111 protein-coding genes, 1 pseudogene and 4 riboswitches (2 of these 116 cut by a window edge) are annotated in these 115,343 nt (G+C 41.6%); of the genes and pseudogenes, 47 read left to right on the top strand and 65 right to left on the bottom strand.

Going from position 1 to position 115,343, the window contains the following annotated elements; translation table 11 throughout:
* The 6 genes from ACFRAK_RS08345 to ACFRAK_RS08320 all read left to right on the top strand — a co-directional run.
* Window positions 1-414: the final stretch of a YheC/YheD family endospore coat-associated protein gene (locus tag ACFRAK_RS08345; RefSeq protein ID WP_387596472.1), read on the top strand. Its footprint begins 948 nt before the window's first position; 414 of the gene's 1,362 nt are visible here — the last part of the coding sequence; the start codon falls outside the window, past its left edge; its stop codon occupies window positions 412-414.
* A 17-nt stretch (window positions 415-431) separates the two neighbouring features.
* Window positions 432-1,502: a YheC/YheD family endospore coat-associated protein gene (locus ACFRAK_RS08340; RefSeq protein ID WP_394571579.1), complete on the top strand. Its 1,071-nt coding sequence runs from the start codon at window positions 432-434 to the stop codon at window positions 1,500-1,502.
* Between the two features lie 2 nt (window positions 1,503-1,504).
* Entirely contained in the window at window positions 1,505-2,872 is a 1,368-nt protein-coding gene (locus ACFRAK_RS08335) for a YheC/YheD family endospore coat-associated protein (protein WP_387596477.1), read from the top strand.
* Window positions 2,869-4,065 carry a YheC/YheD family endospore coat-associated protein gene (locus ACFRAK_RS08330; protein ID WP_387596480.1) on the top strand — a complete coding sequence of 399 codons (1,197 nt, stop codon included), beginning with the start codon at window positions 2,869-2,871 and terminating at the stop codon, window positions 4,063-4,065. The genes ACFRAK_RS08335 and ACFRAK_RS08330 overlap by 4 nt, the downstream gene beginning before the upstream one ends.
* A gap of 63 nt (window positions 4,066-4,128) precedes the next feature.
* The gene (locus ACFRAK_RS08325; protein ID WP_387596483.1) at window positions 4,129-4,332 is read left to right on the top strand and encodes a YheE family protein; all 204 of its coding nucleotides are present in this window, start codon (window positions 4,129-4,131) and stop codon (window positions 4,330-4,332) included.
* 85 nt (window positions 4,333-4,417) lie between these two features.
* The gene (locus ACFRAK_RS08320; protein WP_076367325.1) at window positions 4,418-4,606 is read left to right on the top strand and encodes a hypothetical protein; all 189 of its coding nucleotides are present in this window, start codon (window positions 4,418-4,420) and stop codon (window positions 4,604-4,606) included.
* A 173-nt stretch (window positions 4,607-4,779) separates the two neighbouring features.
* Here the strand turns inward: ACFRAK_RS08320 and ACFRAK_RS08315 are convergent, their stop codons facing one another.
* Window positions 4,780-5,604 carry an MBL fold metallo-hydrolase gene (locus ACFRAK_RS08315; protein WP_387596487.1) on the bottom strand — a complete coding sequence of 275 codons (825 nt, stop codon included), beginning with the start codon at window positions 5,602-5,604 and terminating at the stop codon, window positions 4,780-4,782.
* Between the two features lie 283 nt (window positions 5,605-5,887).
* Window positions 5,888-5,992, top strand: a riboswitch (SAM riboswitch).
* A 68-nt stretch (window positions 5,993-6,060) separates the two neighbouring features.
* Here ACFRAK_RS08315 and ACFRAK_RS08310 point away from each other — a divergent pair.
* The 3 genes from ACFRAK_RS08310 to ACFRAK_RS08300 are packed head-to-tail and all read left to right on the top strand — an operon-like array spanning window position 6,061 to window position 8,610.
* Window positions 6,061-7,077 (top strand): methionine ABC transporter ATP-binding protein, encoded by a 1,017-nt coding sequence (locus ACFRAK_RS08310; RefSeq protein WP_387596491.1) that lies wholly within the window; start codon window positions 6,061-6,063, stop codon window positions 7,075-7,077.
* Window positions 7,064-7,732: a methionine ABC transporter permease gene (locus ACFRAK_RS08305; RefSeq protein WP_098372520.1), complete on the top strand. Its 669-nt coding sequence runs from the start codon at window positions 7,064-7,066 to the stop codon at window positions 7,730-7,732. The genes ACFRAK_RS08310 and ACFRAK_RS08305 overlap by 14 nt, the downstream gene beginning before the upstream one ends.
* 56 nt (window positions 7,733-7,788) lie before the next feature.
* Window positions 7,789-8,610 (top strand): MetQ/NlpA family ABC transporter substrate-binding protein, encoded by an 822-nt coding sequence (locus ACFRAK_RS08300; RefSeq protein WP_387596494.1) that lies wholly within the window; start codon window positions 7,789-7,791, stop codon window positions 8,608-8,610.
* A 244-nt stretch (window positions 8,611-8,854) separates the two neighbouring features.
* Here the strand turns inward: ACFRAK_RS08300 and ACFRAK_RS08295 are convergent, their stop codons facing one another.
* Window positions 8,855-9,892, bottom strand: a complete 1,038-nt coding sequence (locus ACFRAK_RS08295; RefSeq protein ID WP_387706683.1) for an NAD-dependent epimerase/dehydratase family protein — start codon at window positions 9,890-9,892, stop codon at window positions 8,855-8,857.
* A gap of 173 nt (window positions 9,893-10,065) precedes the next feature.
* Between ACFRAK_RS08295 and ACFRAK_RS08290 the strand changes: the two genes are divergently transcribed.
* Together ACFRAK_RS08290 and ACFRAK_RS08285 are read left to right on the top strand one after the other, a co-directional pair.
* Complete coding sequence (locus tag ACFRAK_RS08290) at window positions 10,066-10,953, top strand: PucR family transcriptional regulator (protein WP_387597161.1); 888 nt, start codon at window positions 10,066-10,068, stop codon at window positions 10,951-10,953.
* Between the two features lie 124 nt (window positions 10,954-11,077).
* A complete protein-coding gene (locus tag ACFRAK_RS08285; RefSeq protein WP_387706679.1) occupies window positions 11,078-12,223 on the top strand; it encodes an ABC transporter ATP-binding protein in 1,146 nt (381 codons plus the stop codon).
* A gap of 60 nt (window positions 12,224-12,283) precedes the next feature.
* Here the strand turns inward: ACFRAK_RS08285 and ACFRAK_RS08280 are convergent, their stop codons facing one another.
* Window positions 12,284-12,526 carry a hypothetical protein gene (locus ACFRAK_RS08280; RefSeq protein WP_387596500.1) on the bottom strand — a complete coding sequence of 81 codons (243 nt, stop codon included), beginning with the start codon at window positions 12,524-12,526 and terminating at the stop codon, window positions 12,284-12,286.
* A gap of 108 nt (window positions 12,527-12,634) precedes the next feature.
* Window positions 12,635-14,017, bottom strand: coding sequence for a class II fumarate hydratase (gene fumC / locus ACFRAK_RS08275; protein ID WP_387706677.1), 1,383 nt, complete (start codon window positions 14,015-14,017; stop codon window positions 12,635-12,637).
* 326 nt (window positions 14,018-14,343) lie between these two features.
* A riboswitch (SAM riboswitch) is annotated at window positions 14,344-14,457 on the top strand.
* 86 nt (window positions 14,458-14,543) lie between these two features.
* On the opposite strand from fumC, the gene ACFRAK_RS08270 reads away from it, so the two are divergent.
* Together ACFRAK_RS08270 and metC are read left to right on the top strand one after the other, a co-directional pair.
* Window positions 14,544-15,656 (top strand): methionine biosynthesis PLP-dependent protein, encoded by a 1,113-nt coding sequence (locus tag ACFRAK_RS08270; RefSeq protein WP_394571575.1) that lies wholly within the window; start codon window positions 14,544-14,546, stop codon window positions 15,654-15,656.
* Window positions 15,653-16,834, top strand: coding sequence for a cystathionine beta-lyase (gene metC, locus ACFRAK_RS08265; RefSeq protein WP_394571574.1), 1,182 nt, complete (start codon window positions 15,653-15,655; stop codon window positions 16,832-16,834). The genes ACFRAK_RS08270 and metC overlap by 4 nt, the downstream gene beginning before the upstream one ends.
* A gap of 112 nt (window positions 16,835-16,946) precedes the next feature.
* Here metC and ACFRAK_RS08260 read toward each other — a convergent pair whose 3' ends face one another.
* The 3 genes from ACFRAK_RS08260 to ACFRAK_RS08250 form a co-directional block, all read right to left on the bottom strand.
* The gene (locus ACFRAK_RS08260) at window positions 16,947-17,195 is read right to left on the bottom strand and encodes a type B 50S ribosomal protein L31 (protein WP_061461980.1); all 249 of its coding nucleotides are present in this window, start codon (window positions 17,193-17,195) and stop codon (window positions 16,947-16,949) included.
* 132 nt (window positions 17,196-17,327) lie between these two features.
* Window positions 17,328-19,346 carry an ABC transporter ATP-binding protein gene (locus ACFRAK_RS08255; RefSeq protein WP_394571573.1) on the bottom strand — a complete coding sequence of 673 codons (2,019 nt, stop codon included), beginning with the start codon at window positions 19,344-19,346 and terminating at the stop codon, window positions 17,328-17,330.
* The gene (locus tag ACFRAK_RS08250) at window positions 19,343-21,094 is read right to left on the bottom strand and encodes an ABC transporter ATP-binding protein (RefSeq protein ID WP_394571571.1); all 1,752 of its coding nucleotides are present in this window, start codon (window positions 21,092-21,094) and stop codon (window positions 19,343-19,345) included. Before ACFRAK_RS08250 ends, ACFRAK_RS08255 begins: the two co-directional genes overlap by 4 nt.
* A gap of 514 nt (window positions 21,095-21,608) precedes the next feature.
* Here ACFRAK_RS08250 and ACFRAK_RS08245 point away from each other — a divergent pair.
* From ACFRAK_RS08245 to ACFRAK_RS08235, 3 genes are all read left to right on the top strand, one after another.
* Window positions 21,609-21,776, top strand: coding sequence for a hypothetical protein (locus tag ACFRAK_RS08245; RefSeq protein ID WP_192203600.1), 168 nt, complete (start codon window positions 21,609-21,611; stop codon window positions 21,774-21,776).
* A 346-nt stretch (window positions 21,777-22,122) separates the two neighbouring features.
* On the top strand, window positions 22,123-22,476 hold the full coding sequence (locus ACFRAK_RS08240; protein ID WP_192203598.1) for a hypothetical protein: 354 nt from the start codon (window positions 22,123-22,125) through the stop codon (window positions 22,474-22,476).
* A 358-nt stretch (window positions 22,477-22,834) separates the two neighbouring features.
* A complete protein-coding gene (locus ACFRAK_RS08235; RefSeq protein ID WP_394571569.1) occupies window positions 22,835-24,949 on the top strand; it encodes a peptidoglycan D,D-transpeptidase FtsI family protein in 2,115 nt (704 codons plus the stop codon).
* A gap of 53 nt (window positions 24,950-25,002) precedes the next feature.
* On the opposite strand, the gene ACFRAK_RS08230 is transcribed toward ACFRAK_RS08235, so the two are convergent.
* Together ACFRAK_RS08230 and glpK are read right to left on the bottom strand one after the other, a co-directional pair.
* The gene (locus ACFRAK_RS08230; RefSeq protein ID WP_192203595.1) at window positions 25,003-25,470 is read right to left on the bottom strand and encodes a CBS domain-containing protein; all 468 of its coding nucleotides are present in this window, start codon (window positions 25,468-25,470) and stop codon (window positions 25,003-25,005) included.
* A gap of 70 nt (window positions 25,471-25,540) precedes the next feature.
* Window positions 25,541-27,031: a glycerol kinase GlpK gene (glpK, locus tag ACFRAK_RS08225; RefSeq protein WP_394571568.1), complete on the bottom strand. Its 1,491-nt coding sequence runs from the start codon at window positions 27,029-27,031 to the stop codon at window positions 25,541-25,543.
* A 192-nt stretch (window positions 27,032-27,223) separates the two neighbouring features.
* Here glpK and ACFRAK_RS08220 point away from each other — a divergent pair, with 192 nt between their 5' ends.
* Both ACFRAK_RS08220 and ACFRAK_RS08215 read left to right on the top strand, forming a co-directional pair.
* Window positions 27,224-28,015 (top strand): TIGR00266 family protein, encoded by a 792-nt coding sequence (locus tag ACFRAK_RS08220; RefSeq protein ID WP_394571567.1) that lies wholly within the window; start codon window positions 27,224-27,226, stop codon window positions 28,013-28,015.
* A 63-nt stretch (window positions 28,016-28,078) separates the two neighbouring features.
* Window positions 28,079-28,309 (top strand): hypothetical protein, encoded by a 231-nt coding sequence (locus ACFRAK_RS08215; RefSeq protein ID WP_387596524.1) that lies wholly within the window; start codon window positions 28,079-28,081, stop codon window positions 28,307-28,309.
* 1 nt (window position 28,310) lies between these two features.
* Here the strand turns inward: ACFRAK_RS08215 and ACFRAK_RS08210 are convergent, their stop codons facing one another.
* Window positions 28,311-29,060 (bottom strand): SDR family NAD(P)-dependent oxidoreductase, encoded by a 750-nt coding sequence (locus tag ACFRAK_RS08210; protein ID WP_387596527.1) that lies wholly within the window; start codon window positions 29,058-29,060, stop codon window positions 28,311-28,313.
* Between the two features lie 244 nt (window positions 29,061-29,304).
* Here ACFRAK_RS08210 and ACFRAK_RS08205 point away from each other — a divergent pair, with 244 nt between their 5' ends.
* Entirely contained in the window at window positions 29,305-29,607 is a 303-nt protein-coding gene (locus ACFRAK_RS08205) for a phasin family protein (protein WP_260284516.1), read from the top strand.
* 15 nt (window positions 29,608-29,622) lie between these two features.
* Window positions 29,623-31,293, top strand: a complete 1,671-nt coding sequence (locus ACFRAK_RS08200) for an ABC1 kinase family protein (RefSeq protein WP_394571565.1) — start codon at window positions 29,623-29,625, stop codon at window positions 31,291-31,293.
* Window positions 31,294-31,760: 467 nt separating this feature from the next.
* Here the strand turns inward: ACFRAK_RS08200 and ACFRAK_RS08195 are convergent, their stop codons facing one another.
* Together ACFRAK_RS08195 and ACFRAK_RS08190 are read right to left on the bottom strand one after the other, a co-directional pair.
* Entirely contained in the window at window positions 31,761-32,693 is a 933-nt protein-coding gene (locus tag ACFRAK_RS08195; RefSeq protein WP_394571563.1) for a catalase family peroxidase, read from the bottom strand.
* 152 nt (window positions 32,694-32,845) lie between these two features.
* Entirely contained in the window at window positions 32,846-33,274 is a 429-nt protein-coding gene (locus ACFRAK_RS08190; protein WP_387596536.1) for an Lrp/AsnC family transcriptional regulator, read from the bottom strand.
* A gap of 118 nt (window positions 33,275-33,392) precedes the next feature.
* On the opposite strand from ACFRAK_RS08190, the gene ACFRAK_RS08185 reads away from it, so the two are divergent.
* Window positions 33,393-33,788 carry a carboxymuconolactone decarboxylase family protein gene (locus ACFRAK_RS08185; RefSeq protein ID WP_192203587.1) on the top strand — a complete coding sequence of 132 codons (396 nt, stop codon included), beginning with the start codon at window positions 33,393-33,395 and terminating at the stop codon, window positions 33,786-33,788.
* 97 nt (window positions 33,789-33,885) lie between these two features.
* Here the strand turns inward: ACFRAK_RS08185 and ACFRAK_RS08180 are convergent, their stop codons facing one another.
* Window positions 33,886-34,353 (bottom strand): Lrp/AsnC family transcriptional regulator, encoded by a 468-nt coding sequence (locus ACFRAK_RS08180; protein WP_387596540.1) that lies wholly within the window; start codon window positions 34,351-34,353, stop codon window positions 33,886-33,888.
* 173 nt (window positions 34,354-34,526) lie between these two features.
* Here ACFRAK_RS08180 and hisC point away from each other — a divergent pair, with 173 nt between their 5' ends.
* The gene (gene hisC / locus ACFRAK_RS08175) at window positions 34,527-35,639 is read left to right on the top strand and encodes a histidinol-phosphate transaminase (RefSeq protein WP_394571560.1); all 1,113 of its coding nucleotides are present in this window, start codon (window positions 34,527-34,529) and stop codon (window positions 35,637-35,639) included.
* Window positions 35,640-35,727: 88 nt separating this feature from the next.
* On the opposite strand, the gene ACFRAK_RS08170 is transcribed toward hisC, so the two are convergent.
* The 6 genes from ACFRAK_RS08170 to iadA form a co-directional block, all read right to left on the bottom strand.
* Complete coding sequence (locus tag ACFRAK_RS08170) at window positions 35,728-37,107, bottom strand: amino acid permease (RefSeq protein ID WP_387596545.1); 1,380 nt, start codon at window positions 37,105-37,107, stop codon at window positions 35,728-35,730.
* A 370-nt stretch (window positions 37,108-37,477) separates the two neighbouring features.
* Window positions 37,478-38,902 (bottom strand): dihydrolipoyl dehydrogenase, encoded by a 1,425-nt coding sequence (gene lpdA / locus ACFRAK_RS08165; RefSeq protein WP_387596548.1) that lies wholly within the window; start codon window positions 38,900-38,902, stop codon window positions 37,478-37,480.
* Window positions 38,903-40,183 carry a dihydrolipoamide acetyltransferase family protein gene (locus ACFRAK_RS08160; protein ID WP_387596551.1) on the bottom strand — a complete coding sequence of 427 codons (1,281 nt, stop codon included), beginning with the start codon at window positions 40,181-40,183 and terminating at the stop codon, window positions 38,903-38,905.
* Window positions 40,184-40,212: 29 nt separating this feature from the next.
* Complete coding sequence (locus ACFRAK_RS08155) at window positions 40,213-41,196, bottom strand: alpha-ketoacid dehydrogenase subunit beta (protein WP_387596554.1); 984 nt, start codon at window positions 41,194-41,196, stop codon at window positions 40,213-40,215.
* The gene (gene pdhA, locus ACFRAK_RS08150) at window positions 41,196-42,284 is read right to left on the bottom strand and encodes a pyruvate dehydrogenase (acetyl-transferring) E1 component subunit alpha (protein WP_394571594.1); all 1,089 of its coding nucleotides are present in this window, start codon (window positions 42,282-42,284) and stop codon (window positions 41,196-41,198) included. The genes ACFRAK_RS08155 and pdhA overlap by 1 nt, the downstream gene beginning before the upstream one ends.
* A 782-nt stretch (window positions 42,285-43,066) precedes the next feature.
* The gene (gene iadA, locus ACFRAK_RS08145; protein ID WP_394571558.1) at window positions 43,067-44,239 is read right to left on the bottom strand and encodes a beta-aspartyl-peptidase; all 1,173 of its coding nucleotides are present in this window, start codon (window positions 44,237-44,239) and stop codon (window positions 43,067-43,069) included.
* Between the two features lie 190 nt (window positions 44,240-44,429).
* Between iadA and ACFRAK_RS08140 the strand changes: the two genes are divergently transcribed.
* The gene (locus ACFRAK_RS08140) at window positions 44,430-44,738 is read left to right on the top strand and encodes a hypothetical protein (protein ID WP_387596560.1); all 309 of its coding nucleotides are present in this window, start codon (window positions 44,430-44,432) and stop codon (window positions 44,736-44,738) included.
* 191 nt (window positions 44,739-44,929) lie between these two features.
* On the opposite strand, the gene ACFRAK_RS08135 is transcribed toward ACFRAK_RS08140, so the two are convergent.
* Window positions 44,930-46,927 (bottom strand): transglycosylase domain-containing protein, encoded by a 1,998-nt coding sequence (locus ACFRAK_RS08135; protein ID WP_387596563.1) that lies wholly within the window; start codon window positions 46,925-46,927, stop codon window positions 44,930-44,932.
* A 319-nt stretch (window positions 46,928-47,246) separates the two neighbouring features.
* Between ACFRAK_RS08135 and ACFRAK_RS08130 the strand changes: the two genes are divergently transcribed.
* The 4 genes from ACFRAK_RS08130 (at window position 47,247) to ACFRAK_RS08115 (ending at window position 52,062) form a co-directional block, all read left to right on the top strand.
* Window positions 47,247-47,771 (top strand): universal stress protein, encoded by a 525-nt coding sequence (locus tag ACFRAK_RS08130; RefSeq protein WP_387596565.1) that lies wholly within the window; start codon window positions 47,247-47,249, stop codon window positions 47,769-47,771.
* Between the two features lie 444 nt (window positions 47,772-48,215).
* Complete coding sequence (locus ACFRAK_RS08125) at window positions 48,216-49,103, top strand: cation diffusion facilitator family transporter (RefSeq protein WP_387596568.1); 888 nt, start codon at window positions 48,216-48,218, stop codon at window positions 49,101-49,103.
* Window positions 49,104-49,339: 236 nt separating this feature from the next.
* The gene (locus tag ACFRAK_RS08120) at window positions 49,340-50,449 is read left to right on the top strand and encodes a histidine kinase N-terminal domain-containing protein (RefSeq protein ID WP_387596571.1); all 1,110 of its coding nucleotides are present in this window, start codon (window positions 49,340-49,342) and stop codon (window positions 50,447-50,449) included.
* Between the two features lie 281 nt (window positions 50,450-50,730).
* Complete coding sequence (locus tag ACFRAK_RS08115; RefSeq protein WP_260284502.1) at window positions 50,731-52,062, top strand: hemolysin family protein; 1,332 nt, start codon at window positions 50,731-50,733, stop codon at window positions 52,060-52,062.
* 55 nt (window positions 52,063-52,117) lie between these two features.
* Here ACFRAK_RS08115 and uptA read toward each other — a convergent pair whose 3' ends face one another.
* From uptA to ACFRAK_RS08095, 4 genes are all read right to left on the bottom strand, one after another.
* On the bottom strand, window positions 52,118-52,747 hold the full coding sequence (gene uptA / locus ACFRAK_RS08110) for an undecaprenyl phosphate transporter UptA (protein ID WP_387597166.1): 630 nt from the start codon (window positions 52,745-52,747) through the stop codon (window positions 52,118-52,120).
* Between the two features lie 163 nt (window positions 52,748-52,910).
* Window positions 52,911-53,075, bottom strand: a complete 165-nt coding sequence (locus ACFRAK_RS08105; protein WP_387596574.1) for a hypothetical protein — start codon at window positions 53,073-53,075, stop codon at window positions 52,911-52,913.
* 92 nt (window positions 53,076-53,167) lie between these two features.
* Window positions 53,168-53,881: a FixH family protein gene (locus ACFRAK_RS08100; protein WP_387596576.1), complete on the bottom strand. Its 714-nt coding sequence runs from the start codon at window positions 53,879-53,881 to the stop codon at window positions 53,168-53,170.
* 92 nt (window positions 53,882-53,973) lie between these two features.
* The gene (locus tag ACFRAK_RS08095; RefSeq protein ID WP_311202512.1) at window positions 53,974-54,549 is read right to left on the bottom strand and encodes a YitT family protein; all 576 of its coding nucleotides are present in this window, start codon (window positions 54,547-54,549) and stop codon (window positions 53,974-53,976) included.
* A gap of 616 nt (window positions 54,550-55,165) precedes the next feature.
* Here ACFRAK_RS08095 and ACFRAK_RS08090 point away from each other — a divergent pair.
* Window positions 55,166-56,518 carry a hemolysin family protein gene (locus ACFRAK_RS08090; protein WP_260284499.1) on the top strand — a complete coding sequence of 451 codons (1,353 nt, stop codon included), beginning with the start codon at window positions 55,166-55,168 and terminating at the stop codon, window positions 56,516-56,518.
* A gap of 346 nt (window positions 56,519-56,864) precedes the next feature.
* On the opposite strand, the gene ytvI is transcribed toward ACFRAK_RS08090, so the two are convergent.
* Window positions 56,865-57,908 (bottom strand): sporulation integral membrane protein YtvI, encoded by a 1,044-nt coding sequence (gene ytvI, locus ACFRAK_RS08085; protein ID WP_394571555.1) that lies wholly within the window; start codon window positions 57,906-57,908, stop codon window positions 56,865-56,867.
* A 128-nt stretch (window positions 57,909-58,036) separates the two neighbouring features.
* Between ytvI and ACFRAK_RS08080 the strand changes: the two genes are divergently transcribed.
* Both ACFRAK_RS08080 and ACFRAK_RS08075 read left to right on the top strand, forming a co-directional pair.
* Window positions 58,037-58,240 (top strand): hypothetical protein, encoded by a 204-nt coding sequence (locus tag ACFRAK_RS08080; protein ID WP_394571554.1) that lies wholly within the window; start codon window positions 58,037-58,039, stop codon window positions 58,238-58,240.
* Between the two features lie 356 nt (window positions 58,241-58,596).
* On the top strand, window positions 58,597-59,016 hold the full coding sequence (locus ACFRAK_RS08075; protein ID WP_076367409.1) for a MarR family winged helix-turn-helix transcriptional regulator: 420 nt from the start codon (window positions 58,597-58,599) through the stop codon (window positions 59,014-59,016).
* Window positions 59,017-59,084: 68 nt separating this feature from the next.
* Here the strand turns inward: ACFRAK_RS08075 and pdxR are convergent, their stop codons facing one another.
* Entirely contained in the window at window positions 59,085-60,476 is a 1,392-nt protein-coding gene (pdxR, locus tag ACFRAK_RS08070; protein ID WP_394571553.1) for a MocR-like pyridoxine biosynthesis transcription factor PdxR, read from the bottom strand.
* Window positions 60,477-60,579: 103 nt separating this feature from the next.
* Here pdxR and ACFRAK_RS08065 point away from each other — a divergent pair, with 103 nt between their 5' ends.
* Window positions 60,580-61,158, top strand: coding sequence for a GNAT family N-acetyltransferase (locus ACFRAK_RS08065; protein WP_260284494.1), 579 nt, complete (start codon window positions 60,580-60,582; stop codon window positions 61,156-61,158).
* Window positions 61,159-61,425: 267 nt separating this feature from the next.
* On the opposite strand, the gene ACFRAK_RS08060 is transcribed toward ACFRAK_RS08065, so the two are convergent.
* Both ACFRAK_RS08060 and ACFRAK_RS08055 read right to left on the bottom strand, forming a co-directional pair.
* Window positions 61,426-61,881, bottom strand: a complete 456-nt coding sequence (locus tag ACFRAK_RS08060; RefSeq protein WP_387597168.1) for a GNAT family N-acetyltransferase — start codon at window positions 61,879-61,881, stop codon at window positions 61,426-61,428.
* Window positions 61,882-61,898: 17 nt separating this feature from the next.
* Entirely contained in the window at window positions 61,899-62,915 is a 1,017-nt protein-coding gene (locus tag ACFRAK_RS08055; protein WP_387596588.1) for a nitronate monooxygenase, read from the bottom strand.
* A gap of 140 nt (window positions 62,916-63,055) precedes the next feature.
* Between ACFRAK_RS08055 and trhO the strand changes: the two genes are divergently transcribed.
* Window positions 63,056-64,021: an oxygen-dependent tRNA uridine(34) hydroxylase TrhO gene (trhO, locus tag ACFRAK_RS08050; RefSeq protein WP_387596591.1), complete on the top strand. Its 966-nt coding sequence runs from the start codon at window positions 63,056-63,058 to the stop codon at window positions 64,019-64,021.
* A 308-nt stretch (window positions 64,022-64,329) separates the two neighbouring features.
* Here the strand turns inward: trhO and ACFRAK_RS08045 are convergent, their stop codons facing one another.
* Together ACFRAK_RS08045 and ACFRAK_RS08040 are read right to left on the bottom strand one after the other, a co-directional pair.
* Window positions 64,330-64,962, bottom strand: a complete 633-nt coding sequence (locus ACFRAK_RS08045; protein WP_387596594.1) for a superoxide dismutase family protein — start codon at window positions 64,960-64,962, stop codon at window positions 64,330-64,332.
* 168 nt (window positions 64,963-65,130) lie between these two features.
* On the bottom strand, window positions 65,131-66,438 hold the full coding sequence (locus ACFRAK_RS08040; RefSeq protein WP_260284489.1) for a CitMHS family transporter: 1,308 nt from the start codon (window positions 66,436-66,438) through the stop codon (window positions 65,131-65,133).
* Window positions 66,439-66,640: 202 nt separating this feature from the next.
* On the opposite strand from ACFRAK_RS08040, the gene ACFRAK_RS08035 reads away from it, so the two are divergent.
* Both ACFRAK_RS08035 and ACFRAK_RS08030 read left to right on the top strand, forming a co-directional pair.
* Window positions 66,641-67,852 (top strand): MFS transporter, encoded by a 1,212-nt coding sequence (locus ACFRAK_RS08035; protein ID WP_387596597.1) that lies wholly within the window; start codon window positions 66,641-66,643, stop codon window positions 67,850-67,852.
* Window positions 67,853-67,900: 48 nt separating this feature from the next.
* Window positions 67,901-68,071, top strand: coding sequence for a hypothetical protein (locus tag ACFRAK_RS08030; RefSeq protein WP_387596600.1), 171 nt, complete (start codon window positions 67,901-67,903; stop codon window positions 68,069-68,071).
* Between the two features lie 129 nt (window positions 68,072-68,200).
* Window positions 68,201-68,291: riboswitch (cyclic di-GMP riboswitch) on the top strand.
* A gap of 1,191 nt (window positions 68,292-69,482) precedes the next feature.
* Here the strand turns inward: ACFRAK_RS08030 and ACFRAK_RS08025 are convergent.
* Window positions 69,483-69,638 carry a hypothetical protein gene (locus tag ACFRAK_RS08025; RefSeq protein WP_387596603.1) on the bottom strand — a complete coding sequence of 52 codons (156 nt, stop codon included), beginning with the start codon at window positions 69,636-69,638 and terminating at the stop codon, window positions 69,483-69,485.
* 309 nt (window positions 69,639-69,947) lie between these two features.
* On the opposite strand from ACFRAK_RS08025, the gene ACFRAK_RS08020 reads away from it, so the two are divergent.
* Complete coding sequence (locus ACFRAK_RS08020) at window positions 69,948-71,405, top strand: SulP family inorganic anion transporter (RefSeq protein ID WP_387596606.1); 1,458 nt, start codon at window positions 69,948-69,950, stop codon at window positions 71,403-71,405.
* Window positions 71,406-71,489: 84 nt separating this feature from the next.
* A complete protein-coding gene (locus ACFRAK_RS08015; RefSeq protein WP_192203558.1) occupies window positions 71,490-71,636 on the top strand; it encodes a hypothetical protein in 147 nt (48 codons plus the stop codon).
* Between the two features lie 95 nt (window positions 71,637-71,731).
* Here the strand turns inward: ACFRAK_RS08015 and ACFRAK_RS08010 are convergent, their stop codons facing one another.
* Window positions 71,732-72,661, bottom strand: a complete 930-nt coding sequence (locus ACFRAK_RS08010; protein ID WP_260284485.1) for a manganese-dependent inorganic pyrophosphatase — start codon at window positions 72,659-72,661, stop codon at window positions 71,732-71,734.
* A gap of 293 nt (window positions 72,662-72,954) precedes the next feature.
* Window positions 72,955-73,135, top strand: a riboswitch (cobalamin riboswitch).
* Between the two features lie 139 nt (window positions 73,136-73,274).
* Between ACFRAK_RS08010 and ACFRAK_RS08005 the strand changes: the two genes are divergently transcribed.
* The 3 genes from ACFRAK_RS08005 to ACFRAK_RS07995 are packed head-to-tail and all read left to right on the top strand — an operon-like array spanning window position 73,275 to window position 77,079.
* Entirely contained in the window at window positions 73,275-75,572 is a 2,298-nt protein-coding gene (locus ACFRAK_RS08005) for a ribonucleoside-diphosphate reductase subunit alpha (protein WP_387596612.1), read from the top strand.
* Window positions 75,573-75,617: 45 nt separating this feature from the next.
* The gene (locus tag ACFRAK_RS08000; protein ID WP_387596615.1) at window positions 75,618-76,670 is read left to right on the top strand and encodes a ribonucleotide-diphosphate reductase subunit beta; all 1,053 of its coding nucleotides are present in this window, start codon (window positions 75,618-75,620) and stop codon (window positions 76,668-76,670) included.
* Window positions 76,642-77,079 carry a flavodoxin domain-containing protein gene (locus ACFRAK_RS07995; RefSeq protein ID WP_394571551.1) on the top strand — a complete coding sequence of 146 codons (438 nt, stop codon included), beginning with the start codon at window positions 76,642-76,644 and terminating at the stop codon, window positions 77,077-77,079. Before ACFRAK_RS08000 ends, ACFRAK_RS07995 begins: the two co-directional genes overlap by 29 nt.
* Before the next feature lie 328 nt (window positions 77,080-77,407).
* On the opposite strand, the gene ACFRAK_RS07990 is transcribed toward ACFRAK_RS07995, so the two are convergent.
* Window positions 77,408-77,605: a cold-shock protein gene (locus tag ACFRAK_RS07990; RefSeq protein WP_028393295.1), complete on the bottom strand. Its 198-nt coding sequence runs from the start codon at window positions 77,603-77,605 to the stop codon at window positions 77,408-77,410.
* A 198-nt stretch (window positions 77,606-77,803) separates the two neighbouring features.
* Window positions 77,804-78,295 carry a hypothetical protein gene (locus ACFRAK_RS07985; protein WP_394571549.1) on the bottom strand — a complete coding sequence of 164 codons (492 nt, stop codon included), beginning with the start codon at window positions 78,293-78,295 and terminating at the stop codon, window positions 77,804-77,806.
* 116 nt (window positions 78,296-78,411) lie between these two features.
* On the opposite strand from ACFRAK_RS07985, the gene ACFRAK_RS07980 reads away from it, so the two are divergent.
* Window positions 78,412-78,891, top strand: coding sequence for a GNAT family N-acetyltransferase (locus ACFRAK_RS07980; protein ID WP_387597171.1), 480 nt, complete (start codon window positions 78,412-78,414; stop codon window positions 78,889-78,891).
* Here the strand turns inward: ACFRAK_RS07980 and modB are convergent.
* Entirely contained in the window at window positions 78,853-79,506 is a 654-nt protein-coding gene (modB, locus tag ACFRAK_RS07975; RefSeq protein WP_387705914.1) for a molybdate ABC transporter permease subunit, read from the bottom strand. The genes ACFRAK_RS07980 and modB overlap by 39 nt on opposite strands.
* 247 nt (window positions 79,507-79,753) lie before the next feature.
* Here modB and spx point away from each other — a divergent pair, with 247 nt between their 5' ends.
* The gene (gene spx, locus ACFRAK_RS07970) at window positions 79,754-80,149 is read left to right on the top strand and encodes a transcriptional regulator Spx (protein WP_034314875.1); all 396 of its coding nucleotides are present in this window, start codon (window positions 79,754-79,756) and stop codon (window positions 80,147-80,149) included.
* Window positions 80,150-80,203: 54 nt separating this feature from the next.
* On the opposite strand, the gene ACFRAK_RS07965 is transcribed toward spx, so the two are convergent.
* The 5 genes from ACFRAK_RS07965 to ACFRAK_RS07945 all read right to left on the bottom strand — a co-directional run bounded on the left by ACFRAK_RS07965 (window position 80,204) and on the right by ACFRAK_RS07945 (window position 84,675).
* The gene (locus ACFRAK_RS07965) at window positions 80,204-81,634 is read right to left on the bottom strand and encodes a HAMP domain-containing sensor histidine kinase (protein WP_228467657.1); all 1,431 of its coding nucleotides are present in this window, start codon (window positions 81,632-81,634) and stop codon (window positions 80,204-80,206) included.
* A complete protein-coding gene (locus ACFRAK_RS07960; protein WP_387596627.1) occupies window positions 81,624-82,313 on the bottom strand; it encodes a response regulator transcription factor in 690 nt (229 codons plus the stop codon). Before ACFRAK_RS07960 ends, ACFRAK_RS07965 begins: the two co-directional genes overlap by 11 nt.
* Window positions 82,314-82,564: 251 nt before the next feature.
* Window positions 82,565-83,491 carry a cation diffusion facilitator family transporter gene (locus ACFRAK_RS07955; protein WP_387596630.1) on the bottom strand — a complete coding sequence of 309 codons (927 nt, stop codon included), beginning with the start codon at window positions 83,489-83,491 and terminating at the stop codon, window positions 82,565-82,567.
* 207 nt (window positions 83,492-83,698) lie between these two features.
* On the bottom strand, window positions 83,699-83,833 hold the full coding sequence (locus ACFRAK_RS07950; protein ID WP_377453511.1) for a hypothetical protein: 135 nt from the start codon (window positions 83,831-83,833) through the stop codon (window positions 83,699-83,701).
* Window positions 83,834-83,931: 98 nt separating this feature from the next.
* Window positions 83,932-84,675 (bottom strand): metallophosphoesterase family protein, encoded by a 744-nt coding sequence (locus tag ACFRAK_RS07945; RefSeq protein ID WP_387596634.1) that lies wholly within the window; start codon window positions 84,673-84,675, stop codon window positions 83,932-83,934.
* A gap of 217 nt (window positions 84,676-84,892) precedes the next feature.
* On the opposite strand from ACFRAK_RS07945, the gene ACFRAK_RS07940 reads away from it, so the two are divergent.
* Window positions 84,893-85,030 carry a YjcZ family sporulation protein gene (locus ACFRAK_RS07940; RefSeq protein WP_387596637.1) on the top strand — a complete coding sequence of 46 codons (138 nt, stop codon included), beginning with the start codon at window positions 84,893-84,895 and terminating at the stop codon, window positions 85,028-85,030.
* Between the two features lie 31 nt (window positions 85,031-85,061).
* Here the strand turns inward: ACFRAK_RS07940 and ACFRAK_RS07935 are convergent, their stop codons facing one another.
* Window positions 85,062-85,688 carry a DedA family protein gene (locus ACFRAK_RS07935; protein ID WP_387596640.1) on the bottom strand — a complete coding sequence of 209 codons (627 nt, stop codon included), beginning with the start codon at window positions 85,686-85,688 and terminating at the stop codon, window positions 85,062-85,064.
* Between the two features lie 334 nt (window positions 85,689-86,022).
* On the bottom strand, window positions 86,023-86,988 hold the full coding sequence (locus tag ACFRAK_RS07930; RefSeq protein WP_387596643.1) for an NAD(P)H-dependent flavin oxidoreductase: 966 nt from the start codon (window positions 86,986-86,988) through the stop codon (window positions 86,023-86,025).
* An 81-nt stretch (window positions 86,989-87,069) separates the two neighbouring features.
* Between ACFRAK_RS07930 and ACFRAK_RS07925 the strand changes: the two genes are divergently transcribed.
* Entirely contained in the window at window positions 87,070-87,582 is a 513-nt protein-coding gene (locus ACFRAK_RS07925; RefSeq protein ID WP_387596646.1) for a gamma carbonic anhydrase family protein, read from the top strand.
* Window positions 87,583-87,658: 76 nt separating this feature from the next.
* Here ACFRAK_RS07925 and paaX read toward each other — a convergent pair whose 3' ends face one another.
* From paaX to ACFRAK_RS07855, 14 genes are all read right to left on the bottom strand, one after another.
* Window positions 87,659-88,540 (bottom strand): phenylacetic acid degradation operon negative regulatory protein PaaX, encoded by an 882-nt coding sequence (gene paaX, locus ACFRAK_RS07920; protein ID WP_142244574.1) that lies wholly within the window; start codon window positions 88,538-88,540, stop codon window positions 87,659-87,661.
* A gap of 85 nt (window positions 88,541-88,625) precedes the next feature.
* Entirely contained in the window at window positions 88,626-89,402 is a 777-nt protein-coding gene (locus ACFRAK_RS07915; protein WP_387705760.1) for an enoyl-CoA hydratase-related protein, read from the bottom strand.
* Window positions 89,403-89,467: 65 nt separating this feature from the next.
* Window positions 89,468-90,676, bottom strand: a complete 1,209-nt coding sequence (locus ACFRAK_RS07910) for an acetyl-CoA C-acyltransferase (protein WP_387596652.1) — start codon at window positions 90,674-90,676, stop codon at window positions 89,468-89,470.
* The gene (locus ACFRAK_RS07905; RefSeq protein ID WP_387596655.1) at window positions 90,673-91,545 is read right to left on the bottom strand and encodes a 3-hydroxyacyl-CoA dehydrogenase; all 873 of its coding nucleotides are present in this window, start codon (window positions 91,543-91,545) and stop codon (window positions 90,673-90,675) included. Before ACFRAK_RS07905 ends, ACFRAK_RS07910 begins: the two co-directional genes overlap by 4 nt.
* Window positions 91,546-91,661: 116 nt before the next feature.
* Window positions 91,662-93,182, bottom strand: a complete 1,521-nt coding sequence (locus ACFRAK_RS07900; RefSeq protein ID WP_230302805.1) for an aldehyde dehydrogenase family protein — start codon at window positions 93,180-93,182, stop codon at window positions 91,662-91,664.
* Between the two features lie 23 nt (window positions 93,183-93,205).
* Window positions 93,206-93,979 (bottom strand): enoyl-CoA hydratase-related protein, encoded by a 774-nt coding sequence (locus ACFRAK_RS07895; protein ID WP_387596658.1) that lies wholly within the window; start codon window positions 93,977-93,979, stop codon window positions 93,206-93,208.
* Window positions 93,980-93,989: 10 nt separating this feature from the next.
* Window positions 93,990-94,766, bottom strand: a complete 777-nt coding sequence (locus ACFRAK_RS07890; protein ID WP_394571546.1) for an enoyl-CoA hydratase/isomerase family protein — start codon at window positions 94,764-94,766, stop codon at window positions 93,990-93,992.
* Window positions 94,763-95,068: an EthD family reductase gene (locus ACFRAK_RS07885; RefSeq protein ID WP_230302802.1), complete on the bottom strand. Its 306-nt coding sequence runs from the start codon at window positions 95,066-95,068 to the stop codon at window positions 94,763-94,765. The genes ACFRAK_RS07890 and ACFRAK_RS07885 overlap by 4 nt, the downstream gene beginning before the upstream one ends.
* A gap of 20 nt (window positions 95,069-95,088) precedes the next feature.
* Window positions 95,089-95,586, bottom strand: a complete 498-nt coding sequence (paaD, locus tag ACFRAK_RS07880) for a 1,2-phenylacetyl-CoA epoxidase subunit PaaD (protein WP_387596665.1) — start codon at window positions 95,584-95,586, stop codon at window positions 95,089-95,091.
* Between the two features lie 24 nt (window positions 95,587-95,610).
* Complete coding sequence (gene paaC, locus ACFRAK_RS07875) at window positions 95,611-96,411, bottom strand: 1,2-phenylacetyl-CoA epoxidase subunit PaaC (protein ID WP_387596668.1); 801 nt, start codon at window positions 96,409-96,411, stop codon at window positions 95,611-95,613.
* The gene (gene paaB, locus ACFRAK_RS07870) at window positions 96,401-96,760 is read right to left on the bottom strand and encodes a 1,2-phenylacetyl-CoA epoxidase subunit PaaB (RefSeq protein ID WP_260284463.1); all 360 of its coding nucleotides are present in this window, start codon (window positions 96,758-96,760) and stop codon (window positions 96,401-96,403) included. The genes paaC and paaB overlap by 11 nt, the downstream gene beginning before the upstream one ends.
* Window positions 96,761-96,779: 19 nt before the next feature.
* Window positions 96,780-97,736: a 1,2-phenylacetyl-CoA epoxidase subunit PaaA gene (gene paaA / locus ACFRAK_RS07865; protein WP_192203534.1), complete on the bottom strand. Its 957-nt coding sequence runs from the start codon at window positions 97,734-97,736 to the stop codon at window positions 96,780-96,782.
* Between the two features lie 126 nt (window positions 97,737-97,862).
* Entirely contained in the window at window positions 97,863-98,102 is a 240-nt protein-coding gene (locus ACFRAK_RS07860) for a ferredoxin (protein ID WP_394571544.1), read from the bottom strand.
* Between the two features lie 202 nt (window positions 98,103-98,304).
* Window positions 98,305-99,633 carry a phenylacetate--CoA ligase family protein gene (locus ACFRAK_RS07855; RefSeq protein WP_387596676.1) on the bottom strand — a complete coding sequence of 443 codons (1,329 nt, stop codon included), beginning with the start codon at window positions 99,631-99,633 and terminating at the stop codon, window positions 98,305-98,307.
* 264 nt (window positions 99,634-99,897) lie between these two features.
* Here ACFRAK_RS07855 and ACFRAK_RS07850 point away from each other — a divergent pair, with 264 nt between their 5' ends.
* From ACFRAK_RS07850 to ACFRAK_RS07840, 3 genes are read left to right on the top strand one after another with little or no spacing between them, the layout of a single operon-like run.
* Window positions 99,898-100,251, top strand: a complete 354-nt coding sequence (locus ACFRAK_RS07850; protein ID WP_394571543.1) for a DUF485 domain-containing protein — start codon at window positions 99,898-99,900, stop codon at window positions 100,249-100,251.
* Window positions 100,248-101,798 carry a solute symporter family protein gene (locus ACFRAK_RS07845; protein ID WP_342615203.1) on the top strand — a complete coding sequence of 517 codons (1,551 nt, stop codon included), beginning with the start codon at window positions 100,248-100,250 and terminating at the stop codon, window positions 101,796-101,798. Before ACFRAK_RS07850 ends, ACFRAK_RS07845 begins: the two co-directional genes overlap by 4 nt.
* A 16-nt stretch (window positions 101,799-101,814) precedes the next feature.
* A complete protein-coding gene (locus tag ACFRAK_RS07840) occupies window positions 101,815-102,261 on the top strand; it encodes a PaaI family thioesterase (protein ID WP_387596682.1) in 447 nt (148 codons plus the stop codon).
* 460 nt (window positions 102,262-102,721) lie between these two features.
* Here the strand turns inward: ACFRAK_RS07840 and ACFRAK_RS07835 are convergent.
* The 8 genes and pseudogenes from ACFRAK_RS07835 to ACFRAK_RS07800 form a co-directional block, all read right to left on the bottom strand.
* Window positions 102,722-103,039, bottom strand: a pseudogene (locus ACFRAK_RS07835) (allantoinase); the annotation flags it as partial.
* A 22-nt stretch (window positions 103,040-103,061) separates the two neighbouring features.
* Entirely contained in the window at window positions 103,062-104,324 is a 1,263-nt protein-coding gene (locus ACFRAK_RS07830; protein ID WP_394571541.1) for a pyridoxal-phosphate-dependent aminotransferase family protein, read from the bottom strand.
* 177 nt (window positions 104,325-104,501) lie between these two features.
* A complete protein-coding gene (locus tag ACFRAK_RS07825) occupies window positions 104,502-104,717 on the bottom strand; it encodes a hypothetical protein (protein WP_394571540.1) in 216 nt (71 codons plus the stop codon).
* A gap of 867 nt (window positions 104,718-105,584) precedes the next feature.
* The gene (locus ACFRAK_RS07820; protein ID WP_394571539.1) at window positions 105,585-107,753 is read right to left on the bottom strand and encodes a malate synthase G; all 2,169 of its coding nucleotides are present in this window, start codon (window positions 107,751-107,753) and stop codon (window positions 105,585-105,587) included.
* A 278-nt stretch (window positions 107,754-108,031) separates the two neighbouring features.
* Window positions 108,032-109,336, bottom strand: coding sequence for a uracil/xanthine transporter (locus ACFRAK_RS07815; RefSeq protein WP_394571537.1), 1,305 nt, complete (start codon window positions 109,334-109,336; stop codon window positions 108,032-108,034).
* Window positions 109,337-109,564: 228 nt separating this feature from the next.
* Complete coding sequence (locus ACFRAK_RS07810; RefSeq protein ID WP_394571536.1) at window positions 109,565-109,948, bottom strand: cupin domain-containing protein; 384 nt, start codon at window positions 109,946-109,948, stop codon at window positions 109,565-109,567.
* A 129-nt stretch (window positions 109,949-110,077) separates the two neighbouring features.
* The gene (gene allE, locus ACFRAK_RS07805) at window positions 110,078-110,842 is read right to left on the bottom strand and encodes a (S)-ureidoglycine aminohydrolase (RefSeq protein WP_260284451.1); all 765 of its coding nucleotides are present in this window, start codon (window positions 110,840-110,842) and stop codon (window positions 110,078-110,080) included.
* Between the two features lie 414 nt (window positions 110,843-111,256).
* A complete protein-coding gene (locus tag ACFRAK_RS07800) occupies window positions 111,257-112,624 on the bottom strand; it encodes an allantoinase (RefSeq protein WP_394571535.1) in 1,368 nt (455 codons plus the stop codon).
* A gap of 517 nt (window positions 112,625-113,141) precedes the next feature.
* Here ACFRAK_RS07800 and ACFRAK_RS07795 point away from each other — a divergent pair.
* A complete protein-coding gene (locus ACFRAK_RS07795; protein ID WP_394571534.1) occupies window positions 113,142-114,794 on the top strand; it encodes a PucR family transcriptional regulator in 1,653 nt (550 codons plus the stop codon).
* Window positions 114,795-115,246: 452 nt separating this feature from the next.
* Here the strand turns inward: ACFRAK_RS07795 and ACFRAK_RS07790 are convergent, their stop codons facing one another.
* Window positions 115,247-115,343, bottom strand: the end of a protein-coding gene (locus ACFRAK_RS07790; protein WP_394571533.1) for an allantoate amidohydrolase. It continues 1,154 nt past the right edge of the window; the window shows 97 of its 1,251 coding nt (coding positions 1,155-1,251); the start codon falls outside the window, past its right edge — the gene reads right to left on this strand; the stop codon is at window positions 115,247-115,249.

The following is a 115,343-nucleotide window of genomic DNA, read 5'->3' as shown; positions in this document are numbered from 1 at the left end:
GTTGATTTCCGCATACTTCTTCATCGGAACGATCAGCTTGAATGGAAAGTTTCATCAATGGTTGCCCGGATTGGGGACCCTGGTACAATCGTTTCCAATCTTGCACAAGGCGGATTGATGAAAAATGGGCCGGACTTTCTAAAGGAAGCATTTGGCCTTCAGGATGCCAGCCGCATATATCAAAAGCTCCTACGGCTGGCTAAAAATACTGCCCAGGCCTTGGTCGAAAACCATGACGATTCATTCGGTGAGCTAGGGATCGATTTAGCACTGGATACTGATACACATCCATGGATCATCGAAGTGAATTCAAAACCTTCGAAAAAATTTCAAGGCAGCTATGAAACCTTTCGTCCATCAGTAAAATCCATCATAGATTTCATGCTTGCCCTTAATCGCGAAAACCATCCATAAAAAGGAGTTGCTAGCTCGTGTTAATAGGATTAATGGCCGCGTCGGATACACATGAAAACAACTACTTCAACGAAATAGCCAAAACCGCTAAATCATTTAATATGAAAGTTTGTAAATTCTCACCTGAAAATATTGATATGGATCTTAAAAAAGTGCGTGGCGAGCGTTTTGATGCCGAGAATGAAAATTGGATCGCCACATCTTTTGATTTACCTGATTTTGTATATGATCGCTGTTTTCACGGATTAGTCCGTGAGTCAACGGAAACCCGACACAAAATCAATTGGTTAAAAGATAACTCGAATTTCTTAGGGCTGGGCCTTCCTGGTAAGTGGGAAGTGTATCAAATCCTAAAAAACCATCCACACCTGCAGGCATTTTTTCCAGAGACCGTACAAGTGGCGACACCTGAAGATATTACCGGGCATTTGGAACGCCTGGATAAAATCATCATCAAGCCTGAATTTGGTGCAGGCGGTACAGGAATTTATCTCCTAACAAAAACCGAAGGCGGCATTTTGGTATCCATGACGAAAAAGGGCACCAAATATGACCGCCCATTCTCCTCCAAATCACAGCTTAACAAATGGCTGCAGCATTTATTAAATCGATACCGTTACCTTTGCCAGCCATATTTAGAACTTTGCAACCAAAATAATGAGCCATTCGATTTACGGATTTTCCTTCAAAAAAACGAGAAGAATCAATGGTTGGAACGGGGCCGCGGAATTCGTACGGGACAAAAAGACGGAATTACTTCAAATCTTGCCACAGGCGGGGAAGCCATTTCATTAGAGACTTTCAACAAAAGAAACCCGGAAACGATTTCGATTGCTGTCGAACAAAAGATTCAGCATATCCTTCGCACCCTGCCCGTAGAAACCGAAGCTGTCTTTGAAAGATTATTCGAATTGGGGATTGATTTAGGCATCGATAAAAGAGGCCAATTATGGATCATGGACATCAACTCCAAGCCCGGAAGGAAAATCATTCAGGCACTACAGCCGGAGACCATGAAGGATATCCATCGCGCACCGTTTCAATATAGCCAGTATTTAGCCGAACATCTTCAGAAAGCAGGTGAATAGAAGTGAGAAAGACTTATCCTGCCGAAATTGCCTCTATCCCTGGCAATGTTCTCTACTATCCTTCAGAGCTTGGAGATTTGGCAGAGATTGAATTAATTTATTTCGGACGGCATTCATGTCCTGCCATCGTCAAACAAAACCCAGCCGTCAATCAGTCAATCGTCCTATCGGAAAGCCTTGCGGAATCCCTACTATTCGATCATACCGATATTCCCCTTCATTTATTCATTTACGGCAAGAGCATCCATATCGGACCGCTTGTCGGAATATTTTCCTCAGGGTTCACTGGCGTTTCAAACAAACCATTAGGGGAGAGATCGGAATTTTTCGCAAAACTCCTTTCGCTTAGCAGGACCACGGGCTGTATCCCCTTTGTTTTTGGAGAGAATGTAATCAATTGGGATGAGGAGACAATCAAAGGCTATGTGTTTGCTAACGATCATTGGCACATAAATGAATTTCCTTTCCCTAATGTCATCTATGACCGACTCCCAAATCGGTTGACGGAAAACCGCGATGGACCTAAAGAAGTGAAGCGGAAATTCCAAAAAAAATATACAATACCATGGTATAATCCTGGATTTTTCAATAAATGGGATGTAAATGAAAGGCTATGCGCAGATGAGCGGGCATTGCCTTATTTGCCGGAAACATATCCATTTCAATCCATGTCCGTGGTGGAAACCCTTCTTTCCCATTACCGGCAAGTTTATATAAAGCCCATTCACGGCAGCCTCGGTCTAGGGATTCACCAAATTCTTTATGATAAGCATGAGGATGTTTACTATTGTCGCTATACAAATGAAGCAAAAGAAAATAAACTGCAAAAATTCCCTACATTGGAATCCATCGTTAAACATATTTTTCACGACCGACCGCTTGAGAACCTTATTGTACAGCAGGGCATCCCATTAATTCGATTTGAAAAACGTCCAGTGGATTTCCGGGTCCATACGAACAAGGACAGTAATGGAAAATGGCAGGTAACCGCGATTGCCGCAAAAATCGCCGGTGCCGGCAGCGTCACTACCCATATTAAAAGCGGGGGTGTCATCAAAACGGTTGCCGAACTGTTTGGAGATGACGATGAGGCGAAAGAAGTCGAACGAAAGCTATCGGAAGCCGCGCTGATTTTAAGTGACAGTATTGAAAAGAACTTGGACGGCATCATTGCAGAAATAGGATTTGATTTTGGATTGGATAAAAAAGGGCAGGTTTGGATGTTTGAAGCCAATTCCAAACCTGGACGTTCCATATTCGCCCATCCAAAACTCAAGGATTTCGAATTGCTGACCAGAAAGCTAAGCCTTGATTATGCCATTTATCTTACGGAACAGACGATTACGAAATCAATCAGTGTACCGCGATGAACATTTTTTACGATAGCCCCACTGAAAATTGGTACCACAATCATGAGAATGCTGAACTTTTCGCGGGCTCTGCCAAAGAGGAAATCAGCTATAAAAAGGACCATTCGAATCAACCCCTGATTCCAATCACGATATATCCCGGTAACCGGATGCTCACCGTCGGAATTTTAACTGTTTCCAATCCCAAAAAGGAATCAGGTTTGGGTGGAAACCTGACCCTTTTTCGGGACCTATCATTATATTTATTAAAACATGGAATATTGGCGTATGTATTCACAGGAAATGCCCTTCATCCCGATTCGTTGAGAGGGTATGTTTTTTCCTCCATTTCAAAGAAGTGGATCGAATGTAAAGTACCCTTCCCTGACATCGTCTATAACCGTATCCCTTCGAGGAGCTATGAGGCGTCAGAGGAATTCCAACATCTTATTACACACTTTAAAGATTCCCGAATGAATCTATTCAACCCCTGTTTTATAGATAAATATGTAATGTTCGAAGCATTAAATGAAGATGGATTCCTCACAAAACACCTTCCGCCCACAACGGTCTTACGAAACAGCGATTGCCTTTATTCATTCCTGGAGACCTACAGGCATATATACCTTAAACCCTGCAAAGGAAGCCAAGGGAAGGGCATTTATACCATAATCAAAAATGATGATGATACACTATTGTTCAATAGCTTGAAGCATAGTGAGTCCTTCCCGGATTTCGCATCATTCTGGGAAACAAAAAAAAGGGATTTATTAAAAAGGAGCTATCTTGCTCAACAGGCGATCAGACCAAAAAAACTTTTTGGACACCGTTATGATTACCGGATTCTCGTCCATTATGAAAAAGGTTTTTATAAAGTGACCGGCAAAGCGGTAAGGATGTCACAAACTCAGGAAATCACCACCCACACTCCCCGAGGGGGTAAGCTTTTTCCTTATCAAGACCTGCAATCAAGAAGCCTGAATCAAAAATTAGCGAATATCGCCCAAAAATGCGGAGAGATTCTATCGAAAAAAATCGGGTTTCTCGGAGAGTTTTCCATTGATATAGGGGAAGACGAATCGGGTTCGCTCTTCATATATGAAGTGAACTCAAAGCCCATGCAATTCGATGAAGTGGAAATTGAAACAAACAGGCTTTTGCATTTAAAAAATCTTTTCATTGAATTAACTTTTCCCAACCTGACAATAAAATAACACCTCCAGCTACCGTTTTCCATTATAATTAAATGAGAAACTGTATATATGGAGGTAATACATATGATCACTCATTTTCAATGGGCACCATTGCATAAAAATCTGCCGGGATGGAAAATTTCCTTTTATTTCAACAAGAAGGCAGTCCAAGCCTTGTATCATAAAGATGGATCCATCGAGTGGACAGCTAACCCGCCTTCCGAAACAGATGAAACCAAACTCAAAAGCATGGTACATGATTTAATGATCTTCCATGTATATGAATGAACCCTCATTACATTCATGAAATCCTTAAACAGAATAAAAAAAACTCCTTTGCCTAAACTAAAGAAAAGGCTAGGAGGGATTAATTTTGGATAAAGAAAAAATGACATTTTTGAAGGATACCGAATATGATGGCAAGGACTCCGTTTACCTGGATATCGACCGTATCATCAATGAAGGAATGGCAGGCGGAAATGTGTATGAAGTCGCTAACCTTCAGAACATCGAAGAAGCACATGATTTTTATGATGAAACAGATCCCAATGAAAATAAATAATTTATGTGGGCCCTCTTATGGAGGGCTCCCCTTTTTTACTTATCCCGTTCATCTCCCGCTTGGACTGCATTCCCCCTATAAAAAGTCCGTCTTTTATAAGTAATCAAGTAAAACAACATCCTGGATGGAAGTTGTTTGAGTGACAAATAGAAAACATTAGCCTGAAATAGCATTCAAATAGTTCCATTCTCCCTCGCACTTAAAATATTTTCGTTTAATATCGATGTAATGATATGCTCTGAATCCCATTCATGCCCAGAAATCTCGATAAGGGGATAGCGATTCGGTAAAACGGCCTGCTGGATTTCATGAACGGTCAGCCCTTGAGAATGCAAGCGTAAAATTTCACCTTGTAGGTTTTCCAAATAATCGAGCTTTTTCCGAAACATGACCTTCCCATCAGGGACATGCCCAGCATGGCAGCAAAACACTTCCCCGAAGTCATATTGAAGTAATCTTTTAATGGAACCGATGATGACCGGGACAGACTCTTCCCGTAAGACAAGTTTTGTTTTTGGTGTTACGAAAAGGTCTCCTGAAAAGAGCATGCCATTACTGTGATTCAAATACACCATATGGTCCTTTGCATGACCAGGGGTAAAAATCGGCTCCCATGTTTGGGTGCGGGAATGAATGGCCTTCCCTACCGGCTCAGCTTTAAAGGCGTCTCTCTTTCCCCAGAAAATTTTACGATATTCAGGATATACGGCATCCTTTGCACAAACCTCAACCGACATCGGGTGAATGAAAAGCGGGACCTTTTTATTTTCCTGTATCCATGCAGCACACCCGGTATGGTCTTCATGATAGTGAGTCAAGGCCACTGAGTCGAAGTCTGCGGACTCATAGAATGGAATGAGCTCTTCCAATAATATCTGTGCGCCAGTATCTATCAATAGACCATCCGTTAAAAAGACATAAACACTCATCCCCGATTTGTTCCCGCCAGGAGTCCCGTTCACACAAACCACATCATTTATCGTGTTAATCTCTAACATTCAGTTGCCTCCCCATCATTACACAAATATAGTTTCGTCTTCCTTTTTTTAACTTTAACTATAACAAATGTATTACCACTTTACCCTTTTGACAAGGAAATTTTGGAATAATTAACCTGGACAATAAATGCTGGATTATAGCAAGATAGCCCTTTTTAACGGACCTTTCTAAACTTTAATAACAAAAAATCACCCCGAAAATTACAGAAACGATTGACATTGTTGAATTTTACAAATAATATAGATTATATTGAAAAACTTGAAATATTCTAAAATAATAATTTACTTATCAAGAGTGACGGAGGGATCAGGCCCTGTGATGTCCGGCAACCGCCCTTAGGGAACGGTGCCACTTCCTGCAGAATGATTGCATTCTGAAAGATAAGACGAGATATAATTTCGCTGCCTCTTTCTGAATGATAGGGGCAGTTTTTTAATGTTTAAGGGGGAAAGCTTATGATTGAAATCCGTTCAGTCCGAAAGGAATACGTCTCGAAGAAAAACCGAGTTACCGGAGTGGATAACGTGTCTTTAACCATTCAAACTGGCGAAGTGTATGGAATTGTCGGCTACAGTGGAGCCGGAAAAAGCTCATTACTCCGCTGCTTGAATTTGCTTGAACGTCCGACAGGTGGAAATATCATCATCGACGGCATTGATTTAACCTCTTTATCAAGTAAAGAGCTTCGTAAACAACGGCAAAAAATCGGAATGATATTCCAACACTTTTCACTGGTCAGTTCAAAAACTGTTTATGAAAATGTCGCTTTCGCCTTAAAGGCCGCGCATCGATCGAAGGATGCCATCAGGTTACGTGTATTGGAATTGTTGGAAATCGTAGGGCTCAGCGATAAGAAAGATGTCTATCCGGCGCAGCTTAGCGGTGGACAGAAGCAACGGGTAGGCATAGCCCGTGCCTTAGCAAATGACCCCACTGTTCTATTATGTGATGAAGCGACTTCAGCACTTGATCCAACAACTACAAAAGCGATTTTACAATTATTGAAAAAGATAAGCAGTAAGCTTGGCATCACCATCGTGTTGATTACACATGAAATGGAAGTGGTCAAAGAACTATGCCACCGTGTCGCCGTCATGCAGGATGGCCGTGTAATTGAAGAAGGTCCCGTTTATGAAATATTTTCACAGCCTAAGCAGGAGTTAACGAAGCAATTCATTAGCAGTGTTCTGGATTTCGCACTCCCTCCGCACTTGATTGAAGAAAGTAAAGGTACGATCATTAAAATTCAATTCGAAGGGCAAACCGCTGGTGAGTCGATCCTTTCGGATGCTCTCCAATCCCATTCAGTAAAGGGGAATATTTTACACGGTAAAATTGAGTATATCCAGGATGTCCCTTTAGGCATTTTAATCATCGAGTTAATAGGCGATGCCGCTCAAGTTCATTCGGCATTGCAATATATAAAAAATCGTTCCAGTTCTGTGGAGGTGCTAAAACATGTCACTGCTTGATTCCATCGTCAATATTTTACCTGATCTTAATAAAGCCTTTCTTGAAACGATTTATATGGTCGGTGTTTCCCTTGCAGTAGCCCTGTTGATCGGTCTACCGCTTGGAGTATTGCTGTTTACGACAACAAGGAATTTATTTTTTGAAAATAGTATCGTGAATCGATCTCTAGGATTCGCAGTCAATATTGTCCGTTCAATCCCTTTCATCATTCTCTTGGTCGCCCTTCTTCCTTTAACGGATCTTCTAACTGGATCGACGATAGGCCCGAGAGCTGCTTCTGTATCCCTGTCGGTGTCCGCAATACCTTTTTTTGCAAGAATCGTTGAAACGGCATTACGTGAAATAGACAGAGGCGTGATTGAAGCTGCAATTGCCGTAGGAGCCACTCCATGGATGATCATTAAGGATGTACTTCTTCCAGAGGCAAAACCGGGTATCATTCAAGGACTGACATTAACGACCATTTCGCTTATCGGTTACTCAGCGATGGCAGGGACAATCGGCGGGGGCGGAATTGGCGACCTGGCCATCCGGTACGGTTATTACCGTTATGACAACACAGTCATGATCACGACGATCGTCGTGCTGATCTGCCTTGTGCAAATCATTCAAATGGTTGGTGACAAGGCCTCATACATAGTTAACAAACGATAGGGATCAGTCATTTTTTCAATGATTCAATACATTTCATTAAACAGGAGGAATTTCAAATGAAGAAAATAGCTTCGTTATTATCAGTCTGTGCACTTGCCCTTGGGTTGGCAGCATGCGGGAGTGATGATGCATCCCCAAAAACTGAAGACAAAAAAGAATTGAAGATCGGGGCGACTACCGGGCCCTATGCCGATATGGTTAAAGAGGCCATCAAACCAGGTCTGGAAGATCTCGGTTACAATGTAGAGATCGTCGAATTCACCGACTATATCCAGCCGAATAAGTCCCTTGGCAACCATTCGATCGATGCCAACCTTTTCCAGCATAAGGTGTACATGGATAACTTCGCTAAAGAAAATGATTTAAAGCTTTCCGACCTTATCATAGTTCCAACAGCACCAATGGGCATATATTCGAACAAGTATAAATCATTGAAAGAAATTAAAGACGGTACATCCCTTGCAGTGCCCAATGATCCGGTTAACCTTGCACGTGCACTTAAAGTGCTGGTGGATGAAGGGTTGATTGAAGTTGATCCAGATGTCGACCCTTTAAAAATATCTGAAAAGGATGTAACGAAAAATCCAAAAAACATCCAACTCAAACCATTGGAATCCGCTCAATTGCCTCGGGCAACAGACAGTGTTGACCTATCAGCGGTCCCTGGCAACTTCGCTCTTGCAGCGAAAATGGACCTCCAGGATGCCCTTGTTTTAGAAAAAATGCCGGATATGTATCGAAACGTTGTTACAGTGAATACAAAAGATGTAGATTCCCAATTTGCAAAGGATATTAAATCAGTAGTGGAATCCGACCAGTTCGAAAAAGTCATCGATGACAAATTTGCCGGATTCGGAAAACCAGACTGGATGAATTGATTGATCAAATAATCGAGGCCTGCTTCCCCTTATTGGGAGCAGGCCTTTCATTAAGGACAACGTGGCTTCCGCCATGAAAAACCTTGAAATCCTCACGAACCATGCAAGCAGATCCATGTACTAAAAAACGATGGGGTTTTTACCCCATCGTTTTTTTAATTCCTTCACATTGTTTGTTTAAATCATCCTTTTCACCAAGCACACTTAATGTGCCTTCAGTACTTCAATAAAATAAAAGAAGGTTTTAGCCTATTGTCTGTTTCCATAATCCAAGGAGATCACTTTCATGTTGTCTGTGGATACCCGCTTTTCTAACAACAGATTCCTGACGGCCCTTTTCCCAATTCCATATTTCTTCAAGGGTTTCTGATAGGGGACGGAATGTTAGTCCATTATTAATGGCTTTATTGTTATCGACAGCCAAAAACCCATTCAGAGGTTCCTTAGCTCCCGGAAAAGGGAATTCTTCTGGTATCCATAAAGGCATCTCTCCCCACGGCTCCACTTTATTGTCATCCAAAAACTTTTCAGATACCCATGTAAAGTCAGCATTACTTCCTGTTACCTGTTTGCAGCCTTCAAGTAATTGCCCCATAGTTAGTGTGTAATCCGGTCCAACGGCATTATATGTACCTGCCATACCTTTTTCTATCATTTGGATGATCCATTGAGCCAAGTCCCTTGCATCGATGACTTGGATTGGACGTCCAGGGCGTCCAGGAGACAAAATTTCTCCCCCTTCCGCTATTCTTTTAAGCCAGTACACAAATCGGTCAGTGTAATCATATGGACCTACTATTTGCCCCGCACGAATGGACAAAACTTTCCCCGGCAGTTCTTTTTCAGCTGCTTTTTCGCTTAATGATTTTAACGGTCCATAATATTCACCGTATATCGGTCCAGCCGTTCCGCGGGTGATCTCTTCCGCTTTATCATCATTTAGTGTATGAACCTCTCCATTTTCATCAACTCCTGGCTCGGTTGGATCACTATAAACTGAGATGCTTGAAATATATGTATAATGTTTAACTTGATGAAGCAATCTGCAAGATTTAGATACAGTTCGAGGGATAGATCCTGATGTGTCAATGACTGCATCCCACTGTCTCCCTTTCAACATTTCCAGATCCCCGTCGCGGTCCCCTTTTAACTGTTCTATTTCGGGAAAGACATAAGGATCGCTTCCACGATTAAAAAGTGTGACTTCATGCCCTTTCTCTATCGCGGCTCTTGCTAAATACCTGCCTAAAAACCGTGTACCGCCCAATAATAATATCTTCATAAGATTCCCTCCTCTTTTTAACGATATTCCATAAAGCATACGCAATACCCTTTCCTAATAAACTTGCAACTTTTCTTTGATTATCCCTTCCCGGAAAAATTAGCAATATCCTATTCTTTTGAACTTTATTCTTTTTCGCTATAATGATAGGGAAAGGGAGAAAGAAGGTGGAAATGATGCTTGAAAATCTTAAACAAAAATTCCCGAGCGCCCTTACCAATAAAATGGATACTGATGAAATTTCTGACTATGTTTGGTTCGAAGACTCAAGAAGTTTACTTGGCATTCCCCGTTCAGATATCACAGACGAAGAAATCCGTTTATTGGAACTGCTTTTTGCTCCTTCCATAAACCCAAATAACCTCAATGTACATCCAGACTCATCATGGAAAACTTTTTTATCCGAACCGAATGCACCATTGCCTTTAACGAGCTGGGAGAATGTTCGATTTCTTCATTTCAAGCTGACTCATGCTGATTTTTCCAACTCCGATTTTGAAGAAGCCTTCCTAGCTTTCGTTCCATCTGACGCGGCTATTGTCTGGGAAAATGAAACGGCAGGAGTCTTAATTGAAACGGACGAAGAAGAACCTTTATCAACTAAACAACTAATCGCCATTTCTTCCACGCTTGAAAGTGACTTTTATGTAAAGACCCGTATGTTTACCGGGCGCTTTCACCCTATAAACCAAGACCTTCATCAGCACTGGACTCAGGAGAAAAAGTGTTTTGATTTGGCACAGATGCATCTGCCGGACCTAAAGGTGGCTGATTTGGCAGACATCATCCCTCACTCATTAATAAAGGATCCATCCGTTAAGGATGCAAAGTGGTATATCAATGAGATTCTTGGCAAGACCAAGCAGGATACAGAACTGATCAAAACGATTAAAACGTATATCGAATGTAATTCAAATGCCACCTATGCCTCCAAACAGCTTTATATACATCGGAACAGCTTACAATACCGAATCGATAAATTCTCTGAAAGAACTGGTCTCGACATTAGAAACTTCCGTCATGCCCTTACTGCATACTTGATACTTTTACTGAATGATTAATTTTCAATGCAAACAGGTAATATCACCCTTTTTTGTGCAATGTGCCCATACTTTTTTCAAATCCGATAGCTTAGACTATAGTTAATTGGTACAAGTAATCAGAAGTTTAAAAGGGGGATTTTTCATGGCAGAGCTAGTGTTGGATCATATATTCAAGATTTATGATAAAAAGGTGACGGCTGTTAAAGACTTCAACCTTCGTGTTGCCGATAAGGAATTCATAGTTTTTGTGGGACCTTCAGGTTGCGGCAAATCGACGACATTAAGGATGATTGCCGGACTTGAAGACATTTCCCAAGGGGATTTATATATAGACGGCAAGCGAGTCAATGATGTCCCCCCTAAAGATCGTGATATTGCGATGGTTTTCCAGAACTATGCCTTATATCCTCATATGTCCGTATATGATAATATGGCATTCGGATTAAAACTCAGGAAAACGCCAAAAGCGGAAATCAAGCAAAGAGTCAATGAAGCGGCAAGGATTCTTGGACTTGAAGAGCTGCTAAACAGGAAACCTAAAGCCCTTTCAGGTGGTCAGCGCCAGCGTGTCGCACTTGGCCGGGCCATTGTAAGGGACGCAAAAGTTTTCTTGATGGATGAGCCATTATCCAATCTCGACGCAAAGCTACGGGTTCAAATGCGTGCGGAAATCGCTAAACTACATAAACGGCTCGACACCACAACGATATATGTCACGCATGACCAAACAGAGGCAATGACGATGGCGACACGTCTTGTTGTAATGAAGGATGGTATCATCCAACAGGTCGGTGCACCAAAGGACGTTTATGAGAAACCGATAAACGTTTTCGTCGGCGGCTTTATCGGATCGCCTGCCATGAACTTCTTTACTGGAACCTTAAAAGAAGGCACTATTAAAATAGGCGAACAAACACTTGAATTACCTGAATTGAAGATGAAAATGCTGCGTGATCAAGGATATGTCGGAAAAGATATAATTCTTGGCATCCGTCCGGAGGATTTCCATAATGAAGGTGCTTACTTCACGAAGTCCCCTAACACTGCATTCACAACCCAGATTGATGTAGCCGAACTGATGGGCGCGGAGATCATGCTCTACTCCACATTAGAGGGGCAGCACTTCGTCGCACGCGTCGATGCCAAGAATATCATCCAGGCTGGCGAAAACATCGAACTTGCCCTCGATATGAATAAAGCACACTTTTTTGACAAAGGGACTGAACATCGCATTTTAGTGGAAGAAGATGAACAGATGCAGGAAAGCATGAAGTTATCTGCCAATTAAAAGCAAAAAGACCCATTCATTATGGGTCTTTTTACGTTTATTCAAATAAAAAGGATAGATTCATTCCTGGACCAACACCACTTCATCATGTCCGCATTCAGAGCATTTCATGAGATGCGGGCATTGGCCTTTTTGAAGGGATTTAGGGTATCCGTCGTTTTCTTTAAGTATGTCGATATCCATATAAGCACTGTAATCATCAGCATAGTCCATGAATTTCCCTTTATCATCAAGATCACTGCCGCATTTCGGGCAATTCACATGAATTTTTCTTAGACCGTTGCAAAGCGGGCATAAAGACATTGTTTTTCCTCCTGTTCACGATACCTATGATCTCAGTATTTGTTCATTCCATTATTTTAACCCATGGAAACACCCTCCCTAATACCAAGGGAGGGTACTTCCATTCAATTATTTATTAACCATGTTAGCAGGATCGACCCATGCTTTGAATTCATCTTCTGTCAGGAACTCCAATTTCAACGCAGCTTCTTTCAATGTTGAGTTGTCCTTGAATGCAGTTTTGGCGATTTTGGCTGCTTTTTCATAACCGATATGCGGGTTCAATGCTGTTACCAACATAAGGGAACGTTCTACATTTTCTTTGATTTTATCCTCATTTGCAGTGATGCCCACCGCACAATTATCGTTGAATGAATGAATGCCTTCCGTCAATAATTTTACCGTTTGCAGGAAGTTATAGATGATGACAGGCTTGAATACATTCAATTCAAAATTACCTTGGCTTGCTGCAAAGCCAATTGTAGCATCGTTACCCACGATTTGAGTTGCAATCATGGTAAGCGCTTCACTTTGTGTTGGATTGACTTTACCTGGCATGATGGAGCTGCCTGGCTCGTTTTCCGGAATGGCTATTTCGCCGATTCCGCTTCTTGGACCACTTGCCAGCCATCTGACATCGTTCGCAATTTTCATTAAATCCGCTGCCAATGCTTTTAAAGCGCCGTGTGCGTAGACGATTTCGTTATGGCTTGTCAATGCATGGAACTTATTATCAGATGTGACAAAAGGATATCCAGTATCAGCTGCAATTTGTTTGGCGGAAAGTCCCGGGAATTCTTTTTTTGTATTGATTCCGGTTCCTACAGCCGTTCCTCCTAGTGCAAGGTTCAATAATTTTTGGCTGCTTTCCTCAATCATCGCTAGATTTTTGTCGAGCATCGCTTTCCAGCCGGAAATCTCTTGTCCCAATGTTAATGGTGTAGCATCTTGAAGATGTGTCCGGCCAATTTTCACGACATCCCAAAATTCTTTTTCTTTTGTATCGAATGTATCACGAAGAGCTTTAATGGCAGGAACCAATTTTTCAGCGACTTCCATAAAGGCAGCAATATGCATGGCTGTCGGGAAAGTATCATTGGAGCTCTGTGCCTTGTTAACATCATCATTCGGATGAAGGGTTTCCGATTCACCGTTTTCTTTTAACCATTCATTTCCTTTGTTAGCGACCACTTCATTCACGTTCATATTACTTTGCGTACCGCTTCCCGTTTGCCAAACTACAAGCGGGAAATGCTCATCTAGCGTTCCTTCGAGGATTTCGCCGCAAATCTTGACGATGGCATTCTTTTTAACTTCCGAAAGATCACCAAGATCATAGTTCACCTTTGCCGCAGCTTGTTTAACGTATGCAAATGCACGAACTAATTCAATCGGCATTTTTTCGTTACCGATTTTGAAATTGTTACGGCTTCTCTCGGTTTGTGCTCCCCAATATTTATCAGCAGGAACTTTCACTTCACCCATCGTATCTCGTTCGATTCTGTATTCCATGTGTTCTCCTCCTATGTTTGCACTATTCATTGAGACCAATTTGCATATGAAATGAATAATGTCGTATTATTCTTTCTCTCCATACATTGTACAAACTTTATTATTTTAAAGCAAAAATATCCGCTGACCTTTCACTTTTTCCGAAAATTGCATGACCCTTCGTGTTTATATGAAGATTCGGATATTCTTTTTTTTAGATACATAAAGTGTTGTCGCACTAGGCACCAATTAACCTGGACATGAACATCCAAGCATTATCCATCCCAAAATGTCCTTGACAGTATTTTGTATATATAGTAAATTCAAAAGAAATTGAATAATCTAAACTCTTATCGAGAGAGGTAGAGGGAATGGCCCGATGACACCTCAGCAACCTTCATTTGTTTCAAACCAATGAAAAGGTGCTAATTCCACAAGTTTGTGAACTTGGAAGATAAGAAGAATGACTCGTCCTTACTTAATCAAAGTCTTCTTCTTAAAGAAGACTTTTTTTTATTTTATATAACTCAAAGGAGCAGTGAAAACCATGTACAAAACTGAAACATATCTTGCTCAATTAGGAAACCGCAGCGAAACGGCGACAGGAACAGTCAATCCGCCAGTATACTTTTCAACAGCTTTTCGCCATGAAGGAATTGGCCAATCGACGGGATTCGACTACACAAGGACAGGTAATCCTACACGCCAATTATTGGAGCGTTCCATCGCCGATCTGGAAAAAGGCGACCAAGGTTATGCCTGCAGTTCAGGAATGGCCGCCATTTCCACTATCCTTGCCCTTTTTAAATCAGGTGATGCCTGGATTGTCAGCGAAGATCTTTATGGTGGTACATATCGTCTGTTAGAACAAGGTTTTAAAAAATGGGGATTGCAGTGTGACTATGTAAACACTTGTTGTTTGGAGGATATAGAAAAAGCCATCACTCCTCACACGAAAGCCATCTTCATCGAAACTCCCACTAACCCTCTTATGCAGCAAACGGACATTAGCGCTGTTGCCGCATTGGCCAAACAAAATAATTTACTATTGATCGTTGATAATACTTTTTACACGCCTCTTATTCAACAACCCATCCTGCTTGGAGCGGATATCGTGATTCACAGTGCAACCAAGTATCTCGGTGGTCATAATGATGTGCTCGCCGGACTGATCGTTGCTAGCGGCGCTGAATTATGTGATGCACTAGCCTTCCATCATAATGGTACCGGAGCTGTCTTGAGCCCCTTTGATTCTTGGCTATTGATGCGTGGAATGAAAACCTTGGCATTGCGGATGGAGCGTCATGAAAAGAATGCCAAAATACTTGTAGGTTACTTGTCGGAACATGATTGTGTCACGGACGTATTGTATCCCGGCAAAGGCGGCATGATTTCATTCCGTATCATTGATGAATCGGCGGTCAACCCCTTTTTACAATCGCTCTCATTAATTTCCTTTGCAGAAAGCCTTGGAGGGGTTGAAAGCTTTATCACCTATCCTGCCACACAAACGCATGCCGATATACCGCTTGAAGTCAGAACGGCAAATGGAGTTTGTAATCGCCTGCTCCGCTTCTCCGTTGGCATCGAGGATAGCGATGATTTGATTCAGGACTTGCAGCAAGCATTCGCACATGTAAAAAGGGAGGCGCTACGATGACAGGTCATGATTTTAGCTTTGAAACGAAATTACTTCATAATCAGCATAAATTCGATCCGGCAACGGGCGGTGTGAGCGTCCCCATTCAGCATGCATCGACTTTCCATCAATCCGATATCGATCAATTTGGCAAATATGATTACAGCAGAAGCGGGAACCCGACTCGCGAAGCACTTGAAGACATCATTGCCGAACTTGAGGAAGGCACTCACGGCTTTGCTTTTTCTTCAGGTATGGCTGCCATTTCAACAGCCTTCCTGCTATTGTCTGCCGGGGATCATATCGTCATTTCCGAAGATGTTTACGGCGGAACATTCAGGATGGTCACAAGCGTATTGACTCGTTTCAATATTGAGCATACCTTCGTGGACATGACGGACCTTGAAAGCGTCAAAGCTGCCGTTCAGCCAAATACCAGGGCAATCTATATCGAAACGCCTTCAAATCCGTTACTTAAAGTGACCGATATTCAAGCCGTATGTGATATCGCCAAAAAAGCTGGTGCCTTAAGTTTTGTTGATAACACATTCTTGACCCCGGCATTGCAAAAACCGTTGAATCTGGGCGCTGATGTTGTCCTTCATAGCGCGACGAAGTTTTTATCCGGACATAGTGATGTGGTAGCTGGGCTTGCGGTAGTGAAAGATCCGGAATTGGCCGCAAGACTCGGTTCGCTCCAAAACTCCTTTGGAGCGGTCCTTGGTGTCCAGGATGCCTGGCTTGTAATGAGAGGTTTGAAAACCTTATCAGTTAGAATGGAACATTCACAAAAAGGGGCAGAAAAGATTGCAGCCTACTTAAAGGAACAGCCATTGGTGAAAAAAGTGTATTATCCCGGCCTTTCCGATCATCCACAGCACGCCATCCAGAAAGGCCAGTCACTTGGAGCGGGGGCGGTCCTATCATTTGAATTGGAAAGTGAGGAAGTCTTCCGTTCTTTCGTGAACACTGTCGAGCTCCCTGTTTTTGCCGTAAGCCTTGGAGCGGTCGAATCTATTTTATCTTACCCAGCCAAAATGTCCCATGCCGCCATGCCTGATGATGAAAGGGAAAAGCGAGGCATCACGAACAGCTTGCTCCGCCTCTCTGTCGGACTTGAAAATCCGGACGATTTAATAAAGGACTTCGATGCAGCCCTCCTTAATATTGCCAAAGGGGAAGCAGTTGCTGCAAAATGATTTCAGGATGGGTGCCTCATGATTATGGGCACCCTTTTCCTTAGCATCATTATTAACTCTTTTTCAAACCCAGTCATAAAAAAAGACCATCGATTTCCCGATGGCCTGACTCTCATTTCTTCATATTATATTTATCCAGGAAGCGATCCACCCGTCCGCCTTTTTCAGCAAACTTCTGCTTTCCGGTATAAAAAGGGTGCGTATCTGAACTGATTTCCACTTTTAATAATGGATACGTTTGGCCGTCTTCCCACTCGATCGTTTCATTTGACGTTTTCGTGGAGCCCGTCAAAAATTTATACCCACTGTTGGTATCCATGAATACCACTTGTCGATAATCTGGATGAATTTCTTGTTTCACTATAATCACCTCATCGTCTGTATAGGTATATCTTAAACGTAATGATTACTATTATCAACATTTTTGCTTGAGGGTGCCGATTACGACACCCTCATTATAGTTTGGTCTTGATTATCCATCCTTATTCTGTGTTCAGCCAGCCATGCCTTTATGCGGACCAGCCTGCAGTTCATACATTTTATAATACTTCCCTTTTAACTCCATTAATTCTTCATGTGTACCTTGCTCAGCAATCCGCCCTTTATCCAGTACAAGAATTTGGTCGGCATTTTTTATCGTGGAAAGTCTATGGGCAATGATGAAGGTCGTTCTCCCTTTTTTCAGCACTTCCATTCCCTCCTGGATAATTGCCTCTGTTTCAGTATCGATGCTTGCTGTCGCTTCATCCAAAATCAATATCGCCGGATTGAATGCAAGAGCACGTGCAAAAGAGATTAGCTGCCGCTGTCCGGAAGACAATGTTCCCCCTTTTTCGATCACAGGTTCATCCAACCCTAAAGGAAGATGCTTCAGCACTTTGTCCCCCCCTACATCTCTTAATGATTTTTCAACCATTTCCCTTGTGATGCCTTTATGATTCAGACTGATATTGGAAGCGATGGTGCCAGTAAATAAATAGGGATCCTGAAGGACGATTCCCATATGCTCCCTAAGTGTCTGATGGGGGATATCCAATATATTCGTGCCATCGATTTTGATTTGACCTTCACTACTGTCATAAAAACGGAACAATAAATTCATTATGGAACTTTTTCCTGACCCAGTATGGCCAACTAAAGCGACCGTTTCCCCTTGTTTAGCGGAGAAGGAAATGTCCCATAACACATATTCATTATCTTTATAACCAAAAGAAACATTTTCGAATTGCACATTTCCTTTGTATCTGGACATGTTTTCATCACTGACTGCCAATCCCTGCTCATCCAATAAACTGAATGCCCGCTCCCCTGCAACAAGTGCCTGTTCAAGGTTAGCGAACTGATTGACGATTCCGTGAAGCGGATGAAGCAGGCGGCTGATCAAATCAACAATTGCATACATCATCCCTAAAGAAATGGCTGAACTCGCTGTAAGGGAAATCCCGCCGAAATACCAGACAAATGCCATTAGCGCCAAAACCTTAATGACCCCGATCAAGTTTCCACCCGTCAACGAATTCAAATGGAGCATTTTATTTTGATAGGAATAATGCTCCCGGTTCAGATTTTCAAAAGATTGCTTTGTCTCCTTTTCACGTCCAAATGCCTGGATGATGCTCATTCCAGAAATGGATTCATTGATCATCCCATTAATATCGCTGACCCGTTCCCGAATGATGTGATTATATTTCGAGGCGAATTTGCGGTATACCACCGTCCAGATAACGATGATCGGAATAAGTAAAAGTCCAATGGTACCGACTCGTGGATCCAGAATATACAAAGCAATCAGAACCCCGAAGATATTAATCGTACTCGAGAAGAAGTTGGCGAGCACGGTTACATATAATTCCCGAATCGCTTCCGTATCATTTGTGACCCTGGCTACAACTTTACCCGCTGGCATATTATCGAAATAACGTATCGGCAGACGGGAAATATGAGTGAAAATATCATTTCGCATCTTCTGTATGATTCGGTTCGCCGCTTTCTGTAAATAAAAACTCTGCCCATATTGAAAAATGGAGGAAAGGATGACAAGACTAAAATAAAAAGCCACAAGCTTAATGATCCGCGGGATTTCCGGTTGGTAAAACCGCAGCACTTCCTGACTAGTCAATTTCACAGCTTGCGCATGTTGCACTTTCCCATCTTTCTTGATGGTCAACGATTGGTTCTCCAAGGTTCTGCGCCCCTCGGTAGGGACAGCTTCATTTACGAAGACAAATTGATTGCCCACCTGCAGAATATGGACTTCCCTGCCTTTCTTCTCACCTTTTGCAAAGTAATCGGCCCGTTTATACCAATTTCCATCATACTTGACAGCGTCTTTTCCTTTACCCGCTTCATACCAGGTAGATTCAATGCCAAGTATATGTGAATCGATGATTCTCTTTGCAACGAAAGGACCCGTTAAATCTGCGGCTACCGAAAGTGCCAGCATGATCAGGGCGCCAATGATCAATTTTTTATAAAGGGCAGCATAATTAAAAAGTCTCTTTACGACCTTCATGACTTCACCTCCGTTCCTTCGTCAACCTGCTGTCGTTCATATTGTTCTCTATACCAGCCATCCTTCTGCAGTAAATCCGCATGAGTCCCCTCTTCGATGATCTCTCCGCTGTCCAACACGATAATTCTGTCCGCATGCTGAACGGCTGATAAGCGATGAGTTGTGATGATCGTCGTTTTCCCTGCACGTTCATTTTGGATATTTTCGATGATTGTCGTTTCCGTTTTTGCATCAACAGCGGATAAGGAATCATCCAATATAAGGATTTCCGGATTTTTGATCAGTGCCCTGGCAATCGAGATCCTCTGCTTTTGCCCTCCAGATAGGGCGACACCCTTCTCACCGACGAGTGTCTCAAGACGGTTGGGCAGCATCATTAAGTCCTTCTCAAAATCCGCAAGCCGGATAGCATTATCCAGTTCCTCTTCCGTTGCATCCATTTTACCGAACAAGATGTTTTCCCTAACAGATTTCGAGAATAAAAAATGGTCCTGTGGAACGTACCCGATCCACTTACGAATATCTTCAAGGTTCAGTTGCTCCAACGGCATGCCTGCAAAAGCGATTTCACCTGTTCCTAATGGATATTCCCGCAGCAATTGCTTCACGAATGTCGTTTTTCCACTTCCCGTTTTCCCCACTATCCCCAATGTTTGACCACGCTCAAGCTGAACGGAAATATTGGATAGATTCACAACCGTTGAGGAAGGGTATGTAAAATGCACTGAATTGAATTGGATATTTCCAGGTTTTTGAATACTCTTCAGACCCAATGAATCTTTCACATCCGCTTCATATGAAAGGGTATCCTGAACACGATCTAGCGAAGCATTTCCCCTTTGCATGACATTGATCAGTTCACCCACCGCTATCATCGGCCAGATTAACATGCCTAGATACACATTGAACGAAACAAGTCCGCCAAGTGTTATGGCCTGCTGAAACACAAGATAAGCCCCGTAGCCCAACCCGATTAAATAACTGATGCCGATGATAATGCTGATTGTCGGATCAAAGAGGGCGTCGATTCTTGCCACGGCTAGATTTTTTCGATATACATCCTCTGTCATTTCATCAAATCGCTTTTCATCTTCCCGTTCCTGGACATAGGCCCGGATAACACGGACACCTGAAATGGATTCCAGGACCTTGTCATTTAAAGTACCAAAGGCTGCTTGTGCATCCGTAAATCGTTTGTAAATTTTCTTCACGTAAATTTGCATCATCACTGCCATGATCGGAAGCGGCAGCACCGCCGCAATCGTCAACTGCCAGCTGATCGTGGCTCCCATCATGACCACTACTGTAATGGTGAACAGCACCGCGTCAACGAGCGTCAATATCCCGAAACCAGCTGTGAGGGATATTGCCTTTAAATCATTGGTTGCCCTTGCCATTAAATCCCCTGTACGGTTTTTTTCATAAAAACTCGGCGTCATTTTCAGCAAATGGCCCATAAATCCGGACCTTAGCTTTCGTTCGACCAAGTTTCCGCCGCCGAATAACAGAAAACTCCATAAGTAACCAAATAGGTAACTGCCGATCAGTACCATGAGCAAATAAATAACGTATTTCATGACCCCTTCCTGTGTCATGCTGCCATTGTTCATATCATCGATGGCATTCCCGACAAGTTTTGGCGGGATAACCTCCAAGATATTCACTATACATAGAAATAAAATCGCCAAGGTGTAACGCTGCCACTGTTCTTTAAAGAACCAGGACAGCTTTTTAAAAATCGCAAACATGAATTCCCCTCCCTTTTGGTCAAACCTTTCACTCGCTAACCGCTTTCTTGATCTCCCGGCTGCAATAAAACTTCCAATGTCTTTCGTCTCATTTTAAAATTCCTCCTATCTTTCTTTTATATGGAAAGGATGCTAATGCACCTGTATTCCAAATGTAAAAAAGCCCCCGCCAATTAGCGGAAGCTTATTTAGATGCGTTATAACACATATAAAAGCGCAGGCCGCGAAAATTCCACAACCTGCGCTTTAAAATGATCAATGAACATGTCGGATCCCTTGTCTAGAAAGACAAGGTCCCAGGGCAGGCGGACGTATGATATTCGATTATGACATCATTGTGCTTAACTGATTTAGTCATGACGTTCGCCTCCTTTTTCATTAATTAATGGAAATTTTTAACTTGTGTTTAAAGATTACTACGTTTGCATATTTTTGTCAATTGCGACTTTTCTAGATTATTGCTGGATAATCCTTTATTCTTATAAGAATGACGTAACCTAAGGAGGTTCAGCATATGCAATGGAGAAAATATATACTCCTGGCGGTTCCCTTTTTATTATCAGCCATTTTCATCTTATTTGCCGTACCGGTCCAATATAGATTTTTATCCTTCATTCCTGTGTTTCTTTTCTGGATAGTCTATTATATTTTATTGTACCTGGAAAAGAAGAAGAAAAGATGACATCACCTTGGGGGCGTTGCAAATGCAACGCCCCTTTCTTGACGGCTCTGCATATAATGGTCGAAAAACATTCGTGGTGATTGTATGCTCTCCCAATATTTGCAGAAGCTGTTGGGTAAACACCCTGCCAAAACAAACCCCATCATCGATGCCAAAAGATATGACACGCTAAAATCCCTTTTACACAAAGAGCTCTACCAGCCTTTTGATGAGTCAAAAGCGAAAATGTCAATCATCTCAAAACACTTAACGGAATGAAAGCCATTTTGTAGCATTAAGCCTCTTACTTTGAATATCCCATCCCCCATTTGGCAAGAATGGTTAGCAAAAAGAATGGGTGAAGTAAATGAGAGGTATTGTACTATTGAATCCACATTACAAAATCGGGGAATTACATACAGATGAAAGCTTTGCAATCCAAAAGATCGTGACGGACAAGTATATGGAAGGGAAGAATATTTCCCCGGTCATACTCAATCCGTATCAAATTCACCCTTATTACACCATCCCGCATGAACTTCTATTCAATTTACAAAGTAAAAAAACGGGTCAAATCGATTGCCTGGTGCTTCACTCCCTAGAAACGATCGAACGATTCAACTATATTTACCCTGAAAAATGGCTTGAGCTATGCGGATATTTCAAAGAGATTATCAGCGTCACGACTCAAGCTCCCGTTAGGAAATATGAAGCAAATTAATGCTTACTCATGGTACTTAAGTCATAGTGAATGGATTCCAAAGATTAAAGTCATTCATTGTTCATTCACTTTGTGAGCTCCTCTTTTTCACAGAAGCGCCTCATATGTACATCTTTCCTCCATGATGGTCGCTTTGCCGCTTCGCCCTCTCTTTATCTATTAAAACAACTTCGGACTCATTGGCCTTTATAGCAATTTTCCTAATTATAAGATTACTAGGAATTATATAACTTCAAAACATTCTTTTGGAAATATAGATAAATTTACGGATAAAGCATAGAAAAATAAGTTAATTTTATATATCATTGGAGATAGGAATTTTCTTATTTTTTACTTTTACTAGAAAGGAATGTTACTGATGGCCAAAGAAAAAAAGAAAAAAACCCCAATTCCTTTCCGGCTGAACTTCATGTTTTTTTTAATATTCATTTTATTTTCAAGCTTAATAATCCGGCTTGGCATCGTCCAAATCGTGTATGGGGATGATTACCTCCGGGAAGTGGACCGAACGGAAAACGATGTGGCCAATACCCCCGTTCCCCGTGGCAAGATGTATGACCGCAACTTGAATCCGGTCGTTGATAATGAGCCGCGCAATGCCATCACCTATACGAAATACCCGAATACGAAAACGGCCGATATGGTGAAGACAGCAGAGGTTCTTGCTACCTTGATAGAAAAAGATACCAAAAAGGTGACCCTGCCGGATAAAAAGGATTTTTGGATTTTAAAACATCCGAAAGAAGCAGATGCCTTGATCACCAAGGCCGAGAAGAAGAAAGTAATCGAAAAGAAATTGGAGCAAAAAGATTTATACAAACTTCAAATGGAACGGGTGACCGAAGAGGATATCAAGGAATTCACCAAGGATGAATTGGAAGTGATCGCCATCTTCCGGGAATTCAATAGCGGCTATGCCCTCGCACCGTCAATCGTGAAGAATAAAGATGTCACCACTAAGGAATTCGCCAGGGTCAGCGAACATTTGGATGAAATGCCAGGCGTGGATGTAACGACGGATTGGGAAAGGACCTATAAGTATGACGAGACCCTCCGCTCGGTTCTTGGCAAGGTCTCTTCTTCCGAAGAAGGCATTCCCAGTGAAAATATCGACTATTATCTTGCACGAGACTATACCAGGAATGACCGGGTCGGAAAAAGTTATATCGAAAAACAATATGAAGATGTCCTGCGCGGTCAAAAGACGCGGATTGAAAATGTGCTGAGCAAAGGGGAAGTCATCAATACGAATACCCTGACTGAAGGGCAAAGCGGAAAAGACTTGGTCCTGACAATTGATATGGAGCTGCAGCAACAGGTTGAAAAGATCATCGAGAGCGAATTGCGCAAAACCAAGGCTAGGGGAAATACCTACTTATTGGATCGGGCCTTCGTCGTTTTAATGGACCCGAATACAGGCGAGGTGCTTACGATGGCCGGCAGGCAATACGGCCGCAACAGTAAAACCGGATTGACCGAAATGAACGATTTCGCCCTTGGAAACATTACGACCTCCTATACGATGGGGTCATCTGTAAAAGGAGCTACGGTCTATACCGGCTTTCAGACAGGAGCCATCTCACCGGGGTCAGCTTTTTTTGACAGAAAACTCCTTTTAGCAGGGGCTCCTAAGAAAGGATCTTATAGTGATTTAGGTTATGTAACCGATGTCTCCGCGTTAAAGAAATCGTCGAATGTCTATATGTTCATGACGGCAATCAAAATTGCCGGCGGTCATTATATCCCTAACCGGCCGTTAGGAATCAACCGGGAAGCTTATTCAATCATGCGGAATCATTATGCCCAATTCGGCTTGGGTGTCCGTACCGGCATCGACTTGCCTAATGAATCAGTCGGATTTAAAGGCGTCGACATGTCTACAGATGGATTGCTGCTGGATTTATCGATTGGGCAGTATGATACATATACACCAATGCAATTGGCACAGTATGTTTCGACGATTGCAAATGGCGGAAAAAGGCTTGAGCCACATATGGTCAGGGAAATCAGGAATCCATCCAACGAACACAATGAATTGGGCAGCGTCTTTAAAACAATGAGTCCCAAAGTGTTAAACGATTTGGGCGGGAAAGACGTTTGGATGCAGCGTGTCCAGGAAGGATTCAGGCAGGTTGCCCAGGAGCCAGGCGGGACGGCATATAAATATTTTGGCGGGAAATCCTACCATGCGGCAGCAAAAACGGGGACTGCCGAGGCCTTTTACGACGGACCGCGGAGAAATCAATATAGTAAACCAGTGGATACCATTAATCTAACACTTGTAGGTTATGCACCTCACAATAATCCGGAAGTGGCATTCTCCGTCGTCGTGCCATGGGTGTATCAAGGCAAGCCCTCTGATGATATTAACAAACGGATCGGGCGGGACGTAATGGACGCCTACTTTAAATTGAAGGAAGATAGATTAGAAGGTAAGTCCGATTCAGACAAGGATGTAGAAAGCACTCAATGATAATTACAAAAAAAAGGCCCGCTCGATTACGAGCGGGCCTTTTTTTAAATCCCTTATTCAAGATTTTGAACGAATTCCTTATATAGGGCCCTTAGTGCATCTCCCCTGCTGATGATGCCGACGACTTTATCATTTTTGTCCACGACAGGGATTTTCTTGAAATGATGCTTGGAAAGGACCTTTATCAATTCATCTAACGGATCTTCGGGGGATAGCTTTGTAATCCTTTTATTTTTAATGATTCGTGCAACTTTATCATTCATTTTGGATGTAACCTTTTCATCCAATTCCTCACCGGGAAGAACCGTAATATAGGTGAAATAACCCATGATGGCTTCCTCAGCAGGTGTCAAATAACGAAGGATATCCCCGTCCGTCACCATTCCCAATAGCTTATCATGTTCATCCACGACCGGTACCCCGCCCACTTTATTTTCGATTAAGATTCGCAGAATTTCCTTTAATGTAAAATCAGGACGGGCTACATAGACTTCCCTTATCATGAAATCCTTGACTAACATATTACCACCCCTTTTTTATGTTTGTACGTTCTGTATTCATCTCTCTCCTCTAATAATACCCTTACTTACTCTATTTAAAAACCGTTGCCGCCTGAACTGCCTTTTTCCAGCCATTATATAAATCTTTTCTTTCCTGTTCTTCCATCCCTGGTTCGAATTTTTTATCGACTGCCCATAGCTTTGAAATCTCTTCCTGATCTTCCCAATACCCGACAGCGAGTCCAGCCAAATATGCCGCTCCTAACGCTGTCGTTTCACTAATAACCGGTCTTTCGACAGGGACATTCAGGAGACCGCTTTGAAATTCCATCAAGAAGTTGTTTTTGACAACCCCTCCATCGACCCTCAATGACTTTAGTTTAATCCCTGAATCGACTTCCATGGCGCTAAGGACATCTTTTGTCTGATAGGCCAATGCTTCCAATGTTGCCCGGACGAAATGCTCCTTCGATGTCCCCCTTGTCAGTCCGAATACAGCTCCCCTGACATCACTATCCCAGTAAGGGGTGCCTAATCCAACAAATGCGGGAACTACATAAACTCCATCCGCTGAAGTGACCCGCAAAGCATATTTTTCACTGTCTTTCGGATCATGCAAGAGTTTCAGCCCATCCCTTAACCATTGTATGGCCGAACCTGCGACAAAAATACTGCCTTCCAAGGCATATTCGACTTTTCCATTCAGCCCCCATGCAATCGTGGTCAACAGGCCATGCTCTGATTTCACTGCCTTTTCTCCTGTATTCATCAACATAAAGCATCCGGTTCCATACGTATTCTTGGCCATTCCTTTTTCGAAGCATTCTTGGCCGAACAAAGCTGCCTGTTGATCTCCAGCTGCTCCGGCAATCGGGATTTCGTGTCCAAAGAAATGGTGTGGCGCTGTTTTACCGTATATCTCTGATGAAGAGCGAACATCCGGGAGCATCGATTGCGGCACTTGCAGGATTTCCAACAGCTCTTCATCCCACTTCAGGTCATGAATGTTATACATCAGCGTCCTTGAAGCATTCGAATAATCGGTTATATGTGCCTTACCACCCGAAAGTTTCCATATCAGCCACGTATCGATCGTACCAAACAATAAGTCTCCGTTTTCTGCCTTTTCCCGTGCCCCATCTACATGGTCGAGAATCCATTTCACCTTCGTACCGGAAAAATAAGCATCAATCAACAAACCGGTTTTCTGCAAAAATAAGTCATCGAGACCCTCATCCTTCAATTGAGTGCAAATTTCACTTGTCTGCCGGGATTGCCAGACAATGGCATGATGGATCGGCTGACCTGTTTCCTTATCCCATACCACGGTCGTCTCCCGTTGATTCGTTATGCCAATTCCAGCGATTTGTTCCGGTTTTACATTCATTTCCGATAGACAGGAAGCGATTACCGATAGGATGGAACCCCAAATTTCATTGGCGTTATGCTCCACCCATCCAGGATTCGGGAAATATTGTGTGAATTCCTTTTGCGCAATATGCAAGACTTCCCCGCTTTTATTAAATAAAATGGCCCGCGAACTTGTCGTTCCCTGGTCCAATGATAATATGTAAGTCTCCATGGTTGTCTCCCCCCACACTTAAGATTACGTTGCATTTCAACTTAAGTGTCATGCTGTTTTTTCTTTCTTCATTTTACTAGATATACCCTTGAAAACAAAAAATATATAAATCACGGCGGGAAACTGAAAAATATTGGCAGGTTAAGAGTTTATCTTTTACAATGAAAATAAAGCGGATAGGAGGAATGGAAAATGAATAACCATGAAATAGATTTTAAAATATATGGTGATGACATGCAGTTTGTTGAAGTGGAATTGGACCCTCAGGAAACGGTGATTGCCGAAGCTGGAAGTTTAATGATGATGGAAGATCGAATCAAGATGGAAACCATCTTTGGCGATGGGTCTTCGAATGGTGACAGCGGAATGATGGGTAAGCTATTCGGTGCCGGGAAACGGCTCCTTACTGGTGAGAGTCTTTTCATGACGGCTTTTACGAATGAAGGACGAGATAAAAAACACGTTTCATTCGCCTCGCCTTATCCAGGTAAAATCATCCCGATGGATTTAAGCGAGCTAGGCGGGAAAATCATATGTCAAAAAGACGCTTTCCTGGCGGCAGCAAAAGGCGTTTCGGTCGGAATTGAGTTTCAGAGAAAAATAGGGGCAGGCTTCTTTGGCGGTGAAGGCTTCATCATGCAAAAACTTGAAGGAGATGGGATGACCTTCGTTCATGCCGGCGGCACGATCCATAAAAAGGAATTGTCAACAGGAGAGATTTTACGCGTCGATACAGGATGTTTAGTGGCAATGACTAGCGGGGTAGATTATAATATTGAAACTGTAAAAGGCGTGAAAACCGCTTTATTCGGAGGCGAAGGTTTATTCTTTGCAACATTAAAAGGGCCCGGAACCGTGTGGGTGCAATCATTGCCATTCAGCCGGCTTGCCAGCCGTGTATTTGCTGCAGCTCCGCAAAATGGAGGATCATCCGAAGAAGGCAGCGTAGCTAGAGGCTTATTCAATTTATTCAATGATAAATAAGAACCGACCAATGGCTGCCACCCTGGCAGTCATTGATCTCTTTTGAAAAGGATGGGTAGCTACATGCAGCTTGTTAAGTGGTCCTACATGAGACGCTATAATATCAGGGCAATTTTTGATAAATTCCCGAATTCGCCTGTTATTTTCCGAAAAATAAGAGATTACTATTTTGTTTATACCGTTCACTGGACAGCTGCCGATGCCCCTATCGGCATAAAGGAGCTTGAAGAAATGGAACAGCTGCTCAACCGTGAGCTCGGAACTGAACTGCAATATCTCTATCGGAAAAAATGAGTTACTCCTCGTACATCATTTTTCTTGTCATGCCTCCATCGACGATAAGATCCGCACCCGTAACGAAATCATTTTCCGTTGCCGTCAAATAAAGACAGGCCCTTGCAATGTCTTCCGGCATACCAACCCGATTGGAAAAATGCTGCTGATGATCCTTATCCCTCAGCGAGTCATAATCTCCCGTTTCAATCCAGCCCGGAGAAATCGAATTGACCGTAATTTTCTCTTTGCCTAAAGAAGCGGCAAGTGCATGTGTCAGTGCTTTGATCCCTCCTTTTGTCGCTGCATAGGATTCCGATTCCGGCTCAGACATTATCGCTCTGGTTGATGCTATATTGATGATTGCACCTCCCTGTTCATTTTTCCGCATCGATTCTGCCGCTGCCCGGGAACAAAGGAAAACACTGCGCAAATTCGTATTCATCATATCGTCCCAATCCTCAATCGTCAGATCATAAAGCGATTTGAATAATGCCTTTCCTGCATTATTGATTAATATATCAATGGTCTTATATGTTTTTAAAGTTACATCCATCAAATGTTGGATGTCATCCTCCTTGCGTACATCCGTTTTAACGAACATAGCTTCATGACCGTTACTTTTGAGCTCTTCCACATACAGAACACCTTCCCGCTCGTCCAAATCTGCGAGAACGACAGCAGCGCCGCTTTCTGCATATCCCTTTGCCACGCCTCTCCCTATACCATTCGAAGCGCCTGTTACAATCACCGTCTTATTTGTGAATCCCATTATTCCATCCCCACTCTCACAGATTTGTCACTATCATATTATCCAATTCGCTTCATTTCAAACATTTCCGCGCCTGATCAATTAATCCTTTTCCTTATCATCAAAAATCTGCAGAACCCTTATATTTTTGTAGCGGCCTTAAAGTGATGTATGATAGATAGTAACAACAAGAATGAACCACAGTGAAAGGCATCCGCCATTATCTTTCTTACAGAGTGAAAATTTTAATTGGAGGAATGTAAAAATGGACTTATTAAAAAATGTGTTTTCTTTAGGATTAGGTGCTGCCGCTGCTACAAAAGAGCAAATTGAAAAAGCAGTGGACTCTCTTGTGAAAAAAGGCGATATCTCAAAAGAAGACTCCAAGGTTCTTATTAAGCAATGGGTCGAAAAAGGGGAACAAGCCCAAAAGCAGCTGGATGATTCCGTCAAGGCCAAAGTCAACCAAGCGCTCAATGGCCTAAACTTGGCAACTAAAGAAGAAGTTCAGGAATTGGAGCGCCGTATCGCGATTTTGGAAAAACAGAACCAAAACATACAATCCTGATCAGGAGGTACTTGAATGTTTCGCAAGCGACTGAAACACGCACATCGTTACCAAGAAATCATTAATGCCTTCTTGAAAAATGGTTTTGGTTACTTCATCTATCGTCTGGGATTATCCGAGAGCAAAGCTGCATCGAAACTCCAACCTGATGAAAACCTGAACCTCCGCTCCATTGGGGAGAGGCTGCATACGATATTACAAAGCTTGGGACCTACATTCATAAAACTTGGTCAGATTGCAAGTACGAGGCGTGATTTCGTTCCTGAAGAAATCGTCCGCGAACTTGAAAAGCTACAGGACCAAGTCACCCCCTTTCCATTTGAGAGGGTTCGCAAAATTGTCGAAGCCGAATTGGGTGATTCTTTGGAAAACCTTTTTCTTGAATTTCATGAAACCCCACTGGCAACCGCTTCGATCGGTCAGGTCCACACGGCACGGCTTCCATCACAGGAAGTCGTAGCAATCAAAGTGCAGCGGCCCGATATCCTGCCGATTGTGGAAACGGATTTGGAAATTCTCGATGATTTGGCAAGACTAATGGAAGCACGCATATCTTGGGCAAGACGCTACCAAATCAGAAAAATGATTGATGAATTCGCTAAATCACTCCGTGCAGAACTCGATTATAACTCCGAGGGTCGAAACGGGGAAAGAATAGCCAAGCAATTCATCGATGATCAAGGGTTTAAGGTACCAAGGATCCATTGGGAATTTTCCACAAAAAGGGTCCTGACGATGGATTTCATTCAAGGAATTAAGATCAATCATTATAAACAGCTTGATGATGAAGGTTATGATCGCCGGAAAATCGCGGAAAGATTAGCGAATTCCATGCTTCAGCAAATATTGATCGATGGCTTCTACCACGGCGATCCCCACCCTGGCAATATCATCATTTTGCCAGGGAATGTCGTCGCACTTATGGATTTCGGAATGGTGGGACGGTTGGAGGAAGAGACGAAGTTTCAGTTCGCCTCGCTTGTCATCAATTTGAAACGCGGCAGCACCAATGGATTGATCAAGACGCTTTCAGAGATGGGCCTCCTGACGGACGAAATCGACATGGCCCCATTAAGAGGGGATATCGATGAACTTCGAAATAAATATTATGATATCCCATTGAGCCAAATCAGCCTAGGCGGAGCTGTCAATGACCTGTTCACGGTTGCCAATCGGCATCAAGTCCAAATCCCTCCCGAATTCACGATGCTCGGCAAGGCTTTGCTTACCATGGAGGCCATTGTCGAAGGATTAGATCCGAATTTCAGCATTATGAAGGCAGCTGAACCTTTTGGAGAAAGGCTTTTTAAGGAACGCTACAACCCCAAGAACATTGCGAAGAACGCCTGGAATCAATTCATCGAGTCTGCTGAAGCCATTGCCAAATTGCCAAAGGATATCAGGGAAGTGACAGGTATCATTAAAAAAGGAAAATTACGGCTTGATATCAACATTCCCGAACTCCAAGTGTTTTTACATAAGCTTGATCAAATCTCGAACCGGCTGTCTTTCAGCATTATCCTGCTAGCATTCAGTATAATCATGGTCGGTCTCATTATCGGCTCTGCAATAGGCGGGGAAACCTTGATCCTATGGAAGATACCGGTTATCGAGATTGGATTTGTCGTTGCAACCCTAATGTTCTTACTTATGCTCTACACCATTTTCAGATCCGGAAAAATGTAAACTTACGAAAAATGGGTTCGGATTGATTCCCGAACCATGATTTTAAAACATGACTAGGGTATCACCCATGTTTTTACTGTTATATAAATGAAACCCTCGTTTAATTGAAGAAGATGTAACGATACACCTGTTGAGGCTTGGCTCAACCCGAGGAAAAGAAGCTGATTTCTTAAGGCTCCTTTCGTAAAGATTGTTGTTTTTAAAAACTAAACGATTTAAGGTTGATTGGAGCGCAAGGCGAGACTCCTGCGGGAGCAGCGGGATAGGTGAGACCCCACAGGCTTTTACGCCGAGGAGGCTCACCGCCCGCCCCGCGGAAAGCGAGCATCTGGAGGGGAAATCAACCACACCGCTTTACTTGGTAAATAGCAACAAAGTATGCGAAAACAGCCTTTCTTAAAGCAAGTTTGCCAATAGTCTGAAGGGAACCCTTATAGTAAGGGAATTCCCTTTTTTCTTGCTGTCATTCATTCGTTATTTATCCGACGTTCATAAGAGACGGCATACGCACTATGGCGAAAATGCAAAATTCGGTCTTCCGAGCATTCGATTCCTTCAGGAATATTGGTTGGATCAAACATTAAAGTATCTTTAAACAATGGCGTTTTTCTGGAAATCATTAAATGCCCTATCGTGATTACCTGTTTATCTTCCGACCAAGCTGCGGTTGGATCATCAGTCGGGTCATTTTCCCCTCCTATTTGGATGTTCAATTTAAAGCCCACCGGACCATGCTTGAGCCTATCTTCCATTTCTTCATCCAGATACTCCGGCGAATGCTTGGCCACCTCCTTTTTTTCTAGCATACTAAGGCCGGCATCAGGTATCCACTCGTACTTGATTGCCTGCCGCCTTCCTTCCGAGTTAATGAAATAAAATGCATGAATGGAGTAATATTGACACGTTGAGAAACTGGCTGGAGAACGCATTTCTTTAAGCATTTGCAGGCTTGCCTTGCTTTCAGGGTATTTCCAAAGGATTTTTGCAAGCTCTTTCAGATTGGGGAAACCTTCTTTGGCAGACTTGAAAAAGTCAGCCATATCAACAAACGCTTCCGGTGTTTTCGCAAAGAATAACGGAATGGTCACAGTAATAAGATCTGATTCTTCTCCATTCGGCAATTGAAACTTGACGGCCATGCCCTTTACAGGGGAAATCGCATCGGGATGGCTTGGAACCGGCGAGCTATTTGAAAACCGAATGACCACCGGCACAGCTTCATCCTGAAGATGCGGAGCCACCGTTAATGGGGACGCTTTTCCGTTTGGGGTAAAAACCCCTTCATAAACATATCCCCTTGCATGCGCACGCCGATAACCAGGATGTGTTCCAGCTACATTTTCAATCACATTAACTGCTTCCCTGGCTAGTTCAGGTTTAAAGTCGTCCGTTCCCTCCATGATATCTCACCCCACCTTTTCAGATTTGAATCCATTATTACATGTACCCCTTATTCCAATAGCTTATTCTTATTGAATCGCCGAAAACATTGATCGCCAAAAAACGCCTGGAATTATCCAGGCGCTGCACACATCATGTTAGAAAAAAATACTCATTCCAGCTCCCGCTCCACCTTTGAAAGAATCACATGGGAAACCGTTGCCGCAAACGGAATGGTCCGATTGATGAATTCCTCCACTTCTTCAAGGCTCTCACTATGGATTTTCAGCATAAAACAAGCCCGCCCGGCAATTCGATAACAAAAGTCAACATTCGGCACCTTGGAGATATACTTTTTGAATTTCTCATATTCCCCATTTTTTATCGTTGCTTCCACGATACACTCAATTGGAAAACCGATCTTTTTATGATCAATCTCGGCAACATACCCTTTAATGATCCCGAACGACTCCATTTGCCGTACCCGTTCGGCAACGGTGGGAGCGGAGAGGTTTACTTTCCTTGCCAATTCCCTCATGGAAATCCGGCTATTCAACGTTAATTCAGCAAGGATGTTCTGGTCTTTTTCATCAATTTTCATTCCACAAATATTCTCCTTCTTTTCTTTACACTTATTCATTATTAATCCATATTGCTTTACAAATGGAATTAAAACTCCTGGATTTTTATATTAGTATTATCTCAAAGGAGAGATGTTCATGACAAGAATAAAAAAATCATCGCAGGGATCCAGTCCATTTCAAAGATTATTTCATTCTGAAGAGATTTCGCATAAATGGTCGGACCTCTCAGATTGCATATCTGCAGATGGGAAACTTTCAAAGAAGTTAAAGGAAAACGTCAGAAGAGTTCTGGCATATGGTAATGGCTGCTCATATTGTCAGGCAAAAGGGATTCCACTAAAGCCGGAAGATATGAAAGAAAGCTATGCAATCGCCTTTGCGGAAGTATTCCTCCTACAACGTGAAAAAACGGAGGAAAAGTTTTTCCAAGTATTGAAGGAGACATTCAGTGATGAAGAGATTTCTGAACTATTGGCATTCATTTGTTTTACAACGGCCCAGCAATATTTCGGGGCTTTGATGGATTTATAATAGCAAAAAAAGGAACAGGCACCGTGCCTCGTTCCTTTCTTTAAACCTTCATTGGTTTCCATGCAAACCCATTTACAAGGATCGATTGAAATTCCACCTAGGATTTCGCACCATGATCCTCCATTTCATTGATCCTAGGAAGGATGGAGCGTGAAGGTACCGGGGATGTCAAAACGACGGATGTATTCAGATGTCCATATGGTATTAATCGATCTATCAGTAATCTCATGCTGTCCATATCAGACAAAGCGGCTTTCAAGAAATATCCAACAGTTCCTGTTACACGGTGGCACTCGATAATGTCTAAATCATTTTTCACCAATTCCTCAAAATCGGAAACTGGAACCTTAAGTTCACTCACCTGAATGTACACTAGTACCCCCCTTCCTATTGCCAGGGGTGAAATCCTTGCGCTGAACCCCTCAATGATCCCCTTTTCTTGCAGGCGATACATACGTTCAGAGATGCTAGGTCGACTGAGAGCCAATTTCTTCGAGAGTTCACTAATCGTAATGCGTCCATCCTTTTGTAAAAGTTCCAGTAAATTGACATCTATTTCATCCATGAAGAAACCACCTTTCATAATGAAGGAATATAAGCTTTTATTTCTTTAAAATGTTGTATGGATAGTGAAAAATATATTCTTTTTTGTATGTAATTTTATCAGTTAATATTCTATCATTAAAATAATCCAATAGAAAAAGAAAATTCAGAATTTACCAAAGGGAGGAACCTGCATTGACCTTTACGAAAATCCCGGTTCGACAAAACATCGAAAGCATTAGCCCATATGTTTCCGGCAAGCCAATTGAAGAAGTGCAACGTGAACTTGGTCTCGAAACGATCGTTAAATTGGCATCCAATGAGAATCCATTCGGCTGCTCAACTCTAGCAAAAGAAGCCATGATTACTGAAATGGAGCAAACCTCCTTTTATCCTGAAGGTATGGCACCTGCATTAGCTGAAAAGTTGGCAAGGAAAATGAATATCAATAAAGATCATATCATTTTAGGCAATGGATCTGATGAAGTGATTCGTTTGTTAACACGAACCTATATCCAACAAAATGATGAAGTCATCATGGCTGATGTGACATTTCCACGATATGAAACGAATGTATTGATTGACGGCGGCACACCTGTAAAGATACCTCTTATTAATGGGGTACATGACCTGAAGGGGATGTATGATGCCATAACAGAAAATACAAGAATGATATTTGTCTGTAATCCCAATAATCCGACAGGAACAATCGTTCAAAAAGAAACGTTACGCTCTTTTATCGAGAAGGTGCCGAAACATATTTTACTGATCGTTGATGAAGCATACTATGAATATGTCGATGATGCAGAGTATTTAGAAACCTTGCCACTTTTAAATATGCATTCAAATCTGGTCATCTTACGCACTTTTTCAAAGATTTATGGACTGGCTGCATTAAGGATTGGATACGGTTTAATGGATGCTTCCATCATACAGGAGCTAGTTAAAGTGAAGGAACCCTTCAATACCAATCGTTTAGCACAGGCTGCGGCATTCGCTTCCCTCGACGACCATCCATTCGTTGAGAAATGTGTTCGTAAGAATGGGGAAGGAAGAAGATATTTAGAAAACGAACTAAGCAAGATGGGATTAACATTCTTCCCTTCACATGCCAACTTCTTGATGGTTAAATTGAATCAGCCTGGCAGGGACATTTTTGAGAAGTTATTAATTCAAGGTGTCATCATCCGTTCCGGTCATTTGCTAGGCTATGAAAATACTATCCGCGTGACCATCGGCACCCCACTTGAAAACAAGAGGTTCATATCCTCCTTACAACATATAATCAATGAAACGTCAGGTACATGAACGTTCGAAGTGAAGTTGCAGTATATCGATGATTATTAATGAAAGATACGACATGGAGCCTTTGCACATGTCGTATCTTTTCCGTAATTTATTTAGCAATATCCTTTTCTATTATCGTTGTCTCCTGTTCATCCCCACTTTTAAATTTAAAAATGGAAATCGAGATTAATGCAGCCAACACAATCAGGCAAGCAATGATACTGATCCGATTCTGTTCACTGAAAACGAACGATATACAAATGATGCTTAAGGTGATTACAGCAAACAAGGTTACATATGGAAATCCCCACACTTTAAAACTCGGGGCTTTGGGATACGAATTGCGAAGTTTTAGCTGCGCTAAACAGATGCTGATCCATACAAGGGATACAACAAAACCTGGAAACGCCATTAATAAAGTAAATGCCTTGTCCTGTGCAACGAAAGTAACCATGGAGCCGACGACCAATACAAAAGCACTTAATATCAAACTATACAAAGGAACGCCATTTTTTGATACATAAGAGAACGACTTGGGAGCTTCCCCTTCTGCAGCCAAAGAATGCAGCATGCGGGTACACCCATATATTCCTGAGTTTGCGGCAGATAAGACGGCCGTAATCAAAATGAAATTCATGATATGTGCAGATCCCTGAAAACCGGACATTGATAAAACTTGTACAAACGGACTTGCCTGGTCGCTAATTTCGTTCCAAGGAATCAAACCGCAGATTACAAGTATCGGTAAGGTGAAAAATAATACGACTCTCCAAATATAGTTTTTAATGACCTTCGGTAAAATGCGTTCCGCATCCTTTGCTTCTGTTACCGTCACCCCTATTAACTCTGAACCGCCATAGGAGAACATGACAATCAGTAATGCCGAAAAGATGGACATCCACCCATTTGGGAAAAACCCTCCATGCCCGGTGAAGTTTTGTAGATAACTAGATTCCCCGGTTGGGATGACTCCAAATAAAATACAGGCTCCCAATATGATGAATACGATGATCATTGTAATTTTAATGCCAGCAAACCAAAATTCGAATTCACCATAATTTTTGACATTCATCATGTTAATCCCAATGATGAAAGCCGTACACCCTAAACTTAATATCCATAGCGGGATTGCTGGGAGCCAATACTGCAAGAAGCTTCCTGCCACCACTACCTCAATGACACAGACAGATAGCCACATGAAACAATACATCCAGCCTATTATGAATGAAAAGCGGTTACCGAATGCTTTCCGAACGAAACCTTTCATATTCGTATTTGGATAAACAATTGCCATTTCCGCTATAGCACCCATGACTATAAGCAGTAATAATCCTGCAAAAATATAAGTGAATATGACTCCTGGCCCTGCTAACGATATGGTTTCGGCACTTCCTTTAAAAATGCCAGTACCTATCGCCCCTCCCATTGCCATCATGCTAATATGCCGCGGCAATAATTTCTTTTGCAGTGACCCACCATTTGATTCCATTACATCTGCCTCCTTCTTTCCATAATTTTTCCGTATAAAAAATCAAACCCATTTCAATCGTTGAATGGCGAATAGATAAGTTATCTCATCAACCGTTTTGGTTTTGGAGTGGAAGGATGCAAAGCCTTCTTGAAAAATCTTTTCATACTTCACCAAAGTAAAAGATATCAATATGTTGTTAGTTTTACAAGAGGAATCATCGCAGGCCTATTAAGGATCCTATCTAGTCAAACGCCGGGTCAAATTTTGGAAATGGCGTGAATTTGCTGATAGCCTTGCCTTTTGGAGACCAATGAGAGGTTTTTGACTCCATTAAATCAAACACTCTAATCGGGGACTACTTTGGTAATCCCCATGACTTTACCTTTTCCTATTTATTTACGATGTGAATCGCATGTCCCAAAACTGCCTCAGCCGCTTCCATCCACCCCTCAGTCAAAGTTGGATGTGGATGCATGATCAGGGCTATATCTTCGACCCTAGCCGCCATCTCAAGGGCAAGGACCCCTTCACCTATAAGGTTGGACGCATCAGCACCTACCATATGCATTCCGAGCAATATGTGGCTATCGGCATCCACGATCACTTCAGCAAATCCTTCTGTTTCATCCGTTGCAAGCGCCCTTCCATTGGCACTGAACGGAAATTTGCCGATTTTGACGCTGTATCCCTGTTGTTCAGCTTCTTCACGGTTTAAACCAACACCAGCTATCTGTGGATCCGAGAAGATTACATAGGGAACATTAGGTGTGTCAACGGCACTTGGCAATCCCCCTATCACTTCAGCTGCCACCACTCCCTGTTTGGACGCTCGATGCGCAAGAGCCGGACCAGGTGTAGTGTCACCGATGGCAAAGATGTGCGGCACATTTGTACGACATTCCATATCCACTTCTATATGGCCCTTTTCACCAACTGTAACTCCAGCCCGATTCAGGCCGATTTCTTCAGTGTTAGGTATCCTGCCAATTGTAACCAAGGCCTTTTCACTCACGACCAATTCCGTCCCTTTTTCATCTGAGGATACATGAAGGTGCACATGGCCATCTACTACACTCGCCTTTTCCACCCTCGTGGATGTTTTGATATTCACCCCAAGCTTCTTGGCATTCCGGGTGACTTCCTTTACAAGGTTTTCAGCAATTTGGGGGAGGATGCGATTGGCCATTTCAATGATGGTCACTTTAGTACCCAGCTTTGCAAATGCCATACCCAATTCGATTCCGATATATCCACCGCCAATGATCGACAAGCTTGATGGAACTTCCTGCAGCTGCAAAGATGATGTTGAATCCAATATATATTCTCCATCGACATTAATGAAGGATGGAATGAAAGGTCTGGACCCCGTCGCAATAATTGCCTGCTCAAACTTGTAGGTTTCAAAATCGCCATCGGTTTCAACTCCAATACGGTCATCAGATAAAAAGGCTGCTTGACCTTTAACCACCGTCACTCCATTTTCCTTACACAAATGGGCAATACCTTGCTTCAACTGAGATGTGATGCCCGCTTTCCAATCCTGCCAAACTCCCAAGTCCATAGCGGTTCTTTCCTGGGATAGCCGGATTCCCATTTTCCCTAAATCGTTAAGCCTTTGGTATTGATCAGCTGTGTGAATTAATGCCTTTGAAGGTATACAGCCCCGATTAAGACAAACCCCGCCCAGCTTATCCTTTTCAACCAGCACGACCGATTTTCCTAACTGGCCGAGACGGATAGCCGCAGCATATCCTCCCGGACCTCCTCCAATGATGATAACATCCGTCTCTACAGCAACTTCCCCTACTACCATTTATCTCATCTCCACAACTAAACGAATTGGATTTTCCAGCAATTCCTTGATTCTATTGGTAAAATGCACCGCTGTTACCCCATCAATCAAACGATGATCGAAAGAAAGAGACATATTCATCATTAAACGGATAACACCTTCCAGATCGCGAACGACCATTCGATGTTCCATTTTATGCAAAGCTAGTATGGCAGCTTCCGGATAGTTAATGATCGGGGTCGCGTGCATCCCTCCGATCGGTCCTACATTGCTGATGGTAAATGTACTGCCTGTGATTTGACCAATGCTCAACTTCCCTTCACGGGCTTGGGCTGCCAATTGCCTGATTTCATCAGCCAGTTGGAAAATGGTCTTTTGATCGGCATGTTTTATGACTGGAACTATGAGACCCTCTTCGGTATTCGTCGCAATCCCAATATGATAATAATTCTTCAGGATGATTTCATTGGTCTTTTCATCAATAGAAGCGTTTAATGTTTTGAACTCCTTTAAGGCGATGACAATGGCTTTAACGAAAAATGGCAAAAAAGTCAACTTAATATCCTTATCATCGGAGTACTCTTTTAATTGATTTTTAAATTCCTTCAATCGGTCCATTTCCAATTCATCTACATGGGTTACATGAGGAATGGTCGAAACCGACTTTACCATATGTTCAGCGATTTTTTTTCGAATGCCTTTAAGCGGAATCCGCTCTTCCCACTCATTTTCCACCCCTTTTGCCTGGATGGCATCATTCATCAAGGCCATCTCTTGAACACTCTTGTTATCATGATGTTTGGCATCTTCCATTGTAATCGAGTTATTTTCTTTAAACTGCTTCAGGTCACTTTCGGTAATTCGCCCAGCCGGGCCGGAGCCTTTAACCTTCTCGATATCAACCTTCATTTCCCTCGCCATTTGACGAACGAATGGCGTTGCCAACGCACGCACTCCCTCATGATGCTGCTTAGTCGTAATCTGTTCTGCATTTACTTTTACATCGTCAGATTGCACGACTTGGATTTCTTGGTCAATCTTGCCTTTATCCGGAACTGACACATCGTTCTCTTCCTGAATTGTGAATATAGTGGTTCCCACTTCCACGATATCCCCTTCGGAAAAAAATATTTTCTTGACCACTCCCGCTGCAGGAGCCGTCAATTCCGCATTGACTTTATCCGTTTGCACTTCAACAATGGGTTGGTCCTGTTTTACCGCCTCCCCTTCTTTAATGAGCCATTGAATAATTTCCCCTTCATGCATCCCTTCCCCTACATCAGGAAGTTTAAATTCCATCATGCGTCATCCTCCTTCTCCCTTAATCACAATTAAAATGATAACGTTTCGACAATTCCTTGTTTTACACGGTCAACAGTCGGTAAATAATGATCTTCTATTGTAAACGGCGGAACCGGTACATCAAATCCTGTTACACGCTTAATCGGCGCTTTCAGGTAAATAAGAGCTTCATCATTAATGATGGAGATAATCTCCGCACCTAATCCTGCCGTCTTATGGGCTTCATGGACGATTAATGCACGACCTGTCTTTTTAATGGATTGCACGATCGTATCCCTATCTAAAGGGTATAATGTTCGAAGATCGACCACTTCACACTTCCAGCCTTTTTCTGCTTCAATCTTTTTCGCGGCATTCAATGCCTCCCTTAACATGGCCCCCCATGCATAAATGGTCAGATCGCTCCCCTCCTGAACCACTTTTGCTTTCCCGATTTGTATTCGGTACATTTCGTCGGGAACTTCTTCCTTGAAAGCACGATACAATTTAGTCGGTTCCAAAAAGATCACCGGATCTGGATCTTCGAGGGCTGAAATGAGCAGCCCTTTTGCGTCATATGGATTACTGGGTGCAACCACCTTTAAACCCGGGGTATGGGCAAAGAAGGTTTCGACACTTTCGGAATGAAGTTCTGGGCCCCTGATTCCGGCACCATATGGAGTACGGATTAAAAGGGGCACCCCAAATTGCCCACGGGTACGATACCTCATACGGGCAGCATGGGAAACGAGTTGTTCGAATCCCGGATAAATAAAGGCGAGAAACTGTATCTCTACAATAGGCAGCATTCCGTTAAGGGCTAAACCAATTGCAGAGCCAATGATTCCGGATTCAGCTAATGGCGTATCAATGACTCGATCTTTTCCATACTTCTCATAAAGTCCTTCCGTCGATCGAAAAACCCCGCCATTCACTCCAATATCCTCACCCATGATCATCACGCGATCATCATGACCCAGCATTTGGTCCATCGCTTCCGTAATAGCCTGGAGCATCGTTAAATTTTTGCCCATTATTTCTTCCCGCCTTTCCTTAAGATTTGGTTCAATTCCTGCTTCTGTTCCTTTAAATGCCATGACCCCTCGGCATATACATGGTTAAACATTTCGAGCGGGTCAGATTTTGGATACCCTTCGGCTTTTTGAAGGTGAGCATCAATCAGTTCGTTGAATTGTTTTAACGCCAATTCCTCCTGCTCTTCATTCCAGTGACCCTCTTTATTCAAATACTTTCTAAGACGTGTAATGGGATCCCGGTTTTCCCTCCAGAACGTTGAAATTTCGTCCTGATCGCGATATATGTTCGGATTGTCTGCAGTAGTATGAGCGCCATAACGAAAGGTAATGGCTTCGATTAATGTAGGTCCTTCCCCATTAAGCGCTCTTTCGACAGCTTGCTTTACAGTCAGCCATACTGCGAAAATATCATTTCCATCCACTCGCACCCCATGTATGTCATAAGCGGCAGCCCGCTGGGATATTGTTTTGGATGCCGATTGCTTTTCAAAAGGGACACTGATCGCGTAGCCATTATTTTGGCAGAAAAAGATTGTTGGGGTTTTATAAACGCCAGCAAAATTCAGTGCCTCATGAAAGTCCCCTTCAGATGTCGCTCCATCACCAAAATAAGCAATGCTAACATTCTTTTCGCCTCTAATCTTACTTGCCCAAGCCGTTCCAACGGCATGAACCATTTGAGTGGCAATCGGAACGCTTGGAGGCAATATCCTTTTTCCTTCAGGACAAATTGAGCCATCAAAATGCGCCATCCAGTATAGGAAAACACGGTATAATTCCTGCCCATGAATAATTGCCGCTCCATGGTCACGGTATGTGGGAAACATCCAATCCCCTGCCGACAACGCTAAGGCGCTTCCTACCTGGGATGCTTCCTGTCCTTCAAAAGGTGCATAAGTTCCAATCCTGCCTTGGCGCTGGAGATTAACGGATTTTCGGTCAAACGTTCTGAGCAGGAGCATGCTCTCATACATCTTTAACATAAGTGATTTATCGATTTTTCCATCAATCGTTTCAATGATTTCGCCATCAGGAGTCAATACGCGAAATATTTCCGGTTCAACTTCATTTGAATACGCTTTCATTATTGGGTTTCCCGTCTTTTCCATTTCATTTCTCCCCTTAAGATAGATTTGTTTCGCAAACTTACCAAGGTTTTGAACAGTCATGAAATAACAGCCCAAAATGTATCTATTGGTCTTTATGTCTGTGATTAAATGCTGTTTCATAAACTACATTCCTTATATAAAAGGATAATACATCCATGTTTTTAATAATATGTTAAATAGAATGAATTTTTCACATTTTGCCTTTATTTAGAATATGTTTTCTGATAACACACCTTCATTTTGAAAATGAGAACCTTTAATGGGAAAATTTCATATTGATTATCTACAAAATGGTTCATATGCTTATTCGAATCAAGACCTATCCAAAAAGTCTCCAGCAAAAAAAAAGACCCCTTATATAATAAAGGGGTCTTTTTTTGTACCGGAGACAAACTCGAAGAAAAGCCTGTTCCCTGTCGTATTTTTCTTTAAAAGTGTTACAGTTTTATTTCAGAAATCCGCTCCCTTTCCGCCGACTGTCTGCCAAGCCTCCTCGACGCAAGCGTCTGTGGGGTCTCGGCTAGCCAGTTTTTCGGCAGGAGTGTCGCAAATTTCTTCCATCCATTGAGGGTTTCATTCATGAAATGCAAAAAGACCCGTAATTATATAATGAGTCTCAGTTTGTCTACAAAAAGGAGTTCTATTGATATAATCCCAAACCATTATTTTATAAGTATTGATTGGGGTACTACAAGCACCGGAAATCGCTCCTGCCATAACCAAGATGAAAACCTTACCAACAAGATTAGAAAGATTTATCATTCAAATGTTCCTTTCACGACTGCTTGACCATCTTTGACCATGATCTGCCCCATCGCGATAACACTATTCATTTCTAAAGTTTTTTTCTTCATCATGATGATATCGGCGTCCTTACCTACAGCAAGCTGCCCCTTTGTAGAAAGTTTTAAAATGTTTGCCGGATTTTCCGTCACAACTCGTAGGGCATCGGCAATTGTCACTCCATCCTTGAGGATTGCATCGACAACACAATCATATAAGGACATGCATTTACCAATGTTCAAACCACGCAGGTTACCGTTGCCATCGAAGTCAGGCAGGCTGGCTTGTCCATCTGAAGTTATGGTGATCTGCCCGATTTCAACGCCTTTTTCCAGTGCCATTTTTATTGCTGTACTTGCTTTGACCTCGCCTTCTTCAAGGAACTTCTGGATCGTACTTGTCGTAAAATCGATATAACCCCCTTTTTTTGCATATTCCACACCTGCATTGAATAAATGCGGATTTCGGTTTATATGTGTAGGGTAGAACTGGGTGATTGGTATTTCCGTTGTCTCGACAACTTCTTCAATTACCTGCAAATGATCTAGACTGTCGCCGACATGAATGTTGACGATACCGCTTTTCCCGGACAGCAGGCCTCCATTGCGCGCCTGGGAGGCCAGTTTAGCCAGTTCAGCTGCAGTCGGCTGTGAAGAACGATGATCGGCAATGGCTATTTCGCCAACACCGATAATTTTATCCACAAGAATCAAATCATCTTCGATCTTACCTGTTAACGTCTTGACTGGAACTTGATAGGAACCAGTTTGAACGAAGCAGCTAATTCCCTCTTCTTCAAGCGCTCTCGCTTTAGCAAGCAGTGCTGGCATGGTCCTTGTCGTTCCATCTGTTCCGATGACCCCTACCAATGTCGTTATACCCGCCAAAGTGGCGTCAGTTAATTGGATTTCTGGTGTCCTCGTTTTAAAGCCCCCTTCCCCACCTCCGCCGATAATATGTACGTGAGCATCTATAAAACCCGGAACCACAATTTGACCACTCGCATCAATCACTTCCATTTCAACGAAATTGGCAGGTTTTTCAATCTTATCCTCAATGAAGCCAATTTGCTTTCCTACCAAGAGGATATCTTTTTGGCCCATATATTCCGGACCATAAAGCTCCCCATTTTTAATAAGTGTGAGCAATGTTCGTTCCCCCTCCAATTGAAATTTTCAATTAGGTTTCAAAATCTTTCACTCGGGTAAATATACAATATGACCCGCTAACAATTACATAAAAAAGACAAACATTATTGTTCATTTTAAAAAGTTGTAGCTGAATTGACATCTTGATTATGCTTTTCCAAAAGTATAAAAACAAAAGGAGTTAAACGACATGAATAAAGTGATTTCTTCTGATATTAAAACAAATAAAAGGTTATCCATGCGACAAATCATGAACCTATATCAAGTTACAAAAGAATTTAAAGGGAATATATATTTTATCTGCAACCATAAATTGGTCGATGCCAAGAAACTTTCGACTTTCGTATCCTTTGTGCTCATTCTTCAAGAGTGTGCAACCATGAAAGTCATACTTGAAGGCGAGAATGTACATGCCATGCTTGAAAAAGTACAGGCTATTTGTAAAGAAAATGATGAAAGTTCATTTAGATTCCAATCGAACCAAACCGTTAATATTTAAATGATTCCAACTACGTCATGAAGAGGGTGTATAGAAATGCGAACCATTCTAATGGTGATAGGCGCAATCGTCGTAATCGGCATAATAGCAAATCTCATTTTTTAAGAACGATGAAAGACTGTCAATTATTGACAGTCTTTTTTTGTTGATTTAATTAAGCAAAAGCTTGTTCATTCTCCCGTTCCTGGGGATCACCACGGCAACTTCCAGTCCCTCCATTTATTCAAACCTTCCCGAATTTCATTTCCTTTATCAATCCAATATTGTCTCCTTTGCTCATCGTCTTCTTTTGCCTTTTGCTCAGCTATAAGTGCCTGTTGTTCAGCTATAAGCGGACCGATATCTTGAGCTTTAAAGGATTGGGCAGTTTGATTCTGTAAAGCTTGCGACATTATTTTTTGAAAGATGATTGCACTTCCCTGACTGCTGTGTGTCGTTAGATAATGCTTTTCGTCCGTCTTATCATATCCAGCCCATACAGCACCGACCAGCGAAGGTGAATAACCGATGAACCATTGATCTTTAACCCCTGATATTCCTTCGATGGGAACTTGTGTGGAACCTGTTTTACCTGCTATTTCATAACCGGAAACAGCGGCGTTTTTCGCTGTGCCATATTCCACTGTTCCAAGCAGCATGGAATTCATTTTGGCGACGGCGTCTTCAGAGGTCACTTTGGTGCTTTTCTCTTTCCAGGCGGCTACCTCTTTTCCATCGGCATTTTCTATTCTTATAATGGCATGGGTTTCCATTCTTTCCCCACCGTTGGCGAAAGTTGAAAAGGCTCCTGCCATCTGCAGCGGGGATACACCTTTTTTCATCCCCCCCAAAGCTATCGATAGGTTTCGATCATCTTTTTCATATGGAATTCCAAACCGCTTAAGTGAATCAAGCCCCTTATCGATGCCCATCTCATTCAATAGCCAAACCGTTGGTACATTCAAGGAATTCATCACCGCTTCATACATGGGCACTTCTCCTTTATATTCACCACTAAGGTTTGTTGGCTCATATTCACCGAAGCTCATTTTTTCATCCTTTAAAGGGTCGGTGATGTCGTATCCCTCTTCAACCGCTGGCAAGTATACGACAAGCGGTTTAATGGATGAACCGGGAGATCTTGTCAGCTGGGTTGCCCGGTTATATCCCATGAATTGATGCTTACCTCTCCCACCGACAAGTGCCTTTATGCCTCCCGTTTCAGGATCAAGGAGGACAGACCCGCTTTGAACCAGTTCATCTGCACTCGTTCCCACTGGAAAATTGGCATCATTCGCATAAACGGTTTCTGTAGACTGCTGCATGGATTGGTCCAGTGTCGTGTAAATTTTGTAGCCCTTTGATAGCAAATCCTCAAGCTTAATACCATATTTACTCGATGCTTCGGATAAAACATGATCGACAAAATAAGGATATTTACCTCTTAATGGATCGGTTTCCTTCTCCCCCATAAGAAGTGTCACCGAATCTTTTTTTGCAGCTGCTTCTTCATCTTTCGTCAAATAACCATGTTCCGCCATTCTCGAAAGAACCAAATCACGCCTCTTGACTGCCCCGTCTAAATTCTTGTATGGATCAAGTTTCGATGGTAAGTTAATGACACCCGCCAGCAAAGCTCCCTCGGCAACGGTCAATTCAGAGACCTCTTTGGAAAAATAAATATTTGCGGCCTTTTTGATTCCCCATGCCCCATGGCCAAAATAAACTTGATTCAGGTACATTTCCAGAATTTCATCTTTTGTATATTGATTTTCAACTTCCCGGGCTAGAAAAAACTCTTCTATCTTCCTCTTCAATGTCCGATTCGATTCCAGCATCGTGATTTTCACAAGCTGCTGGGTGAGAGTGCTCCCGCCTTCAACAACACTTCCAGCCTTCGCATTTTTAACCAAAGCCCGCATAATCCCTTGATAATCTATGCCGTGATGTTCATAAAAACGGTGATCCTCAATGGAAACCACTGCTTGTTTCATATGTTCCGGTATTTCTTCTATCGCAACCCCTTCGGATTTATTCGCCGTGATCGTACTGGCAAGATTCCCATCCAGATCATAGATTCCTGTCGGTTGCTGAAGTTTATTTTCAAGATGACTTATATCTGCACCCTGCTTGAAATACAATAGTGAACCGGCGCCTAAAACCACAACCGCCAATATTATAATTAGACCTAATTTCACTAGCCCTTTCATTTGTCCCCCCCATTTTCCCATCTCGACATGTTTCATTAAAAATATTTTACCCTTTTTATTAAAGAAAACTCGCCGATTGAATAAAAGGCGCCCTTTTCTTGTAGCACATACTCGCGAATCTGCATCCTTGCCGATGATATCCCTTCATCGTCTGAGCATGCCAGCTAAATGAAGGACCAGATTTCATCCTACCATTTTAACTATGCTCGTATCTATCCTTTACCCTTAAAAGACAATCTATATACGGATTAAAGGCGTGAAGCCATTTAAAAGCGGGTATAACACTTATAAGGTCTTATAAAGGGGAGAGATGATATTAATGAAAGACTTAAAACATATTGTCGTCGCTTTTGATGGAAATGAAGAGAGTAAGCGGGCCGTGGAATATGGGGCAACATTGAAAAAGGCCTTTCCAAAAGCCGAATTGACCATAGTTCATGTCCTGAATGATAAGGTTGAACAGCGTATCATGGGAGACGCCTCGGCTCCGGGGTTCGTACCTACTGCCGGATTTTATGTGGATCCAGTCCAGACACATCCCGTTATTGAAGTCAATCAGCCAGGACCCCAAAAGGTAAATGACACCCCTTCCCCCGTCGAGAATAGTATTCAGAACGCAGAAAGTAATACGTTGAGATTGTTAAGTGAATGTCAAGTCAGGGGGAAATTCGAACTATTGGAAGGATATGCCCCAGATAGCGTATGTGACTTTGCAGCAAGAACTTCAGCCGATCTTATCGTTGTCGGCAATAGCGCTAAAAGCGGTTTGGAAAAATTCTTTCTTGGCAGTACAAGCAGTTCCATTGCAAAAAACGCACCTTGTTCGGTATTCATTGCAAAATGAAGATTGAGCGGGTTCTCACTGTATGGCTCGAGTAGAGCATTCTCTGAAAAAGGCCGGATCCTTATAGGATCCGGCCTTTTTGTTAAGAGGATTTTTTCAGTCATACATTTGTAGCAAAAAACACCGGAGCGCCAATTGCTGTCCAAAACCACATCCTACACCAGCGGTAACCAAGTGTCCCACTCAGCCTTTTTGGCTCCCCTTTCAGAAGTATTTAATTTTCGATCATCGGTTAGAATATAGTATTAGTTTCTATAAATGACAATTAAAGAAAATGTACATATCATCAACTTGTCATCCCCATTTTAGGGCATTTTCTTTTGTTTAACCAACTTCTTTACAGACCTTCATCACACCTGCCATCAACCAAGTTAGATGGCTAAATCTATAGACTCACAAAGGTTTGATTCATTAAGCCTAATTTACATTGGGGAGGGAATGGACATGGATAAACATTCGATTTCAGCTGAAAAAGGCGCCTACATAAGCATTGCCGCTTACATATTCTTGTCTGCTCTTAAATTGTCATTTGGTTATTTCGGTGATTCTAAAGGGCTTTGGGCTGATGGTTTAAATAATACGACCGACATCATCGCTTCCTTAGCCGTATTGATCGGTTTGAAAATTTCAAAGAGACCTCCTGATGATAATCATTCATATGGTCATTTACGGGCGGAAACCGTAGCCTCGTTGGTAGCTGCCTTCATCATGATCACCGTGGGCCTTCAGGTAGTATACAGTGCCATTGAATCCTTCTTTCACCAAAATTCAACAACCGTTCCCAGCATGCTGACCGGTTATGTGGCTCTATTCTCTGCATTTTTCATGTACGGAATCTACCGTTATAACTTATCATTAAGTAAAAAGATCAACAGCTCTTCCATCTATGCCGTTGCCCAGGATAATCGTTCCGATGCCCTTGTCAGTGTTGGTGCATTCATTGGAATAATCGGTACTAAGATGGGAGTCCCTTGGCTGGATGCGATAGCGGCAGCCGTCGTGGGGGTCATCATATGCAAAACGGCCTGGGACATCTTTCGTGATGCCTCCATCTCTTTAACTGATGGTTTCGACGAGCAGCTCCTGCAAAAGATCGGACAAACCATTATATTGACAGAGGGTGTTAAAGACATGAGTGAAATTAAAGCCCGGATGCATGGAAGTGAAATCCTGCTCGAAACTACCGTTCATGTTAATCCTCTTTTGACCGTCATTCAAGGTCATGATATTACGGTTAAAATCGAAGAAAATCTTTTGAAGGAATATAATATCCAGCATGCGATCGTTCACATCGAACCATATGCATTCCATAAAAAAGGTAACCGTCATTAACTTTACGGATACCTTTTTTTGTTATTGATTCCTGTAATCACTGTAATAAAACTGTGTCAAAAAAAGGGATTTATTGATTGATTGCCGAATATTTATCCAATTAACACATGTTAAAAGAACATTAATCTGTTATCATGAAAAAAAGATGTAATTATTTTGATATTTTGTAATTTTATTCAAATACAGCAATTTCTGGGTCAAAAGTAAATTCATTTTCCTACAGTATGGAGGACAAGATGGTATCTAATCGAGAAATGACCATTCACTTTTTATCTTCTCAAAAAAGCAGTATCATTTCCAAATGGAAAGATGAGTTGCTGCATTTACCGGACGGATATCTGGGGTATTTTAAAGGAGAAGTGGAAAATATTTTCAATCTGCTAATGGATCAGCTTGGAAAGTCGGATACTGAAATAGACGATGTACTGAAGGTCGTAGGGGAAAAAATTGCGTCTGATCGAGTCAATAAGCAATTGGATATGGAAAATTTCTTTTCCACTGCTACCATCGGGAGATCCATCATCATAGAGCATGTTTTGAATTCCGAATCATCCAAAGAAGTAATATCGGGACTAATTAAGCAAGTAAACGTTTACTTCGATAAACTTATTCATTTTGCATTATCCCATTATACCGAATTGAAAACGATGGAACTTGAAGAACGCTATCAATTCATAAGCCCAAATCATAAAGACCGGTTGACACTCCTTGGCCAAATGACCTCAAGCTTTGTCCATGAATTCAGAAATCCACTGACTTCCATCATGGGATTCATACAATTGTTACAGGCAGAACAACCTCAGATAAAGTACCTTGATATCATTTCGAAGGAATTGGATCAGCTCAATTACCGGATCACACAATTTCTTAATATTTCCAAAAAGGAAACTTCAGCATCACCACCTGATCTATTTTCCATTGCTCAGCTTGTGAATGAGGTGATTGAATTTTTATATCCAAGCATTTTGGAAGTTAATGCTTCCATTACATGTAATATTGCCGAGGATGCCGTAATTTCCGGTTCTAAAGAAGAATTCCGTCAAGTTTTACTTAATATTATATTAAATGCTCTTGATGTGGTTGCAGGGATGCCTTCCCCATCCATTTACATTTCAGGCTCTGAATCACCACCCGGCATTCTTACTTTAAATATATCGAACAATGGGCCGAAGATACCTGACGACGTCCTGCCGAATATTTTTGAACCATTCATCACCACTAAAAAAAGAGGAACGGGATTGGGATTATTCGTCTGTAAAGAAATCGTTTTAAAGCATCAAGGAACTTTATCCTGTCACTCTACCGATTTCCTTACGACCTTTTCAATACAATTAAAAACTAAATAATGGATAAATATCCTTTTTTCCTTAGGTTTTTAGTGTGAAATTTTTGACTGATTGGCGCCCAGTTACTTATACTAATAGGTAGGTTCCACTACTAATCGAGGTGAATGATTCTATAGATTGAAAATAAAAACAAGAGAAATTTTCATACGAGATAGACGAGACTTATTTTTCATCTAACATTTTATATACTACTATCATTTCATTCATTATTGGTTTTGGGAGGTGACTGGGATAATTAAATCGTTCTCAACATCTGGCGATTCAATTAAGTCCCACACTAATTGGACATATTAAGTTTTTTATTTGTCATTATTTTAATTGCTTTAACGGCCTTTTTTGTGGCTTCGGAATTTTCGATCATAAGGGTTCGCAGCTCTCGGATCGATCAATTGATTGAAGAGGGAAACAAAAAAGCCATTGCGGCCAAGAAGGTTACATCCGATCTTGATGAGTACCTATCCGCGACACAGCTTGGAATTACCGTAACTGCCCTTGGATTGGGGTGGCTGGGACAACCGACCGTCCTCAAATTGGTTGGGCCTTTATTCAAGGCATTGAACATCCCTCAAGAAGTCACAAGCATTCTGACATTCGTTATTTCATTTTCCCTGATTACGTTCCTGAATGTGGTTGTTGGAGAATTGGCTCCAAAGACGGTTGCCATCCAAAAGGCTGAGCAAGTGGCCTTGGCAATTGCCAGCCCGCTGATTTTTTTCCATAAGATAGCCTTTCCCTTCATTTGGGCCTTGAATCATTCTTCCCGATTCGTTGTCGGATTATTTGGCTTTAAGCCAGCATCCGAAAGCGAAATAGCCCATACGGAGGAAGAATTACGTTTCATCCTGTCAGATAGCTATAAAAGCGGAGAAATTAACCAGTCGGAATTTAAATATGTAAATAACATCTTTGAGTTCGATGATCGTGTTGCTAAAGAAATCATGGTCCCAAGGACAGAAATCATGACCATATCCAAAGATGAAACGGTACAGCAATTCGTCGATGTGGCCAAATTGGAAAAATACACTCGATATCCTGTTGTCGAAGGTGATAAAGACCATGTCATCGGCTTAGTGAACTTAAAGGAAGTATTCTCGGATCTTATTAAGAACCGGGAAATCCATATCAAAGCGATTGAAAATTACGCTCGTCCGATCATTCGGGTGATGGAAAATATCCCAATTCACGATTTGCTGTTAAAAATGCAAAAAGAACGCATTCATATGGCCATTTTGATGGATGAATACGGCGGAACTTCCGGACTTGTCACAGTCGAGGATATCCTCGAGGAAATCGTTGGGGAAATTCGTGATGAATTCGATATTGATGAAGTCGCCTCGATCAGGAAAATTAAAGATGGACATTATATTTTAGACTCTAAACTTCTTGTAAAGGAAGTGAATGACCTACTTGGCATTCACTTAGAAGAAGATGATGTCGATACTATAGGCGGTTGGGTCCTTACTGAAAATTATGATGTGAAGGTAGGGGACATCATGGAAAAAGACGGATTCTGCTTTAAAGTGATTGAAATGGAAGATCACGCCATTCGTTTTATAGAGGTCACCAAAAAGGTCGTACAGCTTCCTCTGGAAGAAGACCTTCCTCAAGGATAATGATGAAAAACAGCCACGTAAAAGGTGATTTTACGTGGCTGTTTTTTCGATTTGTTCATTTATCGGGAAACCGTCCCATTTTTTTGACCGTTACGATTGGAGGAGTGCTCTTTTTCTTCCAAAAAATATACAACATGATAAAGATAAAGGAAAAACCAGCAGCCGGAATTAGATAAGGTTCAGTTATTTCCCGGATTTGCTGCCAATTCTCGCCGAGAACCATTCCTAATGTCAGGAACAATATGGTCCAAGGTATGACAGCCGCAACCGTATAAAATATAAACTTCCATACAGACATCCTTGCAATTCCGGCTGGGATGGAAATAGCATGGCGAACCACTGGAATGAATCGAGCCGTAAAAATCACGCCAACGCCATACCTTTGAAACCACTCTTCAGCATTTACTATATGATTTTCTTTTATTAAAATATATTTTCCATACTTCAAGAGAAAGGGCCGTCCTCCATAATATCCAGCCCAATATAGAAAAAGTTGTGCCATCGTCCCGCCTGCCACACCTGCAAGAACAGCTCCCCAAAAATTCATTTTCCCCAGGCCTACCACATAACCACCGTATCCTAGAACTAGCTCACTAGGGATGACTTCAACCATAAGCCCAAATAAAATCCCCATATACCCCATTTCAGCAAACCAATTCAATATCGTCATAATAAGCTGTGATATCATGCTATCGGACTCCCCTTACCGCTAATTTCAAATTGTTTGTCCTTCTATCCTATTTCAGCTCATAACGTTCTATTCGGTTTTTCATATCCAGTTTCACAATGCATCACATTTAGGAATGCATAAAAAAAGACCAGCTGATATGTACTCCGGTCTCATTGCATCAATATTCTTTTAGCTCCCTTTTTTGGGAAAATTGATTAAAAACAGCTGCGGTGAGTAAGGATGAATCATTTTGCGAAACATTAGTGAAAATCTCCTGGCGTGATTTCGTTTTTTCAATATGAATCCCGAGATCTTTATACTTGTTGATTATTTGATTATTCATGCTTACCCTCCCTTTCTGCTGTACCGTTATCCTTTACCTTCCCATTTAACGAAAGGATAAAACCTGTTTAAACCATTCGCTCCAAAAAACAATCAATTGACTTGAATGGTTTGCAGTTGGTGTTCATGCACTTCGTCTTTTTCAACATGTACCTGCACCTTATAGGTTCCCGATTCTTCGAAAGATACCTTATTTAGATATGTTCCATCTCCATCTTCTTCAGCCTTGGTGAAATGACTCTCTTCGCTGCCTTCCTTCCACACCTCGAAATTCACATCTGCATTTGTCAGTGGCTTCCCGTTCAATTCAACGGTCGCTGCAAAGTTCGAACTGTTTCCTGCCTTTACAGGGTTACTTTGAAACTCGATGGATACATCCGTACTAGGATGAACCGATGCGCCTTCACTTTCATGTTCTGGAACGACAACTTCTTTTTCAGGCATTACATGAAGGCCTTTGGCCGTTACATGGGAGACTACAATATATTTGCCTTGTTCTTCAAAAGTATGCATCACTTGATACATGCCACTTCCGGTATTCTTTGCTTCAAGCATTTCCCTTTTATCCTGCCCTGACTTTCTTACTTCAAAGAGTACCTCATCTGCTTCATTCACCAATTGGCTTCCCTGTTTCACTGTCGTTTCAAGAATGACTTCTTTTCCAGGCTCCAATTTGCCTTTAATGGCGATTGATGCATCCATCGATTCTGGAACAGCACTGTTAACTTCCTTATCCTCCGGCATTTCAGACTCTTGACACCCAGCCAACATAACTAACAACGCAGTAAACATATAGAGTTTTTTCATATGAACTTTTCCTTTACTATTTATTAGACTAAAAATCTGTCCATTTCATATTGCCCATCCTTTCCTTTTTTTGGATTTTTATACATCATTCATCAAAAAATAGTTCGCATCACGGTGACTGAGGTCAGCATGGCCACCGCGATGATCGTTAAAAATGAATATAAAAAGATTGAAGTCCCCACAACACTCAATCCGCAAAGAAGCACGCATCCATCAATGATAAAAATCAGTAAACCTACATTGAATCCGCTCTTCCTTGATAGGATCTGTGCCAGCATATCCGTTCCGCCTGTTGATGTCCCATACCGAAGCATCAAGCCGATTCCTAATCCAATCAAACCTCCCCCGATCATTGCACTTACATAAATGGGAAGATTCCAGCCGATGACAGCGTCGGAAAAAATATCGATGCATAATGAGGAAAAAAGCAGGCCATGCAAACTGTTCAGGAATAATTTCTTTTCAAAGTACCAAGCATATATATATAATGGAATGCTGCTCAAAATCACACCCAGGCCTGTCGGAAGTCCTATATAGTAATGAAAAATCAGCCCAATCCCTATCATGCCGCCATCCAATAAATGATAAGGTATCAGGAAAAAATTGATTCCCACGCCTACAAGCATGCTGCCGGCGATAATCGCTGCCATCCTTTCCATGATTTTCATGGCTGCCCACCCCCTTTAATCTGCTTTTAGAACTTGTCTTGGACTCTATAGAATATGTATGAACCATCGAGAAAATAATGAAACTGACCAATTTTTTATGAAACCGCCTATAATTTTCTGAATATTCCATAATATCATACAATAAAGTAGAGAAAACAGTCAAAAACAGCTATTTATTAGCTCAAACTGGTCCTTTACAAGCAATTTACCGGATTTATGGTGCTGAAAGCTATTTGACTGAATGATTAACTCTTTCTATAATGAAAGTATTTAAATTAATTAGATTGAGGTGATTTGATGGGGCATTAAAGAATGTTCGTTTTGACAGGCGGACGCTGATTTGCGTAATGGATATGTACATCCTATTGAAAAATGGCTGTACTCCTTCAGACGGAAATTCTTCTATTTCCCGTCTACGCGTCGCCAATCAGCATATACTATTATTCTCTTCATCACTTAAAGAAATGGGAGTTAAAGCGGCTGGACATCAACTACCACAGCCATTATGAATGATTCCCGATAATATTCAGCAAGGCAAAAAAAATATACTTGTATATTTTAAAAATGTAGGAGGTGTACTCCTTATTCGTCTCGAAGGCGAGTTAAGGGAGACTATTTGGACATAATAAACTTGGTTCTTATTGCCATTTTAATTGCTTTAACAGCATTTTTTGTAGCTACGGAGTTTGCGATTGTTAAAGTGAGAAGCACGAGGGTCGATCAATTAATTGAAGAAGGAAAGCCGAATGCTCTTTCAGCAAAGAAAGTGATATCCAACCTGGATGAATACCTTTCAACATGCCAGCTCGGTATTACCGTTACCGCTCTAGGGCTTGGGGTGCTTGGGGAACCGACAGTTAAAAAGATTTTGCACCCACTCTTGAATCAATTGAATCTTCCAAATTCAGCTTCACATGCACTCTCGGTTGCAATTGCCTTTTCTTTAATAACTTTCATACATGTGGTTGTTGGGGAATTGGCACCAAAAACATTGGCGATTCAAAAAGCGGAGCGAGTAACTTTATTGGTTTCCAAACCTTTAATTGGTTTTAACAAAATCATGTATCCATTCATCTGGGTACTAAATGGCTCTGCAAGGACGCTTACAAGAATGCTAGGATTAAAAGCAGTTTCCGAACATGATTTGGCTCATACAGAAGAAGAGCTTCGTATCATTGTTTCCGAAAGCTACAAAAGTGGTGAAATTAACCAATCAGAGTTTAAATATGTGAATAAAATTTTTGAATTCGATGATCGGATTGCAAAAGAAATCATGGTTCCACGTACAGAAATTGCAACGGTATCCAAAGATGATACGATCCAACAGTTTTTCACCGTCATGGCGGAGGAGAACTTTACACGATATCCTGTCATTGACGGAGATAAAGACCATGTTATCGGTATGGTCAATGTAAAAGAGCTATTCACTGAAATGATAGACAATAACAAGCAGGCAGCATCCACGATCCAACGATATGTTCGTCCGATCATCCGTGTCATTGACAGTATCCCAATTCACGACTTACTTTTAAAAATGCAAAAGGAGCGCATCCACATGGCTATCCTCATGGATGAATACGGCGGTACGTCAGGTTTGGTGACCGTTGAAGATATCCTTGAAGAAATCGTTGGCGATATCCGCGATGAGTTCGACCTGGATGAAGTTCCTGATGTCCGCAAATTAAAAGAAGATCACTACATCATCGATGCCAAGGTATTAGTCAGTGAAGTGAATGATTTACTTGGATTGGATATTAATGATGAAGATATCGATACGATGGGCGGATGGATCCTTACCGAGAATTACGAGGCCAAACAAGGTGATATTCTGACTTATGGTCCCTATAACTTTAGAATAAAAGAAATGGAAGATCACCATATTCGTTATATTGAAATATACAAACAAGCAAAAGTCGTAAGCGAAGTAAAAGAATTCCCGATAATATCGCAAACTGAAATCGTTTCATGATAATAACCCCCGTTCCTAATTGACAATAGGAGCGGGGGTTATTTTTTTCCAACCGGTACATGAAATGTAATAAAAACATAATATATAAAACCTGCTTCATTTTAGATTGAATGATTACATGAAGTATAGTTCTACCTTTATTGTTTCATACTGTTAGAAAAGCGATACTTATTGAAGGAGTGAGGAATCATGAAACTCATAACCATTTGCCAACACTGCAAAGGGAAAGGGAAAACCCGCTATCTGCAATTCTTTTCCCGGGACTGCAATCATTGCAACGGTCAAGGTAGAGCTGTAAAAGATATGTCAAATTTAAGAAATCAGGCAAAAAACATCTAATAATCTTTCATATTTTGAAGTTGGGTTTGATGACACCTGCCCTCTTTAACGTATCATAAACAATCAGTATCGAAGGTCCAAGGAAAAGCCCGATGAAACCGAGCATTTTAAACCCTAAATAAAGGCTGACCAACGATGCCAATGGGCTCAATCCCATATTTGCTGAATAGATTTTCGGTTCGATGGTCCTTCTTATGATCGTAATGACCAGGAATAGGATGATGAGACCAACACCTAGATGATGGTTTCCTTGAGCCCAAACAATTACTGCCCAAGGAACCAGTACAGATCCCGTCCCCAGAATAGGAAGAATGTCCACGACTACAATTAACAATGCCAATGGAACCGTATACTTCACATTCAATAACCATAGTCCTCCATAAGCCATGATGAACGTTATTAAACTCAAAAGGATTTGTGCCTTGATGAATCCTACGGCTGCCATACTTAAATCTTGATAAACTAGCGAAATCTTTTGATAAGTGGATGTCTTTAAATAATGGACAGCCTTTTTTCTTAACTTAGGCAATTCAAGACTAAATAAGAATAAAGCGATTAAATAAATTAAAAAGTCAATGAAGAGCCCGGGAATGAGTGTGACGAACTGAACCATATCCTGAACAAAGCCCTCTGTGAACCCCTCTAAAGCCCTGACTCCCTTTTCCATCGTTTGTTCTATTGACTGTATGAGATTTGGCGGCAACGTTTGGGAATATCGTTCCCATTTCCTAATGACTGGCAATATAGCCGTTAAATACACTTCACGTATGAAACCAGGAAATTCTTCCGAATAGATAATGACCTTCTTGATTAATACCGAAAAGGAAAAATAAGTGATGCTTATAAGCCCGCCTACATATAGAGCAAATGAAATCAACACTGCCCAAAACCGATGCAGCTTTGCCGTTTTGCCAATCATGCGGACCAATCCATCTAAAAGAATGGCGGTGAGCAAAGCTAAAATCAAAGCCCATGAATAGGGAATGACGATTAATATGCATAAAAGGAGAATACCTCTCCAAAACCAACGGAAAAAGACGGCGACATTCACTGAACAAACCCTCCTTGCACTTTCCTGTTCTCCTTATATTTATGAAATGGGGTCACATATATTTCGCTTAAACGTTTTATTTTCTCAATAAGGGGAAAAAGAGATACAAAGAGATGGAGGGATTGACATTGGATAATAAAGATAAAGAAAAGTATCTTGAAGAGCGTAATGATAAATCCAAGGCATTCAAGAAAGATCAGGAAAAACAGCTGGAACGTGATCAAGTGGTCATGCCCATTGATGATTTACCAATTGATGAAATAAAATATGAACGACAAGAAGAACGAAATAAAAAAGAAACTAAACACCGCTCCACGAGCGAGAGGGCTTAACCAAAAACCAGCCACTATAGAGGGCTGGTTTTTGGTTGCAGATATAATTGCATTCAGCTTCAAGGTGATGTGCCGTATTGACTTTTACCAATTCCCGGCGGCACTTTGATACTTGCTAACGGAACATTTGAAGGAAAAATATATATATTTGCCATCATATATTAAGGTCCCTCTTGTCAGCTTTTGAAAATCCAGTACAATCGGAATCTCCCATAATCCATTCGCATTGCGGAATTCCTTCCTCCCCTGCTTCACTTCCAAAAATAAACATTGACTGAAAAAAATGATTCTTTACAATAGACTTTTAAGAATTAAAGAATATAATGGACTGGTCGACCATTATAAAGGAGAATCATATGACGAACCCTACTCAATTATTTCATCAATATTTACAAGTATCGAGATCATTAGTCAGCAAAATGAATGAACAAATTACAGCTCTTGAAATTTACCATAATCAGTGGACGATCCTGAATTATTTAAAGAACTGTGGATATTCCACAATCCCCGATATTTGCAGTTACTTGGATGTTGATAGTGTTATCATCACACGTTCGGTCAACAGCATGGAACAGAATAATATGATTAAACAAGTTCCTGGAAAAGATGAACAGGAAAAACGAATCGAACTGACGCCCCGGGGAAAAGAGGTACATACAAAATGTCTTAAAATTGCAGAAAAAATCGAAGGAAAAGCCCTGGAAGGCATTACCGAGGAAGAACAGGAAATATTTTTCCAGACAGTCCTTAAAATCCTCAATAATATAAGAAACTAAAATGGATACCTTATATCATTGTTGAATAAGTGTGAATCAAGGCCTTTTCCTTATTTTTTCGCATCAAGCTATAGCCATGCCATTTTTAAAAGTCGGATTCCTGCTTTGATTTCATTTTCGGTTAATCCACCGTACCCAATCAAAACAGTCGGATCTTTCACATTCTTAGAATAATAAACCGAAGTTGGGTGGACTTTAACCCCAACACTGGCAGCCTTTTGAATGAGCTCTGCCTCACTGCTGCCGTTTTTTACTTTTAAAAGAACGTGCAATCCTGACTTTTCACCGATTACGGATACACGATCATGGAAGCTCTCTTCGATTGCATTAAGCAGCACCTTATTTTTTTTACGATAAATCGTTCGCATTTTATTCAGATGGCGTTCCCAATGTCCATTTTTCATAAAGAGACAGAGCGTTTCCTGAATCAATCTGGAGACGGTCTGTTTATATCCCATTAGCTTCTCTTGATAGCGGCAAGCCAGCTCCATAGGTAACACCATGAATCCTACCCTGATTGATGGGATGAGCGATTTTGAAAACGTGCCTAGGTAGATGACCCTTCCCTTTGTATCCAACCCCTGCAGGGACGGAATCGGTTTGCCTGAATGTCGGAATTCCCCGTCATAATCATCTTCGATGATATAACCTTTTTTTTCCGCCGCCCAATTCAACAATTCCACCCTTCTAGTTATCGGCATGATCATACCGGAAGGAAATTGATGGGAAGGAGTGACATAAGCAACATTCGCGGCACTCTCTTTCAGGGAGTCCACACTCATTCCACTTTCATCCAAGGGTATGTATGCCATATCAGCTCCCTCCAACCTCAGTACCTCCCTTACTCGATGAAAGCCAGGCTCTTCCAACCCGAATACCCGCTCATCTCCAAGAAGTAACCGCAATAGATGGATGAAATACTGGGTGCCTGCCCCAATGATGATTTGATCTGCCCCGCAGCGAACTCCTCTCGATTGGAATAGATAGGATGAGACTTCAAACCGGAGCCCCCATTCCCCTTGAGGATCACCGCTCATGAACATTTCCCTTTCCTGAAGATACAATGTATTGTTCAAGCATTTTTTCCACACGGCATGCGGGAAAGAATCGACGTCCACCCGTCCATGATTGAAATCTATCTCATTTCTTTCATTCGCAGGACACATCATCCCTTCTGTTACAGGCAAAGGCTCATTCAAAGGTGAGATCGGTTCTAAATCGGCAACGTAATACCCTTTCCTTAATTGACTTTCCACATATCCTTCTGCCATCAACTGATGATAAGCCGTATCCACCGTATTCAGGCCTATCCCTAAATGCACAGCCAGTTTTCGTTTGGAAGGCAGTTTCATTCCGGCCTTTATTTGTCCATTCTGGATTTCCTTTATAAAGTATTTATACAATTGGACATATAAAGCTTCTTTATTCGTTTTATCTAAGTTTAGAGTAACTTCAAACATTGGCTCCTCCTTCAAACTGGTTCCATAAATTATATCTGGTTTGGCCCTTATTGCAGGACCAGAATATTCTTATAATGAAGATATCAATCAAGAGGAGGATACTATGGAACATATCGAATTATTCGGGAAACACGTGATACTCACCCCGATGATGGATCATCATATCGAACCGCTTTACGCCGCTTCCTTGCCAACTGAAATATGGGAATGGAGCGCAACAAAAATTTTGTCATATGAAGAAGCGATTTCCTATGTAAAGGATGGCATTCGAGCAAGGGAACAGGAACTTCATCATCCATTTGTCGTTATCGATCAGACTGATGATTCGATAGTTGGCAGCACGAGCTTAAGAAATATTCAATTTCATAATCAATCCCTGGAAATCGGTGCGACTTGGTATCATCCCGACAAATGGCGGACAGCCATTAACACAGAATGTAAGTACCTGCTATTGCAGCATGCTTTTGAAAAGTGGAAAATGAAACGGGTTGAATTCAGGACGGACGAATGCAACAAAAGATCGCGTGCAGCAATAACCAGGCTCGGCGCCCTTGAAGAAGGCATTTTGAGAATGGAGAAAAAACTGCAAGATGGAAGGATAAGGAATACGGTGGTCTACAGTATTCTCGAGCATGAATGGCCCAATGTGAAAAGGAATTTGGAAGCCTTTTTGAAAAGGTGAAGATATGAAAAAGAGTGCCGTTGTTTTGCACTCTTTTTCTCTTGCTGCTATCTTTCATGTGAGTCTTTATTAATATCCGATAAAAAATCCTTTTGCCTTTTGGTTGATCGAATGAATATGAAAACGACAATCGCAAATAAAAACGGCATTAATAAAGCAAAAAGAAGATAAATCATATCTCCAAAGAACAAGTTCATTCCCCCTAAACCACCATGCGACACGCACTTTTGTCTGTAAACTTTCCCGTCAAACTTGGATGTTCATTGCTTAGTCTAAACTTTGTGACAAGCGAATCATATCCTGGCATTGTATCCCATTTTCATAAATGGCCTCGGAATAGTTTCTATTAAAAAAATCCCGATCGACCCCAGTGATTCTAAACCCGCATTTTTGGTAAAGGGCAAGCTGCCCTATCCCCGAATTTCCCGTGCCGATTTCAATCGTTTTATATCCCTGTTCCCTTGCATGGCCTATGGCGTGTTCAATCAATTGCCTGCCGATTCCTCTTCCATGGTGCCGTTCATCCACAGCGATATTCATTATCTCTATCAGTTTTGGACCTTTTTGCAGTAAAACATAAACACCGATCATTCGCCCATCAGTCAAGGCAACAAAGCATGTTCCGCTTCCCAAGTATTCCTCGACCAATTCCCTTGAAGGATCGGCCAAAAGCAATAAATGCATCGGCGGTGGCTCATCGATGAATAATTCCCTTATCTCCATCTCCATCCAACCCCTTCTCATTTTAATTCTTCTACAAGAAGTTCAACCAATTCCGATGCGGGAAGTTCCCTGCTCAACCTATACCCTTGTCCTGCCCACAAAGCCATCAATTCAGGATTGTTTTTTTGTCCAGCCACTTTTCGCATTTGCTTTGTCATGTGATGGACATGAGGATAGGCGACTGGTGCAAATCCATCATAATCGGTAATAAAGTGATTCACCAACCCGCGTGCTCTCCGGCCGCTGAAGACTCGGGTAATAGAGGTCTTGGTAAACCGGGGATTTCCCAGAGCTTCCTTATGGACGGGGCTTGCCCCGCTTTCGGGACAGCGAAGGAAAGCTGTTCCCAATTGTGCCGCTGTTGCTCCCGCTTCGAGCACGGCCGAGATATCCTTTCCATGCATCAGTCCGCCCGCCGCAATGATCGGCAAGTTCAGCTCACCTTGAATCAACCGTATCAAAACTAAAAGACCGTAATCATCTTCTGTGCGGTTTTCAAAGCTGCCCCGGTGACCCCCTGCTTCAAACCCCTGTACACATAGCACATCCGCACCTGCTCCCGCCGCCCTTTTTGCTTCCTGAAGGTTGGTTACCGTAACGGCTATAAGGGAACCGACACCTTGGAGCTCCCTTATTACGTCTTCCGTTGGACATCCAAACGTAAAACTGACAACAGCGACCCCAGCCTCCTTCAACACCGTTATTTTATTTTCCCAATCATCGTCATCACTATCGGCTTTTCCAATCTCAGCCCCAACGCTCTCGGCCTCTTTTTCGATCTTTTCACGATAGGCAGATAATATATTTTCATCCGCCTCCTCGTTTCCTGGCACAAATACATTCACGCCAAAAGGGTGCCCAGTCAACTGACGGGTCTGCCCTATTTCGTCCTTCATCTCTTCTGCAGTCTTATAGCCAGCTGCGAGAAAGCCCAATCCACCTGCATTGGATACTGAAGCCGCAAGCTTCGGGGTGGAAGCTCCTCCTGCCATCGGTGCTTGAATGATCGGATATCTCATTAACTTTTTTAGCATTCCATACCACTCCTTTTGATTTTTCTTCATGCCCTTATCATTTTTACGTTTTCTTGGTATAATGATTATCTGTAAGAGAAAAGTGTCTAAATGATCACCCTTTATATCTTGCAAATATAAAACATAGGTGGTAAATAAAAATGGAAACAAAACCATATAGAGTTTTACTTTATTATTTGTATGTACCAATCGAGAATCACGAAGAATTCGCAGCCGAGCATCTTGCGGCATGTAAAGCACTTGAATTGAAAGGCCGTATCTTGGTGGCAGCAGAAGGGATCAACGGAACGGTTTCTGGTACGATCGAACAAACCAACAAATATATGGACATGATGAAAAGCGATCCCCGCTTTGCCGATATCGTGTTTAAAATAGATGAAGCTGACGGCCATGCTTTCAAAAAAATGCATGTTCGTCCACGAAATGAGCTTGTAACGCTTCGATTGGAAGAAGACATCAACCCGAACCGGACGACAGGCAAATACTTGAGCCCGATGGAGTTCTTCGAGCAAATGCAAGATGAAGATACCATCGTCCTTGATGCCAGAAATGACTATGAATTTGATTTGGGACATTTCAGGGGTGCAATCAAGCCAGAAATCACGAATTTCCGTGAACTTCCGGATTGGGTCCGGGAAAATAGAGAAATGTTCGAAGGCAAAAAAATCCTAACGTATTGCACCGGCGGTATCCGCTGTGAAAAATTCTCCGGCTGGCTTGTCGAAGAAGGCTTTGAAGATGTAAGCCAACTGCATGGCGGCATCGCAACATACGGAAAGGATCCCGAAGTCCAAGGTGAGCTTTGGGATGGCCAAATGTATGTATTCGATGAAAGGATAGCCGTACCTATCAATCAAAAGGAACATGTCATTGTCGGTCGCGATATTTATTCCGGCGAACCTTGTGAACGCTATGTTAATTGTGCTAACCCTGAATGCAACAAGAAAATCCTTTGCAGTGAAGAGAACGAGCACAAACATATGCGCAGCTGTACTCATGAATGCCGAGTGCATCCCCGTAACCGCTATGTAGTCGAGCATAACCTTTCTGAAGAAGAAGTGGCTGAGAGATTACAGCTAATCGAAGAAACTAGTACCGTAAAATGATAAAGCAAACCCGAATCAGTGGACACGATCCCTATTCGGGTTTTTTTATCCATTTAAATCAAATCTTATTTTCCTATATTAAACCTATGCCTTGGACCTTATCCCACTGCAAGAATGAACTATGATCTTTTAATGCCATCTGCTTCAAATCCACTATTACTTACTCTCTTACTTCTATATCACAATAGAAAAAACCTTCTTAATACGTAAAAAGAATGAATTCAGCTTAAGATTTTAGCGGTCAGCGGTTTTACCTTCAATGAAAAGAGCGATTCCTCTTTAGAGGAATCGCTTTTGCTTCATTAATGTTATTTTTCCTCTGCACTTACAACAATCCCGCAAGCTTGCCTATCGCCTGCATCACCGGCTTTCAAGGTATCCACATCCGGTCCTTTTTCACCATTGGCTTCATAACGGTCAGGAATATTGGCAAAGTTGTCTGGATTCGCATGAACGATTACAGCCAACTCTTCTTTCTTCAGCTGGTCTATCGTCATGTTATCCAATGTTGCCGTATATTTGGCTGTTCCATCCTCTTTCACATATAAAGGGGGCATATCCCCTGCATGTTTAGAGTGCGTGTCATCAGTTGGATTAAAGTGTCCTCCCGCTGTAGTGAAAGGGCCTTCCTTAGCATCCGGCTCACATACTGCTTTTTCGTGGACATGGAATCCATGGTAGCCTGGCTCAAGGCCTTCCAAAGCGGTCTCGATCACCACAGTATTCTCTTCGGCGGTAAAGTTAACTGTCCCAAGTGTTTTACCTTCTACATCTTTAACTTCCGCTTTTACCAGCGGATCAACCCCTGTTTCTGTTCCTTGTCCCACTGTAGTCATGTCCTTGGCATTATTGTCGGACTGATTTGAATCATCCGCTGAATTACATCCATACAGTAAAAGGGCAGCACACATAGGCAGCACAAGTTTTTGTTTATAGTTCATATAAACTCCCTCACTCTCTTATATGTATCTTCCTCTTATTACTTTCCACCATTATGGAAGAATAAACAGAAAGCGGAATAAATAGGAAAATGGATTATTCCGTGAGGGTGAACACCTTACTAATTTCACTGACAGGAATTTTGCATTATAGCTTAATGGTCTCATATTTTACAAAGTGATGACCCCAAAAGTGATGGCTGCAATCGTCATGATGATGGTCGTCCCAAATGCCCATTTAAACAGGAATTTTTGGTGATCCCCAAAATCCACGCCTACAAGACCGATCAATATGAAGGTTGCAGGCACCAATGGCGATAATGGGAACCCTGCGGTCGAATGGCCTAATAAAGCGGCCCTTCCGATTTCTACAGGAGAAATGCCGAAGTTCGATGCCGTTTCACTTATTATTGGCAGAATGCCAAAGTAATAGGCATCAGGTGAAAAAATGAACCCCATCGGAATGCTCGTCAGCGCTACCACCAGTGGCAAATGTGCCCCGATCCACTCAGGAATGACAGTTACGATTGAAGCAGCCATCGAGTCCATCATCTTCGTTTCTGTGAATACACCCGTAAAAATCCCTGCAGCGAAAATGAGTGTACAGATCATCACGAAACTATTGGCATGAGATAAAATCCTTTCCTGCTGTTCTTTTGGGTTCGGAAAGTTAACGAATAGTGCAATCGCAAAAGCAGTGGCAAATAAGATTTGGATCGGCAGCACTTCCATCACCAGCAAAACCATCAGTAAAATCGTCAAGAACCAATTAAACCAAAAAAGCTTGGATGTTCCTTTAGGTGCGGTTTCAACACCTGCAGCCTGTTCTCCCATACCAGGTTGCATGTTCGTCTCCATCGAGCTGACCCCTAATCTCTCCCTTTCCTTTTTACCAAGTACATATGCCGAAAAAAGCGTCCATAAAAGACCGCAAATCATGACCGGAATGAGAGGAATGAATAGCTCCGATACTTCAACCTGAAGGCTCGCGGCCGCCCTGACCAAAGGACCTCCCCAAGGAATCATATTCATGACGCCAGCGGCTAAACCAACAACACAGGCCAATACGAGCCTGTTCATCCCTAATTTGATATAAAGCGGCAGCATGGCTGAAACGGTGATCATGAATGTGGAAGAACCGTCTCCGTCCAAACCTACCAACATGGTTATAATTGCAGTTGCCATGACAACCTTTAGCGGATCTCCTTTTACAAAACTGAGTATTTTAGCGATCATGGGCTCGAATAACCCAACGTCAATCATTAGACCAAAGTATAGAATAGCAAAAACGATCATGACTGCTGTCGGTGTCACCTTTAAAATACCCGCAACCATCATATCTCCCATTTCCGAGGCAAAGCCACCAATCAGACCAAAAGCTATTGCCGTGAAGATGAAAGCGACAACCACTGATAAGCGCTTTGTGATGACTAAGACCAGAAACGTTAAAATCATGCAAAATCCTAAAATCGTCAACATGTTAAAAACTCCTTTAAATGGAAAAGTGAATACCTTTGCTTAAGTTAATTTTTCTGAAAAATCAATATTTTCACATTATATCATTTGCCTATTCATTAAAAAACCAATAAAAGCAAATTCGTTTAATAAATTAGTTAAATTATGTATACTATTATTTAGGAACCCGAAATTTTTTCCGGAGGAAAGAAGTGTTGAATCTAAAATGAATGCTCATAAAATAGCTAAACGGAATCTTTTCATCATGTGGTTCGCCAATTTCTTCATAGGCGGCAGCATGACGATGGTTCTCCCATTCATATCCTTATACATTGGTACATTCGGAGATTATTCGACTCAATATATCCAGCATTGGTCAGGATGGACATTTGGAATCACTTTTGTGACTGCCTTTTTATTTTCTCCCGTTTGGGGACGAATTGGTGATCGGTACGGCAGGAAGAAAATCTTGATTGCCTGTGCCTTTGGGATGGGGCTGTCCATTTTCCTGATGGGATTCGTTGAAAATGTTTGGCAGCTATTCGTCTTAAGGATGTTCACCGGGATATTCACTGGCTTCATTTCCATGTCACAAGCCTTCATATCAACGCAAACCCCAAAAGAAATTGCCGGACGCGTACTGGGAACCTTGCAAACGGGAAATATAACCGGTTCCCTTTTCGGACCATTGCTTGGCGGCCTGCTTGCAGACACACTCGGCTATTCAACCGCCTTTAAATTCACCTCCATCACCATTTTCATCTCCGGACTTCTTGTTTTTGCAACCAAGGAGTACGTAATGGAACGGCAGAAGGGAACAAAGTCGAGCTATACAAGCAGGGAAGTTCTCTCGCATATCTTGAGGAATCCCATCCTAGTCAATGTCATGCTCATTTCGACACTTGTTCAAGTTGCCCACTTCAGCATTCAGCCCATTCTTTCTTTATACGTTGGCCAGTTGCATGGAACTTCCAATCTTGGATTTTATTCAGGTATCGCCTTTTCTGCAGCAGGCCTGGGGAATTTATTGATGGCGCGTCACTGGGGCAAGATAGGTGATCGTCATGGACATGTGAAGATTCTTGTGCTGCTTCTTTTTCTGACTGCTACAGTCTACTTGCCTGGTGCCTTCATCAATCATTTTTGGCAGCTTGTTCTGGTACGTTTCATACTTGGCATGGCAATAGGCGGCATCATCCCTGTAAGGATTGCCTACATTCGCCAGGAAGCTCCTGTCGCAATGCAGGGGGAAGTACTTGGGTACAATACGAGCCTGCGCTTTTTAGGCAATATCATTGGACCCGCGATGGGCGGAATGGTTGCTGGTTTCTACGGATTCTCCGCCGTTTTCATCACGACCAGCACGTTACTCCTCATAGCGGGACTTGTCCTCTATTTCGCGATGCACCGCAATCCGGAATTGGCCAGATCACATTAATCTCACTTTGGCTAGAAAGCCTGCTTTCAGATGGAAGCAGGCTTTCTCATGTTTAATGCTCATACAGCTGTAGTGCTGGATACTTCTGGAACTGGATTTCGTTTCGGTCGTATTCCGATACAGGCAGTGAGGCCAAAAACGAACAAGAGTCCTGCACACATGAAAAAGGAATATTGGAAACCAGCTGCTGCACATGGTTCCCGAACAATAGGTACATAGCGTGCCAAACCTTTCTTCTCTATTTCCTTCTATATTTGGACAATCCCGCTGATTGCTGTTGATACTTAATAAAAGGGGAAGGTTGGCCGCAGCCATAAACACTTCATAACGCAACAAATTTTATGTTAAGATTATTTTAGGCAAATTTTATGAAAGTAAAAGACGCAAAGCCACGGGCCTAACACAACAACTTAGTTGTCATGGCAGCCGGGCTGCCATGATTTTTCTTGAATGGATCACTTTATTATCAATTGCCCCTTTTTAATTTGCCTAAAATTAAAAATAGGAGGGTTATATATGTTTTTTCCAACCATTTATTCAGCCACTACAGATGAGAGACACATAGTTAAAGATAAAAATACTTGTGCATGCGGCACAAGGTATAATGTATTCGCAATGCTGACCAGAAGCGATCTTCGAAAAATCAGGTTCAAGCATTATAAAGAAGTGACATGTCCTAAATGTAAATCCAGTATCATTGATAAGGAATAGACTCTTAACACCGGGAGGTTTCTACTCCAAAAACTTTGATAGAGCTGGCCTTTTCACCTTGTTTCGGTAACAATAGCCATCTTCCTCATGCCTCCTTACCCAGATTACACACAAAATCGAATAAAAAAAGACCCTTTCAAGATCTTTTATCATTGCTATGTAAAGTGAATGTGCGGCTGAATATAGCTGGCTCGATTCAAATCATCAGTTTATAAGCTCTACTCCGCTTCCCGTTTGGTATTCCATCAACTGGGCCAAATATTTCTTAAGTAATAACTCGGCAAGTACAGGGTCTTTCAGGTTATTCAATAGCGTGTAGGAGCCCAATTCGTCAAAATGGCCAAGACTTTTTTCAGGAATCCATTTCGGGGAACATTTTGAGCATGCATGGCCTGTTTGTAGGCATAATAATAATCCTCCAGCTTATTGGTGGTACCGCCCCCACCCCAATAATATCGTCAGGGAAAGCTTCTTTATTATCGGATATTCACTAAGGTAAAGAATTATCCCTTCCCAGTATGAGGATGCGATTTTCCCATTTCACCGGTATCATCAATATCAGCATATCATCCCATTTTGTCACTGATTTCTTTATATTTAAGATAAAGCTGTTCTTTCATATGATCCCATTCCGAGGCTTTTTCCGCTTCACTTTCGATCAGATTCGAGCGGGCAGTAAGTGAACCTCTTCCAGTTTCAAAACGGCAATCCGGTGTGGCCTGTATAAATCATTGTTCATCAATGTCGCATATTCGACTATTTAGCTTATCTTCTATTTTCTCTTCAAACAATTAAGTTATGTAACTATCCTTTACCTCTTCTTCGAGAATTTCCGGGGAACATTCTCCTAGGTGAATGGGAAAAGAATCAGCAAAATGGAGCGAACCTCCTTTCCATACATACAAACGATCATCCTCTCTCAATACGATCGCCACGAAAATTCCAATTGAAATGATTCCACCGTAAAAACCAATGTTTCTTGGATTGTATCGAATTTCACTAAATTCCTTGCAGTCAGTCTTAAATGATTCTCAATCTTTTCCACCAGTTTCGTTCTTTTCTCGCTCTTATTCATAGGAGTAACCCCCATTTTCATTCATAATAAAAGAATAACACATTTAAATACAGAAAAATCTGAATCGTGGCAGCGAAAGCGATTAAGAAGGCTTTGGAAATTTTTTGCCCTTCGTTATTGGATGTTGCCCATCGTCATTTCCTGAAATTCCTCCCTTTAGGCCTTTTACCTTCATTCGCCTATAATACGAAATGAATAGCCCTCGATTTGTCGTTTATATTATCCATATAGATAGAAAGAAGGACTCATGCTATAATTTAGTGCGTTAAAAGAAATGAACACACATATATAGAAAGAAGGAGTATTTCTTTGAATACATCTGGATACAAACAGGAATGGTTTGGCAACGTTAGAGGAGATGTTCTATCCGGTATAGTCGTTGCCTTGGCATTGATTCCGGAGGCGATTGCCTTTTCGATCATTGCTGGCGTTGACCCAATGGTTGGTCTATATGCCTCATTCTGCATTGCCATCGTCATCTCTTTTGTCGGCGGAAGGCCGGGAATGATTTCGGCAGCCACTGGTGCAATGGCACTCGTCATGGTCGATCTTGTTAAAGATCATGGCTTGAACTATTTACTTGCTGCAACAATATTGACTGGTTTGCTGCAAATTTTACTAGGAGTATTAAAAATCGGGAAATTAATGAAGTTCATACCGAAGCCGGTCATGACTGGTTTTGTAAATTCTTTAGCTATCTTGATATTCACGGCTCAGCTCACCCATTTCGTGGGCGAAACATGGATCATGTATGTCATGACAGCCGTTTCTTTAGCTATCATTTATCTTTTTCCGCAGATCACGAAAGTCATACCTTCACCACTTGTCGCCATCATATTCATGACGATCGTTGCAGTTGCCACGGGGGCTACGGTGCGGACGGTTGGGGATATGGGGCAATTGACCGAAGCGCTACCGATGTTCATGCTTCCAGATATCCCTTTGACCTTCGAAACTTTGGCGATCATTTTCCCTTATTCCATAGCCCTTGCGTTTGTTGGGCTGCTTGAATCATTATTGACAGCTCAAATAGTCGATGAGATGACTGACACGGACAGTAATAAAAATAAGGAAGCCAAAGGCCAGGGAATTTCGAATATCATTGCGGGATGCTTTGGCGGCATGGCGGGATGTGCGATGATCGGCCAATCCGGTATCAATATTAAATCAGGAGGAAGGGGCCGGCTCTCCACATTTGTAGCTGGCGCATTCCTTATGGTATTAATCGTGGTATTGAATGATGTCCTTATTAAAATCCCGATGGCTGCACTTGTCGCAGTCATGATCATGGTTTCAATCGGGACCTTTGACTGGTCTTCCCTAAAGAGGCTCACAAAAGCTCCAAAGTCGGATGCAGCCGTGATGATCGTGACGGTCCTCATTGTCCTTTATACACATGATTTATCAAAAGGGGTATTTGCCGGAGTGCTCTTGAGCATGATTTTCTTCTCGGCTAAAATTTCTAAAGTGGCTGTAGTGAAAACGGAAGATATCCAGGCTAAGAAAACCATTTATCATATCCGCGGGCAGGTATTTTTCGCTTCTGTCCAGGACTTTGTTTCGAAGTTCGACTTCAAGGAAAAAGCCGATTCAATCGTCATCGACTTTTCCCATTCTAAAATCTGGGATGCTTCAGCAGTCGGTGCTGTTGATACGGTTGTCCTTAAATATCAGCTTCTGGGAATACCTGTCCAAGTGCAAGGACTCGATGAAGATAGTTCTTTATTGCTTGAAAAACTCGCCACATCAGAAAGTAAAATATCTTGAAGAAGTAAGTTTTGTTGAATAGAAACTTTTCAAACCGACAAAATAGATAACATGAATTATTTCCTTTTGAAAGGGGCGAAAAGCATGACACCCGAGCAGGATTATACAGCAGCAAATCTGTCACCGGATTTATTGAATGAACTGAAAAGCTTTGAAAACAGACTTGGCGAGGAAGCCAACAAAGAACTGATTGTCATTGCCTATGAAAAAGAAAAGGAAGCTTTGAACTAAGAGAAAAGACTCAACCACCATTAATGGTGGTTGAGTCTTTTTGCATGTGCAGAAAAAGGATGCCCATGTTTTTAATGAGCACCCCTTCTCCTGTATTATTTGCTGAATACGTCCGTTAAGATCGGCACGATTTGTTTTTTACGAGATACAACGCCTTCTAAGACGGCGATGTTATTGTTTAATGAAACGTCGTATGCTTTTTCCACTGCATAAGCTGCTTTACCAAGCGCCAAGGCAGCAGAGTCATTAGTCAAGATATCCGTTACGACAAATAGGAATAAGTCCAATTCCTTCTCGGCGATGACCGCTCCTATCGCCGCTTCCAATTCTGCTTGCTTAGCAAGGACTTCGTTCGGATCTACAGCATTGACCTGTGCTATCTCCACTTTAGCCATTCCCATGGAGAATTCCTTTGCATCAAGAGTGATGAGCTGGGCAATCGTTTTGTCGCTCAAGTCAGCTCCGGCTTTCAACATTTCCAAGCCGTATGTTTCAGCGTCGACTCCCGCAATGGCAGCCAGTTCCATTGCTGCTGCAATGTCTTGCTCCGTGCATGTAGGAGATTTGAACAATAACGAATCGGAAATGATGGCAGACAACATAAGACCTGCGATTGCTTTAGGGACTTCGATGCCGTTTTCTTTATAAATTTTATTTAAAATGGTTGCCGTACAGCCAACAGGTTCCGCCCGGTAATATAGTGGATCGCTTGTTTCAAAGTTAGCGATACGGTGATGGTCGATAACTTCCAACACACGGACTTGGTCAATATCTTCAGCACTTTGCTGGCGTTCGTTATGATCGACCAGGATTACGCCTTCAGCTTCCCCTGCAACTTTTTCCACAAGGCGGGGAGCTTCGAATTTGAATTGGTCCAATGCATATTGAGTTTCACCATTCACTTCACCCAGACGAACTGGTTCAGCGTTGATACCTAACTGCTTTTTCAGGTCTGCATAAGCGATTGCTGAACAGATTGTGTCTGTATCCGGGTTTTTATGTCCAAAAACTAATACTTTTTCCAAGATTTTATCCCCTTTTTCTTAAATATTTTTCCGCGAATCCCCTCATCGCAATAAGGGAGAGCCACCTTTACTAGACAATTTATTTTAACACAAAATCGCGTAAAATCAGCGCTTGAATTACCCATTCCCCAATAAATTCTTTCATTCCATCGCACTCTGCCCTCACTTTGTCAATAGATAAGGGCTGGTTTTTTTCAAATATATTAGTTGAATTATCATCGTATATGGCTTACGATAATATAAGCAGAAATACTAGATATTGATTACATAAACATTACTAATAACTATATATAGAATTTTTTATAATCCAAGGTGCCAGTGATGGCTGAAAAGGGAATCCGGTGTAAACCCGGAACTGTCCCCGCAACTGTAAATGTGACGAAATGAGAAACCCACTGTATAGCTCTCTATACGGGAAGGACTCAAAGTAGGATGATCATGAGTCAGGAGACCTGCCTTGAATTTTTCACGTTTCTTATTCTTCGGGGATTGAGATGATGAAACGATAGTTTAACGGCTATTTTTTCATGGCTCTTTTATTCTATCGTTTGATCCGCTCAATTCATTGGGCGGTTTTTTTATTTTAGAAGGAAGTCAACAAGGAGGATTATTAATGACTCAAACATATAACTCTACCATAAGTGAAAATGACACAGAAGCGAAGTCCATCCAGCTCGAGATGTTATCAAAGGAATTCGAAGGCCATCTCGATATGGAAAAGTTCAAAAAGCGTTTTACAAAATGGCTAGATCGCAAAAGTGACTCAACTGAAGAACAGGCATCAAAAAAACTGATTCAGCTCGCTCTTGAAAGTGTGGATATCGATGCTCCGAATTGGACGTTCGTTGCTGCAGCAGAACTGTTGAATACAATGTATAGGGATGCACAAGCCAATCGAGGCTATGAAGGCATGAGTTATGGCCCATTCTATGAGCTGATCGCGGAACTCTCCCAGCTTTCAGAAGGTCAGCGTTATCCTATTTATAAATCAGAACTGCTATCTTCATATACGAAATCGGAAATTGAGGAATTGGGTTCGGTAATCGACCCGGAAAAAGATAAATTATTCTCGTACATAGGCATCTACTTATTGAACGACCGCTATCTGGCCCGCCCTCAAAAGGACAAGGTCTACGAACTGCCACAAGAACGTTTCATGATCATCGCGATGGAAATCATGCGATTGGAAAAAACGGAGCACCGCCTGCAACTTATTAAAGAAGCATACTGGGCCATGTCCAATCTTTATATGACCGTTGCGACTCCTACACTCTCCAATTCAGGTAAAACACATGGACAGTTAAGCTCCTGCTTTATCGACGCAATTGAAGATTCCATTGACGGAATCTACCTATCAAACTACGATGCAGCAAAAGTATCTAAATTTGGCGGCGGAGTAGGTCTTTACGTCGGTAAGGTACGATCGCTTGGTTCTGATATCCGGGGTTTCTCTGGAAACAGTTCCGGCACGACTCCCTGGATTCGACTATTCAACCAGACAGCTGTAAGTGTCGATCAATTGGGGCAACGTAAAGGTGCCATCGCGATTTACTTGGATGCCTGGCATAAAGATATCATGAGCTTCCTCGATTTAAAGACACAAAACGGGGATGACAGATTAAAAGCCCATGATATTTTTACAGGCGTATGCATACCCGATTTATTCATGGAAGCTGTACGCGACAGAAAAGAATGGTATCTTTTCGATCCGCATACCGTTAAGCAAACCCTTGGGTTTTCACTTGAAGATCTTTATGACGAGAAGAAAGGCGAAGGAAGCTTCAGGAATCATTATGCACTTGCTGTCGAGGCCGCAGAAAATGGCACGCTTCCAAACTATAGCTTTGAAAAAATCAAAGCGATGGACATCATGAAAAGCATCATGATTTCTCAATTAGAAGAAGGCGTACCGTATATGTTCTACCGCGATGAAGTGAATCGGAAGAATCCCAATAAGCATAAAGGTATGATTTATTGTTCAAACCTTTGCACGGAGATTGCCCAAAACTTAAGCCCTTCGACAATCACGGATGAATATGAAACAGAAGATGGAGATGTTGTTGTGGTTCGTAAAAGCGGCGATTTCGTTGTCTGCAACCTTTCATCCATTAACTTGCCCCGGGCTGTGGGCAGCGATGTTTTGGAAAGATTGATTCCCATTCAGATCCGCATGCTGGATAATGTCATAGATGTGAATAATCTTCCTGTCAAACAAGCATCCATCTCGAACAAACGTTACCGGGCAATTGGTTTAGGAACGTTTGGATGGCATCATTTACTTGCCACACAGAATATTTATTGGGAATCCGATGAGGCTGTTCACTATGCAGATGCTTTATACGAAAAGATCGCTTACTTAACAATCAAGGCATCCAATGAATTGGCCAAGGAAAAAGGTTCATACCCATATTTTGAAGGATCTGATTGGCATACAGGGGACTATTTCGAACTGCGTGACTATACAGATCAAAAATGGATGGATTTAAAAGCAGACGTGCATGAACACGGGACCCGTAATGGCTATTTAATGGCCATTGCCCCGAATTCTTCGACAGCTAAAATCGGTAATTCCACGGATGGAATCGACCCTTTGTATGAAATTGAATTTTACGAAGAAAAGAAAAACTTCAAATTCAAGGTGACCGCTCCAGGCTTGACGCCAAATACGTATGAATATTATAAAAAGACACGATTTAATTTGGACCAACTGGAAAGCATCAGGCAAAATGCAGCCCGCCAACGCCATATTGACCAAGCAATCAGCTTTAATCTGTATGTACACAATACAATCAAAGCGAAGGTTCTATTGGATATCCATTTAACGGCATGGGAAAGCGGATTGAAATCAACATATTATGTTCGTTCGACTTCTTCCGAATATGACAATGCCTGCGAAAGCTGTTCAAGTTAACGACAATCATAACCCAGTAATCTATTCTTAAAGGAGTTTTCACGAATGACCAATCATATCAAAAAGATTCGGATGCTCGAACCTACGCATCCAACCAAAGCAACCGGTGTTTTCAAAGGAGAAGCTTCAGGCTTCCTTCTTTGGAACGATATTCAGTATGAAAAATTCTATGATACCTATACACAGCTCATCAATAACTTTTGGAAGCCTTCGAGCGTAAACATGATTCAGGATAAAAAGCAGTGGGGCGAATTGGACGAAGATATCCAGGACGCTTTTCTCGATATCCTTACAATGATTGCTGGAATGGATAGTCTTCAAACGCCCACTTTAGTAGAAATCCTTCGGTACATCAAAGATCCGGCGGCAAAAGCTATTCTGGCCAACATGGCCCAGCAGGAATCGATCCATAATGAGTCTTATTCCTATATCCTTGCTTCCTTGATTCCTGTAGGCAAGCAAAAACAGCTATTCGACCGCATTAAAGAACATCCTGAAGTGATTAAGCGCAACCAACCGATCGTTGATGCTTATCAAACGTTCGTGGACGATCCCAGCCCTCAGCATTTATTCGAGGCACTGATCCATTCAACGAACCTTGAAGGGATATATTTCTATCTGGCTTTCGCCTTTTATTATAATTTAGGACGACAAAATTTAATGACTGGTTCCGCTACGATGATATCCTATATTCATCGTGATGAAATGGTCCATTTCGATTTCATTGGAATGCTCGTTCAAATCTTGATGTATGAATATCCTGAGTTAAATAATGAAGAAAACACGAAGTTCATCTATACAACGATTGAAAAAGCAGTCGAACTCGAAAAAGAATGGTCTGAATATATGCTTGATGATATCCAAACCAAAGCCGATCTCGATTTGGAAGAATTCAATGAGTACATCGAATATATCGCCAACAAACGGTTACGTATGCTAGGCCTTGAGAATTTGTATAAAGAGTATGGCGAGAATCCGATGCCATGGATCAAAACGTTCGATGATGAATCCATCGGACTTACCAAAACCGATTTCTTCGAACAGAAGTCAAGGACATACAGTCAAGTAAATGCCAGCAATGGGTTCGATGAGCTGTAAAGTTGCCATTGTCTATCATTCTGCCGGAGGCAATACAAAAGCGCTTGCTGAAGCCCTCTCTTCCCTTTTACCTGAAGCTGGACTATATCGAATGAATGAATTCGACTTACGCACATTGCCGGATTACGATGCATTGATCGTCGGCACCTATACATGGGGCAATGGGGAACTTCCTGCTAAATCAGCAGCCTTTTATAAAGAACTGGAACAGTTGCCTATTGCTCATCTGAAAGCGGGAGTCTTCGGAACCGGTGAAACCAACTATCATCATTTTTGTGGGGCGGTCGATCATTTCCGGGACATGTTATTTGCCAAGAGCCAGTTATTGGTGACATTGAAGATAGAACAGATGTATCAAGAATCGGACTTGCACAGACTTCAAAAGTTCGCCTCGCTATTCCAGAACTGACTGAAAGGGGATTTGCGCATTCGCATATCCCCTTTCAGTGTTTTTTAAAGAGCTTGGCTCCCTCTATCATAAGCAACGGTAAACATGTAGTATAATGGAATAAAAAAGGAGATAATATCCAATAACTGAAAATATAACCTTGTTCTGCCTATCCTTTTTATGCTAGTGCTTGTCGCATTCGTTATATTCATCGTGTTTTTCCTGGCAGGGCATTTTAATCGTTCTAAACGGATCGAAGAAAAATTGGACAAAGCATTAAAGGAAATGGCCGAAAAAAAGGGAAAATAAAAAGACTCCATAATCGGAGTCTTTTTTTATATGCGTTCAATTATTTTTGAACGTTAGCTGCTTGTGGTCCACGAGCGCCTTGCTCGATTTCGAAAGAAACTTCTTGGCCTTCTTCAAGCGTTTTGAAGCCTTCGCCTTGGATAGCTGAGAAATGTACGAATACATCGTCTTGGCCTTCAACTTCGATGAAACCGAAACCTTTTTCTGCGTTAAACCATTTTACTTTACCTTGTACCATGATAGTTCCTCCTGTGTTTGGAAAAATCCATTTTATTACTATTTTTGGTTCTGGATAATGTTTCAAGAGGAATCCTATTACAGTAAATCCTTCTATCAAACTTATTCCGAACAAAAATAATTACTTATATTATATCATGGAAATTCCTAAAAAAACAAGATTATAGCAGTAAATCAACCGACAAATTATCCTAAAATTCTACATATTCCTCTTCTTGCTTTGTCGGAAGCCTTCGTCCAATAAGTAGCGCTCCGCCTCTACTGGACTCTCGAAACACTCCTCAAGGTTCGATCCGGAATACACATTCCAAAGCAGGTCTTCCCTTTCAAGTGTAAGCTCTTGCTTTTCAGGGCCAATCCATGCCCCTTCCAACCTAGCGAACCCGTCTTCCTCTTCTTCGAATTCAACCGGAGGTTCAGATAGATAATCGACGCTTTTTTGGATCAATTCTTTTAATTCCGCTTCATTATAGTCACGAATATTGATAAAACCTTTACGGTCAGTGTCTTTTTTTCTCATATGCCCTGCGTAAACGAATCCATTTCCATTGGGATGCAAGTGCTGAACGACGATTTTTTTCTCCTGGACGCTTTCTGGATAATGAAAGTTCACACGTCCCAATGAAACATCTTTTCGCTGTAATTCCGGAAAAGTTTCAATGATGCTCAATTTTTCTTCAAATGTTAACAAATTTCTTCCTCATTTCATTAGTTCATATTGTTTGTCGATTATAACACAGACTGATTGGAAACAATAATCTCCTTCTTCCATTATAATGTGATGAAAGGGAGTGATACGATTTGATCATGAAAATTCGGGATCTGGACTCCGATTATGGCCAGCAGCTTTTTAATCTTCAAAAAGAGGCCTATAAGGTGGAAGCGGATATGATCGGTTTTGCCGATATACCTCCTCTATTGGAAACATATGAACAATTCATTCATTGTCATGAAACGTTTTTAGGCTATTTAAAGGGTGATGCGTTAGTGGGTGCACTATCTTTTTCAAAAGAGAATCGTCAAATGCTGATTTGCCGAATGGTCGTCCATCCTGATTATTTTCGGCAGGGTATCGCGGATGCACTCTTACATGCCCTTCAATTACAAGGCGATTGGGAAAAGATTTCCGTTTCAACCGGTAAAATGAACCTGCCCGCACGGAACCTTTACGAAAAAAACGGCTTCACACATAAAGAAGACATAGAAGCCTCTACCCACTTTTTCATAAGTATATTCGAGAAAAAGCATTCATTTTATGTAGGTCACGATAAAAAGCATAAGAAATGAAATGACAATAATTACGGCAACCCATAGCCAGGCTAATGTCATATTCCCGGAGTCCATGGCGATATAAATCGCAGTCGGTATGGTTTGTGTCTGTCCGGGAATGTTTCCGGCAAACATGAGTGTGGCTCCGAATTCCCCCAACGCACGAGCAGAACTCAAGATGGCACCTGTGACGATGGATTTGACCGCCAATGGAAGGGATACATTCAGGAACAACCTCAACTCACCCGCCCCGTCAACCCTTGCCGCATTTTCGATTTCTTCATCTATACCTTCAAAACCCGTTTTAGCGGATTGGTACATAAGCGGAAACGCTACCACGGTAGATGCAATGACCGCCGCCCACCACGTGAACATCAGGGGCTGACCAAAAACCCTTTCAATGAATTGTCCCGGCAACCCACTCTTGCCAAAAATTACAATCAATAAAAACCCAACGACGGAAGGCGGCAAAACAAGCGGCAATAAAAACGCTGTTTCCAACAGGACCCTTCCCCTGAATTGCTTTTTAGCCATCATTCGCGCCAGGATTATTCCTAAAATGAAAACAAGGATACCCGATAGTCCCGCTACTTGTATCGATAACCTGACTGGCGACCAAAAATCCCCTGTCATGATACTATCCGCACAACACTGTTAAATATCGGCCCATGCAGATCCTTGTTCGGTATCATTACCCAAATGGCTTCTTTTTCATTAAAGGCAGATTTCATTTCATTTTCTCCCTTTCTTTTTAAAATAACATTTAAGTTTATTTTTCTTGACATCTTGCTGACACAAAGAAACGTTAAAGTAAGAGTATCACAAATATAAAAATAATTTCATTCCAATAAACTTGAAAACTTTGAAGGAGTCGATTTTAATGGTAACAATTTATACTACTCCAAGCAGTCTAGCCTGTCGTAAAGCAAAAGCTTGGCTTAAAAAGAACGAAATTTCCTTTAATGAACGCAACCTATATTCCCAACCTCTTTCTATAGAAGAAATAAAAGAGATTTTACGTAAAACGGAAGGCGGGACAGATGAAATCATCTCAACCCGTTCCAAAAAATTCAAAAGCCTGAATATCGATATAAATAATACACCGCTTAATGATCTTTGTAAGCTTATTCAAGATAACCCGGATTTACTTCGCCGGCCAATCATTTTCGACCATAAGAATTTGCATGCAGGATATAATGAAGAAGAAATGGGACGCTTCCTTCCAAGGAAGGTCCGTCATGTACAATTATGGCGTGCAATCAGCCAATTGGCTTAATAGTTAGCATCCTGCATAATAAGAGGGTTGTCCATTACATCGGACAACCCTTTTTTATACCTGATCCGCTTTCTCTATGACAATCGTGAAGGTGGTGCCCTGTTCATCGCTATCCTTAAGCACTAGATCACCCTTTTGCGCTTTTGCGAGCATCTTACTGAATGGCAGTCCCAAACCTAAACCACGTACCTTCAACTTTTTGTTTTCACCACGATAAAATGGTTCGAACACAAATTGTTGTTCATGTTTTGGGATCCCCCGGCCACTGTCCAGTACATCAATACAGATTCGTTCTTCATCCTTTTCATAAAGGTGAATCGCTATTTTCCCTTTGCCATCAAGTGCATGCCTGGCATTATTCAAAAGGTTAATGACGATTTGCTGCATCCGCAATGAATCAATTTGACCAAAGACCGGTTCATCAGGAACTTTTATCTCAAGAGCGAACGCTTGATCATCATCCTGGGTCACCTGCCAGCGATAGGCGATTTCCTTGATGAATATATTGATATTCTCTTTTTGCAGCCGAATTTTAAAAGCACCTGCCGATATGGCATTATAATTGAGTAAATCCTCTATCATACCTTGCAAACGTTGAGTTTCCTTTAAGGAAATATCGAGGAATTCCTTACTTTGCTCTCCCTTGACGACATCATCCTTAACCGCTTGTATCAGTCCGCTAATGGATGTTACTGGCGTTTTCAAATCATGGGTTACGCCTGCAAGCAATTCCGCCCGTAACTTCTCCATGACCTTCAATCGATTGGTCATTTCCTTAAATGATTCTATCAGTTCATAAATTTCTTCTTCCTTGATTTCCTCTTCCTCTTTGAAATGGATATCATAGTTGCCTTCACGAACTTGGACAGCGGCGTTAGCTACGTCTTGGATGGGACGTGAAATCTGCCTGGAAAGAAAATAAATGACCCCCGTTCCCAGAATCAGCAGGCCTCCAATCATGATCGCCAACAAGCCATGGTCTTGGTTGATTTCCTTCAATGCCCCTTCTTCCTGTGCAATGACCACCCAGCCTCTCGTCTCATCATTAAACGTAATGGGGGATTTGACGACATACACTTTGTTGTCGGAAATCTTGACCTTCTGGATTAACTCCGTATTTTTCATGATGACATCCGGGAGTTTATTTTCATCCGGATCTATATACAATTGTGGCATCGTATATATGATGGTGGCATCGGGATCGACGATATAGATGATTGGCTGTTGGTTCAGATGAAGGATTTTCTCCCTTTCCTCTACAATTTCCGAAAGGATCGGGCCAACGACAATCTGACCATTATCCTTAATCGCCCGATCGGATGTTTCATCAGCTAAGTACTTAAGAAGGCTAAGCCTATATTCCAAAGCCGTTTTTTCCATCCACCATAAGGAAAAAACAGACAATAAGATCAAACCGGAAATCAAGGTCAATACGTATCTCTTAGTCCAATAGCGTTGTAAAGTGGTTCTTTTTTTAGTTTTCATAGACACTCAATTGATACCCCAATCCACGCAATGTTTTTATTTCCCCCTCGGTTACAGGCCATGCATCTATCGCCTTCCTGATCCGTTTGATCGCCAGGTCCACCGCACGGTCACTGCCGTCATAATCCATGCCCCACACTTGGTCGAGCAGCTGTTCTCTCGTGAAAATTTGATTAGGGTGCTTAGCGAAAAAAACGAGCAGCGACAAATCACGCGGTGTCAAGTTTATCTCTTCCCCATTCAAATGCACCATATAAGAAAGATCATCGATGGTTAAACTCCCAAACTCATGTACATGACCATCTTCTGTATCGACCGATGAGGATCTTCTTAAAACGGCATGCACCCGGGCCACGACTTCTTCGGCAACGAAAGGTTTGGAGATGTAATCATCCGCACCTGACTTAAATCCCGATAATCTGTAATCGACATCTGTCAGTGCAGTCAACATGATAACCGGACAATTATCGTTCTCCCGAATTTCCTTCAATATATCCCAGCCTTCCTTACCAGGCAGCATGACATCAAGCAGGACAAGGTCTGGCTTCGTTTCTTCGAAGACCGGAATGGCGTTTAGCCCATCGTAAACTTGGACTACATCAAAACTTTCCCGTTCCAAATATGCTTTCAATACCATCGATATGGCGATTTCATCTTCTACTACAAGAATTTTCTTCATTTATGGATTCCTCCTTCCTGAATTATAGTGGAAACATTTTGCATATGCTAACCTTTAAAAACACCAAGCATTTTTCCTCAATCTTACCCTTTTTATGTGTCAGGATTATGTTCGCAGTAAAATTAACCGATGTTTTCACTTAGTCATTTTAACAGGAATGCTGCTAAATGGTCGTAATAATCATTCAGGAAAAACTATGATTTTCTTATTTAAACTTTTAAGAGGCTGGCTCTATACTGAGCCAGCCCTTTTCAATTACATGTCTCGTGTGGATTGGGACAGCCCGCTTCCTGTCTTTCCACTTGGATCGTGCTATGTTCGATTCCAAACCGATCGTGAAGTAGTTTTTGCGCTTCTGCCAAAACTGAATCGTGATTACCGCTCACATCTATGACAACATGGCAGCTCATTGTCAAAAAACCAGACGTGATCGTCCAGATATGGAGATCATGGACATCGGATACTCCGACCAATCCCATCAAGGATGCTTTCACTTCATCCATATCGACTTGATCCGGTGTGCCCTCCATCAAGATATGAAAAGAGTCCCTCACTACCCTAACACCGCTGATAATAATTAAAATCGCGACTATGACGCTCGCAATCGGATCTGCAATTCCCCAATCGAAAAAATAAATCAAGAGGGCGGCCGCAATGGCACCCACAGATCCAAGCATATCACCCATAACATGTAAAAAAGCACTCCGTACATTCAGATTGTCTTCCTTATCTCCGCTCATTAAAATCCAGGCCGCAATGATATTAACAAGTAAGCCGATGATTGAAATCATCAGCATTCCCAAGCTTTGCACCTCAGGGGGATCCAGGAACCGCTTAATTGCCTCTACGAAAATGAATACGGATATGACAATCAAGGTCAATCCATTCAAACAAGCAGCAATGATTTCAAACCGTTTATATCCAAACGATTTGGAAGATGTTGCTTTTCTTTCCCCTAACCTGATCGCTGTATAACTAAGTCCTAAAGCTGCCGCATCGCTAAGCATGTGACCTGCATCCGACAGTAAAGCCAGACTATTTGTCAAGAATCCACCAATGACCTCGACTATCATGAATGTCGAGATTAATAAGAAAGATGCCAACAATGCTTTTTTATTATTAGAATGGTGGTGGTGTCCGTGCCCATGATCATGGGCGTGACCATGATGATGTCCCATGCCATCCCTCCTCTCGGATTTGAAACTTATATATAGTATGGGATAAATCCAGAATGGTTTCAAATGATTCATTTCTAGGATCTACTGGAAGAAAAAGGGTGGTAAAAACAAGCAGGACGGGACCTTGTGCGAAGAACCGAAATTCAGCCTTCAACCATTCCAAAGAAAAATAAACGCTACAGACATTTCCTGCAGCGTTTTTCCCGTTTATCTATCCTCTTGCATCGTATCATCGACAATGGCGTGCAGATCCTTATTAAACAATTCATCATTACAGACAAGACTATGCCGTTCCATCTCTTCCTGCTCTTGACTTACCTGTTCCAGTTCCTTTTCCTTCATAACGTACCTCCAGCTTCATGATGTTTGCCTATTATCGTATCCACAGGCATGTACCTTTATGCTCAACATTTTCCCATACTTCATCATTTATAAACGTATTAGGCCTGCTGTCCGCCATGGAAGGCACGTATAATGAATTCATGCTCTGGAACTTGTAAACTTTGATACGATAACAGGAACGATGTATTATCATAGGCGACTTTTTCAAGCTTTACCTGTATACCTGTATTTTCAATCGTGACAATGGCATAAGGTGCAACTGGTTCACCATTGCATCCAAGAGAACCAGGGTTCAGGAATATCGTTCGGTCATTTTTAAAGAGGTGGATAGGATGATGATGTCCAAATCCTATTAAATCGTGATGTTGATCTTTGAAAAGCATTTCTAAGTTATTTAAATTCGGTTCAACTATTTTACTAAATGGATTTTGGCTTATGTGCTCATCCAATTTCTTCAAGTCCATGTGATAATGAGTGAAGTAAACGGAGTGATCATTAATGATATGATGTATGGTTCGAGGCAATTTCCCCAATTCATTTATGAATTTCCGATGCATCCTTTCAGCTATCCATTCATGATGCTCCTTTACATGAATATGACCGTCCGGATGCGGCTCCCCGTTAATGATGGCCAGGACAGCTTCATCATGATTTCCAGTTATCATCGATAAATCATTTCTTGAAAATAAAAGTTCAAGGACTTCATTTGTATCAGGGCCAATCCCGACCATATCTCCCAAACAATAGAGACGATCTATATCTTCTCTTTGATCAATATCCTTAAGAACGGCTTTTAACGCTGAAGCATTTCCATGCACATCCGTTATAATGGCAACTTTCATGACTTAGTTCAGCTCCCTTCCCCCACAATCCACATGGTATATTATAACATTTAAAAGGAAATCAAAAAAATATTCGGGCTTATTTCCCCCTTAAAGCCCACGCCCATTTTTTATGAATAAGCTAACACTTCGGCCTAGATTACATAGTATGAAGTATTCCCGGTAAAGATGTTTTGCTAGGTATGTAATTCATAATATGTATTGAGGAGGAAATCAAATGGGTGGAAATTGTAACGAATGTTGCGACGGCGGATTCGGTGGTTTCGATAACGGATTTGCTTTGCTGATCGTATTATTCATCTTGTTGATCATCATCGGATGCAGTTGGGGATTCGGCGGATTCGGCGGATGCTGATAATAATGACATAAATCAAAAAGGCGCCTGATCAAGGCGCCTTCTTTGTTATGAATTGACTTTTAGTTTTTGTCTTTGTTTGTTTTTGAGTCTTCATAATGAACCAAATGATTATAAGTGCGATGGGGATAAGCAAGAAATTCGCATATTGTGAAAAGATGGCTCCTGCCTGTTCCCACCTCGGTCCTAACTTATACCCTAGATAAACATAAACGCTTGTAACAGGGAGCATCGCCATATAGGTATATAAAATGAATTTCCAAATACTCATTTTCAACATTCCGCATGGCAGCGAAACGGCGGTACGAATTCCTGGTACAAACCGTCCCAAAAAGGCAATTCCCCCACCATACCTTTCAAAGAATCGGTCAGCCTTATTCAACTGCTCCTCTTTGATCAAAAAGTATTTCCCGAACTTTAATACAAGCGGTCTCCCGCCATACTTGCCTAAAGCATAAAGCGTCAATGGGCCCGTTACCCCACCAATCGAACCGGCAAGGATAGTCAAGTATAAATTCATATCACCTTGATAAACCCAGTATCCAGCCAGTGGCAAGACGATTTCAGCAGGAATGAATTCAAAAGTCAAAGCTAGCAACACACCGAAATAGGATAAAGATTTAAATGCTTCAATCATATCCATTATTAAAGTTTCCATAGACTTTTCCCCTTTTTTAACTTTTATTACATATAAAAGGGGTGCACCCAGATTGATTGATTCTGGGCACCCCTTGATTTCAAAAGAGACATTTTCCATTGTATCACAGGTTCAATCACATTTTCCCAAAATGTTATCCTAAAACAATGTACCTTATGGAGTCCATTTTATGTTATCGGGCTATTCATATTAGATTGAAGATTGTAAAAAATGATCATATAATTTTAAATGGTCCAGAAATGAAAAAAGCTTGAGGACGAATTGACCTCAAGCTTTCGGTAAATTACCAAGGAATAAACCTATGAACTAATGACAAGATTGGCTCACTCTGCTCTCAGATCATAAAAGGCGCAGAGAGCCTGCTCAATCCATCCTCCATTTGTTTTTTCGCATCTTTCATCATGCCATCAAGTAATTCCTTAACAGTGGGTATATCGTCGATCAATCCAGCGACCTGGCCGCTGTTCATGAATCCATTATTAACATCCCCGTTCATCGCACCATTAATATGATGGACTTCAGAGGTCATTTCACGATAATTCACGGGAGACAGTCCCTGTTTTTCCAAATCCAGGACCTTCTCGGTATATGGATCCTTCAATACTCTTCTGACTTGGCCAAGTGTTCTGCCCAAAATTACCGTATCATTGCCCATCGCTTCGATTAGTTTCTGCTTATATGACGGATGGAACGGTGCTTCTTGTGTAGCGATCAGCCTGGTTCCTAATTGGACTCCTGAAGCCCCCAGCATCAATGCAGCCGCCAAACCCTGTCCATTGCCTATTCCGCCAGCGGCCAAAACCGGAAGGGTCACATGCTTGCTGATTTGCGGAATGAGTGTAAAGGTCGTCATTTCCAGGTTCGAATTGATGCCGGCAGCTTCAAACCCTTCTGCGACCAACACATCAGCCCCTGCAGCTTGCGCTTTTTGCGCGTGCTTGACCGACGCAACGATGGCGATCACTTTTACATTCTTTTTTTGTAATAGTGGAATGAAAGGGGCAGGATTTCCTGCAGATAAGGAAACTACAGGTATATCATGCTTCAGGACTAGATTCACTAACTCATCAGTATATGGACTAACGTTTATTGGAATGTTCAACGCAAAATGGTTATTGGTTTTTTCTTTGGTTTCGAGAATGATGGCTTCTACCTGTTCAGGATTCATGGTACCGCACCCTATTGTCCCTAGTCCTCCTGCATTAGACACTGCAGCCGTAAGACTTGCATTGCTTATATTCCCCATGCCGCCTTGTATAATAGGATATTTTATCGCAAAAAGTTCACAAATATATTTCACTTTTATCCCTCCCTGTCAATTTAATGTTATACTATATTCATTAGAAAAACAATTCTGACTTTTTCGAAAAGGAGCGAGACTATGATTATTCCATATAATAATAAAAAACCAGCCATTGATGATACTGTTTTCGTGGCACCTGGCGCTCATTTAATCGGTGATATTTCGATTGGGAAAGACTCTACCATTTGGTTTAATGCCGTACTGCGCGGTGATGAAGATTCAATAACAATAGGAGAAAAATGCAGTATACAAGATAACTCCACCATTCATTTATTTGAAGGGTGCCCAGTTGTCATTGAAGACGAAGTGACGGTTGGTCACAATGTTATCCTGCATGGTTGTAAAATAGGCAAACGATCCATTATTGGAATGGGTTCAACGATATTGGATAATGTAGAGATCGGTGAAGAATGCATCATCGGAGCGAACACATTGATTTCCTCTGGCAAAATCATACCTCCACGTTCACTCGTTATCGGTTCCCCAGGGAAAGTGGTTCGCAGATTGAATAATAAAGACCTTGAATTGATTCAACTTTCTATCGATACATATGTTCAAAAGGGGAAAGACTTCAAAGGTATACTTGATTAATTATTGCAAAAGTCGATAATGTTAATGTGAAAAGAGCTTCTGCAAGTCGTCATTAGCGACTGGCTGAAGCTCTTTTTCACTTAATGATAAGTGGATGATCCTTAGCATCATAGGTTTCGTCTTTCCGGCATAAATCATTATTTTCCTGAAATACGCTTTCAAAGAAACGGCTTGCTGGTTCAGCCAAGACTTGATAATACTGGCTAAATAAAAGAGCAGCATGGTTCCCATTCCACTTTGAAGGCAGAAGTTCCTTTGGCAGTCCTGGATCGATAAATAAAAATTTACGGTATTCATGCACCAAGTTCGTTCGTTCCACAAAACAATCGGCATCGGACATTTCGCCCCTGTTAATGATGCTTTGATGAACGATGAATTGTTTGCTGTATTTCTCGATGAATTCTTCATATTTATTTTCAATCTCTTCCAAATGCCAGCTTTTCTCTACAAGCGATTGGTTTTCTTTCGGACCTTTGTACTCCGAAATGAAAAAATCAACATATTCTTTGATGTCATATTTCTCGATCAAACGATTGATTTGCTTCTCCAAATCATTAGGGGAAATCCAGCAACCACTTGAAAAACTGCCAAACCCGCTCCATAATAATTCTTTACGGAGATCATCCCGTAATTGCCGCTTATCTTCAGGGATCGTGTACATTAAGATACGCCATTTACCGTCCCATTCATTCGGTTTCATCTTATATATGCGATTTGCCGCTTCATCCATTCTCTGCACACCGCGATCAGTCAAAAAGTAATAGCTTTTATTTCCCTGCTTCTCTGACTGAATCCATCCTTGCTTGACCATTCGTGAAACGGCTACACGTACGCCCTGCTCATTATGGCCGAATTCCTTCAATAAACGAATTAAACTGCCTATCCAGATTTTATTTCCATAGTTACGGATATAATCGCCGTATATCGTAAAAATCATGGATTGAGTGTTAGTACCTATCTTTCTCACCTCGCCCTTACATTGTTACTATTTTCACACGGAAGACATAATAATTATTATATCTTTTTAAAAAGAAAGCGCAATGTTATTCACCAGTAAATCGTGCTTTTCTCCGTTCACTAAATGCCAGGAGCGCTTCCAATCTGTCTTGAGTCGGGATGGTCAATTCATAGGCCTTTCCCTCTATGGCCATTCCGGTTTGCAAGTCCGTATTCATTCCTTGGTCAATCGCATATTTGGCTTGTTTAACTGCAATCGGCCCATTTTTCATGATATTGGCTGCCAATTCCTCACAGGCTGACATAAGTTGATCCATTGGCACGACCCTCAAAAGGATCCCTAATTGACATGCCTCTTCTGCAGTCAGCTTTTTAGCGGTGAAGATCAATTCCTTCGCTTTCATTTCCCCAATCAATCTCGGCAGCCGCTGTGTACCGCCTGCCCCAGGAATAATGGCCCAGCTAGTTTCAGTGAGCCCCAAAGAAACACCTTCGGCAGCAATTGCAAAGTCACATGAAAGCAGCCATTCAAATCCTCCTCCCAATGCATATCCATTGACGGCAGCTATCGTTGGCTGTGGAAGCCCTGCAATACTATTAAAAACATCGCGAATCGCTTTAACGTTCCTTCTTACTTCCGCATCATTCAAAGACTTCCTTTCTTTCAAATCCGCGCCCGCGCTGAAGGCCTTTTCCCCTGCACCGGTAAAAATGACGGCACGGATATCGCCGTCATAATAAACTGCATCGATGACATCCTGCAGTTCACAAAGTGTCTCATAGTCGAAGCAGTTCAATACGTCGGGCCGATTCACTGTTACATAGCCGATTTGATTTATCACTTTATATATAACCTTGGACATGAGTCTCTTCCCCCTTTAAAAAATGACCCTTATGCAGATAAAACTAATAAGGGCCGACCACATCTTCAATCTTTTTCAATATTTTCTATAATGGCGGAAATGCCTTGTCCAACGCCTACGCACATCGTCGCAAGACCATAGCGGACATTCCGTTTTTTCATTTCGTGTACGAGCGTCGTTAAAATACGCGCCCCGCTTGCACCGAGCGGATGGCCAAACGCTATTGCCCCGCCGTTGACATTCACTTTCTCATGATCCAATTTCAATTGGCGGATACACTCCAAGGATTGGGAAGCGAATGCTTCATTCAATTCCACTAGCCCGATGTCTTCCATCGTCAAACTTGCCCTCTCCAATGCTTTTTTGGTGGCATGAATCGGGCCAAGGCCCATAATGGACGGTTCTAATCCCGCTACCGCCCCTACCACATATTTGGCCAGAGGTTTCAACCCAAGCTCCCGTGCTTTTTCTGCACTCATCAAAAGTAATGCCGAGGCTCCATCATTTACGCCTGAAGCATTACCGGCCGTTATAGTGCCGTCTTTAAAGATCGGTTTGAGTTTTTCCAACTTTTCGATGGTCGTGTCAGGGCGAGGGTGTTCATCCTTCTCTACAATGACTTCATTCCCTTTACGATCCGTATATCGAACAGGTACGATTTCATTAATGAAACGCTCATTTTCCACTGCTTTTTTCGCTTTTTGCTGGCTTTGATACGCGAATTGATCTTGGTCCTCCCTTGAAACCGAAAAACGCCGGGCGACGTTTTCAGCCGTTTGAGGCATCGAATCCGTGCCATACATTTCTTTCAGTTTCTCATTCGTGAAGCGCCATCCGATCGTTGTATCCTGAAGCTCCATTGACCCCCGCGGAAATTCACTCTCAGGTTTGGCCATGACGTACGGCGCCCTTGTCATGCTTTCGGTACCGCCTGCTATATAAATATCGCCTTCACCTACAGCAATGGAGCGTGCAGCATACATGACGGCATCCAATCCTGATCCACACAAACGATTTATTGTCGTACCAGCCACATTTACCGGAAGACCGGCTAAAAGGGCGGACATCCTGGCCACATCGCGATTATCCTCTCCTGCTTGATTTGCATTCCCGAAGATGACATCTTCAATTTGATCTGGCGGCAGCTCTGGATTGCGATCGGTCAGCGCCTTGATTACAATTGCACCGAGGTCATCCGGGCGAACGCTTTTTAAAGCTCCTTTATATCTTCCGATTGGTGTTCTCACAGCATCAATAATCACAACATCCTTCATTTCTTCACCAGCTCGCCATTTTTTGTATAATCATACACACCTTTACCTGTCTTACGGCCAAGCCTGCCAGCTTTAACATACTGTTCAAGAAGAGGGGCCGGGCGGTATTTCTCACCAAGTTTACTATGTAAATATTTCAAATTATTCAAACGGGCATCCAATCCCACCAAATCACCTAGCTCAAATGGTCCCATTGGGTAATTCAGCCCTAACTTTATTGCCTTATCGATTTCTTCTGGTGTACCTAAACCTTCTTGAAGCATAAAGAACGCTTCATTACCAACCAAACAGCTGATCCTGCTGGTTACAAACCCAGGGAATTCATTAATGACCACGGTTTCTTTCCCCATTTTTCCGGCTACCTCTTTTATTATGGCTGCCGTTTCATCACTGGTTTCAAGACCACGTACAATTTCAACGAGCGGCATCTTTTGTACAGGATTGAAAAAATGCATGGCAATCGTTTTTTCAGGACGCTTTCCATAAGAACCAATTTCTGTCGGGCTCATCGTGGAAGTATTGGTTGCAAAGTAACAGTCTTCTTTTGCATGGACTTCAATCGTTTCGAAGACTGCCCTCTTAATTTCCGCCTTTTCCGGAACTGCCTCTATGATCAAGTCCGCATATGCTGCTGATTCTTTCAAATTGGAAGAATAAGAAAATCTGCTTTTTGCGGCTGTCGCTTCTTCCTGGGTGATTTTTTGGTAGCGTACACCCTTCTCAAAAATTCCATCTATCTCTTTTCTTGCACTTTCCAAAGCATCCTGATTCACATCCACCAGTACTACATTAAAGCCTCCTGTTGCTCCTACATAAGCTATTCCCCTGCCCATGACACCAGATCCGACAATCACTAGATTTCTAATCATTCGTTCATTCCTCCTTCAAAAATAAATAGGGCTGGCTACGATGAATCAGATCAGCATTCATCCATTCCTGAATTACTTTTCCGACATACCGATCAGCCAGCCACCTATTTTATGTTTTATTGAATTCCAAAGGGATTTAAGGGACGGCTTCCATGATAGGAAATGATGCTTTTCGTTTCTGTATAAAGATCAAGTGTCTCAATACAAAGTTCCCGGCCGAATCCTGATTGTTTATACCCTCCGAAAGGTGTTCCAGGAAATGCTGAGAATGGGCAATTCACCATGACGATTCCCGCTTCTATTTGATTGGCCACTCTAGTCGCACGCCCGCCATCTTTTGTCCAAAGGGCCGAACCCAATCCGAATTCCGTATCATTTGCGAGTCTCACGGCTTCTTTTTCATCTTTGAATTTCATTATGACAACGACCGGCCCGAATATTTCCTCTTTCACTACATCCATTTCATGATTGACATTCGCTATGACTGTTGGCTCATACCAATAACCGTTTTCGAATCCTTCAATGACAGCTGGCTTTCCTCCTGTCAGGATTTTCGCTCCGTCGGTAATGGCAGATTGTACATAATTGTCGATGACATCCAATTGCCCTTGATCTATGACTGCACCGACGTGTGTTTCTTTGTCCAGCGGATTGCCCAATTTCAATTTTTTCGTTTTTTCCACGAATCTGGCAACGAATTCGTCGTATATGTCTTCGTGTACATATAAACGGGATCTAGCTTCGCAAGATTGTCCAGTATTGTAGAATATGCCATATAATGATCCATCGATGGCAGCTTCAAGGTCCGCATCTTCAAAGACAATATTAGGGGACTTCCCGCCAAGCTCCAATGTCACCCTTTTTAATGTCTGTGAAGCTTTGCCCATGAGATCCCTGCCGATTGGCGTAGAACCCGTAAAGGCAACTTTATTCACTTTCGGATGCTCGACAAGGTAATTCCCTACGTCCGATCCTGGGCCTGGAATGATATTGACCACACCGGAAGGAACACCAGCTTCTAAACAGATTTCCCCTAATACAATTGCCGTCAATGGCGTTAACGAAGCAGGCTTAACGATGACCGAACAGCCAACTGCAATTGCAGGTGCAATTTTCCACGCTGCCATCATCATTGGGTAATTCCAAGGGATGATTTGAGCACAAACACCTACTGGCTCTTTTTCCGTATAGTTATGGAATTGACCAGGTACATTATTGACAGATCCGCGGTGTGCAACCAATGCGCCTGCATAAAACTCGAAATCTTCAATTGCCTGCATGACTTGGCCTTGTGCTGCAGAAATGGATTTGCCGCTGTTCAGAACTTCCAATTCAACCAATTCATTAAAGCGTGAACGCATGATTGCTGCAATTTTGTTCAATACACGAGAACGTTTATTAATCGGAGTCCTCTTCCATTTCCCATTATCAAATGCTTCACGTGCAGCTTGAACAGCTTTTTCTGCATCTTCCCTTGTTGCCTTTGCAACCTTGGCAATGATTTCACCAGTTGCAGGATTGTACGCATCAATCGTGGAACCATCAGAGCTTTCCACTCTTTCTCCATTAATGATCAGATGATAATAATCACGCTTCATTTCCGCTTTTTCGAATGCCGCCTCTTGAACTCTTACCATGTAATCCCACTCCCTTTTCTATATTACTTGCCTATGAATTGAGCCTTCCTTTTTTCAATGAATGCTGCCACACCTTCTGCATAATCCTTCGTTAAGCCAGCAATCCGCTGACCCTCCGCTTCTTCTTTTAAGTATTCTTCCAATGAAAGGTGATAGGACGCCTCTAAGTATCTTTTAATTAACCCGATTGCTTTCGTTGGCTTGTTCGCGATATTCTCTGCAAAGGCTTTCAATTGATCGTTCCATTCTTCCACAGCGATCACTTTTGTAGCGAGCCCGATACTTTTCGCCTCGCTAGCCGGAACCTTTTCCCCCAATAAAGATAATTCCAAGGCTTTCGCATGGCCAACGATCCGCGAAAGGTAATACAGATTCCCCGAATCAGGTATCAATCCGATATTGACAAAAGCATTTACAAAACTGGCTTTTTCAGAAACAAGCCGGAAATCGCATGCCAGTGCTAGGCTGAAGCCAGCCCCTGCAGCCACTCCATTGACTGCGGCAATGATCGGTTTTTCACAGTTTGCTATTTGCTCCATCATCGGACCGTAGGCTTCGCGCAGCACCTGGCCTAAATTCATGCCTTCATCAACATCCGATAAATCTTGTCCTGAACAAAAGGCCCTGCCTTCCCCTGTAATGATAATGGCCCGCACTTCATCCGACCCCGCAGATACTTTGATCGCTTTCTGTATTTCCTTATTCATTTGGGACGTAAAGGCATTAAGTTTATCAGGACGGTTCAAAGTAAGCCAAGCCACTCCATTTTCAATCCCATATTTGATCGTTTCGTACATAGAGCACCCCTTATCCGCCTGTAAATTTCGGCTCCCTTTTTTCAACAAATGCTTTCATTCCTTCTTTTTGGTCCTCTGATGCAAAAAGAATATAGAAGTTCTTCCGTTCAAATTGCATGCCCTCATTTAAGGGATAATCAACTGCCTTATTGACGGATTCTTTGATCAGCCTTACTGCTAACGGGGGTTGCTTTGCTATCTTTCTAGCAAAATCAACCGTTTCTTCCATTAACAATTCAGGTGCCACGATCTTATTAATGAAACCATATTGCAGGGCTGTCTTTGCCTTTATCCTTTCAGCCGTCAACATCCATTCAAGTGCCTTCGTCTTGCCCACCAATTTCGTCAACCTTTGTGTTCCCCCTGCACCAGGCATGACTCCTAGTGTCACTTCCGGAAAGGAAAACTGGGTATCGCTGGCGGCAATCAGGAAATCGCAGGATAATGCAAGTTCAAAACCACCGCCGAATACAAAACTTTTCACCGCACCAATTACAGGCTTCTTGACTAGGCTTATCCGGTCCCAATCAGCAAATTGGTTCGTTAACTCCATACTGATTGGACTGTCGTTCACCATCTCGTCGATATCAGCTCCAGCGGAAAATGCTTTCCCATTGCCCGATAGCAAAATCACCTTCACTTGTGGATCCCGGTCGAATTCTTCCATGGTTGAAACTATTTCCCTGACCATTTTCCTGTTAAGGGCATTCAGTTGTTTCGGCCGATTTAAAGAGATATAACCAATGCCTTCCGTGATTGACGTTTCAATGAATTGAAGCGCATTCATTTTATTTCTTCACCGATCATCATCGTTACAAGTTTCCCTGCAAAGCCCATTAGGTCCTTCCCTGATGCTTTTCCTTCCGGAGAACGCATTCCTTGCTGCAATGCTTCGTGGTCTTCATAATACATTTCACAAAGAATGTAATACTCGGAGTCTTTGCCCATTGGGGTCCCTACAATTTTGGTGACCTCCATTTTTTGGAGACCTGGAATTTTTTCCGTTATCGGACCATGTACATTGAAATAGTGCTCATCGAATTCTTCCTTATTTTCAGGTTGTTTGTATAGGGCGATTAACTTTACCATTTTATAGAACCTCCATTGTTTTAAATTATTTTTATCATCGGTTTCATCGCTTCGAACGGATTTTTGCATGCTTTACAATATAAAATGCTGCGGCAGGCCGTTGGACCGAAGATATTTTCCATCGTGACATATGTCGATTCACAATATGGGCAATCCACATGCCATGATCCATCACTTTTCATTTGTCGAGGAGGAGGGGAGATTCCGAAAACCTTCAATCCAGCTTTCCCTTTTTCCGTAATTCGATCGGATGTCCACGAAGGGGAACGTAAAAATTCCACATTTACATTACTTACGGCAGGCAGCTGTCGAATGGCTGTTTCCACATTCTTTTGGATGATCGACAATGCCGGGCACCCAAGAAAAGTTGGCAGCATTTTTACCGAAACATTCTGGCCCGTAACCGTCACGTTTTCAACCATCCCCAAATCCAGGATACTTACTGTATCGATTTCGGGATCTTTAACGTCTTCCAGGAGCTTATAAATTTCTTCTATGTTTAACTGTATGGTCGACATGGTACCCCTCCCCTTTTCATTGATTCACCATGAAGCTGCTTTATCGGTTGCGTACACTTCACTTAACGTTTCTAGCGCCTTTTCCAAATCTTCCGTATGCTGGCCATTACGGCCATCACCTCTTGCCATGCCTATTTCAATAGTTGTTGCTAAGCCTACACTTTCAAAAATCGGGGTGATAGCCTCTATCCACTTTTTCTGTAAGTCAGCTTCGCCTTCTATCAAGCCAAGCTCCACCATTTCCTCTCCATATTGCCCAAGTGAAAATACGCCGGCAAATTCCGGCATTGTTTTCCCAATTGCCGCTTTCATCCTAGAAACCGCTTCCACGTGGCCTGATCCCAGCAATTGGACGAACCAGGTTTTCCAGTGCATTAAATGATAGTAAAGTTCCATCTGTACCTTTTGTGCCACTTCAGCAAGCGGTTCATATGAACATGAATGAAGGGATCGAACCTTAATCGCTTTGGCTTGGGTATAAAAATAATTCCGCACTACCGCAAACGCCCAATCATATTCCGGGTCTTTCATATAGTAACCAGGACCATTGACCAATTCGAGAATGATCGCATTGCGCCGTTCCTTTGCGGGACGGTCATGAGCCAGTTTATCTGCATCGCCTTCACCGAGTTCATCCAGCAATTTATAATATATGGCTGCATGCCCCATCGTGTCTTGAGATATCGAAGCGGATGCAACATCTTCTTCGATATGCGGTGCGAGTCCAAGCCATTCTGCACCACGGTATGAATGGATGAAGTCATCATCCGCCAGTTGAAGCAGCAATTCCTTGATTGCGATGTCCTTCAATGATTCATTCCTCATTTTTTACACCTCCAGCCCAAGACATTATCTCTTTTTCATCGAGCATTCCCTGCTCATACTTCCGCCATTTTTTCTTTAAATACCCGTACCCTTTTGTGGTCCTGTAATCTTTATTATCGATACGTTGAAGCGTCTTCTTTTCCTCGGCCGTCATTTTCCGTATATTCCGTCTTTTCACGACCCAGATATCATCAACCGCTTCACGTCTCATGAAGTTTTCTTGTGCCATCATGATGGCGATATCCTCATTTGGGGCCAGCAGGCTGAAGTGGTATTGAACGGGTGATGATTGCGTTTTACGGCTGAATACTTCAAATTCTTCAAAGTAATTTTCTTGTCTAGTTTCCATATCGTCCTTCCCCCCTCCATTAGATGACCTTTGGCGCCAACGCCTCACGTACCCATTTATTATTTTCATAAGAAATTCTTCGAAGGCTTAAGCGATCCTGCGAACGGGGGCCTTCATTCCTTGCGAGCACCTTCAATTTCCCCCAATCGGGCTGTTTGTAAATCCAGGTTTCAGATGCTTTATCAAACCTAAGCGTTTCATCAGGAATGCTAAAACCGAGTGAAAGGATCCGTTTCACATATTTAGAAAAAAAGGCTTGTCGAAGCTCTTCATTCGTACTGGTTCTGATTCTGTACTTAATCGTTATATCCTGTTTGGATGTGCCCACTTCATTCTTGCTGGGAGGTCCAAAGAAAAGTAATAAAGATTCCCACCAATAATCGATGGAGTCTTGAACCAATTTCCTTTGTTCTTCCGTCCCTTCAGCCAAAGCCATGATGATCGCTTCACCATGTTGGGCGTGAAAAACTTCTTCCGCGCAAATCCTTTGTAATGCCCGGGCATAAGGTCCGTATGAGGCGCCAAGCATGTTCGTCTGGGAAATGATGGCTGCACCATCAACCAGCCAGCCAATCAATCCAGCATCGCCCCAGGATTTGGCTTCCATATGGAAAACATTATGAAACTTTAAATCTCCTTTAAACAAATCTTGCATTAGGTCATCCCGTTTTTTTCCGTACGGCTTTAGCAAATCCTCGGCGACCCGAAGCAATAATTGCCCATGCCCCATTTCATCCTGCACCTTTGCCATGATTCCAAGTTTTCTATTTAAGGTCGGGGCTTTGGGCACCCATTCCTTTTCTGGAAGCGCCCCCATGATTTCACTGATTCCATGCATCGATATTAACTTGATTAAAGTGCCCCGGTATTCATCCGGCATCCAATCATCAGCTTCTATCTTTTCTCCTGCTTCGATTCTGGCAATGAATTGATTTAGCTTTTCTTCTCCTGCCATATCATTTAAAAGAACGTTCATCCAAATCACCTCTTTTTATAATATAACGTTTATATAACGTTATTATATTTTATTGTTATATTCAATGCAAGACTATTCTGTCTTTTTTCATAATAAAAGGAAATTATCAGTGCATTTCAAAATCTTTTAATCCACTAAAACTTTAAAGGGCGAAGTTTCCACTTTAATTGAATCTGTTGGGCAGCCTTTCATTGCATCATCCAGATCATCAAATAACTCTTCCCCGACCTCTGCAGTTCCTTCATTTTCATCCAGGATGACAAACGCCAGCCCCTCATCATTGTAATCAAAAATTTCCGGGGCAGCAGCACCGCATGCACCGCAGGCAATGCAAGTTTCTTGATCAACAACTGTATATTTAGCCAAGATTCCCTCCTCCTTCCCTATTTCGTGATTGGTCCTTATCTCCGCTTCCAATAAGGGATAAACCCATGGTCAACCACGAATGCATCCGCTTTATGTATCGCGTTTTCGCACCACTTGTTCGAGTTCTTTCGCTTCCCGTATTTCAATTGGTACATGTGCAGTCATATACTGAACGTCAGAATCATGTTCATGAGCGTGGAATTTATAAACTAATGACTTCATCCTTCCGCTTATCAACGACACGAATGGCTTTTCCTTCTGAACGGGGTATGCTTTTTGGAATGTTGACAACAACATCCATCGTAACAAGACATGTGGATTTCAAATGATGCTGTATCGTTTTCCTTAATATCTCTACATTCCCATGCGATAAGTCTTCTTCAATCTCCCTATAGAAACCGCTTTCAATTTCAATATGCAGTTCAACACCGTCCATTTTCCCCTTCTTAACGAGATGAATCTGATAATGAGGAACAATTCCATCCATTTGGAATAATACACGCTCAATTTCAGAAGGAAATACATTCACTCCCCTGACTATGATCATATCATCCGTTCTGCCTTTAACACGTGACATTCTAGTTGTGGTCCGCCCGCATTTACACGGTTCATGGGTAATTGAGGCGATATCTCCCGTCCGATAACGAATGATTGGCAGCGCTTCCTTTGTAAGGCTGGTAAAGACAAGTTCCCCATCTTCGCCGTCCTCCACTGGTTCGAGCGTGTCCGGGTTAATGACCTCGACAAGAAAATGGTCTTCTGCGATATGCAGTCCATCCTGTGCTTCATGACATTCTATCGCAACGCCGGGCCCCATGATTTCACTTAGTCCGTAAATATCGATGGCTTTCAAATTCAGTTTTCTCTCAAGTGTTGCCCTCATCTCCTCTGACCATGGCTCAGCTCCGAAAATCCCATAATCAAGCCCATTATCTGCAGGATCAATTCCCATCTCTTCCATCTTTTCTGCAATATTCAAAATATAAGTAGGGGTTCCACAAATGCCGCGAGGTTTAAAGTCATTGATGATCGTAATCTGCCGATCGGTATTTCCCCCTGAAATGGGCACTGTCGCAACTCCTAGCTTTTCTGCACCACAATGCAAACCAAGGCCCCCGGTAAACAGACCATATCCATATGCGTTATGGAAAATATCTGACTTGCGACCCCCTGCTGCTACAATTCCACGTGCGACGATTGTTGCCCAATTTTCCAAATCATTTTTCGTATACCCGACAATTGTAGGCTTTCCGCTTGTTCCGGATGAACCATGAATGCGTGTGACATCCTCCATCGGAACGGCGAATAAACCGAATGGATACTGATCACGTAGAGTCTGTTTTTTTGTAAAGGGAAGCTTTATCACATCGTTTAGGGTTTGTATATTTTCTGGTTCCAGGCCCATCTCCCTGAATTTCTCTCTGTAATAAGGTACATTTTCATATACATGGCCTATCGTTTTTTTTAGGCGAGCCAATTGTAAACTTTCCATTTCAGCACGCGAAGCCGTTTCAATTTCCGGATTGTACATTGTTTCAGTCCCCCTTAATTTTACTATTGTCCCACCCGATATGCATAACGGTAATAAAACGGAGATTAAGTTATTGTTATGATTCATTTCAAGATTAATACGTCATTTCTACGTTGTCAATAATGTTTTTTAATTCAAAAAAATGACCGAACAAACAAAAATATTAATTTACTAAATTTTCAGACTATGTTAATTTTAACAGTGATATATCATTTTATCAAACACTCGTTTTAAAAACGTACTACACTAAAAAGGGGGCTTACTATGGAATCACCAGCTAAAACTGAACATTCACCATCAGGACATGACAGCGGAAATAAGTATCGTCAATTAATTGAAACAGAAGAATTCAAGTATTTGCTTCAAAAGAAAAAAGCTTTCATCGTACCTGTCACTCTCTTCTTTCTTGCTTTTTATTTTGTTCTGCCTATTCTAGCTGCTTATAGCGAAGTATTGAAAGGTGAAGCTTTTTTCAATATTACTTGGGCATGGGTATATGCACTTCTCCAATTTGCCGTCGTATGGGCAGGAGGAATTGTCTATATCAAAAAAGCGGCGAAGTACGACAAGCTGGCTAAAAATATCTTGAAAAAATATGAGAAGGAGCTTGGCGAATGAGCATTTTATCCCTCACACTTTTTTTAGGCATCATATTGTTAACGCTTACAATAACCTATTACTCTTCTAAGAAAACGAAAAATGCCAGTGATTTTTATACTGCCGGCGGCGGATTGACAGCATGGCAAAATGGATTGGCCGTAGCAGGCGACTTTATGTCAGCCGCTTCTTTCCTGGGAATTACAGGTGCAATCGCACTGATTGGTTTCGATGGCTTTTATATGAGCATCGGGAACCTTGTTGCCTTTCTTGTCTTATTGTACCTTGTGTCGGAGCCACTTCGCAATCTAGGTAAGTTTACGCTGGCAGACATGATTTCAGCACGCTTCAAATCAAAAAAAGTGCGAGGAATAGCTGCCGCCAATACACTTGTCATTTCAATCTTTTACATGATTGCACAACTTGTTGGTGCAGGGGGATTAATTAAACTGCTGCTCGGCATCGATTATTGGCTATCCGTCCTACTTGTGGGTGTGCTGATGACGATTTATGTAATTTTCGGCGGGATGAGAGCGACAAGCTGGGTGCAGATCACCAAGGCGGTTCTCTTACTAGGCGGTTCCGCTGTGCTGACGTTCATCGTATTTTCCCGTTTTAATTTCAACATATCAGAGATGTTCCATCATGTCCAAACTGCAACACCACTCGGAAAGGAATTTTTGAATCCTGGAAATAAATACACCGATGGACTCGACATGATTTCATTTAATATGTCACTTGTCCTTGGAGCAGCAGGCCTTCCGCATTTACTCGTCCGCTTCTTTACAGTAAAGGACGCAGCTACTGCAAGGAAATCCGTCGTATATTCCACATGGTTTATAGGGATATTTTTCATCATGACGATTTTCCTTGGTTTCGGTGCTGCATCTTTCGTCGGTTTTGAGCGGATCGTCGCAGCAAACTCGGCTGGAAACATGGCCGCTCCCCTTCTTGCATTAACCATGGGCGGTGAGTTTTTATTCGCATTCGTTTCTGCTGTGGCATTTGCCACGATTTTAGCGGTTGTATCCGGTCTTGTTTTAACATCAGCATCCGCTTTTGCACATGATATATACGGTGAAATCATCAAGGAAGGAAAGATTACGGAAAAACAGCAAATACTCGTCGCCCGAATGGCTTCTGTCGGTGTAGCTGTCATTTCGATTTTACTTGCTTTATTTGCACAATCAATGAATGTCGCTTTTCTTTCAGTCCTTGCGCTTGGAATTGCTGCAAGTGCCAATTTACCGATCATCCTTTGCACAATTTATTGGAAACGCTTCAACGCAACCGGAGCGATCACAGGAATGTTATTCGGGTTACTCAGTTCCATCATACTGGTCATGCTCAGTCCCAATGTATGGAATCCGGAACCTGGGATGGGTATTTTCACAGGCAATCCCCTCTTCACGATGAGCAACCCGACCATTTTCACCGTACCGCTTGGCTTTATTGGAGCCTACTTAGGTACAATCTTGTCAAAGGCAAAAGATGAGGAAAACAGTTTTCCTGAAGTACTGTTCAAATCCAATACCGGATATGGGATAAGTTCAGCAAAAGACCATTAAAAAAAGGGGGATTTCCATGACCACACATTTAGATCAGAATGTTCATGAATTGCATTATGACCAAATCAAACAAGTACTGGTTGAAGAACCATACGCTTCTTTTCTAGGGATGAGATTGACGAAACTCGGTCCCGGCACAGCGGAAGCAGAATTGATTCCTAGTGACCACATGCTCAATGCACATGGAACGGTTCATGGTGCCATTATCTTTTCACTTGCTGATTATGTGTTCGCAGCAGCCAGCAATTCATATGGCAAAATAGCGGTTGGCGTTTCAAATAACATCAACTTCTTATCAGCTGGCAAACGGGGGGAGACTTTAACCGCTAGAGCGAAAGAGATTAAGAAAAACCATAAACTGGCATGGTATAAAATAGACGTGTTAAATGAAAGGGAATTGATCGCAACCATGGAAGCGATGGTGTTCAGGAAAAATCAATATTTCGTCGACCACGTTGAATAAGTAACGTTTGAAACCGGACAAACAATCCACTTGTCCGGTTTCTTTTCGCCTTGATTTGCCCATGATGCATACGCACTGCTGATGAAAAGAAGGGATTCCCGATTCGGAATCCCTCCCTTATAATGAATTCAATTGCCCAGAACCTTATTTGAAAACCCTTCTCCCTAGTTATTGACTGCACTACCGGAATCCATCACTTTTAACCACTCCCTACGCTCCCTTCACTTATTAAATCAATCTGATATACTATTTTCCCATTATTAATGGTACCCGTGATTAGGCAAGAAAAGGTAGGGCCCATATAAACGCTTTGCTTATGTTTTGTGAACACGCTTCAAAAATATTATGTATGGCAGGATCTTTCAGTTCATAAGGGCATGGTGAGTGGTCGGAAGAAATCATATCGAATTTCTCTTCTAAATCAACCTGATTGAATAATAAATAATGCGGACACGTCTCAACGTAAAAGGGTGAAATCATCCGCTCGTTCAAACTCCTCATTTCCCGTCGCTGAGAGAAAAGCTTTAAACCCAATGACTCCGGATTTGGCGAGATCCACTAAATCATCGATATTTCCCGGGATCATTCCTCTCCATAATCCAAAGTCTATAACCGACTTCATCTCACCGAGCTTGCCCTTTTCAAGGAGAGCCTTTCGAATGACTGTTGAAGGAATTCCATACAATGGCATATCGAAATATGTGGTGCAGCCTCTCGCCGCCATCATCTGCGATCCAGTTTCAAAGCCTTCCCAATGAGCGCAGCCAGGTTCGCTGAAGATGCACAAGGACATCAATTACTCAAAGAGATCCTTGTGATGCTACCACTTTCTCCGTTTTTCCTACATACACATCAAGCGCAGCCTGCAAAGCCTCTCCCCGATTAACTTGGAACCCCTGGCGCAAAAGGACAGCTTCCAAGGAGGCCAATACAAACAGGATGTTTTCTTTCCTGCAACTGAACCCCATGGTTCCGATCCTCCAAATTTTCCCGTGAAGCGGACCAAACGAGGAAGCGATTTCGATACCAAATTCATTCAACAGCATGGCTCTAACAGTTTCACCATCGATTCCTTTTGGAATTCCGATGCAAGTTACACATGGAAGTTTGTTTTTCCCATCCCCGAATAACGTAAGTCCCATTGCCTTGATCCCTTCAACGAGAGCAGATTCGTGGAGTTCATGGCGGGCAAAGCGCGTTTCCAGACCTTCTTCGAGTACAAGGCACAACCCTTCACGTAACGCATAAATCATGGAAGTAGCTTCTGTATGGTGATTCAAACGGCGCGGCCCCCAATAATCCTGCAGCATGCTTAAATCGAAATAATTACTGGCGATTGGCCGGCGGACCGAAACCTTTTGGTTGTCTTCAGCCGTCGCAATACCACGTTCCACCTTTTTGCGGGACTGGATGATTTCTTCTATTCGCTCATTATACGTAATCGGTGCCATACCCGAAGGAACGGATAAGCATTTTTGTGTCCCGCCTATCAATCCATCAATACACCATTCATCCACCTTTACATCGGTGCCCCCGATGGAGGCAACCGCATCCACCACAAGCAGGACTCCCAATTCACGGCAAGCCAACCCGATTTCCTTCAAAGGCTGCATACAACCAGTGGAAGTTTCCCCATGGACGATTGCTGTTATTTTAGGGGAGACCTTCTTGATTTCCGCGATGACGGCTTCCGGTTCGAACACCTCCCCCCAAGGACATTCCATCGTATGGACTTCAGCTCCGTATCGCTCACAAATTTCCACCAACAAATGACCGAACCTGCCGAATATAGGAACCAGAACCTTATCTCCTGGCTCAATGATGCTACATAGAATCGCTTCATTCCCCGATCTTGAGGTACCATCTATCGGGAATGCCCATATATTTTTTGTTTGAAAAACCAAACGCAGCATTTCCATCACTTCATTCATGATAGTAGTGAATGCAGGATCGAATTGCCCTAATATTGGTGTGCTCATCGCCCTTAAGACACGCGGGTCCACTTCGACCGGCCCTGGTGTCATGATCGTTCTCATCGGTGCATTCAATTCTGAATATGCCATTTTAACCAACTCCTTTAATAGGCTAATTTATATAGTATTTCACTTAAAACGTCGATTCCCTTTTCCATATCCGCAACACTAGTAAATTCCTTAGGCGAATGGCTAAGCCCCCCTTACTTGCAACGAACAGCAGCAAGTCGGACAAGGCGATTCATTTCCCGATCCATCGCAACAGGTTTAACATCCATTCTGCCAAGTGTCGCCCCCCCCATCCTTGACCGGGTCTATATGAGAACCGGCCAGAATGATTCCACCGGAGGAATCCGTTCCCTCAAACCTGCCAAACAAGTTGCCTACACTATCAAAATATGTAATAAGGTTTTCTTTTTCCATCTCAGCTTTCATTGCTTGCTGAGCGCTCATCCATTCCTTGGAATATAATAACCGGGTCACCCCATTACTCTCTGTTGCCCTCGAAGGATGCTAACCATTTTTTCATCGAACGCAACATCATCCTTTTCATCTATGAATTTTTCGTTTGATTGCCCATCACATCGCTTCCCTTCTCAATATCCATTCACGTTATTAATATTCACGAAATTTATATCATCTAATATTTTACTTGCTTTCGCATTTAACTTCATTGACAATTCTGTTAGTATTTCGGTGTTTTTTTGTGCAAAATAACCAATGGAAGCAAACCAATAATGTGTAAAATATACAGATTTCTATGATCAAAAGAAGTGGTACTTATTGTTATAGTTAGCACCTTATCATATTTTTGATAAATTAAGATGCTAATTCTACTTATGCCGTCCGATTTAACTTCTGATGGTCTGCGAACCTAAAAAGATGAAGACTATTCTTATTACTTCTAATTCACATATGTTTACTTAGCTTCTTCTTTTTATAAGGCTCTTTTCATAAAGATTGTTGTTTTTAAAACGAAACGATTTAAGGTTGATTGGAGCGCAAGTGCAAGACTCCTGTGGGAGCAGCGGGACAGGTGAGACCCCACAGGCGTTTACGCCGAGGAGGCTCACCGCCCGCCCCGCGGAAAGCGAGCATCTGGAGGGGAAATCAACCACACCGCATTACTTGGTAAATAGCAACAAAGTATGCGAAAACAGCCTTTTATAAAGAATTAAACCAAAATGGGGAACAAGTAATTTTGATCACTTGTTCCCCATTTTATCGAATAATACGGGATACCCTAACAATAAATAGAAAAAGACAATTAGTTTTTTCTGCGCTAAGCTTTATGAATTTAATAACATTGCATCCTGGTTGGTATGGATGCCTTAGAAATTTTACTTATTGTTACAACTTATTTTTCTTCGCCTCAATGCGTCGTCGATGCAGGATAGGCTCAGTATAACCACTTGGTTGGTTATAGCCTTGAAACACTAGGTCGCATGCCGCTTGAAAAGCCACTGAGTTGTCGTAATTTTCCGCGATACATTGATATGATGAATCTCCAGTGTTTTGTTCATCCACTACTTTAGCCATTCGTTGTAAAGTCTCCAAAACCTGTCCTTTCGTACAAATTCCGTGGTGAAGCCAGTTAGCCATATGCTGACTCGAAATTCTTAGTGTGGCACGGTCTTCCATCAATCCTACATTGTTGATATCCGGTACTTTGGAACAACCAATTCCTTGATCTATCCAACGTACAACATAACCGAGGATACCTTGAGCATTGTTATCTAACTCTTGCTGAATTTCTTCCGGACTCCATTCGAGGTTTTGAGCCACTGGGATTTCTAAAATATCATCACGTAAATTTACTGGATTCTTTTTCAACTCATCTTGTACCTTTTTTACATCCACTTGATGATAATGAAGAGCATGCAATGTCGCTGCAGTTGGAGAAGGCACCCATGCTGTATTCGCCCCTGCTTTCAGATGGCCAATCTTTTGCGTTAGCATTTCCGCCATCATATCAGGTATTGCCCACATTCCTTTACCAATTTGAGCACGACCTTGAAAACCGGTTGCTAAACCTACATTGACATTCGATTTTTCATAACCTTGTAGCCATTTTGATCCTTTCATGTAATTCTTGAGGATCATGGGTCCGGCTTCCATAGAAGTATGAATTTCGTCTCCAGTTCGATCTAAGAACCCGGTATTAATAAATGCCACTCTTTCTTTAACTTGGCGGATACAAGCTTTCAAGTTTAATGAAGTTCGACGTTCTTCGTCCATAACACCAATTTTCAGTGTATTTCGCTGTAGACCTAGCATGTCTTCCACACGATCAAAGAGTTCATTGGCAAAAGCCACCTCTTCGGATCCATGCATTTTGGGCTTAACGATATAGACTGATCCTTTAGAGGAATTATAATATTTACCATTACCTAACAGGGAATGTTTGGCAAGTAAACTAGTCATGACTGTATCCATAATCCCTTCAGGAATCTCCTCACCATTAGCATCTAGGACTGCGTTTGTGGTCATTAAGTGTCCCACGTTACGGACAAACATAAGTGAACGACCAGGCAAAGAGAATTCTTCTCCATCTGGTGCTCTGTATAAACGATCCGGGTTCATTGTACGTGTCATCATTTTATTATCCTTTTTGAAAGTTACAGTCAGATCACCCCTCATAAGACCTAACCAATTTCGATATACCAGGACTTTATCATCAGCATCCACTGCCGCAACAGAATCCTCACAATCCATAATGGTCGTAAGAGTAGATTCCATTAGAATATCCTTAACGCCTGCTTTATCTATTTTACCGATCATGTGACTTCGATCAATCTGAATTTCAAAATGCAAACCATTATTTCTCAATAATATAGCCGATGGCTTTTCGTATTCACCTTGATTGCCAACTAGCTTAGATTCCTCTACTAAACTCGTAATTTCTCCATTTCTGAGTGTAACAGCTAATTTCCCATCTACTACTGCATATTTCACAGCGTCTTTATGTGAATAATCCTTTAAAGGAGTTACTTGATCAAGAAAATCCTTTGCAAATGAAATGACTTCTCCCCCGCGTACTTCATTGTAGCTCCCTTCTCGGTAGGCTCCTCCTTTTTCGCTAATAACATCTGTTCCATATAGAGCATCATAAAGGCTTCCCCACCTTGCATTTGAAGCGTTAATAGCATAACGGGCATTATCAACCGGGACAACTAGCTGCGGCCCAGCTTGGAAGGCTATTTCATCATCCACCCCTTCTGTCGTAATATGAAAGTCTTCTCCTTCAGGTTCGAGATAGCCAATTTCTTGTAAAAATGATTTATATTCAGCAAAGTCAATCTCTTTATTTTCTCTATGCCATGTATTGATTTTGGTTTGAATTTCATCACGACGAGCTAACAATTTTTTGTTTTTTGGAGACAATTCATGTACCAATTTTTCAAAATCAACCCAAAATTGTTCCTGATTCAGTTTGCTTCCAGGTATCCCATCTTTATTGATAAATTCAAAAAGTACCGGGGCCACTTGAAGATTACCTATTTTTACATATTCCCCCATGGTGTATTCCTCCTTTAAAAATTAGTTTGACTCCCGGCATACGCCGAGAGGAATTTTCTTAAACTAGGTGATCTCTACTACCTTTGAACGGGTTCAATACTTCATTTGCTATCGATTAATCAAGTTCTCAATTTATTGTTTTCTTATAATCAATTTCAAGTTTATCGTTAGAAAGTTGACCATTGACTTCAACAGATCCAAAGTAGTCAATTTTATATGAACTCCTTTTTTCTCCAAATGTTGTTGCTCATTTTTCCATTTCCAGGTAGATATATCGATTACTGCCTGACTTCCAACTTATTTGTCAACTTATTCCAATCAATAAGTTTTTCCAAAAAAATCGATATAATGACACCCATAATGAGACCATTTGTAATGAAAGGCTGCAAGAGGACAGGAATACTGCCGAATGATGCTGGCGGGATATTCATAATGCTAACTCCAACTAGGACTGGACCCGCTAAACGGAGTATCGTTTCAGAGTTGAATAACGTTCCTTTTAAGCTGTTTAATGCGGTCCCAAACAATTGAAGGTATGCGACAAACAAAACAGCGTTACCTATTGTTAGTGGTATTGTTCCTAAGAACCTCCCTAATGGCGGAATAACTCCAAGGAGAATAAACAAGAATCCGCTTATCATAAATGGCTCTCGTTTAAATAACTTGGTACTTTGTAAAAACCCTATTGTAGATGTAAATGGAGTAAAAGGGACCAAGCCAAAAATCGAAGAGATAAACGCAAAAATACCTGTTACAAAAATAGATCTCCTGTATTGACTATGTTCCACCTTTTCCTTGTAAACATCTGCAACAGCTTGAATAGAAGCGAAAGAATTCGTTAAATTCAGAAGGACCGCAAAAAAGGAGACAAGAATAATACCAATATCCAAGTTTGGAGTTCCAAGGGGAAAGAAAGTGAATGCCATACCTGAAGAGCTAGCCGTCGGAATATCTGAAGGGAAAATAATTCGATATAATGACCATCCTACGATAATTCCGATTAAGATTGAGAAATTGCCTAGTATTTTCCCTCCTTTAATCCTTAAAAAGCCAACGAAGATGACAATCAAGATTGAAAACAAACTGACGGGGAGATCAATTGTTCCACTTTCGGTTATTTTAAACATACCTTTGAAGAAAATAAAGATGAGCTGAAAGGTTAGTAAAAATATATAAACACTTATCACCATCGGCTTAATTACTTTCTGTATGATATAAATCAGGTTAAATGCCGCAAGCAGTACGGTTACAGCTCCCGCCAGCAGAATACCTGTTGCAATTCCCCCTCCTACGGTTGCAAAATCCAATCCGAGTGCAGATGCAGAGATGCCCATATTTATCATCAGACCCCACATTAGCCCCGAATGGCTGTCCAATAATGGATAACGATGCCCAATCCAGGCCTGCAGAATAGAGGCTATTCCTGTAAAGATAAAGGAGCATCTTATCGTCATTTCAATTGTTTCTGAAGGAAGCTGGAATGCTGCTCCTACAGAAATTGGTACGACAACCGTATTGGCAAAAATAAAAAAAAGCCACTGTAAAGAGGACAATAATGTTACAGTAACTCCTTGCTGTGTCATCTTAATCATCACCATTTCCTTTATAAAATCAGTTTGCGAGTTTTTAAGGAAGCCAATTCTTAAAAGTATTGATTTCCTGTAAAAATTACAAATCATCTCTTCTACATAAATAAAAATATAAGCGAAGCGCTGTCTTGATTACAATCGCTTCGCCTTAATCACTTTTTTTGTTTTTTGAAAGAAGAAACTTAAATTATATTGTAATTGTTTAATAATCTTAGCCTTTTTCTAATATCTTGTTATATCCATTGGCAATGTCCCTGCAGCAAAGCCTACAAACATGAATCGACTGTTTCCTGTATTACGCATTCCATGAATTTGATTAGGCTTGGCCAATACTACCATTCCTTTTCTGATCGTAATCTCATTCTCTAAATCAGGAAAGTATGTTCCTTCCCCCTCAATGCAAACCCAAATATCATCAACATTCGAATGAGAATGTAAATATACTTCCTGCTCAGGTTCAAGACACCAAACTGCCCCAACAGTTTTATCCGTTTCATAGAAATAATTTTTTTGTGGTGCATTGGAATCGAATTTTGCTATTTTATCGATTTCAAAAACTCTTTCCTCTATTATCGACTCTTTGTTCAAAATTACATTCTGGTCCATATCTCAGCACCTCTTTTATATTTAATGGGTTTGAATTACACTTACCAGATCTCCCTGTAATACAGATTCTGCCCGCATTAAATCTCTTGAAGTTGTCATCTACGCATTTCTTCTAAATGATGTGACCTTTTACAAGGATGCATCACGATTACAATCTTTAGAGTAAACATATGTTAAATTTTCTCTGCCTACCGCATAGGCTGCTTGATGTACATATGGTCCCATAAAAATGTAATCTCCTTTCTTTACAGGAACCCACTGATTATCGAGGTTATACATCCCTTCTCCCGAGAGTAAGTAGGCGCCATGTTCTTGCACATGTGTTTCGATGAACGGATGAGATGCAGCAGGATCAAAGGAAAGAATATGAAAATTCATATCAAAATCTATATCAGCAGGCAAAAGATCCTTAAGATGGACATTATGCATATCATCATAAATCCTGAATTCAATGTTGTTCGCATGGTTTGAATGAACCCATGGCCTCCGTCCTTCAAGTGGACGATACTTTTGCTTATATAGGAATAGTTTAGAATCTCCATCCGATTGGTTTTCTAAATACATCTTTGTTCCTGGCGGACAGTATAAATAACCGCTTTCATCGAGGACAAACTCTTGTTCACCTGCAGCAGCTTTTATTTTCCCTTCAATAACATAGACAAATGTCTCAACATCCTCTTGTCCACCAAACCCCTCGCTGTTCTTTCCTTCCTTTTGCATTGTCACAATGTAATCGACAAAGCTTGCTCCAAGCTTTGGAGAACCCAAAATGGAAATGATACAATTCTCAAATCCTGGAACAACATTATTGACCAATCCTTCAGGTGCAATTAAAGCATATTTACCGTGCTCAATTATTGATCTGCTTGCTAATAAATCTTTAGGATAACCCATATTTTAAACTCTCCTTTTAATCGTATTTTGTGAGCTAATTCATATGACACCAATCAACGTTTTAATCGTGAGCCAATATAAGCATGTGAATCATGGTGTTCCCTGTTACCGATATAGATTAACTTATAATTGAAGCTTCTTTTCATATATTAATAGCTTGTGCCAGAGACCATTAAGTCTCTTCATATAAATGTTAAACGCTTTCATTTAAATAGTCATTATGCCTATTCGATAAAAACGATTTATATTTTTGTCTATTATAGATAAAACATCTTCTTATTTCTTCATCCATGATTTTCTCTTTTATCAGCCCCAGTTCCTTACAGGCTTCTTTTTCCTTTAAGATTGTGTAAGCCTAAAACAAATGTCTGAAAGCGAATCAGCTAATAAAATGATTAAGATTTTCTCAGTCCTTTATAGCTTAACAACTCTAGATTTTACTTTTTCCACAGTGGTAATGCTTCCATTTTCAAAAACAATAGCCCCATTGACGATCGTCGTCGTTACTTGCCCTTTGAATGTCCTGCCAACATAAGGCGACTGCTGATGGCGGTAGAACAAATCTTCCTTTTTTAGCTCGAAGCTTCTGTTCAGATTAACTATCGCCAAATCAGCATCGCTATCAACCGCTATTATCCCTTTATGGGGATAAAGGCCAAATAACTTAGCTGGATTCGTTGATGTTAATTCAACAATTTTCCCCAGAGGAAGATTACGGTTAAAATGCCCCTCTGTCAACATAATATTGAGCGTAGTTTGAGCACCAGAAATCCCACCCCAGGCACTGAAAAAGTCTTCATTTATTACCTCTTTCATAGATGCAGGTGCTGGTGAATGGTCGGATGCTATAACGTCAATTTCACCGTTTGCTACAGCTTCCCATAATTGTTCTACTTCTTCATCATCACGCAGTGGAGGGCAGCATTTTGCCAATCCGCCTTTTTCCTCTAAGTCTTTTAATGTCAAAGATAAATAATGGGGGCATGTTTCTACCGTAATATCTAGGCCTCTTTGCTTTGCCTGATTAATGACGTCCACTACTTTCCGGCTGCTCGCATGAACAATATGCAGTTTACAACCTGTAGCTTCAGCATATGAAATTATTCTTCTAACCGCTTCAATTTCGGAAATTATCGGTCTTGATTCGACGAAGTCCTTTGCAGTCGTTTTATTTTGTCTTTGTTTTTCTTGTGCAAGCTGATCACAAATGACTGTGCTTTCAGCATGAACGGCTAAAAGTGAACCTACAGAGGCAATTTCTCTCATCCCTTTAAAAATCGTATTATCATCGACATGATTGAAATCGATAATTCCGCTCGGTGACATAAAAGCTTTAAATCCAATTACTCCATTTTCATCAAGTTCCTTAATATTCTCAATATTTTCTGGTGTAAGCCCACCCCAAAAGCGGCAATTGATTACCGACTTTTCTTCGGAGCAAGCTCTCTTTAATTCCAAATATTCTTTATTGATTGTTGGTGGTGTACTGTTCAATGGCATATCAAAATAGGTTGTTACCCCACCTGCCGCTAAACTTCTGCTACCAGTTTGAACACCTTCCCACTCAGTTCTGCCTGGCTCGTTGAAATGAACATGCGTGTCAATTAATCCTGGGAGGATGTGCTGCCCCTCAGCATTAATTTCTCTTGTTGCAATAGCATCAATATTTTTTCCGATGGACACTTCTTTAATTTTCCCTTCCTTAATTGCAATATCTCCTTGAACAATCGAATCAAACATTACAAGATTTCCATTTCTAATGAGTAAATCATATGTAGCCATAGGTTCATTCCTTTCTATGGGAAATCAAAGCCAATCCTGTTTTACAGTTGCATAATGAAGAAACCCGCCAAAGCGGTCAATAATGAGTGTACTTTCCCCTTCAACGTTTATTCCTGCCTAAAAGTATTTTTTAATATTCGGACTATTACACTGACTGTTTCACATTCCCATCAATTAAGCCCCTTTAACCACATCCTCTCGTTCCTGTACTTTTCTTGAAGAAAATATCTAAAAAACAATTTTAACCATTGAAAAAAATTATGATTGTATGTGCTTCTAAATATAAATATAGTTGCTGAATAAATATAAACTTGATATTTATGGAATGCAAAATAATCTTGAAAACAGTTTCATTACCTTTCAATCCTCTATACAATTGATTATAAGCGGATTAATTCACAAAATCATTATGCAATGTAAACAATTACCATTTAAATTTTTGTCCAAATTTAACAACATTCGTTTGCTTCCTTTCTAGAAATAAAAACTGACAAAATGTAGAATTAGAAGGTGTATGATGAAAAAGGTTGAAGATTTATTTATCGTTGATGTGTTTCGAGAAGCCAAAATTATTGCTGGACATGCCGGACTTAAAAGGAAAGTAGAATCAATTGAGATTTCAGAAACACCAGATGCCATCAATTTTTTAGCTGAAAACTCCCTATTATTGACAACAGGGTACGCTTTTAAAGACGACCCTCATGCATTATGCAATCTCATTTCCCAAATTAATGAACTTCCATGTGCAGGGATCGCCATTAAACTTAAAAGGTTCATTGATAAGATACCGCCGGATGTAATCGAATTAGCTGACTCATTAGAATTTCCCATTATTCAAATTCCAGAGACATTAACATTAGGTGCAGTTGCTCATCAATTATTAAGCTTTATATGGGATAACCAAATCGAAGAGTTATTTTATGCGATGCATATTCACAAGGAATTTACCAATATGATGATAAAAGGCTACAGCCTGAATTCTTTAATTGAAAATCTTGGCTCCCTATTAAAATGTCCTGTTCTCCTACTTGATCCTATTGGTGATGTGACATCCTTTTCTCATCATTTTCGTACAGGAAATATGAAAATCGTTATGAAAAATGTTCAGGAACACATAAAAAGTGATATAGAAACATACCTAGAAAAAAACCAGCTCACAATCGACATCCAAAATACTGACATTTCTATAAAAATGTTTCGGGTGAAAACTATGCGTCCCTATCCATATTTACTAATAATTCTTCACCCTGAGAAGCTTTCATTCCCATCTTCCCAATTAGCTATAGAGCAAGCATCAACAGTCATTTCATTCACGCTGCTTAAAAACGAGGCAATTAGAGAAAACAGTCGTTTGTTAGAAAATAACTTTTTTGCTTCCCTTGTTGATGGAAAGATTTCCAACAAACAAGAAATTATTCATAGGGGAAAACAGCATGGCTTAATCGACAATATGAAATACGCATGCATTGTATGTAAGATTGATTATGATAAACAAAACGCTTTACAAAAAAGTGCAGAAATTATGAATAGATCATACGACTATTTATATAAATTTTTACATAAATCATTTTTAAAAATAGATACTAACAACATCGTTTTTATGAAAGATGGTTATTTTGTTATTTTGATGCAATCTCCTCTGAATATTAATGATTCGATTAAAAGCATAATAGAAGAAAGGCTGAAGGAATTCCAGAATGAGGCTTATTCAAATCTAAAAATTTCGTTGTCGTTTGGAGTTGGTAACTTTTCTAATGACCTTACCTATATCCACCTTACATACGAAGAGGCAGTGGAAGCATGGACACATGGGTCTGAACTGTTTCAAAATAAATTTATAAACTTTTACGAGACCAAGCAATTAATCGAACTTATTCGGTTAATTCCCGAAAAAGATTTAAAAAAATTTTATGAAAATACTTTACGTTCTCTATCCTATCCGAAAAATAAAGATGAAAAAGACTTAATTAATACCTTATTGGTATATTTGGATAATAATTGTGAACTTGCGATTACATCCAGGAAACTGTTTGTTCACCGTAATACCGTTAAATACCGAATCGCCAAATGTGAGGACATTTTGAATTATTCCGTCCATGATTCAAAAAACTCACTTCATTTACGTATAGCTTTACTCATGGGTTCAATTTTCAGAGATAATAGTGATTAATAAGGAATTGTAATTACTACTTAAGCAGGTATTGACTGAAGGTAAACTGCCACGCAGACAGAGATCAATATGAAGAGTAAAACTCGGCTTCTTTTTCTGAAGTGACGCTACTGAACCCTTGGATTATGAAGGAATCCAGGAATTTCAGTGGCTTTTTTATGAACATGATAAAGAGTCCATACAGAACTCCTTTTGTAACCATCGGATCTGTGTTGATACGTATGACTGTTTTATCGATTGAAGGATCTCTATCTTAAATATACTTCTTATCGAATGAGCTTTTCGAAGCATTCAATATTATAGGAAAATGCTTCTAATAACAGTTGACTGATTTGTTCAAGAGGTACTGATTGAAATGTATTCTTTTTGAAAAAACTCGTGATCCGATACAGTCGGATCACGAGTTTTTTTGTAAGCTAGTCTTTTATTCTCTATAAAACCTTGTTTGTCCCTCAATATTGTTTTGTGGCTATTTTAATTACTGTAGAGTAAAGAACTCTAGCTCCTACACCCATATCTTCTACAGTAACGAATTCATCAGGGTGATGA

The sequence above is a fragment of the Peribacillus sp. NPDC056705 genome (genome assembly GCF_043656335.1).
The sequence above is the reverse complement of the archived record's forward strand: the minus strand, read 5'-3'. Positions and strand labels throughout refer to the sequence as shown.

Bases quoted from the DNA above. Each gene is read 5' to 3' on its own strand.
- ACFRAK_RS08330 (WP_387596480.1), top strand. From the start codon at position 2,869: ATGAACATTTTTTACGATAGCCCCACTGAAAATTGGTACCACAATCAT.
- ACFRAK_RS08325 (WP_387596483.1), top strand. From the start codon at position 4,129: ATGATCACTCATTTTCAATGGGCACCATTGCATAAAAATCTGCCGGGA.
- ACFRAK_RS08315 (WP_387596487.1), bottom strand. From the start codon at position 5,604: ATGTTAGAGATTAACACGATAAATGATGTGGTTTGTGTGAACGGGACT.
- ACFRAK_RS08310 (WP_387596491.1), top strand. From the start codon at position 6,061: ATGATTGAAATCCGTTCAGTCCGAAAGGAATACGTCTCGAAGAAAAAC.
- ACFRAK_RS08305 (WP_098372520.1), top strand. From the start codon at position 7,064: ATGTCACTGCTTGATTCCATCGTCAATATTTTACCTGATCTTAATAAA.
- ACFRAK_RS08300 (WP_387596494.1), top strand. From the start codon at position 7,789: ATGAAGAAAATAGCTTCGTTATTATCAGTCTGTGCACTTGCCCTTGGG.
- ACFRAK_RS08295 (WP_387706683.1), bottom strand. From the start codon at position 9,892: ATGAAGATATTATTATTGGGCGGTACACGGTTTTTAGGCAGGTATTTA.
- ACFRAK_RS08290 (WP_387597161.1), top strand. From the start codon at position 10,066: ATGATGCTTGAAAATCTTAAACAAAAATTCCCGAGCGCCCTTACCAAT.
- ACFRAK_RS08285 (WP_387706679.1), top strand. From the start codon at position 11,078: ATGGCAGAGCTAGTGTTGGATCATATATTCAAGATTTATGATAAAAAG.
- ACFRAK_RS08280 (WP_387596500.1), bottom strand. From the start codon at position 12,526: ATGTCTTTATGCCCGCTTTGCAACGGTCTAAGAAAAATTCATGTGAAT.
- fumC (WP_387706677.1), bottom strand. From the start codon at position 14,017: ATGGAATACAGAATCGAACGAGATACGATGGGTGAAGTGAAAGTTCCT.
- ACFRAK_RS08270 (WP_394571575.1), top strand. From the start codon at position 14,544: ATGTACAAAACTGAAACATATCTTGCTCAATTAGGAAACCGCAGCGAA.
- metC (WP_394571574.1), top strand. From the start codon at position 15,653: ATGACAGGTCATGATTTTAGCTTTGAAACGAAATTACTTCATAATCAG.
- ACFRAK_RS08255 (WP_394571573.1), bottom strand. From the start codon at position 19,346: ATGAAGGTCGTAAAGAGACTTTTTAATTATGCTGCCCTTTATAAAAAA.
- ACFRAK_RS08250 (WP_394571571.1), bottom strand. From the start codon at position 21,094: ATGTTTGCGATTTTTAAAAAGCTGTCCTGGTTCTTTAAAGAACAGTGG.
- ACFRAK_RS08245 (WP_192203600.1), top strand. From the start codon at position 21,609: ATGCAATGGAGAAAATATATACTCCTGGCGGTTCCCTTTTTATTATCA.
- ACFRAK_RS08240 (WP_192203598.1), top strand. From the start codon at position 22,123: ATGAGAGGTATTGTACTATTGAATCCACATTACAAAATCGGGGAATTA.
- ACFRAK_RS08235 (WP_394571569.1), top strand. From the start codon at position 22,835: ATGGCCAAAGAAAAAAAGAAAAAAACCCCAATTCCTTTCCGGCTGAAC.
- ACFRAK_RS08230 (WP_192203595.1), bottom strand. From the start codon at position 25,470: ATGTTAGTCAAGGATTTCATGATAAGGGAAGTCTATGTAGCCCGTCCT.
- glpK (WP_394571568.1), bottom strand. From the start codon at position 27,031: ATGGAGACTTACATATTATCATTGGACCAGGGAACGACAAGTTCGCGG.
- ACFRAK_RS08220 (WP_394571567.1), top strand. From the start codon at position 27,224: ATGAATAACCATGAAATAGATTTTAAAATATATGGTGATGACATGCAG.
- ACFRAK_RS08215 (WP_387596524.1), top strand. From the start codon at position 28,079: ATGCAGCTTGTTAAGTGGTCCTACATGAGACGCTATAATATCAGGGCA.
- ACFRAK_RS08210 (WP_387596527.1), bottom strand. From the start codon at position 29,060: ATGGGATTCACAAATAAGACGGTGATTGTAACAGGCGCTTCGAATGGT.
- ACFRAK_RS08205 (WP_260284516.1), top strand. From the start codon at position 29,305: ATGGACTTATTAAAAAATGTGTTTTCTTTAGGATTAGGTGCTGCCGCT.
- ACFRAK_RS08200 (WP_394571565.1), top strand. From the start codon at position 29,623: ATGTTTCGCAAGCGACTGAAACACGCACATCGTTACCAAGAAATCATT.
- ACFRAK_RS08195 (WP_394571563.1), bottom strand. From the start codon at position 32,693: ATGGAGGGAACGGACGACTTTAAACCTGAACTAGCCAGGGAAGCAGTT.
- ACFRAK_RS08190 (WP_387596536.1), bottom strand. From the start codon at position 33,274: ATGAAAATTGATGAAAAAGACCAGAACATCCTTGCTGAATTAACGTTG.
- ACFRAK_RS08185 (WP_192203587.1), top strand. From the start codon at position 33,393: ATGACAAGAATAAAAAAATCATCGCAGGGATCCAGTCCATTTCAAAGA.
- ACFRAK_RS08180 (WP_387596540.1), bottom strand. From the start codon at position 34,353: ATGGATGAAATAGATGTCAATTTACTGGAACTTTTACAAAAGGATGGA.
- ACFRAK_RS08170 (WP_387596545.1), bottom strand. From the start codon at position 37,107: ATGGAATCAAATGGTGGGTCACTGCAAAAGAAATTATTGCCGCGGCAT.
- lpdA (WP_387596548.1), bottom strand. From the start codon at position 38,902: ATGGTAGTAGGGGAAGTTGCTGTAGAGACGGATGTTATCATCATTGGA.
- ACFRAK_RS08160 (WP_387596551.1), bottom strand. From the start codon at position 40,183: ATGATGGAATTTAAACTTCCTGATGTAGGGGAAGGGATGCATGAAGGG.
- ACFRAK_RS08155 (WP_387596554.1), bottom strand. From the start codon at position 41,196: ATGGGCAAAAATTTAACGATGCTCCAGGCTATTACGGAAGCGATGGAC.
- pdhA (WP_394571594.1), bottom strand. From the start codon at position 42,284: ATGAAAGCGTATTCAAATGAAGTTGAACCGGAAATATTTCGCGTATTG.
- ACFRAK_RS08140 (WP_387596560.1), top strand. From the start codon at position 44,430: ATGAATAAAGTGATTTCTTCTGATATTAAAACAAATAAAAGGTTATCC.
- ACFRAK_RS08135 (WP_387596563.1), bottom strand. From the start codon at position 46,927: ATGAAAGGGCTAGTGAAATTAGGTCTAATTATAATATTGGCGGTTGTG.
- ACFRAK_RS08130 (WP_387596565.1), top strand. From the start codon at position 47,247: ATGAAAGACTTAAAACATATTGTCGTCGCTTTTGATGGAAATGAAGAG.
- ACFRAK_RS08125 (WP_387596568.1), top strand. From the start codon at position 48,216: ATGGATAAACATTCGATTTCAGCTGAAAAAGGCGCCTACATAAGCATT.
- ACFRAK_RS08120 (WP_387596571.1), top strand. From the start codon at position 49,340: ATGGTATCTAATCGAGAAATGACCATTCACTTTTTATCTTCTCAAAAA.
- ACFRAK_RS08105 (WP_387596574.1), bottom strand. From the start codon at position 53,075: ATGAATAATCAAATAATCAACAAGTATAAAGATCTCGGGATTCATATT.
- ACFRAK_RS08100 (WP_387596576.1), bottom strand. From the start codon at position 53,881: ATGAAAAAACTCTATATGTTTACTGCGTTGTTAGTTATGTTGGCTGGG.
- ACFRAK_RS08095 (WP_311202512.1), bottom strand. From the start codon at position 54,549: ATGAAAATCATGGAAAGGATGGCAGCGATTATCGCCGGCAGCATGCTT.
- ACFRAK_RS08075 (WP_076367409.1), top strand. From the start codon at position 58,597: ATGACGAACCCTACTCAATTATTTCATCAATATTTACAAGTATCGAGA.
- pdxR (WP_394571553.1), bottom strand. From the start codon at position 60,476: ATGTTTGAAGTTACTCTAAACTTAGATAAAACGAATAAAGAAGCTTTA.
- ACFRAK_RS08065 (WP_260284494.1), top strand. From the start codon at position 60,580: ATGGAACATATCGAATTATTCGGGAAACACGTGATACTCACCCCGATG.
- ACFRAK_RS08060 (WP_387597168.1), bottom strand. From the start codon at position 61,881: ATGGAGATAAGGGAATTATTCATCGATGAGCCACCGCCGATGCATTTA.
- ACFRAK_RS08055 (WP_387596588.1), bottom strand. From the start codon at position 62,915: ATGCTAAAAAAGTTAATGAGATATCCGATCATTCAAGCACCGATGGCA.
- trhO (WP_387596591.1), top strand. From the start codon at position 63,056: ATGGAAACAAAACCATATAGAGTTTTACTTTATTATTTGTATGTACCA.
- ACFRAK_RS08045 (WP_387596594.1), bottom strand. From the start codon at position 64,962: ATGAACTATAAACAAAAACTTGTGCTGCCTATGTGTGCTGCCCTTTTA.
- ACFRAK_RS08040 (WP_260284489.1), bottom strand. From the start codon at position 66,438: ATGTTGACGATTTTAGGATTTTGCATGATTTTAACGTTTCTGGTCTTA.
- ACFRAK_RS08035 (WP_387596597.1), top strand. From the start codon at position 66,641: ATGAATGCTCATAAAATAGCTAAACGGAATCTTTTCATCATGTGGTTC.
- ACFRAK_RS08030 (WP_387596600.1), top strand. From the start codon at position 67,901: ATGTTTAATGCTCATACAGCTGTAGTGCTGGATACTTCTGGAACTGGA.
- ACFRAK_RS08025 (WP_387596603.1), bottom strand. From the start codon at position 69,638: ATGAATAAGAGCGAGAAAAGAACGAAACTGGTGGAAAAGATTGAGAAT.
- ACFRAK_RS08015 (WP_192203558.1), top strand. From the start codon at position 71,490: ATGACACCCGAGCAGGATTATACAGCAGCAAATCTGTCACCGGATTTA.
- ACFRAK_RS08005 (WP_387596612.1), top strand. From the start codon at position 73,275: ATGACTCAAACATATAACTCTACCATAAGTGAAAATGACACAGAAGCG.
- ACFRAK_RS08000 (WP_387596615.1), top strand. From the start codon at position 75,618: ATGACCAATCATATCAAAAAGATTCGGATGCTCGAACCTACGCATCCA.
- ACFRAK_RS07995 (WP_394571551.1), top strand. From the start codon at position 76,642: ATGCCAGCAATGGGTTCGATGAGCTGTAAAGTTGCCATTGTCTATCAT.
- ACFRAK_RS07990 (WP_028393295.1), bottom strand. From the start codon at position 77,605: ATGGTACAAGGTAAAGTAAAATGGTTTAACGCAGAAAAAGGTTTCGGT.
- ACFRAK_RS07980 (WP_387597171.1), top strand. From the start codon at position 78,412: ATGAAAATTCGGGATCTGGACTCCGATTATGGCCAGCAGCTTTTTAAT.
- modB (WP_387705914.1), bottom strand. From the start codon at position 79,506: ATGACAGGGGATTTTTGGTCGCCAGTCAGGTTATCGATACAAGTAGCG.
- spx (WP_034314875.1), top strand. From the start codon at position 79,754: ATGGTAACAATTTATACTACTCCAAGCAGTCTAGCCTGTCGTAAAGCA.
- ACFRAK_RS07965 (WP_228467657.1), bottom strand. From the start codon at position 81,634: ATGAAAACTAAAAAAAGAACCACTTTACAACGCTATTGGACTAAGAGA.
- ACFRAK_RS07960 (WP_387596627.1), bottom strand. From the start codon at position 82,313: ATGAAGAAAATTCTTGTAGTAGAAGATGAAATCGCCATATCGATGGTA.
- ACFRAK_RS07955 (WP_387596630.1), bottom strand. From the start codon at position 83,491: ATGGGACATCATCATGGTCACGCCCATGATCATGGGCACGGACACCAC.
- ACFRAK_RS07950 (WP_377453511.1), bottom strand. From the start codon at position 83,833: ATGAAGGAAAAGGAACTGGAACAGGTAAGTCAAGAGCAGGAAGAGATG.
- ACFRAK_RS07945 (WP_387596634.1), bottom strand. From the start codon at position 84,675: ATGAAAGTTGCCATTATAACGGATGTGCATGGAAATGCTTCAGCGTTA.
- ACFRAK_RS07940 (WP_387596637.1), top strand. From the start codon at position 84,893: ATGGGTGGAAATTGTAACGAATGTTGCGACGGCGGATTCGGTGGTTTC.
- ACFRAK_RS07935 (WP_387596640.1), bottom strand. From the start codon at position 85,688: ATGGAAACTTTAATAATGGATATGATTGAAGCATTTAAATCTTTATCC.
- ACFRAK_RS07925 (WP_387596646.1), top strand. From the start codon at position 87,070: ATGATTATTCCATATAATAATAAAAAACCAGCCATTGATGATACTGTT.
- ACFRAK_RS07915 (WP_387705760.1), bottom strand. From the start codon at position 89,402: ATGTCCAAGGTTATATATAAAGTGATAAATCAAATCGGCTATGTAACA.
- ACFRAK_RS07910 (WP_387596652.1), bottom strand. From the start codon at position 90,676: ATGAAGGATGTTGTGATTATTGATGCTGTGAGAACACCAATCGGAAGA.
- ACFRAK_RS07905 (WP_387596655.1), bottom strand. From the start codon at position 91,545: ATGATTAGAAATCTAGTGATTGTCGGATCTGGTGTCATGGGCAGGGGA.
- ACFRAK_RS07900 (WP_230302805.1), bottom strand. From the start codon at position 93,182: ATGGTAAGAGTTCAAGAGGCGGCATTCGAAAAAGCGGAAATGAAGCGT.
- ACFRAK_RS07895 (WP_387596658.1), bottom strand. From the start codon at position 93,979: ATGTACGAAACGATCAAATATGGGATTGAAAATGGAGTGGCTTGGCTT.
- ACFRAK_RS07890 (WP_394571546.1), bottom strand. From the start codon at position 94,766: ATGAATGCGCTTCAATTCATTGAAACGTCAATCACGGAAGGCATTGGT.
- ACFRAK_RS07885 (WP_230302802.1), bottom strand. From the start codon at position 95,068: ATGGTAAAGTTAATCGCCCTATACAAACAACCTGAAAATAAGGAAGAA.
- paaD (WP_387596665.1), bottom strand. From the start codon at position 95,586: ATGTCGACCATACAGTTAAACATAGAAGAAATTTATAAGCTCCTGGAA.
- paaC (WP_387596668.1), bottom strand. From the start codon at position 96,411: ATGAGGAATGAATCATTGAAGGACATCGCAATCAAGGAATTGCTGCTT.
- paaB (WP_260284463.1), bottom strand. From the start codon at position 96,760: ATGGAAACTAGACAAGAAAATTACTTTGAAGAATTTGAAGTATTCAGC.
- paaA (WP_192203534.1), bottom strand. From the start codon at position 97,736: ATGAACGTTCTTTTAAATGATATGGCAGGAGAAGAAAAGCTAAATCAA.
- ACFRAK_RS07855 (WP_387596676.1), bottom strand. From the start codon at position 99,633: ATGTACAATCCGGAAATTGAAACGGCTTCGCGTGCTGAAATGGAAAGT.
- ACFRAK_RS07850 (WP_394571543.1), top strand. From the start codon at position 99,898: ATGGAATCACCAGCTAAAACTGAACATTCACCATCAGGACATGACAGC.
- ACFRAK_RS07845 (WP_342615203.1), top strand. From the start codon at position 100,248: ATGAGCATTTTATCCCTCACACTTTTTTTAGGCATCATATTGTTAACG.
- ACFRAK_RS07840 (WP_387596682.1), top strand. From the start codon at position 101,815: ATGACCACACATTTAGATCAGAATGTTCATGAATTGCATTATGACCAA.
- ACFRAK_RS07830 (WP_394571541.1), bottom strand. From the start codon at position 104,324: ATGGCATATTCAGAATTGAATGCACCGATGAGAACGATCATGACACCA.
- ACFRAK_RS07820 (WP_394571539.1), bottom strand. From the start codon at position 107,753: ATGGGGGAATATGTAAAAATAGGTAATCTTCAAGTGGCCCCGGTACTT.
- ACFRAK_RS07815 (WP_394571537.1), bottom strand. From the start codon at position 109,336: ATGACACAGCAAGGAGTTACTGTAACATTATTGTCCTCTTTACAGTGG.
- ACFRAK_RS07810 (WP_394571536.1), bottom strand. From the start codon at position 109,948: ATGGACCAGAATGTAATTTTGAACAAAGAGTCGATAATAGAGGAAAGA.
- allE (WP_260284451.1), bottom strand. From the start codon at position 110,842: ATGGGTTATCCTAAAGATTTATTAGCAAGCAGATCAATAATTGAGCAC.
- ACFRAK_RS07800 (WP_394571535.1), bottom strand. From the start codon at position 112,624: ATGGCTACATATGATTTACTCATTAGAAATGGAAATCTTGTAATGTTT.
- ACFRAK_RS07795 (WP_394571534.1), top strand. From the start codon at position 113,142: ATGAAAAAGGTTGAAGATTTATTTATCGTTGATGTGTTTCGAGAAGCC.